The organism is Pseudomonas sp. BIC9C (genome assembly GCF_034541995.1).
Classification (GTDB): Bacteria; Pseudomonadota; Gammaproteobacteria; order Pseudomonadales; family Pseudomonadaceae; genus Aquipseudomonas; species Aquipseudomonas fluorescens_CC.
Genome location: NZ_JAWDGM010000006.1, coordinates 287950 through 401615, shown reverse-complemented (window position 1 = coordinate 401615; position 113666 = coordinate 287950). Strand labels below are relative to the sequence as shown.

Genomic DNA, 113666 nt, shown 5'->3' with positions numbered 1-113666 from the left:
AGCGCGGATCACGGCATAGGGGCCGACGAACACGTTCTCGCCGATCACCACTTTGCCGCAGATGATTGCCGTTTTGTCGACGTAGGCCGACTCGGCAATCAGCGGTAAATCGCCGGAAGGATTCTTGCGGATCATGGTTTGCTCAGCGCGTTGTACAGGGTGTTGAGGTTGTATACGAACAACCCGGTGAAGGTGCTGGCCGGACCGCTCGCGGCAAGGGCATCGGAGTACAGCGTGCCGCCGATCTGCGCGCCGCTTTCATCGGCGATCTGCTTGAGCAGGCGGGCGTCCTTGATGTTTTCCATGAACACCGCCTTGACCTTGGCCAGACGAATCTGGGTGATCAGTGCCGCCACTTCGGCGGCCGAAGGTTCGCGCTCAGTGGACAGGCCTTGAGGCGCCATGAACTCGATGCCGTAGGCTTGGCCGAGATAACCGAAGGCGTCATGGGACGTCACGATCTTGCGGTTGCCCGGTGGCAGTGAGCCGAGTTTGGCCTTGGCTTCGGCGAGCAGGGCGTAGACCTGTTTCAGGTACGCCTGGCTGTTGCGCTCATAGTCGGCGGCGTTCGCCGGGTCAGCGGCGATCAGCGCCTTGGTGATGTTGGCGATATACAGTTCGGTGTTCGCCAGGTTATGCCAGGCATGCGGGTCGGGAACGGTTTCGCCGTCTTCATCCAGGCTCCGCGGTATGACTCCGTGGCTCGCGCTGATGACCGGCGCCCGGGTCTCGGTACTGGTCACCAGGCGATCCAGCCAAGGCTCGAAACCGAGGCCGTTCTTGATGATGAGCCTGGCCTTGAGCAGCGCTTTGGCGTCGTCCGGTGTCGGCTCGTACGTGTGGGCATCCGCGTCCGGGCCGACCATGTTGGTGATCTGGATATGATCCTTGCCGACCTGACGGGTCATGTCGGCAAGGATGCTGAAGCTGGTGACCACCTGAAGTTTCTCGGCGGCAGACAGCGACATCGACCCCATCAAACAGAACAGTACGAGTAAAGCGCGCATCGATTGGCACCTCATTGGGATGTGAGCAAAGGCGGGCGGCGCAGCAAGCCGTGCACCGGTCCGAACACCACGGACAACAGATACCCGGCGCCTGCGACCAACACGATTGCCGGGCCACTGGGCAGCGAGTAGTAGAACGAGATCAACAGACCGAGCCACACCGAGAGGCTTCCGAGCAACGCGGCGATGACGATCAGTACTGGCAAGCGGCGACTCCAGAAACGTGCCGCAGCGGCAGGCAACATCATCAAACCGACCACCATCAACGCGCCGATTGCCTGGAAACCGATGACCAGATTCAACACCACCAGCGTCAGGAACACGCCGTGGGCCAGTGGCCCGAGTCGGCTGACGGTTTGCAGAAAAAGCGGGTCCAGGGTGTCGAGCAGCAGTGGTCTGTAGATCAATGCCATGGCCATCAGACTCAGGCCCGAGACCCAAAGCATGCCGCTCAAGGTGGGCCCATCGACCGCCAGTGCCGAGCCAAACAGCAGGTGCAACAGGTCCAGGCGTTTGCCGGCGATGCCGAGAATCAGTACGCCACTGGCCAGGGAAATCGGGTAAATCGCCGCGAGGCTGGCGTCCTCTCGCAAGCCGGTGCGTCGGGTAATCCAGGCAGCGAGGCCCGCCATACTCAGGCCGGCTCCGAGGCCGCCGATGGTCAATGCCGGAAGGCTCAACCCGGCAAACCAGAAACCCAGCGCCGCACCGGGGAGGATGCCGTGGGCGACGGCATCGCCGATCAGGCTCATGCGCCTGAGGATCAGGAACACCCCCAAAGGCGCCGTGCTGCATGCCAGGACCAAACCACCGAGCAGCGCCCGACGCATGAACACGAACTCGTGGAACGGTTGCCAGAGATGCGCTGCAGCGATCATCAGGCCACCTGCGATTGAGGTTGTTGGCGGATCAGTTCGGCGCTCGGGCCGAATACACAACCGCTGCTTTTGATCAGCAATGTGTGTGGGATGTGCTCGCGGACCGCGGCGAGGTCGTGGCACACGACCACCTGCGTCCGGCCTTCGAGGTGCCACTGATGCATGTGTTTCCAGAGCAATGCCTGGCCGAGTTCATCGAGGGCCGCGTGGGGTTCATCGAGCAACAGCAAGGGCGCTTCGGTCAGGCTTAATCGGGCGAGCAGGGCGCGTTGTAATTCACCGCCGGAGAGGGCCATCAAGGGGCGATCTTCGAGGCCGTTCAGGCACCAGTTTTCGAGGACGGCTTCCAGTCGTTGGCTGCGGACTTCCGCTGATTGTCTGTTGCCCCAGAAACCGGCGGCGACCAATGCCTGAAGGCTGATCGGGAATTGCCTGTCCAGCTGTTGTTGCTGAGGCAGGAACGACACACCGCCCCTGCGTGGAACACCCAGACGTACCTTTCCGGCCAAGGGTTGCTGCAGGCCAGCGATGACCTTTAACAGGCTGCTTTTACCGGACCCGTTCGCACCGATGATGGCGGTCAGGCTGCCCTCCGGCAGTTCGAAGTCCAGCGCTGGCGTGAGTGGCTGTCCCGGCGCACCCCAGCGCAAGGCGTGGCAACCAATCATGGGGCCTCCCAGTTGAATCGGCTTTCGGCTACGGCGTCATGGGCATGGAGGCTTTCGGCGTGGATCACACGAATGTGGAAGGCATTGATGCCCGCGGAACGTTTCAGGGCCAGATTCAAACGGCGTGCGGCGTCTTCGCAGAACATCAGGTTCTGACCGTTGGCCAGGGCGAAGGCTTGTTCGTCAGCGCGCTTTACCGCTGTTTGAACGGCGGTGCCGAGTGCGGCTTCGGCGTCGTTGATGACGGCGATCAGAGGCAACTCATCCAGGAAATCAGCCAGCCGTATGCGTAAAGTTGCGCTGCTGCGTTGGCTGTGAGGTGTGGCGACGATGCCGTTTGTGGAACCGAGCCACGCTAAAACGTCTGCGTGTTGCAGCGGTTTGTTGGCGAAATCATCGACGAATTGCTGCTGAATCAGCTGTCGAGAAAGGGCCGCAGAACACGGACAGGTTGAGGAATAAGGCAGGTCGATTTTTAGTTCCACGTGGAACATCGCGTTTTTCAACCGCGCTTCGATGCTCGCCGGATAGCTTTTCCAGCCTGCCAATGGGCTGATCAGCGCCGGCCTTTTCAGCAGCACGTCGGCGTGAATGGTTAAGTGAGCGCTGCTGGACAGCCCTTCGTGGCTCTCAAGAAAGCGCTGCAAAACCCGCCGCATTAAAGCCGGTGAAAGGCTTTCCTGCTCCAACAACTCAAGCGCCAGATAGAGCCGTGACATGTGAATGCCGCGCGCATTGCCATCGTCGAGGCTCACGCCGGCATCGGCCTTTGCATTCAATCGTTGGCCATCAAACAAAAAAGGAAGAGCAATGCCGCACATGCCCACCCACTCCAGTGGCAGGGCTTGGCGTGAGGCCTGCGCGGCGATATCCGGCAGAGTCAGCGCATTCATGAGCAGGTCCATCGTGGGAGTTGATTTGATATGTTATATCATAACAATTAAGTCGACGATGCCTTTTTCATGAGCGGGCCTTCATCGACCTCAGTGGCGCCAGCCTCGGCGGTGATTTCAGTCAGTTGGCCCTGGGCAGTACCGTACTTGGCAGCCTGGCGGGTATCACCACGTTGCATCAGAAACGCGTGGAGCAGGCAGGCCTAACAGCCAGCGATCCGACTGCAGGTGAACTTGGCGCTGCTGCCGCCGGAGCTGGAAAACCGGTTGATCGTGGTCCAGCCGACGCGCTGGTTGTAGCCAACCCAGGCCTCGCCATCGGAAGCGATACCAGTGAAGAACGTAAGCTGGCCGTAGCGGCTGTTGGTCTGCGCCCAATAGCGTTTTCCGGCGGTTTCGAACCCACGCAGATAGATCGTGCTTCCAGCGGTGTTGACGCTGTAGGCGTTGCCATCCGCATCCACGCAGGCCAGCAGGTTGGCGCTACTGGTGCACCTGGCCAGGCTCGGGACCTGGGCCAGCGCGTCGGCAGCCACCAGCAGGGACAGCATGATCAATGCGGGTTTAAGGGCGTTGCGCATGAGCTTTCTCACGAGGGGAGCGGCGTTCAGCATCCTGTCCTTTGCTCTGTTGAGCAAGAGGGGATAGTTTATTTGCGTTGTTACAGTATAACATTATGTAAGCCCGACACAGCGACCGGGCATCCCTGTGAGGAATATGCAGATGTCCAATCGACTCCCCGTGACCGTTCTCTCCGGCTTTCTTGGTGCCGGAAAAAGTACACTTCTTAATTACATACTACGTAATCGCGATGGGTTGCGGGTTGCGGTCATCGTCAACGATATGAGCGAAATCAACGTCGATGGCACCGAAGTCCAGCGCGATGTCAGCCTTAATCGGGCTGAAGAACGGTTGGTGGAAATGAGTAACGGGTGTATTTGCTGTACGTTACGTGAAGATTTGCTGGAGGAAGTGAGTCAGCTCGCCAAGGAGGGGCGCTTCGACTATCTGTTGATCGAGTCCACCGGTATTTCCGAACCGCAGCCGGTGGCGGAAACCTTCACCTTCCGCGATGAAGACGGCCAGAGCCTCAACGACATTGCGCGTCTGGACACCATGGTCACGGTGGTCGATGGCATGAACTTCCTACTCGATTACCAGGCTGCCGAAAGCCTTGCCTCCCGAGGCGAAACGCTTGGGGAAGAAGACGAGCGTTCGATTACCGATCTGCTGATTGAGCAGGTCGAGTTCGCCGATGTGATTTTGCTCAGCAAGGTCGACTTGATCAGCAGTCACCAACGCGAGGAACTGATCGCCATACTTGAACGGCTCAACGCCCGGGCGGAAATCATTCCGATGGCGATGGGCGAAATCCCCTTGAACAAAATTCTCAACACCGGTCGTTTCGACTTCGAAAAGGCGGCCCAGGCACCGGGATGGTTGCAGGAACTGCGCGGCGAACACGTGCCGGAAACCGAAGAGTACGGCATTGCGTCCAGCGCTTACCGGGCTCGGCGGCCGTTCCACCCACGGCGGTTCTTCAGCTTCATCGACGGTCCCTGGGACAACGGCAAGCTGCTGCGCTCCAAGGGCTTTTTCTGGCTGGCGAGCAAACACATGGACGCCGGCAGCTGGTCCCAGGCCGGTGGCTTAATGCGCTATGGTTTTGCCGGGCGCTGGTGGCGTTTCGTACCGAAAAACCAATGGCCGCAGGACGCGGAAAGTACCGCCGGGATCATGAAAAACTGGACCGCCGACAGCGGGGACTGTCGCCAGGAACTGGTATTCATCGGCCAGAACATCGACTTCACGCAGCTCACGGCCGAACTGGACGCCTGCCTGCTGACCGATGAGGAAATGGCGCTGGGCGTTGAGGGCTGGGGTTTGCTGCCTGATCCATTCGGCCCCTGGTACGAAGAGGCTGCCTGATCCTCTATGGGGGCTTCAAGGCTTGAGCCAGGTGCCCTGGCTTCGGGTCTCGCAGTACGGCTGTAAATACGCCGCGTCAGTGGCAACGCCGTAATAGTGAATATCCTGTCGGTAGGGCATATTGGCGACTTGGGCGTTGCTGCAGATACTAAATGCGCTGCCGGGGCATTTATCGACATACTGCACCTCGACTTTCTGCCCCGCCAGGTTCGGCTGGCAGAAGCCATCGGCGAAGAGTTTTGGCGGGATGTTGCGGTTCTGCTGGCAAACCTGGACATCAAGTCGTTCGGCCTGGCTGTGAACCACACAAGCCTGGGCCAGCGCCTCGCCTGAAACGAGTGCCAGGAGCAACGACAAGCCAATCAACCGCATCCATTACCTCCTTAGAAATCATCGACCATGCTGCAGAACATCCCCACTCATGTCATTGCCGGCCCGTTGGGCGCCGGCAAGACCAGCCTGATCAAACACCTGCTGGCCCAGCGTCCGGCTGGCGAGCGGTGGGCAGTGTTGATCAACGAGTTTGGCCAGATCGGTCTCGACGCTGCGCTCCTGACCCGGGACGTCGATGGTATCGCACTGGGCGAAGTGGCCGGGGGCTGCTTGTGTTGCGTCAACGGTGCACCGTTTCAGATTGGTCTTGGGCGTTTGTTGCGCAAGGCACAGCCGGATCGGCTGTTCATCGAGCCCTCAGGGCTGGGGCATCCTGCACAGTTGCTCAGGCAATTGAGCGAAGCGCCGTGGCAAGGCGTGTTGGCTGTTCAGCCTTGTGTGCTGGTGCTGGACGCCCGGGCACTTGCGGCTGGCAAACCGCTGCCGCAGGCGCAACAGCAAGCGCTGAGCCATGCGGGATTGTTACTGTTGAACAAATCTGAAGGTCTCGAAGAAGAAAGTCGCCAGCGAGTTGCCGAACTATTGCCTCCGGTTCCTCTGTACTGGACGCAACAGGCGGTTTTACCCTTGAGCGAGTTGCCCGGGCTGAAAGCCAAGGCGCTGGAAGGTGTGGATAACTTCGTCGTACCCAAGGGATTGGCGCAGTTGCCGGCCGTCTGGACCGATCACGCGTTGCCCATCTGCTTGAGTCAGGAGCAGGACGGTGGCTGGAGCATCGGGTGGCGCTGGCATTCGAGCCAGGTGTTTGATGCCGCCCTGGTCTGCCGCTGGCTTGAAAGCCTTGGCTGGAGGCGGGCGAAGCTGGTTATCCACAGTGTCGAAGGGTGGGTCTCGGTGAATGCGGTGGATAACTCGGTGCTGGACTGGCGGCCCAGTGAATGGCGGCAGGATTCGCGTATCGAGCTGATTTTCAGTGAGCCGCAGAATTCAGAAAAACTGCAGAGTGAGCTGGCAGCGTGTCGATCCGAACCGGGTTAATGGCTCAAGGTCGCCACTTGGTATGTTCCTGACGCCACTGGCTCAGCTCGATCACTTCAGCGCGAGGTTTCACCACCTCGACCGGAGGTTCGGTTTCGTCGAATGGAACCGGGTAGGGCGCCAGCTCAATCTGTGCGCTGTGAGCGCCGAACTGGGTGATGGTGCCGTTGTGGCGGGTTTCACCGGTCACGGTGAATTCGAAGTTGTACACGCGGGCCAGGCGTCGCCGACCACTGGCATCCCTGATGAACGCGATTCTTTTCAAGGCCACGTTGCCGTCCAGCAATTCGATCCCGAGTTTGCTGCAATGCTGTTTGACCCGCTCCAGCGCGCGCTCGCGCAAGCCGTGGTTGTGCCAAAGCCATGCGCCGGCAGTGGCGAAAAGCATCAGCACGAATATATTTCCAAGGGTCAGCATCACAGGGTGCTCCAACAAGATAGTGTCAGCTTAACTGCGTCGCTGGTCTGTCGTACAGGCTGCGTTTAGTCGCATACTGCGCGGCTAGAATTTCAATCGTTTTACGGAAATCCACCGCATGAAACGTACACCGCATTTGCTCGCTATCCAGTCCCATGTGGTATTTGGTCACGCCGGCAACAGTGCCGCGGTTTTCCCGATGCAACGGGTCGGGGTGAATGTCTGGCCGCTCAACACCGTGCAGTTCTCCAATCACACCCAGTACGGTCAGTGGGCCGGTGAAGTGCTGGCACCGCAGCAGATACCGGATCTGGTCGAAGGCATCGCGGCGATTGGCGAGTTGGGCAACTGCGATGCGGTGCTCTCCGGTTACCTCGGCAGTGCGGCCCAGGGCCGGGCGATCCTGACGGGGGTGGCGCGGATCAAGTCGATGAATCCCAAGGCGCTGTACCTGTGTGACCCGGTCATGGGGCATCCGGAGAAGGGCTGCAGTGTTCCGGCGGAAGTCAGTGATTTTCTGCTGGAAGAGGCCGCCGCCGTGGCGGACTTCATGTGCCCGAACCAGCTGGAGCTGGACAGCTTCTCCGGGCGCAAGCCGCAATCGCTGTTCGATTGCCTGGCCATGGCGCGTGCATTGTTGGCGCGCGGCCCGAAAGCGGTGCTGGTCAAGCATCTGGACTACCCCGGTAAACCGGCAGAGGTCTTCGAAATGCTGCTGGTGACGGCCGAAGGCAGCTGGCATTTGCAGCGCCCGTTGCTGGCGTTTCCACGTCAACCGGTGGGTGTGGGCGATCTGACGTCCGGGTTGTTCCTGGCGCGTGTGCTGTTGGGAGACAGCCTGGTAGCCGCGTTCGAGTTCGCGGCGTCGGCAGTGCATGAAGTGCTGCTGGAAACCCAGGCGTGTGCCAGCTACGAGTTGGAACTGGTTCGGGCTCAGGACCGGATTGCCCATCCGCGGGTACGGTTCGAGGCAACCTCGATCAGCCTCTGATTCAGCGCTGCCCCAATCGCGAGCAGGTTCGCTCCCACAGGCATAGCGCTAACCTTGTGGGAGCGAGCCTGCTCGCGATAGCGGTCTGAAGGTCGCTAAAGAACGGCCTGCCTCAAGCGTCGCCCTTGATTTCCTGATAGCGCTTTTCCAGTTCCTGGCGAATCTGCCGGCGCTGCTGGGCCTGCATATAGCGGCGCTTGTCTTCGCTGTTCTGCGGTTGCAGCGGTGGTACCGATGCAGGTTTACGCTGGTCATCCACCGCAACCATGGTGAAGAAGCAACTGTTGGTGTGACGCACCGAGCGCTCGCGGATGTTCTCGGTCACCACTTTGATACCCACCTCCATGGAGGTATTACCGGTGTAGTTGACCGAGGCGAGAAAGGTCACCAGTTCGCCGACATGGATCGGCTCACGGAAAATGACCTGGTCCACCGACAGAGTCACCACATAGCGGCCGGCATAACGGCTGGCGCAGGCGTAGGCCACTTCGTCGAGGTATTTGAGCAGGGTGCCGCCGTGAACATTGCCAGAGAAGTTGGCCATGTCAGGGGTCATCAATACCGTCATCGACAGCTGGGCGTTTCCGGGTTCCATAGCATTCTCACGGGTCAAGGCCAGGTTTGAGGGATGCACCTCTGCGGGTGCCTCAGCGGTTTTTTCAAACCAACAGTTATCGGGACGCCGGGTGCGGAGTCGCCGTCACGCCGGATCGATCTGTTTCCATATATTGCACCGCCTTTCTGCCAGAAGTCGCGGTGTTACCCTGCAAAAAAGCTCTGCCTCAAGGGCATTTCCTACGCGCAATCCAGATTTTTGTTCTGCTCGATCAGACTTTTCCTGCGTCCGGGGATCGAGCAATGCCATCCAGGGAGTCTCACACCATGCATGCCATCAGTTTCATTCAGGATCTGGCAGTGATCATGTTGATCGCAGGTGTGGTAACCGTGGTTTTCCATCGTCTGAAACAACCGGTGGTGCTGGGATACATTGTCGCCGGCTTCATCATTGGCCCGCACACCCCGCCATTCGGCCTGATCCATGACGAACAAACCATCAAGACCCTGGCCGAACTCGGCGTGATATTCCTGATGTTCTGCCTGGGCCTGGAGTTCAGCCTGCGCAAGTTGTTCAAGGTCGGTGCCACGGCATTCATCGCGGCGTTCCTGGAAATCGTGTTGATGATCTGGATCGGCTACGAGATTGGTCGCTGGTTCGACTGGAACACCATGGATTCACTGTTCCTCGGCGCGATCCTGGCGATTTCCTCGACCACCATCATCGTCAAGGCGCTCAACGATCTGAAGTTGAAGAACGAGCGATTTGCACAGCTGATATTCGGTGTGCTGATCGTCGAAGACATTCTGGGCATCGGCATCATCGCGCTACTGTCCAGCATCGCCGTCAGCGGTACGGTCAGCTCCGGCGAAGTGTTTTCTACAGTCGGTAAATTGTCGCTGTTCATGATCGTCGCATTGGTCATCGGTATTTTGATGGTGCCGCGGTTGCTGGCCTACGTGGCCAGATTCGAGAGCAACGAAATGCTGCTGATTACCGTGCTGGGCCTGTGTTTTGGCTTTTGCCTGCTGGTGGTCAAGCTTGAATACAGCATGGTTCTCGGGGCGTTCCTGATCGGCGCGATCATGGCTGAATCCCGGCAACTGCTGAAAATCGAGCGCTTGATTGAGCCGGTTCGCGATCTTTTCAGTGCGATTTTCTTTGTGGCCATCGGGCTGATGCTCGATCCGGCGATCCTGCTTCAATACGCCTGGCCAATCGCCGTAATCTCCGTAGCCGTGGTGCTCGGCAAGATGTTGTCCTGTGGCCTGGGTGCGTTTATCGCCGGCAATGACGGGCGCACTTCGCTGCGAGTCGGGATGGGTCTTTCACAGATTGGCGAATTCTCTTTCATCATTGCGGCACTGGGCATGACGTTGCAGGTCACCAGTAACTTTTTGTACCCCGTGGTTGTGGCGGTATCGGTGATCACGACCTTGCTGACGCCTTATCTGATCCGCGCAGCTGATCCATTGTCGATCAAGCTCGCGGGCGCCATGCCGGAACGCCTGGGGAGGGTGTTGGGGATGTATGGCGAATGGCTGCGCAGCATCCAGCCTCAGGGTGAGGGGGCGTTGCTGGCGTCGATGATCAGAAGGATTTTGCTACAGGTTGGGGTCAACCTGGCATTGGTGATCGCGATCTTCTTCTCGGGTGCGTTCTTCGCCGAACGCATGTCGGCTTACCTGCAAGGCTGGATCAGCGATCCGAGCTGGCAGAAGGCATTGATCTGGGGCGGGGCGTTGTTGTTGTTGTTGTCGCTGCCTTTTTTGATTGCGGCGTACCGCAAGCTCAAAGCACTGTCGATGTTGCTGGCGGAAATGGGCGTGAAGCCGGAGATGGCCGGGCGCCACACGCAGCGAGTGCGCCGGGTGATCGCCGAAGTGATCCCGATCCTGTCGCTGCTGGTGATCTTTTTACTGCTGGCAGCCTTGTCGGCCAGTATTCTGCCGACCAACAAGTTGCTGGTACTGATCGCCGTGGTCGCGGCCGCCGTGGCGGCGCTGCTGTGGCGCTGGTTCATTCGCGTGCACACGCGGATGCAGGTGGCGTTGCTGGAAACCCTCGACAATCACAAAGAGTCGTCCGGGCATTGACCACCTTGCAGCGTTGACTGGATCAGCTTTCCAGCCAGACGTCCCGTGCCCAGTGCCATACGGACTCCCAGGACTCCTCGGTGATCAGCTCTTCTTCGCCCGACCACAGCACCACCGTGCCGTCCTCTTCGACGCAGTAGTAATTGTCACCGTCCTGGCAAATCGGGATCAGATCGCGTGGTACGCCAGCATCCCAGGCATTTGCGGCCACATCGGGCAGGTAGGTATGCGATTGCGGGTCAGTGACGGTCACGGGTTCAAGGCTGCCGTAAACCACATCGCTGACGGTCAGCAGGAATTCCTTGAAGACGAACGGAATGTTGATGAAGAGTTCTTCTTCGACCTCTACCAGTTGATCTTCGTCGGGCAACTCCAAGGGGACCGGTACCGGTTCGTTGGCTTCACGCAGTTGTTCGATGATTTCTTCCACGTCCGGGATCCTCTTGCTTGTATGGCGCGGTTTATATGGGGCGGTTTATACAGTAGCTCGCTATAGATGCAACCGCGAAATAGAAAACCCCAGCCGGGGCTGGGGTTTGTTTACAACAAGTGAAACGCGGAGGGTGATCAGCCGTTCTGGCGGATACCGGCCACCAGCCAAGGCTGGTTTTCGCCCTGGGCGCGTTCCATGTTCCAGCTTTCGCTGAAGACTTCGCCCTGGTCGAAACGCGAGGTTTTCGATACGCCAGTGAAGGTCAGGGTGGCGATGGTCTTGTCGGCGCGATCGTCCACACCGTCCAGTTGTACATTGAGGTTATCAATGTAGGTGGACTGGAAACCGTCGCCCAGGTCGGTACGTTCGCGCTTGAGGAACTCCAGCATTTGCGGAGTGACGAATTCGGCGATCTTGTCCATTTCGTTGGCGTCCCAGTGCTGTTGCAGGGACTGGAAGTGATTGCGTGCCGCTTCGACGAAGTTCCTTTCGTTGAACCAGGCTGGAGCATTGATCACCGGACGAGCGGCAACGGGTGCAGCCGAACCACCGAAGATCGAACCGCCGGCAGGCTTCTGTTCGAACACTTCACGCTGCATCGGCGCATGGCCGGCCGGAGCGTAATGCTCCTGCTGCTTGCGACGACGGGCGGCGATAAAGCGGAAGACCAGGAACGCAATGACGGCCATGATCAGGATGTCGAAGATCTGCATGCCCTGGAAGCCGCCACCCATGAACATGGATGCCAGCAGGCCACCGGCGGCGATACCGGCCAGAGGGCCGAGCCAGCGCGAAGCGCCACCGGCCTTGGCAGCGGCGCCAGCGGCACCGGCAGCACCAGCGGTCGCCGCGGCGCCGCCCATGCCTGGAGAAGAAGGAGCCATCTGGCTGGTCTGGTGCGTCGGCGCAGCGCCTGCGCTTTTGCCACCACCGAAGCGCTTGGCGGCATTGACGTCGAGACTCATCGTCAGGCCGATGCACAACGCCATGGCGATGCTAAGAAAACGTTTCATAAAGGGAATTCCCATTTGTGGAAGGCACGCGCGCCATGTTGCACAGCTGAAGTGTTACTGGCTAGCGGCAGAGTGTTTCGGGCTTTTGCCTGACAGGTCGTGTTCAGCTTCAGTCAGCGCAATAGGGCCTTTGGACTTTGATATGTCAGATGAGTGGATAAGTTTTGTAGGAGGTTCACCTAGCGTCGCAGCGCCAGCATGACGACCCCGGCCGTGATCAGACCGATTCCGCCCCATTGGCGCAGGTCGAGTTTTTCTCCCAGCAGAACCACGCCCAGTATGGCGACCAGCACCACGCTGAGTTTGTCCACCGGAGCGACCAGTGAGGCCGGACCGACCTTGAGTGCACGGAAATAGCAGATCCACGATGCACCGGTGGCCAGGCCCGACAACAACAGGAACAGATAACTCTTCGCAGAGATCGATCCCAATGACTGATATTGGCCCGTGGCGTACAAAATCAAGGCCAGGCTGACCAGTACCACTATTGTACGTAGCAGGGTGGCGAAGTCGGAATTGACGTTTTCGATGCCGACTTTCGCGAAAATGGCAGTCATCGCCGCGAACGCCGCCGATAACAGGGCCCAGAATGTCCAGGAAGAAAAAAAGCCCGAGCCCATGACGGTTCCTTGATCGCTTACATGAAACTGGAGACTACACAAAACCTTGTGGGAGCGGGCTTGCTCGCGAAAGCGGAATGTCAGGCAACCTCAATAGAGACTGACCCACCGTATTCGCGAGCAAGCCCGCTCCCACATTGATCCTTCGACGAGCTTTAGATCGCTTCCAGCTTGGCATAACCCAGCATCAGCCACTTGCTGCCTTCACTGAAGTTCACCTGCACCCGGGCCTGAGCCCCGGCGCCTTCGAAGTTGAGGATCACGCCGTCACCGAAGATCGAGTGGCGCACAGTCTGGCCCAGGCTGAAGCCGGTTTCAGGAATCGCGCTGCCGCTGAACAGGTTGCTGCCACTCATTGACTGGTTGCCACCGAACGGACGGCTGACGCTGTTGGACAAGCGCACTTCCTGAATCAGGCCTTTCGGCACCTCGCGTACGAAACGCGACACCTTGTTGTAGGTCTCGCTGCCGTACAGGCGGCGGGTTTCGGCGTAGGTCATCACCAAATTCTGCATGGCCCGGGTGATGCCGACATAGGCCAGACGACGCTCTTCCTCAAGGCGGCCGGGTTCTTCCAGGCTCATCTTGTGCGGGAACAGGCCTTCCTCCATGCCCACCAGGAACACGTAAGGGAATTCCAGGCCCTTGGCGCTGTGCAGGGTCATCAATTGAATGCTGTCTTCGTGCTCGTCGGCCTGGGTATCGCCGGCTTCCAGCGACGCATGACCGAGGAAGGCCGCGAGCGGCGTCAGGTCTTCGTCTTCTTCGCTGTTTTCGAAGTTGCGCGCGGCGCTGACCAGTTCCTCAAGGTTTTCCACCCGGGCCTGGCCTTTCTCGCCTTTTTCCGCTTCGTGATAGGCGATCAGCCCCGACTGCTCGATGACGGTCTGGGTCATCAGGTGCAGCGGCATTTCCATGCACTTGGCGGCGAGGTTCTCGATCAGCTCGATAAAGGCGCCAAGGGCACCGGCCGCACGGCCTGTCAGGCCTTTGTTGGCCACCAGTTGGCGCATCGCTTCCCACATCGACACATCGCTGTGGCGCGCATGGTCGCGGATCGCTTCGACGGTTTTCTCGCCGATGCCACGGGCCGGCACGTTAATGACCCGTTCCAGCGCGGCGTCGTTGCCCCGTCCTTCGAGCAACCGCAGGTAAGCCATGGCGTTCTTGATTTCGGCGCGTTCGAAGAAGCGCTGACCGCCATAGATACGGTAGGGAATGCGCTCGCGCAGCAAGGCCTCTTCCAGAACCCGCGATTGGGCATTGGAGCGGTACAGAATCGCAATATCGCTTCGAGACAAGCCGGTTTTCAGCGCACTTTCGATGGTTTCGACAACGTAGCGTGCTTCGTCGTGTTCGTTGAAGGCGGCGTACAGGTTGATTGCTTCGCCGTCGCCGCCGTCTGTCCACAGCTCTTTGCCCAGGCGCCCGGTGTTGTTGGCGATCAAGGCGTTGGCTGCCTTCAGGATACCGGCGGTGGAGCGATAGTTTTGCTCCAGGCGAATGGTCTCGGCGTCCGGGAAGTCTTCGGAATACTGGTAGATGTTCTCGATTTTCGCGCCGCGCCAGCCGTAGATCGACTGGTCATCGTCGCCCACCACCATCAGGCTGTCGCCACCCTTGGCCAGCAGGCGCAACCAGGCGTACTGCACGGCGTTGGTGTCCTGGAACTCGTCCACCAGGATGTGCCGGAAGCGCTTTTGATAGTGCGCGAGCAGGCCTGGGTGATCGCGCCACAGATCGAGGGCGCGCAGCAGCAATTCGGAGAAGTCGATGACACCCGCGCGCAGGCAGGCGGCCTCGTAGGCTTCGTAGATGCCGCGCATGGTCGCCAGGAACAGGTCGCCGCTGGCTTGAATGTGTTGCGGACGCAGACCTTCGTCTTTCTGTCCGTTGATGAACCACTGGGCCTGACGGGCCGGCCAGCGCTGTTCGTCCAGACCGAGCTCACGGATCACCCGCTTGACCAGCCGTTGCTGGTCGTCGCTGTCGAGAATCTGGAAAGTCTGGCTTAAGCCCGCTTCCTGCCAGTGCGCCCGCAACAAGCGGTGCGCCAGGCCGTGGAAAGTGCCAACCCACATGCCGGCCGGGTTGATACCCATCAACTGCTCAATGCGCTGGCGCATCTCGGCAGCAGCCTTGTTGGTGAAGGTCACCGACAGGATGGAGTGGGGCGAGGCGTTTTCGACCTGGATCAACCAGGCGATACGGTGCACCAGCACTCGGGTTTTACCGGAACCAGCACCGGCCAGGACCAACTGACGACCCACGGGGGCCGCTACGGCCTGGCGTTGGGCATCGTTGAGAGAGTTCAGCAGAAGGGAGAGATCATCGCGCATCAGGGCATTCTAGGGGGCCGCGACACACCGGGCAAACTCCACTTCGCTTTAGCCGATGAAAGTTATGCGAAGGACGACCGGTCGGTCATCGGCTGCAGGCGTTGGCAGGGCGTGTCTTCAGCGTTTTCCGGGGCATCGGCGGCTGAAAAATTTGGCGATTTATTGATCAGCAGCAGTTTGGTCCGGGCAATTGCTTGTGTATGCTCCGAGCAGTTTCGGGCTCATGCTCATCATTATAAGAACAAGAACATCGCCTATGACCCTCAGCGTCGACCTGTCGGGCCCCACTGTGGAACCCCGGGAGATTCGTAAACAGTACGCCATGGAAATGGCGGTCGAACGCACGCGCCTGTTGTATCAGGGCTCGCTGCTGCCCACGTTGTTCATGCTGATCAATGGCCTGGTCTGCGCCGGTTTGCTCTGGAGTCCGCAGCGCTACTTCCTGGTCAGTGTCTGGCTGGTGTGGTTGTTGTCACTGGTGGCATTACGGGTGATTCAGGTCGCAGCCTTCGACTCGGCCATTCCCAATCGACAGGCCCATCCCATTTGGCGACGGATGTTTTGGCTGGGCTCCGGCCTCACCGGTCTGACCCTGGCTGGTGCCGGCATTGCTCTGGCTCCCGCCGATAACTTCATTCAGCAAGCCTGGGTCTTCGGCCTCATCGGCGCCGCCGCGCTCTCGGCCAGCGTGGCTTATGCAGTCAGTTTGCCGGCTTTTCTGTCTTTCACCTTGCCCTGCCTGTTGCCGGCCATCGCCTATATGTTTTTGGGGGGAGACGAACAGCTGCAAGGTTGGGGCTGGTTCGGGCTGATTCTGCTCGGTGCATTGAGCGTGGTTGCCTGGCAGGTCAATCGCTTGATCGATCGCGGCTTGATGCGACGCTTTCAGAATCAGGCCCTGATCGAGCATCTTCAGCAGGCGCAAAGCTGCAGTGATCAGCTCAATCAGAAGCTGGCCAAGGAAATAGAACAGCGTCGACGGGCCGAGGACGAGTTGCGGGAGATTCAGATCGATCTGGAAAACCGTGTCGCTCAGCGCAGCCTGGAACTGGACGCCGCCAACCAGGCGCTGAGCAAGAGTGAGGCGCGTCTGGCATTGGCTTTGAAGGCCAGCGAGTTGGGGTTGTGGGACTGGAATCTGCAAACCGACGAAGTCCATCACACACAGATTCAGGAATTGTTCGGGCTGGAGCCGGAACAGGTCACGGCATTACTGCGGCACCTCAAGCCGCGCCTTCATCCCGAGGATCTTCCTGCGCTGAAAAGGGCGCTGGTCGAGCATTTGAAGGGCCGCACCGAGGACTACCAAATCGAGTATCGCGTACGGCATGGCGACGGCCACTGGGTCTGGATCGAGGACCGTGGGCGGGCGGTCGAGCGTACCGAGAACGGCCGGGTGATTCGCATGGTCGGCACTCGCCGCGACATCAGCGTCAGCAAAGGCCTGGAAGAGCAGCGGCAACTGGCGGCGACCGTGTTCGAGGCGGCCAGCGAAGGGATCGTGATTTTCGATCCGAACTACGCCTTGATCGCGGTCAATCAAGCCTTCAGTCGAGTGACCGGCTATGACATCGAGGACATGATCGGACGCAATGTCGTTGAGTTGCCATGCAGTCGCGATGCGCGTCGGCATTACGCCGCAATACATCAAGCGCTGGAGCAGCAAGGCAGTTGGCAGGGCGAATTGGTGGAAACCCGCAAGAACGGCGAGATCTACCCGCAATGGCTGCAACTGAATGCTGTGCGCGATACCCGGGGTAATGTCAGCCATATTGTGGGTTTCTTCGCTGATCTCTCCGCCCGCCGGGAATCCGAAGAACGAATGCGCTATCTGACCCATTACGACGAACTTACCGGTCTGGCCAACCGCTCGATGTTCCGTGAGCGACTCAGCGAGGCTCACCAGCGCGTGAGACAGGGCGGTTATCGCAGCCTGGCGTTGCTGCACATCAATCTCGATCGGTTCAAGCAACTCAACGACAGCCTCGGGCATGAAGTCGCCGATCAGTTATTGCAGAAAATGGCCCGGCGACTGGTAAATGCATTGCCTGAGGCAGACACCATCGCGCGCTTGTCCGGTGACGAATTTGCCGTGCTGTTCAACGCCTACGGCAACCTTTCGAGCCTTGCCCGGGTGGCGACTCGTCTGGCGAGCAAGTTGCGTTTGCCGTTGACCATTGAGGGGCATGAACTGGTGGTCAGCGCGTCGATGGGTATCAGCTTGTTGCCGGACAGCGCTCGGGAAATATCTGCACTGGTCAGTCAGTCGAACATGGCCATGCAGCACGCCAAACACCTGGGTGGCAATAATTTCCAGTTTTACACCGACAGTCTGCAAGCCAGCACGCTGGAGCGTTTGCAACTGGAAAACCATTTGCGCAAGGCCGTCGAAGAGCAACAGCTGAAGGTGTTTTACCAACCCAAGCTGTGCCTTGCCACGGGCAAGCTCAATGCCGCCGAGGCGTTGGTGCGTTGGGATCATCCGACCATGGGCCGCGTGCCGCCGGGGGATTTCATCGGTCTGGCTGAAGAAACCGGATTGATCGGCCCGATCGGTGAGTTCGTGTTGCGTCAGGCCTGCTGGCAAGCCTGTGAGTGGCAGCGACAGGGGCTCGAAGCGATTCGTGTGTCGGTCAATCTGTCGGTGCATCAATTGCGACAGGGCAAACTGGTCAGCCTGGTGCGCCAAGTGCTGGAGGAAACCGGGCTGGAGCCACGCTACCTGGAGCTGGAGCTCACCGAAAGCCAGTTGCTGGACAGCGTCGAACACATCATCGCAACCTTCCAGCAGTTGCGTGATCTCGGGGTGAAACTGGCCATCGATGATTTTGGTACAGGCTATTCATCCCTAAGCTATCTCAAGCGCATCCCCGTGGATTACGTGAAGATAGATCAGGCGTTTATCCGTGGCCTGGGTGAGGGCAGCGAAGACGCGGCGATTACCCGGGCCATCATTGCCATGGCTCACGGTCTGAAGCTGAAGGTCGTGGCAGAAGGGGTGGAGCGCGGAGAACAGCTTGAGTTCCTGAAAGCCGAGCGCTGCGATGAAGTGCAGGGCTATTTGATCAGCCGCCCGGTCGAGGCCGAGACGTTGGCAGGTTTGCTGCATGCGCAAGCTGCAAGCTGACCAGGAAGCTATTTATGTTCCTGGTCGTTCCATTTAATGCCTCAAGGTGCTTTTGACCTTTAAAACGCGCAGCCGGCGCATATGGACATGCACCAGAAGTGCTACATGAAGCGCGGGCACCTGAAATCGAGGGATCCGGTTACGCATTGAGCAGGCAAAAAGCCGATTCATGTAGTATAACTACAAGCGTGCTACATCCCCGGCACCTGCCAATAACAAAGAGTCCAGCCCTTTGAATCTGCTGCAACACATCGCCCAGTCTCGCCACCTGTTACGCAAGTCGGAGCTCAAGGTCGCCGACCACGTGCTGCTTGATCCTGCGGCCGTGATGCACAGCTCCATGGCTGACCTGGCCCACAGCGTGGGCATCAGTGAGCCGACCATCGTGCGTTTTTGCCGTGCCATCGGTTGTTCCGGCTTTCAGGACCTGAAGCTGAAGCTGGCCCAGAGCCTGGCGGCAGGTGCGAGTTTCGGTCAGTTTGCGATCCATGAAGATGACTCGGTCGCCGACTACAGCCTGAAAATCTTCGACACCACCCTGCATACGCTGATGGAGGTTCGCGAGAAACTCGATCCGTTGGAATTGCAGAGGGCCGTGACGCTCATGTCCCAGGCCCAGCGCGTCGAGTTCTATGGCTTCGGCGCCTCCGGTGCGGTCGCGGCGGACGCCCAGCACAAGTTCTTCCGCTTGCTGCTCACCGCTGCGGCGTATTCCGACCCGCACATGCAGGCGATGTCTGCCGTGACGCTCAAGCCAACCGACGTGGCGATCTGCATTTCCCAGTCCGGGCGCTCCAAGGACCTGCTGATCACCGCCAACCTGGTGCGCGAAAGCGGTGCCTCGCTGATCACCTTGTGCCCGAGCCAGACACCATTGGCCGAGCTGTCTACGGTCAATCTGGCGATCGATGTGCATGAAGACACTGAAATCTATACGCCGCTGACGTCGCGTATCGCCCACCTGGTGGTGATCGACGTGCTGGCGATGGGCGTGGCCATGGCGCGTGGTCCGAGCCTGGTCAACCACCTCAAGAGCGTCAAGCGCAGCCTGCGCAGCTTGCGGTTGTCGCCCAAGTCGGTGAAGGCGCTGGACGACTGATTGAAGCCGACGCGATTTCTGTGGCGAGGGAGCTTGCTCCCGCTGGGCAGCGAAGCGGCCCCAAAGTCATTCACCGTGGTATGTCTTTCGAATTGCATTTAACGGTCTGCGACTGCTGCGCAGCCGAACGGGAGCAAGCTCCCTCGCCACGGTGAGTGGCGACAGCTTTCATCAGTCTGTAACGCCCAAGCCGCCAAACCGTCATCCCCGGCGCCTATCCTGAAACTCCCGTACTCGCCTTGGGAGACTCGAAATGGCCATGCCTTACGAAGAACGCAACAGCGCTGTCAAAACCCGTCGTCAGCAAGAAGATCAGCGCCGCATGGAATTTCGCCGCGCCATTGAAGATCGCTGCGAACGCCGTCAGCTTCTGGCCGAAATTGGCGATTTTCCAGAGTTGGAACTCAACTTCTGGCAGGCAACTCCCTCGACTTCCCGTCGAAACGCTCAACCAGCGCGCTGATTTGAAGCCGTTCGCTACGGATAAACGCCAGGAAGGCGTGAGCCACCGGTGACAGGCGTTTCGCCTTGGCCTGCACCAGGCACCAACTGCGAAACAGTGGCAGCTCTTCGACGGGTAGCTCGATCAGCCCACCGGTTGCCAGCTCAAGGTTCAGGGCGTGGCGCGTCAACAGCGCAACGCCCAGGCCTGCCAGTACACATTCACGCTGGGCTTCGGCAGACGAGACTTCCTGAGTCTGGTTGAAGTGCACGCGTTTCTCTTTGAAGTATTCTTCGCAAGCAAGCCGTGTCCCGGAGCCTGGCTCACGCAGCAGCAGTGTGTAGGGCTCGAGATCTTGCAAGCGTAGCGGCCCCATATGGCACAGCGGGTGATCCGGTGGCGCCACGGCGACGATCGGGTTGTTCAGGAATGGCAGGAATTCCAGGCCCATGTCCTGGGGCACCATGGACATGATCACCAGGTCGTCGCGGTTGTCCGACAAACGCCGAATGACCTGGCCGCGATTGACCACCGTCAGTTGCAGGTTCACCTCCGGGTGCTGGCGTTTGAAAGCGGCAAACAAGTGCGGTACGAAATACTTGGCGCTGGATTCCACCGCCAGTTTCAGTTGCCCCTGCAGCGAGCCCTGCATGTCGGACAGCTGCATGTCGAGGTTTTCCAGGCGTCCGAAAATATCCCGGCTGGCCCGCTGTAACGCTTCAGCCGCTTCGGTCATGTAGAGTTTTTTGCCGACGTAATCGAACAAAGGCTGGCCAATCAGCTCTTCAAGTTGACGAATCTGCAGGCTGACGGCAGGTTGTGTGAGCGACATTTCCTCGGCCGCGCGACTGTACGACCGCAAATCACAGACCTCGTTGAAGATCTGCAATTGCCGCAAAGTCATGCGCATCAATGACTTACGCATTATCTGGTCACTCTCGTCGCTGGCTGGAGAATCAACTATAAGTCTTTACTTATGCGCGGCCCAATAATTATTCATTTTTGTTAATCCCTTGTGGGCGCTAGTGTGGACCTGCGACCAAATTGAAACATTTGGTCACGCGTCGACCTGGTCTAGCAGGTCGTGGGTACCACCGGCTCAAGGGAATTTCCAAGTGATAACAAAGATCCTGATCGCCAACCGTGGTGAGATTGCCGTACGAATCGTGCGTGCCTGCGCCGAAATGGGCATTCGCTCGGTCGCGATCTATTCCGACGCCGACCGTCATGCCTTGCATGTGAAGCGTGCAGACGAGGCCCACAGCATTGGTGCCGAGCCGCTGGCCGGCTATCTGAACCCGCGCAAGCTGGTGAACCTGGCCGTGGAAACCGGCTGTGATGCGTTGCACCCCGGTTACGGCTTCCTTTCGGAAAACGCCGAACTGGCGGAGATCTGCGCCGAGCGCGGGATCAAATTCATCGGTCCATCGGCTGAAGTCATTCGCCGCATGGGCGACAAGACCGAAGCCCGTCGCAGCATGATCAAGGCGGGCGTGCCGGTGACTCCAGGCACTGAAGGCAATGTCTCGGGCATCGAAGAGGCCCTGACCGAAGGCGATCGCATCGGTTACCCGGTGATGCTCAAGGCCACCTCCGGTGGTGGCGGCCGCGGCATTCGTCGCTGCAACAGCCGCGAAGAACTCGAACAGGCTTTCCCGCGGGTCATTTCCGAGGCCACCAAGGCATTTGGTTCGGCGGAAGTGTTCCTGGAAAAATGCATCGTCAATCCGAAACACATCGAAGCGCAGATCCTCGGCGACAGCTTCGGCAACGTGGTGCACCTGTTCGAGCGTGACTGCTCGATCCAGCGCCGCAATCAGAAGCTGATCGAGATCGCCCCGAGCCCGCAACTGACCCCGGAACAGCGTGCCTACATCGGTGACCTGTCAGTGCGTGCAGCCAAGGCCGTGGGTTACGAGAACGCCGGCACCGTGGAGTTCCTGCTCGCCGAGGGCGAGGTGTACTTCATGGAGATGAACACCCGGGTGCAGGTGGAGCACACCATCACCGAAGAAATCACCGGCATCGACATTGTCCGTGAGCAGATCCGCATCGCCTCCGGTCTGCCGCTTTCGGTAAAGCAGGAAGATATTCAACACCGCGGTTTCGCGCTGCAATTCCGGATCAACGCCGAAGACCCGAAAAACAACTTCCTGCCGAGCTTCGGCAAGATCACCCGTTACTACGCACCCGGTGGTCCTGGCGTGCGTACCGACACGGCGATCTACACCGGTTACACCATTCCACCGTTCTACGATTCCATGTGCCTGAAACTGGTGGTGTGGGCGCTGACCTGGGAAGAAGCGATGGACCGTGGCTTGCGCGCCCTCGACGACATGCGTCTGCAAGGGGTCAAGACCACCGCCGCGTATTACCAGGAAATCCTGCGCAATCCGGAATTCCGTAGCGGCCAGTTCAACACCAGCTTCGTTGAAAGCCACCCTGAACTAACCAACTACTCGATCAAGCGCAAACCCGAAGAGCTGGCCCTGGCCATCGCCGCCGCCATCGCCGCCCACGCAGGCCTGTGAGGAATAGAACAATGAGCAAACAAATCCACGTTACCGACACAATCCTGCGCGACGCCCACCAATCGCTGCTCGCGACCCGCATGCGCACCGAAGACATGCTGCCGATCTGCGACAAGCTCGACAAAGTTGGCTACTGGTCGCTGGAATGCTGGGGCGGCGCGACCTTCGACGCCTGCGTACGTTTCCTGAAAGAAGACCCGTGGGAGCGTCTGCGCCAGCTGCGCGCGGCATTGCCTAACACTCGCCTGCAAATGCTCCTGCGCGGCCAGAACCTGCTGGGCTACCGCCACTACAGCGACGACGTGGTCAAAGCTTTCGTTGCCAAGGCTGCAGTCAACGGTATCGACGTGTTCCGTATTTTCGACGCCATGAACGACGTGCGTAACCTGCGCGTGGCCATCGAAGCGGTAAAAGCGGCGGGCAAACACGCTCAGGGCACCATCGCCTACACCACCAGCCCGGTGCACACCATCGAGGCCTTCGTGAACCAGGCCAAGCAAATGGAAGCCATGGGTTGCGACTCGGTGGCGATCAAGGACATGGCGGGCCTGCTGACCCCGTACGCCACCGGCGAACTGGTCAAGGCATTGAAAGCCGAGCAATCGCTGCCAGTGTTCATTCACTCCCACGACACCGCTGGCCTGGCCGCGATGTGTCAGATGAAGGCTATCGAAAACGGTGCCGATCACATCGACACCGCGATCTCCAGCTTCGCCTGGGGCACCAGCCATCCGGGTACCGAGTCGATGGTCGCGGCCCTCAAGGGCAGCGAGTTCGACACCGGCCTGAACCTGGAGCTGCTGCAAGAGATCGGTCTGTACTTCTACGCCGTGCGCAAGAAGTACCACCAGTTTGAAAGCGAATTCACGGCGGTCGACACCCGTGTTCAAGTCAACCAGGTGCCGGGCGGGATGATTTCCAACCTGGCCAACCAGTTGAAAGAGCAGGGCGCCCTGAACCGCATGAGCGAAGTGCTGGCGGAAATCCCGCGTGTGCGTGAAGACCTCGGCTTCCCGCCGCTGGTGACCCCGACTTCGCAGATTGTCGGCACCCAGGCGTTCTTCAACGTGCTGGCCGGCGAGCGCTACAAGACCATCACCAACGAAGTGAAGCTGTACCTGCAAGGCGGCTACGGCAAAGCGCCGGGCACCGTGAACGAACAACTGCGTCGCCAGGCCATCGGCAGCGAAGAAGTGATCGACGTTCGCCCAGCCGACCTGCTCAAGCCGGAAATGGCCAAGCTGCGCGCCGATATCGGAGCACTGGCCAAGTCTGAAGAAGACGTGCTGACCTACGCCATGTTCCCGGACATCGGTCGCAAGTTCCTCGAAGAGCGAGCGGCTGGAACCCTGACACCTGAAGTGCTGTTGCCGATTCCGGAAGCCGGAAAGGTGGCTTCGGTGGGCGGCGAAGGCGTGCCGACCGAGTTCGTCATCGACGTTCACGGCGAGACCTACCGCGTCGATATCACCGGTGTGGGCGTCAAGTCCGAAGGCAAGCGTCACTTCTACCTGTCCATCGACGGCATGCCGGAAGAAGTGGTGTTCGAGCCGCTCAACGAGTTCGTCGGCGGCGGCAGCAGCAAGCGCAAGCAGGCCAGCGCGCCGGGCCATGTCAGCACCACCATGCCGGGCAACATCGTCGATGTGCTGGTCAAGGAAGGCGACACCGTCAAGGCAGGCCAGGCCGTACTGATCACCGAAGCGATGAAGATGGAAACCGAAGTCCAGGCTGCCATCGCCGGCAAAGTCACCGCCATTCACGTGGCCAAGGGCGACCGGGTGAACCCGGGCGAAATCCTGATCGAGATCGAAGGCTGAGTTAACAGACTCGATTCAACGCTTTAAACCTCGGGGGGGCATGTGCTCCCCTTTTTTTATGCCTTGCAACTCCTTTCCTGGAAGCGCGCATTTTTTCTGATGTCTTCCCGACAGCACCTAGGCGTCACTGCTAAAGCTGCATTATTTTGCAGTTTTACGGCGAGGAATTACCTTTCGTATGCATTTTATTACGTATGCCAATGCTGTTGATTTGGCTTGGATGCATTATATTGCGTTTATACTTGGTGAAGCTCTTCAAGAAATGCATTTAAATGCAGGTGGAAAAGCATGTACAACCTGACATTGCAAATTTTTACGGCGGGTGAATGGTCCGACGCTATGGTCTTGAGCTTTGATAACCCTGAAAAGGGTTTCGAAAGTCGGTGCAATTTTGGTTACGAAACGGGTTATCTCGTCGATAACCATGAAGCCATCGGATCCCCGTTCTCCAAGGCTGTGAGTGCAAGATTCCCATTGGATTGGGAAGGTCGGCGATCCAACGCGCCAGCATTCGTGCATGACATTGCACCTGCCGGAGCTGCAAAACGATTTCTTCTCGCACGCGTAGGGCAAGACAAACCCGCTGACATCAGTGCCGACCTTTACCTGTTGGGCAGGAGTACACCGGCACCTATCGGCAACATGCGAATCAAAGAATCTGGCGAGGCGGTTGATGAGCGTGAGCCTATTGGGTTTGAACGTCAGGATGTCATCAATCGAGACAACCGGTTTCTCGAGTACGCCTATGAGCTGGGCGCTGCGATTGGCGGTGCGACAGGCGCCGGAGGTGAGGCACCGAAGCTTTTGTTGGCCGAAAACAAGACCGGCCTCTTGTATCCGGACGCAGTGCTGGAAGACCGGGATGTCACCCAACATTGGTTTGTGAAGTTTGCCCGCAATAAAGGTAACCAGACTGATCAAGATATCCTGCGAAGCGAATACCACTACTACAAAGCTCTCCAGGCGCTGGGTATCGAAACAGTCGCTGAGGAAGGATTGGCGTTAGAGGAAGCGACCAAACCCAGCTTGTGGATGCAGCGTTTTGATCGTCAGGTGACAGTCCAGGGTATAGAGCGTTTGGCGGTAGAGTCGATTTATTCGCTGGCGAATGTCACCAAGCCTGGAAGTGCGATGAACCACATGGAGGTTATCCGCATGCTTGCCGGGCTCTGGCGCGAAGTGGGGCAGGCGGATCGGATTCCGGATCTTGTTGCCGATTACCTGCGTCGGGATCTGCTCAACAAAATCCTCGGTAACTCGGATAACCATGGCCGCAACACCGCAATTATCCGGGATATAGACTCGTTTCGTTTGGCACCGATTTATGATTTGGCGCCAATGGTGATGGATGACGAAGGTGTGACCCGCACGACCAAGTGGCCAAAAGAGTTGGAGAGGGCAGGCGATGTCGATTGGCGTGGAGTCTGTCGAGCATTGGCGGATATCGCTGATCCGGAAGATCCATTGGCAGCGTTGGCTGACGCGCCAGACTCTTTCGAGCGCTTGCGGGAGGATGCACAACGTTTGGTGGCACTTCCCGATATTTTGACCGCCAGCGGATTGCCCGCCACGACGATGAATCACCCGCGCATTGCATTGAAAAATCTGGAGCAACGTTTGAAAGAGTGGGATCTGAAATGAGCATGACCGTTGCCGAGCGCACGGTGCTCATAGAAAACATTCAAGAAGGACTCACCCAAGGCTCGATTGAAATAGGTGAAGCCGTCCGGCGCCTGCGAGTGGAAGTGACCGGCCTGCATCAGACTCAATTTGCCAAGATGTGCAAAATCTCGGTTCGCACTTTGGTGCATATCGAGCATGGGGAAGGAAATCAGACGCTGAAGTCACTTAATGCAGTCTTCCGCCCGTTTGGATTGAAGATGGGAGTGGTACGAGTTCGACGTGATATCAGCTGAATCAGCACCGATCATTTGTAGGCGCCGGCTTGCCGGCTCCTACAGAGATCAGGCGTTGTTGATCCTCAATTGATTAGCCGCGGCACTCGGAAAGCGTTTTTACCTGTCCCGAATCACTCTGGTTCTCATCGCTCAACCAGCGCTCAAACCCCGCACCAATCGCCGGCCATTCCGAATCCAGAATCGAGTACCACGCGGTATCACGGTTCTGGCCCTTGACCACCATGTGCTGACGAAACACCCCTTCAAAACTGAAGCCCAGTCGCTCGGCCGCGTATTTGGATCGGGCGTTGGCGTTGTTGCACTTCCATTCCAGGCGACGGTAGCCCAGGGCAAAGGATTCCCTGGCCAGCAGGTAAACCGCCTCGGTGCTTTTCGGCGAGCGCTGCATCGGGGCGCCGAAGGTGACGTGGCCGATTTCGATGCGGCCCTGGGCCGGGACGATGGACATCAGGCTGAGAATGCCCTGGACCTCGCCGCTGGCGCGGTCGATCACACTGAAGAAATACGGGTCGCTGCTGGCCGCGTGGTTGTTCAGCCAGTCGTTGAAGACGCTGCGCTCCGGGAAGGGGCCGTAAGGCAGGTAGTCCCAGAGTTTCGGGTCGGCGCCGGGGCCTTGCAGGGCTTTGAACAGCTCGTCGCCGTGTCGCGCGGGGTCGAGTTTTTCCAGGCAGATGTAACGCCCTTCGATCAGTTGAGTCGTGGGGGCCGGGACGCCTTTCCAGTTGGCGAGTGAAATCGACATGCTGTTCTCCTTGAACCTAGATGGCTTTGCGAAACTGGATGAAACCAGGGCGTTCGGCGATGCGCTCATAGAGCTGGATCGCGGTGGCATTGGTTTCGTGGGTCAGCCAGTGGACCTTGTTGCAGCCGTCGGCCTTGGCCGTGGTGTAGACGAACTCGATCAACTGGCGGCCGACGCCGGTGCCACGGGTTTGCGGGACCACCAGCAAGTCTTGCAGGTAGCAGGAGTTTTCGATGGCCCAGTTCGAACGATGGTAGATGAAATGCACCATGCCCACCGCTTTGCCATCGGCCCAGGCGAGGGCCGCGTGGGTCGGTTCGTTCGGTTCGAGCATGCGCTGCCAGGTGCTTTGGGTAACGGCATCCGGCAGTTCGGTTTTGTAGAAGCGCAGGTAGGCTTGCCACAGCGGCAACCAGGCCGCGTGATCGCCGACGGTGACCTGGCGAATCTCGATTTGACTCATGGTGACTTCCTTAGCGCATCAATTGGGCGAGGGTTTGGTCGTTGACGTCGGGGCTGGCGGCCAGGCCTTTGCGTACGCCGTCGATGTCGGCGGGGCTGCGGTTCTGGCTGAGCTTGCGCTTGCCTTCCAGGCGGTCGATGGGAATGGCGAAACCGACGATGGCCTTGAGCATGCCGTCGATGTAATCGGCGGGGGCATCGGCCACTGACCACGGTTGGGCGCGGCCAGCTTCATGACGATCGGTAAGGGTGCTGACGATGTCGAGCAGCCGCCCGCCATCGCTGAAGGTTTCGGCTCGGCCATAGGCGTGTACGGCGACGTAGTTCCAGGTTGGCACGACTTTGCCGTGTTCGGCCTTGCTCGGGTAGAAGCCGGGGCTGACGTAGGCGTCGGCACCGGCAAAAATCAGCAGGGCTTCGGCGCCGTCGCGCAGGTCTTTCCACTGTGGATTGGCTTTGGCCAGATGCCCGTACAACGTGCCGTTCGAGCCTTGTTCGCAATGCAGCAGCACCGGTACATGGCTGGCTTGCAGGCCGCTTTCACCGTGAGTCACCAATATGGCCAGACGGGTGGCGAGGATCAGTTCATGCAGTTGGGACAACTCGTCGATGGCAAAAGCACGTGGCGTGTACATGGCGATATTTTCCTTGGCGAATGTCTGCATCCTAGGCAGGCTATTGGTCTGTTGTAAGAGCCATTAATGACCAATTTCATAGGTCCATTGCGATGACTAGCGAACCACTGTCCTTGACCTTCAATCCGGCGGGTATCGAGCTTGATCGTCGCCAGGGGCTGAGTCGGCAGCTCTATCAGGCATTGCGGATGCGGGTGCTCGACGGGCGACTGGCCAGCGGCACGCGTCTGCCGGCCAGTCGGGATCTGGCTGCCGCCCTGGCGATTTCCCGCAACAGTGTAGTGCGCGCCTACGATCAGCTTTACGCTGAAGGGTTTATCGAGGGGCGGGTAGGCGACGGGACTTACGTCGCGCAATTACCCCAGGCAACCTTGCCGGCAAAAAAACTATCCACAAAAGTATCAACAGGGTTTTCAACAGGCTTACCCACAGCTTTATCCACAAATTGGCTTGATTTACCTGTGGATTCATCCAGCAAAGTTACCCACAGGGACGCCTTGACCCGCGTTGAAAAGAACCATTTACCCATGCCGCCCAGTGGTCCGCCCAGGGCTTTTCGGGTCGGTGTTCCGGCGTTCGATCTGTTTCCGTTCGAGGTCTGGGCCAAGCTGAATGCGGCGTTCTGGCGTAAACCGGATTTCCAGCAGTTGTGCTACGGCGACCCGGCAGGCGATGCGCGCTTGCGGGGGATGATTGCGGCGTATCTACGCAGCTCGCGGGGTATGCAGTGCACGGCTGAACAAATTGTGATCACCAGTGGCGCGCAGCAGGGAATCAGCCTTTGTGCACAGCTGCTGGTGGAACCGGGCGACGGTGTGGCGATTGAAAACCCGGGGTATCGGGCGGCAGGGCATGCGTTCGCCGTGGCGGGGGCGCGACTGCACGGGGTGTCAGTGGACAGCGAGGGCATCAATTGCAGCGAACTGACAGGGCTCGATGATTGTCGGCTGACCTATGTCACACCGTCACATCAGTACCCCACCGGCGTGGTCATGAGCCTGGCGCGGCGTCTGGAGTTGCTGGCCTGGGCCGAGCGCACCCAAGGCTGGATCGTCGAGGATGACTATGATGGCGAGTACCGATACAGCGGCGCGCCACTGGCACCTTTGGCTGCGCTCGATCGTCACGGGCGGGTGTTGTATGTCGGCACGTTCGGCAAGGTCGCGTTTCCGGCGTTGCGTCTTGGTTATCTGGTGCTGCCGCCGGGGCTGGTGCAGGCCTTTGCACAACGGCGCGCGGTGGACGTACGGCATTCTGAAGTCAGCACCCAGGCGGTCATGGCCGAGTTCATGGCGGCCGGGCATTTCCAGCGTCACATCCGGCGTATGCGGCGTGCGGCGCTGAGTCGGCGCAATGCGTTGCTCAATGGTTGGCCTGCGGATATTCCAGGCATCGGCAAGTTGCCCACTGTTGCCGCGGGGTTGCACATGACAGTACGGGTCGACAGCGTGGCACGTGAACGTGAGTTGATTGAGTTGGCGGGCAGTGTCGATGTCGAGGTCAACGGCTTGAGCAGTTACTGGCTGCCGGAGTCCGCAACCCCGATGGATCAACGCGCCGGTCTGGTGCTGGGTTTTGCCGCGGTGCCCGAAAAGGCGATCGAGGCGGCATTGCAACGGTTGCGGACAGTGTGGCGTGCTGGCTGAAGCGCGGGCAAAAAAAGACCTGCGCAAACGCAGGTCTCGATGACGACGGGAACGAGGCGGTTGTCAGGTTCCGGACTTGATCTTGGTCCAGGCCCGGGTCCGCGCACGTTCGGCATCGCGCGGCAGCGGTTGCAGGGTGTATAGCGTGCCCATCGCCGTTTCGGTCGGGTACAGGTTCGGGTTATTGCGGATCGCCGGGTCGACCAGTTCCGTGGCGTCCTTGTTCGGGTTCGGGTAACCGACGAAGTCGCTGACCGGCGCGATCACCTGGGGTTGCAGCAGATAGTTGATGAAGGTGTAGGCGTCTTCCGGGTTCTTCGCGCCCTTCGGGATGGAGAGCATGTCGAACCAGATCGGCGCGCCTTCCTTGGGCAGGCGCATGTCGACGACCACACCGTTCTTGGCTTCCTTGGCGCGGTTGGCGGCCTGGGAGAAGCTGCCGGAGTAACCGACGGCGACGCAGATGTCGCCATTGGCGATATCGGCCATGTACTTGGACGAGTGGAAGTAGGTGATGTATGGGCGAATCTTCATCAACAGCGCTTCAGCCTTGTCGTAGTCCGCAGGCTTTTTGCTGTTGGGGTCCAGGCCCAGGTGTTGCAGGGCCAGCGGCAGGATCTCCGACGGCGAGTCGAGCAGGGCGACGCCGCACTGCTTGAGCTTGCTGATGTTCTCTTCCTTGAAGATCAGGTCCCAGCTGTCCACCGGGGCGTTGTCGCCGAGCACCGCCTTGACCTTGTCCGGGTTGAAGCCGATCAGGATGGTGCCGTACATGTAAGGCACGGCGAACTTGTTGCCCGGGTCGTTGGCCTCGATCAGCTTCATCAGCTTGGGATCGAGGTGGTTCCAGTTTGGTAGCTTGCTGCGATCCAGTGGCTGGAACACGCCGGCTTCGATCTGCTTGGCGAGGAACACGTTGGACGGCACCACCACGTCGTAGCCGGAGTTGCCTGTCAGCAGCTTGGCCTCGAGGGCTTCGTTGGTATCGAAGATGTCGTAGACCAGTTTGGTCTGAGCGTTCTGCGCCTTGAAGTCTTCCAGGGCCTTGGGGGTGATGTAGTCGAACCAGTTGTAGACGCGCAGCGTGCGTTCTTCAGCGTGCACGGCACCACCGAGCAGCGTGGCGCACAGTGCGGGAGCGATAAAGCGCTTGAGTCTGTTCATTGTTGTTTTCCTCACTGAGCGCTTTCAAAGCCTTCGAGTACGTTCACGGCGTTGATGCCGATTTCTTCCACCGCATAACCGCCTTCCATCACGAACAGCGTCGGTTTACCGAGCGCCGCGATGCGCTTGCCCATGGCCAGGTAATCCGGGCTGTCGAGCTTGAACTGCGAGATCGGATCGTCCTTGAAGGTGTCGACGCCCAGGGACACGACGATGATGTCGGCACCGTAGTCGTCGATCTCCTTGCAGGCCTGCTCCAGCGCCGCGCTCCAGGTGTCCCAGCCCGAGCCTGCGGCCAACGGATAGTTGAAGTTGAAGCCTTCACCGGCACCTTCGCCCAGCTCGTCTTCATAACCGAGGAAGAACGGAAACTCGGCTTCCGGGTGACCGTGGATCGAGGTGAACAGCACATCGCTGCGCTCGTAGAAAATCGACTGGGTGCCGTTGCCGTGGTGATAGTCGACGTCGAGGATCGCGACCTTTTTGTGACCCTGATCGAGGAACGCTTGCGCTGCGATGGCGGCGTTGTTGAGGTAGCAATAACCGCCCATCAAATCGCTGGCGGCGTGGTGTCCTGGTGGACGGCACAGGGCGAAGGCACTGCGGGCGCCGCGCTGAATTTCCGCCTGGGCGGTCAGCGCCACTTGCGCTGCGCTGTACGCCGCCTGCCAGGTGCCAGCGGTGATCGGGGCGCCGCCGTCGAAGCTGTAGTAACCGAGCTGGCCGTGCAGGCTGGTGGGCTTGACGCGGCGCAGGGTGCGGGCCGGCCAGGTGTAGGGCAGCAGGTCTCCATCGGTGTTGAATTCGGTCCAGCGTGCCCAGGCACCTTTGAAGAACTCGAGATAGTTGCGACTATGGATGCGCGCGATGGGCTCCAGGCCGAAATCCTTCGGTGCTTCGACGGGGCCCAGGTCCTGGTTTTTTACCCGTTGCAGGACGTGGTCGGCACGCGAAGGCATCTCGAAGCAGGGCTTGAGTTGACCATCGATCAATTCACAACGGCCGTGGTGCAGGTGGTGATCATCCGAGTAGATCGTCAGCATTTCTTGTTCTCCGCAGGCTGATTCGGTTGAACACAGTCTTGCGGCGCGCAGGGTTTAGGAGAACGGCAGGAAAGGCCAAAAGGGGATCGATATGGCCAAAACATCTGACCGAAATTCGCCCCTTGATGGCACGATGGTGCGCCGACCTTGGGCGTGAAATGCAGACCCTGTGGGAGCGGGGGTTGTCAGTGCGGCCTGAACTGACTCGGCGCGACACCGCTCCAGCGCACAAAGGCATGGCGAAAACTGGCGGTCTCGCTGAAGCCCAGGGCCTCGGCGATTTGATAGATCGGCAGTTGATCCTCACACAGCATTTGCTTGGCCTGCTCAAAGCGCAGTTCGTCGAGCAACTCCTGATAGCTGCAACCCATGTCCTTGAGATGACGACGCAAGGTCCGCGCCGAGCAATTCATCTGCTCGGCCAGGCCCTCCAGCCCCGGCGCCGCATTCAATTGCACGCTCAGCAATTGGCGAATCCGCCCGAGCCAGGCCTGGCGCCCGGTGAACTCGATGTTCTGTTTGCGGCAGCGTTCGGCCATGGCTTGATGGGTGATCACATCGGCCAGCGGCAACGGCTGGTCGAGCCAGCGCTTGTCAAAGGCGAAGGCATTGTTGCGCGCGCCGAAGTGCAAGGGGCAATCGAAGTGTTCGGCGTAGCTTGTTTCGTAGTCGGGCGCGGCATGTTCGAAGCGTGCGCCGAGCAAGGGCAGAGGATGGCCGAGCAGGTCGTCGCAGGTGACTTTCAGCGACACCAGGCAGAACTCGGCGTTGAACACCGCCATGGCCGGGCTCTCGCGGTAATCGGCGGCGGCGAACCAGATGCGCTCGCCATCGTCTTCAAGGCTCAGTTCGAAAAGTGTTCCCAGCAGCGCCGGATAACGCATCGCCAGGCGCAAAGCGTCACCGAAGGTGGCACTGGTGAGCAGGGCGTAACCGAGTATGCCGTAGCAGGAAACGTGCATCCGCCTGCCCAGTTCCAGGCCGATGTCACGCTTGAGGGCGACGGCGTTGGCACAGACCTGCATTTCCTGATTGGTGGTGATGCGCGTGTCGGCACGGTTCAGATCCGCCGCACTGATGCCGCTTCCGGCCAGCAGTGCTTCGCTGGACAAGCCTTGTGCCTTGAAGGCATCGAGTACCAGGGAGACCGCGTTAAGGGTTGTGAGGTGGGAATGGAGCATGGCGGCTTCCAGCCTTGGGATAGCTGGAACACAGCAAGTTATATGCCGAGCGCTGGAAACTGTAGGAGCGAGCTTGCTCGCGAAAAGCCAGAGAGCGCCGCGGGGTGCCAGGCTTCCAGCGTTATCGTTAACGACCTTCGCGAGCGGGCTCGCTCCTACAGGGATTTGTGGTGTGTCAGCTCAATTCGCCGCAGAGGTCGAGTTCAACGAGACGGCGAACCTCGGTAGTTTCGAGTCCGGCTCCCAGCAAGCCATGCAACTTTCCAAACGCCGCCTCACGGGTCATGCCGCCACCGGATAGCACGCCAACTCCACGCAGCCGGCTGCCTGCCTCGTAGACATCCAGCTCCACACCGCCTTCATGGCATTGGGTAACGGCAATCACCACCACGCCGTTGTCCCGTGCACGGCCAAGGCTGGCGAGAAACCCGGGGTTGTCGCTCGGGCCGGTGCCGCTGCCGTAGCACTCCAGTACCAGGCCCTGAATGCCGCTGTCGAGCAAGCCATCCAGCACCTCGGCGCTAATGCCGGGAAACAGTGGCAGCACCGCGACGTTCGCCAATTGTCTGGGTTGGTTGTAAATCAACTGTGTTGGTAGCGAAGGCACTTTCACACCACCGCCCTGACGTTCCAGTCGCTTGAACGGATGACGGCCAAAACTGCGTACCTTGGCGCAACGGGTCGGGTCCAGCAGTTCGCCATGGAAGTACAGGTGCACGCCCGGCGCGAGGCCCTGGCCCAGCGCAACCAGCGCGCCGCCGAGGTTTTCCCAGGCGTCGCTATCGGTGACGCCGGCCGGCAGCATGGAACCGGTGAAACACACGCGGGCATGCAGGCCGAGCAACTGGAAGCTCATGGCGGCGGCACTGTAGGCCAGAGTGTCGGTGCCATGCAGGATCAGCACGCTGTCGCAGCCCTGAACATCCACCGCATCGACCACCGCTTCACGCAACTGCTGCCAGTACGTCGGGGTCATGTTGGCGCTGTCGATCAGCGGCGACATCTCGCGAAAGCGCCACTGTGGCACCACCAGCTCGGGTTGGCTGTGCAGATACTCTCGCATCCGCGCTTCGAAACCGGATGCCGGGGCCAGGCCATGGGCGCTGGCCTGCATGCCGATGGTGCCGCCGGTATAGAGCACCATGACGTGCTGGGCGGCAGGGTAAGTCGAGGAATTCATGGAGACTCTCCGAGAACAATGACTTCCCTTGCGGGAGCGAGCAGGCTCGCTCCCGCAAGGGAAGATGCACTTTAACCGATCAGCGTTGCGCTGCGGGTACGCCTTGTGGTTCAGCCTCAGCCTTGGTGGCGGAGGCTGGCGGGTTAGCCGGCCAGGCTTTCAGGTCCAGATCCAGATCCGGGAATTTGCTCGAATCGAATACCGGTGTGGTGATGCCCGCGGCGCGCTGGTCATCGTAATCACGCAGGATGCGCATGCCGACCTTGAACAGCAGGAACAGCGCGATCAGGTTGACGAACGCGAGCATGGTCATGGTGATGTCGGCGAAGGCGAATACCGTGCCGAGGTTTTCGATGGCGCCCCAGAAAATCAGCACCAGTACCAGTGCTCGATAGCCCATCAGCGCCTTGCGGTTTTCACCGATCAAAAAGCGCAGGTTGCTCTCGCCCAGGTAGTAGTTGTAGAGGATCGAGGTGAACACGAACAACGCCAGGGCCACGGAGATGAACATCCGGCCCCAGTCACCGACCACGGCGGCCAGCGAGTTCTGGGTCAGGGCAATGCCGTCGCCTTCGAAGCCCGGGGTGTAGAAACCCGAGAGCAGGATCAGCAGCGCGGTGCAGGTGCAGATCACGAAGGTGTCGAGGAACACGCTGAACGCCTGCACCACGCCTTGTGCCACCGGGTGCTCGACCGACGCAACCGCCGCCACATTCGGCGCGCTGCCGAGGCCCGCTTCGTTGGCGAACACGCCACGCTTGACGCCCATGATAATCGCGCTGCCGATCAGCCCGCCGAAAGCCTGGTCGAGGCCGAAGGCACTTTTGACGATGGTCATCAGCATGCCCGGCACTTGATCGAACTGCAGCACGATCACATAGATGGTCACACCGATGTAAACCAGGGTTTTCACGGGTACCAGCAGGTCGGCGACCTTGGCGATGCGCTTGATCCCGCCGATGAATACCAGGCCCAGCAGTACGGCCAGGCCGATGCCGGTGTAGGTCGTGTCCAGACCGAACGCGTTGTTCAGCGAGTGCGTTACGGCGTGGGATTGCAGGCCGTTGAAAGCGAAGCCGAAGGTGATCAGCAGCAGGAACGCCATGATCATCCCCAGCCAGCGTTTTTGCAGGCCGTGCTGGATGTAGTAGGACGGGCCGCCACGGAACGTACCGTCCGAATCGGTGCGTTTGTAAAGCTGGCCGAGGGAACATTCGAAGAAGCTGCTGGACATGCCGACCAGTGCAGTCACCCACATCCAGAACACCGCCCCAGGCCCACCGAGGGTCACGGCGATGCCGACACCGGCAATGTTGCCCGCACCGACGCGGCCGGCGAGGCTGAGCATCAGGGCCTGGAACGAACTGAGTTGCCCGGCGCTGCTTTTGAGGCTGTCACGGAACACCGCGAACATGTGGAAGAAGTGACGCAGTTGAACGAAACGCGAGCGGATCGTGAAGTAGCTACCGAGCCCGACAATGAGCGCGATCAGTACTTTCCCTGAGAGGAAGTCGTTAATGACTTCGAGCATGGATTATTCCTCGCTGTTTTTTGTGTAGGCAAATGCTGGCCGGGTAGACACATCGAGTTACACCCCTTGGCGCACGGCACAATGGGCGGTTCGAAGTTCGTCCCGGTTTCATCTTGCGGGTTTGTTATTAGTTCGGGTTTCGCATGGGTTGTGGTCTCGCTACCGACGACCGCTCACGCGAAGAGGGGCGGCACTATACCGATGACAGTGCCGTCCGTCTGCACGGTTGTGGTGCATTCGGTGAAGCGAAGCCTTTGAAACACCTGACATTTTTGCTGTCAGGTTATGTGGGAACTGCTCTTGGTGGGAGCGGGCTTGCTCGCGAAAGCGGTGTATCAGGCATGTCATTGTTGAATGTGCCGCCGCCTTCGCGAGCAAGCCCGCTCCCACACTGGTCAGTCCCCAGACATACGGTTTTCACTGGCAAACAGTTAAAAAAAAGGGCCTGGAGATTGATCTCCAAGCCCTCAAAAGGTGAGAGGTGTCTAGTCCCTCGACCTGGTGAGCGGTGCTACAGGTAACGCGTCGGGTTATGCCTTCAGAGGCACCAGACGCGGAGCAATCATGTTTTCCGGGCGCAGGATGTCGGCGAGCATGGCTTCGTCGAGCAGACCTTCTTCACGCACCAGTTCCAGCACGCCGCGGCCGCTTTCAAGAGCGAGGCCGGCGATGCGGGTGGCATTCTTGTAGCCGATGTACGGGTTCAGTGCGGTGACCAGACCGATCGAGTGCTCGACCAGTTCACGGCAGCGGGCTTCGTTGGCAGTGATGCCGACGATGCAGTGCTCACGCAGCATGTCCATGGCGCGTTGCAGCAGGCGGATCGAGTCGAAGATCTTGAAGGCGATCAGCGGCTCCATCACGTTCAGTTGCAGTTGGCCGCCTTCGGCCGCGATGGTCAGGGCCAGGTCGTTACCGATGATCTGGAACGCGACCTGGTTAACGGCTTCCGGAATAACCGGGTTGACCTTGCCTGGCATGATCGAGCTGCCTGGCTGACGTGCCGGCAGGTTGATTTCGTTGATGCCGGTGCGTGGGCCGCTGGACAGCAGGCGCAGGTCGTTGCAGATCTTCGACAGCTTGACCGCGGTACGCTTGAGCATGCCGGAGAACAGCACGAAGGCGCCCATGTCGGACGTGGCTTCGATCAGGTCGGCGGCCGGCACCAGCGGTTGACCGCTGATCACTGCCAGGCGCTGAACGGCCAGGTGCTGGTAACGCGGGTCGGCGTTGATGCCGGTGCCAATCGCGGTGCCGCCCAGGTTCACTTCAGTCAGAACTTCCGGTGCCAGAGTCTTCAGGCGTGCCAGGTCTTCACCCAGGGTGGTGGCGAACGCACGGAATTCCTGACCCAGGGTCATCGGAACGGCGTCTTGCAGCTGGGTACGACCCATCTTCAGGACGTGGTTGAATTCTTCACCCTTGGCCGCGAATGCCTGAATCAGGCTGTCGAGGCTGGCGAGCAGTGCGTCATGACCGAGCAGCAGGCCCAGACGGATCGCCGTCGGGTAGGCGTCGTTGGTCGACTGCGCCATGTTCACGTCGTCGTTCGGGTGCAGGTACTGGTACTCGCCTTTCTGGTGACCCATGGCCTCCAGCGCGATGTTGGCGATCACTTCGTTGGCATTCATGTTGGTCGAAGTGCCAGCGCCGCCTTGAATCATGTCCACCACGAACTCTTCGTGGAAGTCGCCGCGGATCAAACGTGCACAGGCTTCGCTGATGGCCGCGTGCTTGGCTTCGCTCAGGTGACCCAGTTCGCGGTTGGCGTCAGCGGCGGCCTGTTTGACCATGGCCAGACCGACAACCAGTTTCGGGTAGTGCGAAATCGGAACGCCCGAAAGGCGGAAGTTATTCACCGCTCGCAGGGTCTGGATACCGTAATACGCTTGAGCCGGTACTTCGAGAGCGCCAAGCAGGTCATTTTCTGTGCGGAATGATGCAGCGGAGGACATGATAGAAATCATCTCAATATGGACCCGGTCTGTGCCGGAACGCTGTGAATGCTAGGCGTGTGCGAAATTTTGGGCCAATGCTGTTAAACACTAGCCTATGCACATTCGGCATAATGCCCGTGTGACGCCGCGTTGACGGCAAGCGTGTGACCTAAATTGGTGCGTGTCCGGGAGGACGTGATGAATCTGGAAAGCAAATGGCTGGAGGACTTTAGTGCCCTGGCCGCCACCCGCAGTTTCTCCCAGGCAGCCGAGCGGCGTTTCGTGACGCAGCCTGCTTTCAGTCGGCGGATTCGCAGCCTTGAAGCCGCGCTGGGGCTGACCCTGGTCAACCGTTCGCGCACACCGGTGGAACTGACAGCGGCGGGACAATTGTTCCTCGTCACCGCGCGCACCGTGGTCGAGCAACTGGGCGAAGTGCTGCGCCATCTTCATCACCTTGAAGGTGGTCAGGGCGAAGTGATGCAAGTCGCCGCCGCACACTCACTGGCGCTCGGGTTTTTCCCGCGATGGATCGCTCAACTGCGCAACGAAGGCTTGAACATCGCTACGCGCCTGGTCGCGACCAACGTGGGCGACGCGGTGCATGCGTTGCGCGAAGGCGGCTGCGATCTGATGCTGGCGTTCTACGATCCGGATGCGGCGATGCAGATGGACCCGGAAATCTTCCCGTCACTGCACCTGGGGCACACTGAAATGCTGCCGGTGTGTGCTGCCGATGCCGATGGCAAACCGTTGTTCGATCTGGAAGGCGAAGCCAGTGTGCCGTTGTTGGCCTATAGCGCCGGGGCATTTCTCGGACGTTCGGTGAACATGCTGCTGCGCCAACGGGCGCTGCGCTTCACCACCATCTACGAAACCGCCATGGCCGACAGCCTCAAGAGCATGGCGCTGGAAGGCCTGGGCATTGCCTGGGTACCGCAGCTCAGTGTGCGCGCCGAACTGGCGCGCGGTGAACTGGTGGTCTGCGGCGGTCCGCAATGGCATGTACCGCTGGAGATTCGTTTGTACCGCTGTGCGCTGGTGCGCAAGGCGAATGTGCGGTTGTTGTGGCGCAAGTTGGAGGGCGGAGCGGCGCAAGGTACAACCGGTTCTTGAACACGATGAAAACCCCTGTAGGAGCGAGCTCGCTCGCGATGAACCTGAGAGCGCCTCGGGCTGTCAGGCTTCCAGCGTCACCGTTAACGACCATCGCGAGCGAGCTTGCTCCTACAGGAGGATTTGTGTGGTTCGCTGGCTGACCCTCAGGTCAATAAAACCGGGACTTTGCGCCGTATGACAGATGGTCGCAACAGGGGCTGTTTATCTGCCTCATTGAGGTATACTGCGCGGCCTTCGGCCGGTTACGACCGGCCATAATTCGTACAATCAAGCCACGCATCCTGCGTGGCTTGTTGTTTTTTGACGCGCCTGCGGGCGCCCAGAGAGAAGAGGCACGACGATGAGTGCACTGGTTGGCGTGATCATGGGCTCCAAGTCCGATTGGTCCACCCTTAGCCACACCGCCGATATGCTGGAAAAGCTCGGCATCCCTTACGAGGTGAAAGTGGTCTCTGCCCACCGCACCCCGGACCTGCTGTTCCAGTACGCTGAAGAAGCCGAGGCGCGTGGCATCGAGGTGATCATTGCCGGTGCCGGTGGCGCGGCCCACTTGCCTGGCATGTGTGCGGCCAAGACCCACCTGCCGGTGCTGGGCGTGCCGGTGCAGTCGGCGATGCTCTCGGGCGTCGATTCGCTGCTCTCCATCGTGCAGATGCCCGCGGGCATTCCGGTCGCCACCCTGGCCATCGGCAAGGCCGGCGCAATCAACGCAGCGCTGCTGTCGGCGAGTATCCTTGGCGCCAAGCACCCGCAGTTCCACGCGGTGCTGAAAACTTTCCGTGCTGAGCAGACAGACAGCGTCCTGGAAAATCCAGACCCACGCATCGCCTGAGGTTGTTGACGATGAAGATCGGTGTAATCGGTGGCGGCCAGCTCGGTCGCATGTTGGCGCTGGCGGGCACTCCGCTGGGCATGAACTTCGCTTTTCTGGACCCGGCGCCGGATGCTTGCGCAGCCGCGTTGGGCGAACACCTGCGAGCCGATTACGGCGATCAGGATCACCTGCGCCAGCTGGCCGATGAAGTCGATCTGGTGACTTTCGAGTTCGAAAGCGTCCCGGCGGAAACCGTCGCGTTCCTCTCGCAATTCGTCCCGGTCTACCCGAGCGCCGAAGCCCTGCGCATCGCCCGCGATCGCTGGTTCGAGAAGAGCATGTTCAAGGATCTGGGGATTCCTACCCCGGCGTTCGCCGACATTCAGTCCCAGGCCGACCTGGACGCCGCTGTGGCTTCCATCGGTCTGCCGGCGGTGCTGAAAACCCGTACCCTGGGTTACGACGGCAAGGGTCAGAAAGTCCTGCGCAAGCCAGAAGACGTGGTCGGCACCTTCGCCGAACTGGGCAGCGTGGCCTGCCTGCTGGAAGGCTTCGTGCCGTTCACCGGTGAAGTCTCGTTGATCGCCGTACGTGCCCGCGACGGTGAAACCCGCTTCTACCCGCTGGTACACAACACCCACGACAGCGGCATCCTCAAGCTGTCCGTGGCCAGCACCGATCACCCGCTGCAAGCCTTGGCCGAAGATTACTCCAGCCGTGTGCTCAAGCAGCTGGATTATGTCGGCGTGATGGCGTTCGAGTTCTTCGAAGTCGACGGTGGCCTCAAGGCTAACGAAATTGCCCCGCGCGTGCACAACTCAGGGCACTGGACCACCGAAGGTGCCGAGTGCAGCCAGTTCGAGAACCACCTGCGGGCCGTTGCCGGCCTGCCGTTGGGTTCGACCGCCAAAGTCGGTGAAAGCGCGATGGTCAACTTCATCGGCAAAGTACCGGAGACCGAAAAAGTCCTGGCCATCGCCGATTGCCATCTGCATCACTACGGCAAGGCGTTCAAGGTCGGCCGCAAGGTCGGTCATGCCAACCTTCGTTGCGCGGACCGCGAGACGCTGACGGCCCAGATTCTCAAGGTTGAAGCACTGATCGCCGAATAGTTTTTATCTGGCAGCGGCGGAACCTTCAGGTTGCGCCGTTCTCTCATGGCAGGTTACGAAAGTCTGACTAGGCTTTTGAATAGCTACTTCATTGAGAGGGGAATGCCATGGGAATTATCGGAACCATCTTTATCGGCTTGATCGTCGGCCTGCTGGCACGGTTCCTGAAACCGGGCGATGACAGCATGGGCTGGATCATGACGATCCTGCTCGGTATCGGCGGTTCGCTGGCGGCCACTTACGGCGGTCAGGCCCTGGGCATCTATCAGGCTGGCCAAGGTGCAGGCTTCATCGGTGCATTGGTGGGCGCCATTGTGTTGCTGGTGATCTACGGACTGGTCAAAAAGAACTGATCCAGGCGACAAAGCCCTCTCTGCCAAACCGGCCGGGAGGGCTAGAATGCTCGGCGTTTCCTGTTCTTCCCTTTACCGAGCACCTTCATGCGCCGTCTTTTTTTGACTCTTGTTTTACTGGGTTCGGGCCTTGCCCATGCCGGCGAACTGCCGGAAACCGACTGGCTCGAATTGATGCCCAAGTCGGACCAGAAGGCTCTCGAGGCCATGCCTGAAATCGACCACAACTCCCCTGAAGCCAATGGCACTTTCACCGACAAGGGTGGAATGAAACAGGCCAAAGGCTTGCCGGCAGTGATGTACTCGACCAAGACCGTTGCGTCGATGAACGACAAGAACATCCGCATCGGCGGTTATCCAGTGCCACTGGAGTCCGACGCCAAGGGCCACAGTACGTTGTTCTTCCTGGTGCCGTACCCGGGCGCCTGCATCCACGTGCCACCACCGCCGCCCAACCAACTGGTGCTGGTGCGCTATCCGAAGGGTCTGAAGCTGAACGACATCTACACGCCGCTGTGGGTGACCGGCACGCTGAAAATCGAAAAGGTCAGCAATGACCTGGCCGATGCAGCGTATGCGCTGGATGCGCAGACGGTGCGAGTGGTGAAAGAGTCGGATTTGTAACTCGCCGCCAGATGGCTTGGCACAAAAACCTGTGGGAGCGAGCCTGCTCGCGATGCGGTCTGACAGCCAACGATGATATTGGATGTAATGACCTCATCGCGAGCAGGCTCGCTCCCACATTTGTTTTGTAGTGTTGCTTAGAGCGGTTTGCTACCGACGCTCACGCCCAGCGTATGGCTGGCACCCGGTGCCAGGTTCACCACATCGCCCATCACGTTCGCCGTCTCGATGCACAGCATGCGCTGCCAGCCGTCGTCGGCCATGTCGCTGAACGCAGCGGCGCGGTCGATCCATGGGTTCCAGATCACCGCCGTGCGCGATCCGCTGCTGGTCAGTACGATGCGTCGCTCCCAGGCCGGATCGACGATGCTCAACTGTGGTGGAGCGTCGAGGTAGATGCGGTCGGTCTCGCCGGTAAAACGCAGGTCACCGGTCTGGGTGACGGTTTTCCAGTTGTCCAGGGTTTCGATGTAGTTGAGGCCGTCCACGCCTTCGACATGCACTTCGCGCACATCGCTGACGGCAAAATAACTGTGCAGCGCCTGGCTGATGCTGACAGCATCGGCACCCCGGTTGTGGCTGGTCAGATGGATGTGCAATTGCTCGTCGAGGCGAATGCTCAGCGTCAAATCCACCTGGTGCGGCCAGCCGGGAAAGCCGCCTTCGGGGTAGGGCAGGAGGAATTCGACCTTCAGGCTATCGCCTTCGGCTTCGATGCCGCCCAGTTCCCAATCCATTGCTCGCACGAAGCCGTGAGCCGTCGGTGCTTCCTTGCTGACGCGCATCGCCTGAACGCTTTGCGGATTGCGTTCAAAGACGCCGAACCACGGCCAGCACACCGGCACGCCGGCACGGATGCTCTTGCCGGTCTTGAACACGGCCTCGTCGTTGAGCCAGATCAGCGGCGGTTGGCCAGCCAATTGATAGCTGAGGATGTGCGCGCCTTGCTGGGCCACCAGTAATTCGGCCTGACCGTGGCGGATGCGCCAGCAGTTCAGTTCATCCAGCTTTACGGCTTCAACATTGGGCGTGTTCATGGGACAGCTCTCGATCAGTAACGTGGACGACTATCGACCGCAAAATGGCTACCAGGTTTAGAAGCTCTTTATCGAGCCCTGGGCGGAACCGAACGGGTGCGGCCGCTGCCGTCGATGGCAACGAACACAAACACCGCTTCCGTTACTTTACGCCACTCGCTGGACAGTGGATCGTCGCTCCAGACCTCGACCATCATCTTGATCGAGCTGCGGCCGATTTCCAGGGCCTGGGTATAGAAGGAAAGCTGAGCGCCCACCGCCACTGGAACCAGAAACGCCATGCGGTCGATCGCAACGGTGGCAACGCGCCCGCCGGCGACCTTGCTGGCCATCGCGGTGCCTGCCAAATCCATCTGCGCCACCAGCCAGCCGCCGAAAATATCGCCAAAGCCGTTGGTTTCGCGAGGGAGCGCGGTGATTTGCAGGGCCAGGTCGCCTTGCGGGATCGGATCTTCTTGTTCGAGCTCTATCATGCCGGGGGTGCCTCTGACCCGTGACTCTTCGTTGGTATTGCTGGTGGTAGCCGTCTTCGGGAAAAACGATTCACCACCGAACATACTACGTTCGTCACGTTTTCCATAAGGCGCCTAAAGGGAAACTCTGCGAAATCGCCTATGAACCTGACAGGCGTTTTCGCACAGCAACCCCTCAAAAACCGGAGCAAGGCTGCGAGTATATCGGTCGGTAGACTCCGCGACGACCGTCCGGTTCTCATTTTGACCGTCAAAAACGCACCTCTATGTGCTTTTTCGAACAATTTGCTATCGTGCCGGACCTGCCCAAACCTCCGCCAGCGTTGTTGAGGTTGCAGATCCGACTATAAGAGAAGCCCTTGCCATGACCACAGCGCCCTCGAGCATCGCGCAGCCAGACCAACCCGCACGTCCGCTGACCCGTAGCGACTACAAGACTCTTTCGCTGTCTGCCCTGGGCGGTGCACTGGAGTTCTACGACTTCATCATCTTCGTGTTCTTTGCCACGGTGGTGGGCAAGCTGTTCTTCCCGGCGGACATGCCTGAGTGGCTACGCCTGATGCAGACCTTCGGCATCTTCGCCGCCGGCTACCTGGCACGACCGCTGGGCGGCATCGTGATGGCGCACTTCGGCGACCTGCTTGGTCGCAAGAAAATGTTCACTCTGAGCATTTTCATGATGGCCGTGCCGACGCTGATCATGGGCTTGTTGCCGACCTATGCGCAGATCGGCCTGTGGGCACCCATCCTGTTGCTGTTGATGCGGGTGATCCAGGGCGCCGCCATTGGCGGTGAAGTGCCGGGGGCGTGGGTCTTCGTTTCCGAACACGTTCCGCAACGGCATATCGGCTACGCCTGTGGCACCCTGACCAGCGGTCTGACGGCGGGCATTTTGCTCGGCTCGCTGGTTGCCACGGCGATCAACAGCCTCTATACCCCGGTGGAAGTGTCGGATTACGCCTGGCGGATCCCGTTCCTGCTTGGCGGCGTGTTCGGTCTGTTCGCGGTTTACCTGCGTCGCTGGTTGCACGAAACCCCGGTGTTCGCCGAACTGCAACAACGCAAGGCCCTGGCCGAAGAGGTGCCGCTGCGGGCAGTGCTGCGTGACCATCGTGGTGCCATCGCCATTTCGATGCTGCTGACCTGGCTGCTGTCTGCCGCCATCGTTGTGCTGATCCTGATGACCCCGACCGTGTTGCAGACGGTCTATCACTTCTCGCCAACCACGTCCCTGCAGGCGAACAGCGTGGCGATCGTGTTCCTGAGTCTTAGTTGCATCATTGCCGGCGCACTGGCCGATCGCTTCGGTGCAGGGCGGGTCTTCGTGTTCGGTAGTGCGGCGCTGCTGGCCAGCTCGTGGACCTTCTATCACAGCCTGGCCGACCATCCTGACTGGCTGTTCCCGATGTACGCCCTGACCGGTCTGCTGGTCGGCACCATCGGCGCGGTGCCCTATGTGATGGTCAAGGCGTTCCCGCCGGTGGTGCGCTTCAGTGGTTTGTCGTTCTCCTACAACGTGGCCTACGCGATCTTCGGCGGCCTGACGCCAATGATCGTCAGCCTGTTGCTCAAGGAAAGTGCGATGGGGCCAGCTTATTACGTCGCGATCCTGTGTGGGGTCGGGATTGTGGTAGGTGCATATCTCTGGAAGAAGGGCCGTTGATCGAGTCCTGAGTCGATCGTACTGACGCTTTCGCGAGCAAGCCCGCTCCCACATTCGACCGCAATCGAGCTTGAGTGTGGGAGCGGGCTTGCTCGCGATGAAGGCGACGTGAAACTTCCTGTAGCAAGCGAATAATGGCCTTTCATCCAATTGTCATATTTCAGCCATAGAGTGTTCACACGGCCTGCTGATACTTGGCCCCGACTTAACACACCCTATCTGCTAGGAGTAAGGCATGAAACTGAAGCGTTTGATGGCGGCAATGACTTTTGTCGCTGCTGGCGTTGCGACTGCCAACGCGGTTGCCGCTGTTGACCCTGCTATCCCGAGCTACACCAAGACCACTGGTGTGTCGGGCAACCTGTCCAGCGTTGGTTCCGATACCCTGGCCAACCTCATGACCCTCTGGGCCGAGAACTACAAAAAAGAATACCCGAACGTAAACATCCAGATTCAGGCCGCTGGCTCCGCCACTGCGCCACCTGCGCTGACTGAAGGCACCGCCAACCTGGGCCCGATGAGCCGCAAGATGAAGGACACCGAACTGGCTGCCTTCGAGCAGAAGTACGGCTACAAGCCAACCGCCATCCCGGTTGCCGTGGACGCCCTGGCGATCTTCGTTCACAAAGATAACCCGATCCAGCACCTGACCATGGAACAAGTCGACGCTGTCTTCTCGTCCACTCGTCTGTGCGGCGCTAAAACCGAAGTCAAGACCTGGGGCGATCTGGGCGTGACCGGCGACCTGGCCAACAAGCCGGTTCAACTGTTCGGTCGTAACTCGGTATCCGGCACCTACGGCTACTTCAAGGAAGAAGCCCTGTGCAAAGGCGACTACAAGCCTAACGTGAACGAGCAACCAGGTTCGGCTTCGGTCGTTCAGTCGATCAGCTCCTCGCTGAACGGCATCGGTTACTCGGGTATCGGTTACAAAACCGCTAGCGTGAAAACTGTAGCCCTGGCCAAGAAAGGCACCACCGAGTTCATCGAAGACAGCGAAGAAAACGCCCTGAACGGCAAGTACCCGCTGTCCCGCTTCCTGTACGTATACGTGAACAAGGCCCCGAACAAGCCTCTGGCTCCGCTGGAAGCCGAGTTCGTGAAGCTGGTTCTGTCGAAACAGGGCCAGGAAGTTGTAGTGAAAGACGGTTACATCCCACTGCCGGCCAAAGTAGCTGCCAAAGCTCTGGCTGACCTGGGTCTGGCGGAAGGCGGCGCTGAAGTCGCAAAAAAGTAACAAATTGAGTCCAGGGTGAACCCCTCGGACTCACATGGGGGCGGCAGGAGCCGCCCCCATACACTTCAAATCCTATATCCACTGCTGGCTACCGCTAGCGGCGGATTTGTCGCGTCACTGTGCTGTCATCTTTCTGTCATACAGGATCGCTAGGGTGTGCGAATGAATGATCTGGCCAATTCCAACATGACTACTAATCCCCCCAAGCGAATTGACTTCAATACGCCTGAGCTACAACGCAAGCGCCGCATGCGCGCGCTCAAAGATCGCCTGACCCGCTGGTACGTCCTCGTTGGCGGCCTCGCTGTACTGGGTGCGATCACCTTGATCTTCTTCTTCCTTGCCTACGTCGTTGCGCCCCTGTTCCAGGGTGCCAGCCTGACCGCCAACGACGCCATCACGCCAGCCTGGATGCAAGACGCCGGCAAGCCTTTGATGATCTCCCTTGAAGAGCAGAACCAGGTTGCCATGCGGGTTTCCGACAAGGGCCAGGCATTGTTCTTCGACATCGACAGTGGCGCTGAACTCAAGCGCGTCGATCTGCCGATTCCGGCCGGTACCACCGTGACCTCCATCGGCGAAGACCAGCCAGGTCACCCGCTGGTTGTCGTGGGTCTGTCCAACGGTCAGGCACTGGTGTTCCGTCACACCTATAAAGTCAGCTACCCGGAAGGCAAGAAAACCATCTCGCCAGCGGTCGAATACCCATACGGCGAAACACCAATCGCAGTGAACGAAGCGGGCGGTGCGCTGGAGCACGTCAGCCTCAACGCCAACGATTCGACCCTGATGCTGGTTGGCGCCACCGGTTCGCAACTCAATGTTCTGTCGCTGACCAGCGAAGAGAACATGATGACCGGCGAAGTCACCAACGAGCAGAAGCGCATCGACCTGCCGCAGATGAACGAGCCGGTGAAGAACATCTTCGTCGACCCGCGCCAGCAGTGGCTGTACGTGATCAACGGGCGTGCCCAGGCCGACGTGTTCAGCCTGCGCGACAAGAGCCTCAATGGTCGCTACAAACTGCTTGAAGACGGTGAAGCGCAAGTCACCGCCAGCACCCAGCTTGTGGGCGGTATCTCACTGATCGTCGGTGACTCCAAGGGTGGCCTGGCCCAGTGGTTCATGGCCCGCGATCCGGATGGCGAACAGCGCCTGAAGCAGATCCGCACCTTCCAGATGGGCACCACGCCTATCGTTGAAATCACCGCCGAAGAACGACGCAAAGGCTTCGTTGCCCTCGACGCTTCCGGCAAGCTTGGCGTGTTCCACAGCACTGCCCACCGCACCTTGCTGGTGGAGCCGGTTGCAGAAGGTCAGGGCATTTTCGGACTGTCGCCACGGGCCAACCGCGTGATCGTGGAAGCTGGCGGCAAGTTGCAGCCGCTGCTGCTCGACAACCCGCACCCGGAAGTGTCGTGGAGCGCGCTGTGGAGCAAGGTCTGGTACGAGAACTACGACGAGCCTAAATACGTCTGGCAATCGACCGCCGCCAACACCGACTTCGAACCCAAGCTGAGCCTGTCGCCGCTGACCTTCGGTACCCTGAAAGCCGCGTTCTACGCCATGCTGCTGGCCGCTCCACTGGCCGTTGCCGCTGCGATCTACACCGCGTATTTCATGGCCCCTGGCATGCGCCGCAAGGTCAAGCCGGTGATCGAATTGATGGAAGCGATGCCGACGGTGATCCTCGGCTTCTTCGCCGGTCTGTTCCTCGCGCCTTATGTGGAAGGGCATTTGCCGGGCATCTTCAGCCTGCTGATGCTGCTGCCGATCGGCATCCTGGTTGCAGGTTTCACCTTCAGCCGCCTGCCCGAGTCGATCCGCCTGAAAGTCCCGGACGGCTGGGAAAGTGCGCTGCTGATTCCGGTGATCCTGTTTGTGGGCTGGTTCTCGCTGTACATGAGCCCGTTCATGGAGAACTGGTTCTTCGGTGGCGACATGCGCATGTGGATCTCCCACGACCTGGGCATCACCTACGACCAGCGCAACGCCCTGGTGGTCGGTCTGGCCATGGGCTTCGCGGTTATCCCGAACATCTATTCCATCGCCGAAGACGCCGTGTTCAGCGTGCCCCGTGGCCTGACCCTCGGTTCCCTGGCCCTCGGTGCCACACCGTGGCAGACCATGACCCGCGTGGTGATCCTCACCGCCAGTCCGGGCATCTTCTCGGCGCTGATGATCGGCATGGGCCGTGCGGTCGGTGAAACCATGATCGTGCTGATGGCCACCGGTAACACCCCGGTCATGGAAATGAACCTGTTCGAAGGCCTGCGCACCCTGGCCGCCAACGTCGCAGTGGAAATGCCGGAATCGGAAGTCGGCGGCAGCCACTACCGCGTGCTGTTCCTCTCGGCGCTGGTGCTGCTGTTGTTCACCTTCGTCATGAACACCCTCGCAGAACTGATCCGTCAGCGTCTGCGCAAGAAATACTCGTCGCTTTAAGAAAGGTAGAAGTCTGTGAAACAGAACTCCCTGAATGGATGGTTCAAGAGCGGCGCCCCCGGCGTCTGGATCAGCGGTGGCGCGGTGTCCATCGCGGTCATCATGACCATTGGCCTGCTGGCAGTGATTGCCGTGCGCGGCCTGGGTCACTTCTGGCCGGCAGATCTGATCCACGCCAACTATGACGTACCGGGCCAGGGCCAGCATCTGGTCATCGGTGAAGTGGTGCAGAAGGAAGAAGTACCCCGTGCCCGTCTGAAGAGCGCCGGCTTGCCGGTGCCTGACGAAGGCCCGGAGTTCATGACCCGCGAGCTGATCAAGGTCGGCAACCGTGACCTGAACGGCAACGACTTCACCTGGACCGTCGGCGAGTGGCTGACCAACCAGACGACACCGCCGGAGTTGATGGCGATCGAGCGTCGTGAGTGGGGCAACTTCTACGGTTACCTGGTCAACGTCAAACAGGATGGCAAAGTCATCGCTGAAGGCGAAGCCGCATGGCCTGAGTTGCAGGCCCGTGTCGACCGTGTAAACAAGCTGGCTGCACAGCTCAAGAACCTGGAAAAAACCGACATCGGCGCGATCAACGCCGGTCTCGAGCGCATCCGCTTGCACGGTCGCAAGCTTGAGTTGGAAGGCAAACTCGACGCCACTGCACAAGCGGACATGGAGTCCGAGCGCGCCGAACTCAATGCTCGCTATCAGGATGTCGAAGCGCGTCTGAGCGACCTGCATGCGCAGTTCAACCGCGACAGCCTGACTGCCCGCGATGCGAACGGTAAGGAAGTTGAAATCGGCATCGGCAAAGTGGTTCACGCCTATCAGCCGAACGCCATGAGCACGACCACCAAGATCGGTTTCTACTTCAGCAAGGTCTGGGAGTTCCTGAGCGACGACCCGCGTGAAGCGAACACCGAAGGCGGGATCTTCCCGGCCATCTTCGGCACCGTGATGATGACCCTGATCATGGCGATGATTGTGACCCCGTTCGGCGTGCTGGCGGCGGTATACCTGCGCGAATACGCCAAGCAGAACACGCTGACCCGGGTGATCCGTATCGCGGTGAACAACCTGGCAGGTGTACCGGCCATCGTTTACGGCGTGTTCGGTCTGGGCTTCTTCGTCTACGTGCTGGGCGGCTCGCTCGACCGCCTGTTCTTCCCGGAAGCCTTGCCAGCGCCGACCTTCGGCACACCGGGTCTGCTCTGGGCTTCGCTGACCCTGGCGCTGCTGGCGGTGCCGGTGGTGATCGTGGCCACCGAAGAAGGTCTGGCGCGGATTCCTCGCACCGTACGTGAAGGCTCGTTGGCCCTCGGCGCGACCAAGGCAGAAACCTTGTGGAAGATCGTGCTGCCGATGGCCAGCCCGGCGATGATGACCGGCATGATCCTCGCCGTGGCTCGCGCTGCGGGTGAAGTGGCGCCACTGATGCTGGTGGGTGTGGTGAAACTGGCGCCGTCGCTGCCGGTGGACGGTAACTACCCGTACCTGCACCTGGACCAGAAGATCATGCACCTGGGCTTCCACATCTATGACGTCGGCTTCCAGAGCCCGAACGTCGAAGCCGCGCGGCCGCTGGTGTACGCCACGGCGCTGCTGCTGGTGCTGGTGATCGCCACGTTGAACCTGTCGGCCGTTTATATCCGTAACCACCTGCGCGAGAAGTACAAGGCGCTGGATAGCTAAGAGGTCGGCGCGGACCTTGTGGGAGCGGGCTTGCTCGCGAAGCTTTTGGCGGCCCCGATGGCCCCTTCGCGGGCAAGCCCGCTCCCACAGTAGAACGCGTCCAGCCAGACTTTACCGGGCACGCCGCCAAGCGGCGTTCGAACCGAATTTGTTAGCACAGGGAGCCTCCCATGCAGCACGAAACACATACCCACGGCATCAACATGTCGGCCCTGGGTCGCGACAAACAGAGCCTGAATCTCGAGCAGGAAACCGTGGCCATCGAAGTGCCGGGCCTGAGCCTGTTCTACGGCGAAAAACAAGCGCTGTACGACGTCAGCATGAACATCCCGAAACAGCGCGTGACCGCCTTCATCGGTCCGTCCGGCTGTGGCAAGTCGACGCTACTGCGTACCTTCAACCGCATGAACGACCTGGTTGACGGCTGCCGTGTCGATGGCGCGATCAACCTGTACGGCAGCAACATCTACCGCAAGGGCGAAGACGTGGCCGAGCTGCGTCGTCGCGTCGGCATGGTGTTCCAGAAGCCGAACCCGTTTCCGAAAACCATTTACGAAAACGTGGTTTACGGCCTGCGCATCCAGGGCATCAACAAGAAACGCGTCCTTGACGAAGCTGTTGAGTGGGCGTTGAAAGGCGCGGCGCTGTGGGATGAGGTCAAGGACCGTCTGCACGAGTCGGCACTGGGCCTGTCCGGTGGTCAGCAGCAACGTCTGGTGATCGCTCGCACCATCGCCGTTGAGCCGGAAGTGCTGCTGCTCGATGAACCGTGCTCGGCACTCGACCCGATCTCCACGCTGAAAGTCGAAGAGCTGATCTACGAACTGAAATCCAAGTTCACCATCGTGATCGTGACCCACAACATGCAACAGGCGGCGCGGGTTTCCGACTACACCGCGTTCATGTACATGGGCAAACTGGTGGAATTCGGCGACACCGATACCCTGTTCACCAACCCGGCGAAGAAGCAGACCGAAGACTACATCACCGGTCGGTACGGCTAGCCGTACAGCCGCAAGCGTGAAGCTTCAAGCGGCAAACAAGAGCGGTTCGGGTACGACACACATCAGCTTGCAGCTTGTAGCTTGCAGCTCACAGCTTTTGCGGAGCAGACAACATGATTTCTAAGGAAGGCCTTACACATCACATCTCCCAGCAGTTCAACGCCGAGCTTGAGGAAGTGCGCAGCCACCTCCTGGCCATGGGCGGGCTGGTCGAGAAGCAGGTCAACGACGCGGTGACCGCGCTGATCGAGGCCGACTCCGGCCTGGCCCAGCAGGTGCGCGAGATCGATGACCAGATCAACCAGATGGAACGCAACATCGACGAGGAATGCCTGCGCATTCTGGCCCGTCGTCAGCCAGCGGCGTCCGACCTGCGCCTGATCATCAGCATTTCCAAATCGGTGATCGACCTGGAGCGCATCGGTGACGAAGCGACCAAGATCGCCCGTCGCGCCATCCAGCTGTGTGAAGAAGGCGAAGCGCCGCGCGGTTACGTCGAAGTGCGCCACATCGGTGACCAGGTGCGCAACATGGTCCGCGACGCACTGGACGCCTTTGCCCGTTTCGACGCCGAACTGGCCTTGTCGGTGGCGCAGTACGACAAGATCATCGACCGCGAATACAAGACCGCCCTGCGTGAACTGGCGACCTACATGATGGAAGATCCGCGTTCTATCTCGCGGGTTCTGAGCATTATCTGGGTGCTGCGTTCACTGGAGCGTATCGGTGACCACGCGCGCAATATCTCGGAGCTGGTGATCTACCTGGTACGCGGCACCGACGTGCGGCACCTGGGCCTCAAGCGCATGAAGGAAGAAGTTGAAGGAACCAGTGGCGAATCCGCTAATGTTCCGGGCAAAACTGACGATAAGTAAGGTTGCCCAAGTAAAGCGCCCGGCCTGTTGGCCGGGCGTTTTTGTTTGCGGTACACGAATTCGAAAAGCAGCACCCGCGAACGAAAAGTCCGGCGTGACTGAAGGTTTTTTGGCAAAGTGCCATCAGCAAAGCGGTATGCTGGCCGGGATTTTTTAAAGGGGTGGTGGATGAGTAAGGTCAGTGTGTTGGTCGTGGACGACGCGTCGTTCATTCGTGACCTGGTGAAAAAGTGCCTGCGCAATTATTTTCCGGGCATGCGGATCGAAGACGCGATCAACGGCAGAAAGGCCCAGGCCATGCTGGCCAAGGAAGCATTCGACCTGGTCCTGTGCGACTGGGAAATGCCGGAAATGTCCGGCTTGGAACTGCTGACCTGGTGCCGCGAGCAAGACAACCTCAAAGCCATGCCCTTCGTGATGGTGACCAGTCGAGGCGACAAGGAGAACGTCGTCCAGGCGATCCAGGCCGGGGTATCCGGTTACGTCAGCAAGCCGTTCACCAACGAGCAACTGATCACCAAGGTCAAGCAGGCGCTGCACAAGGTCGGCAAACTCGATGCCTTGATCAACGTAGCCGCGACCAAAACCAGCCCTGCGTTCGCTAACGACTCCCTCGCCGCCTTGACCGGTGGCAAGGCACCGGTCGCTACGCCAACAGCCGCGCCGGCACCAGCGCCAGCACCAGCCAAAGGCTTGCTCAACAATCCGCCGGTCAAGGCGCCGGCGGCCTCTTCGGCACCCACCAGTGGCCGTGGCCAGGGCCAACTGCGTTTGCCGAACGGCATCGCGCAATGCGTGATCAAGGCCTTGAGCCTCAAGGAAGCCCTGTTGGTGGTCAAGCGCACCGAGAGTCTGCCGCAGATCCTCGACAGCGCCGTGCTGGACCTGGAGCAGGGCGACAATGCCGAAATTGCCCGCCTCAACGGCTACCTGCATGCCGTCGTGGCCCACGAACCGAAGCCAGACAGCGACTGGCTCCAACTGACCTTCCGCTTTGTCGATCAGGATGCGCAGAAGCTCGATTACATCTCCCGCCTGATTGCGCGTGGTACGGCGCAGAAGCACTTCATTCCTGGCGCTTGATACAACGTCGCCTGACAGTCCGCCTTCGCGAGCAAGCCCGCTCCCACAGGTTCTAACTGGACCTGTGGGAGCGGGCTTGCTCGCGAAGGGGCCGTCACTGTTACCGTACATCTGCTGAACACCCATTCTGAAACATCTGTCGACTATCCGGGTCCATTGCAGCTGCTAGGCTCATTCCCAAATCCCCTTCAACAGAATCCTTGCCCATGTTCACGCGCCTGCTGTTTTTATGTGGCCTGTTCATGGTCGCCACCTCGGCCGTGGCCATGACCATCTACAAGTCCAAGGACGCCTATGGCGTGGTTTCCTACAGCGACCGCCCCAGCAAAGGTGCCCACGTGTTCGTTTTTCGCGATGGCATGGTCGAGCACCTCGAGCGTCAGGTGCGTCTCGTCATCATGAAAAAGAACGGTGTGCACAGTGTGTACGTGCGCAATGACCTGTATGCGCCGGTAGAGGTCGAATTGAGTTTTGCCGGGGTGAAGAACGCCAACGGTGTGCCGGGCGGGACGATTCGGCGGGTGATACCGCTACGCAGCAGCGTTCGCCTGGCGCAGCTCACGGCGACCAAAGGTGGAAAGCCCCTCGCGTACATCCCGAAGTTCAAATACTCCCTGGGCGACCCATCAGGGCCCACAGTGGGCTATCGGTACCCGTTGCCCTGGCGTGGTGGGCCGTTCCGGATCAGTCAGGGGGCCAATGGGCCCTACAGCCACTTTGGGCCCAAGAGTCGTTACGCCATAGACATTGCGATGCCCGAAGGCACGCCGATCATTGCAGCTCGAGACGGCGTGGTGGTGAAAACCGAAAATCGCCAGAGCGGCCGCGGCACCGATGCATCCGGCAATTTCGTGCGGGTGCTGCACGATGACGGGACCATGGGTGTTTACCTGCACCTGAAGAAAGGTTCGGTCTGCGTTCGGGAAGGTCAGCGGGTAAAGGTGGGCAGTGCATTGGCATTGTCCGGCAACACCGGCAACAGTACCGGGCCGCATTTGCATTTCGTGGTGCAGCGCAATACCGGGCTGGGGCTGGTGTCGATTCCGTACCAGTTCAACCAGCCGGTCAGTGCGCTGCCCAACTTTGCATTGGGCAAGCAGTGATTGCGGCCTAGAGGGTGCAAGAGGCTTTTGTGGCGAGGGAGCTCGCCGCCACAATGACAATCAATCCAGCATCAACACCTTGGCCAGAACGATCTTCGGCCCTTTCATCTTCTTGATGATGATCCTCAAGCCTTCGACTTCCAGCACTTCTTCCTCTTCCGGAACGCGCTTCAGGCTCTCATAGACCAGCCCGGCAAGGGTTTCGGCTTCGACATGGTCGAGGTCGATGCCCAGCAGTCTTTCGACCTTGAACAGCGGCGTATCGCCCCGCACCAGCAGCTTGCCTGGCTGATAGGCGAGGATCCCGCGTTCGGCCTTGCGGTGTTCGTCCTGGATGTCGCCCACCAGCACTTCCAGCACGTCTTCCATGGTCAGGTAACCGATGATGTTGCCGTCGGCCTCTTCGACCACGGCGAAGTGCGAACCGCCCTTGCGGAACTGCTCAAGCAACTGCGACAGCGGCATGTGCCGCGATACGCGCTCCAGCGGGCGAGTCAGTTCGGCCAGGTTGAACGACTCGGGAATGTGGTCCAGCGCCGCCAGTTCCAGCAGCAGGTCCTTGATGTGCAGCAGGCCGACGAACTCCTGGCGTTCGCTGTCGTACACCGGATAGCGGCTGAATTTGTGGCGACGGAACAACGCCAGGATTTCCTTGAGCGGTGCGTTGAACTCAAGGGTGACCAGGTCTTCCCGGGAGTTGGCCCAGTCGACCACTTCCAGTTCGCCCATTTCCACCGCCGAGGCCAGTACGCGCATGCCTTGGTCGCTCGGGTCCTGGCCGCGGCTGGAGTGCAGGATCAGTTTCAGTTCTTCACGGCTGTAGTGGTGCTCGTGGTGCGGGCCGGGTTCACCTTGCCCGGCAATGCGCAGGATCTGGTTGGCGCTGGCGTTGAGCAGGTAGATGGCCGGGTACATGGCCCAATAGAACAGGTACAGCGGCACGGCGGTCCACAGCGACAGCAACTCGGGTTTGCGGATCGCCCAGGATTTCGGGGCCAGTTCGCCGACCACGATGTGCAGGTACGAAATGATGAAGAACGCCGTGAAGAACGAAACCGCCTTGACCACTTCAGCGGAATCTACGCCCACGGCACTCAGTACAGGCGCCAGAAGGTGCGCGAACGCCGGTTCACCGACCCAGCCCAGGCCGAGAGAGGCGAGGGTGATACCCAATTGGCACGCCGACAGGTAAGCATCGAGCTGACTGTGCACGGTGCGCAGGATGTGCCCGCGCCAGCCGTGCTGTTCGGCGATGGCTTCGACCCGGGTCGAGCGCAGCTTGACCATGGCAAATTCTGCCGCAACGAAAAATCCGTTGAGCAAAACCAGGATCAGAGCAAAAAGAATCATGCCGAAGTCGGCGAAAATTGTAGCGAGGGTCAAGCCAGGGGAAGGGTCCATGATGGAGTTTTGCGGGTTCCGTGTATTCGAAAGGGAAGTGGAAATCGCGCCTGAAAAGGCAGGCACAAGTCAGCCAATGTAGCGGCTGACTGAGTGATTGCCTAGTGGGTATCAGTCGGCGGTGCTGATAACCCGTGTTTTGGTGACCTGGGCCGGGGCAAAGTGGCAGGTAAAAGTACTGCCGTGGCCTGGTACGCTGCTGATTTCCATTCGGGCCCGATGTCGCAACAAAACGTGTTTGACGATCGCCAGCCCGAGGCCGGTGCCCCCGGTGTTGGAGTTGCGGCTGGAGTCGACGCGATAGAAGCGCTCAGTCAGGCGCGGCAGGTGTTTGGCATCGATGCCGATCCCGGAATCCTGCACGCTCAGGTGCGCGCCCTGGTCATCGCCCCACCAGCGAATGCGGATGTTGCCTTCGGCCGGGGTGTATTTCACCGCGTTGAACACCAGGTTGGAAAACGCGCTGCGTAACTCCGCCTCGCTGCCCTTGAGCAGAATCGTCGGGTCGGCCTCCAGGGTGATTTTCTGGTTTTTCTGGCCCGACAGCTGCTGCGCGTCGCTCTTGATCGATTGCAGCAGGCCGTCGATCGGCACCGGCTGGTTGTCCGACGGGTAATCGGTCGCTTCCAGCTTGGCCAGCAGCAACAGGTCGTTGAGCAAAGTCTGCATGCGTCCGCCTTGTTGCTGCATCTGCTGCAAGGCACGGCCCCAGCGCGGGTTTACCTCGTCGACGTTATCGAGCAAGGTTTCCAGGTAGCCGCAGATCACCGTCAACGGTGTGCGCAGTTCATGGGAAACGTTGGCGATGAAATCTTTGCGCATCTGTTCCAGCTGATGGATGCGCGTCACATCGCGCACCAGCATCAAGTGCTCGTTGTTGCCGTAACGGGTGATGTACAGCTGGATGCGTACACGGTCGTTGGTCGGCGAAGGGATTTCCAGCGGCTCGGAGTAACTCTCTTGCTCGAAGTATTCCTTGAAGCGCGGATGACGCACCAGGTTGGTCACCGGTTGGCCGCTGTCCTGTGGCGTCTTGAGGCCCAACAGGGTTTCGGCGGCGCGGTTCCACCATTCCAGATTGCCGTCGGTGTCGAGCATGATCACCGCGTCTTTCAGCGCTGCGGTGGATTCCTGAACCCGGTCGATCACTGCTTGCAGGCGCCCGCGTACCCGTTGGTCGCGACGCTGCAGGTGGTAGATGCTGTCGAACACCTCGCCCCACAGGCCGTAGCCGTCGGGTGGTGCTTCATCGGGTTTGTGCAGGCGCAGCCACTCGTGCAATCGCAGCAATTGCTTGAGGGTCCAGGCCAGGTAAAGACCCAGGCCTGCAGCAAGGCTCCAGCCGTAATAGCCGGTGATCAGGCCGATCACCAGGCAGGCGGTGACCAGCAGCAGCATGTGGCGAATCAGGGTGCCATGCCAGTTTTGGTTCACTTGACGCGCGTCCTTGTCAGCTTGTCGGGCGGTAAAGGTCCGGGTCAGGCTTTGGTAGAAAAGCGGTAACCGGTGCCGCGCACGGTTTGTACCAGATTTTCATAAGCGTCGCCGAGGGCTTTGCGCAGGCGTCGAATGTGCACGTCGACGGTACGCTCTTCGACATAGACGTTGCCGCCCCAGACCTGATCCAGCAACTGGCCACGCGTGTAGGCGCGCTCCTGGTGGGTCATGAAGAATTGCAGCAGGCGGTATTCGGTCGGGCCCATCTCGGCAGGACGGCCGTCGATGGTCACGCGGTGGCTGATCGGGTCCAGCAGCAGGCCGCCGACTTCGATCGGCGCTTCGCCATCGGTAGGACCGGCACGGCGCAGCACGGCCTTCAGGCGCGCGACCAGCTCACGGGGGGAAAACGGTTTGGTGATGTAGTCGTCAGCGCCGACTTCCAGGCCCTGGATCTTGTTGTCCTCTTCGCCCTTGGCGGTGAGCATGATGATCGGGATGTCCCCAGTCAGTTCATCACGCTTGAGACGACGGGCCAGCTCGATACCGGATGTGCCGGGCAGCATCCAGTCGAGCAGGATCAGGTCCGGTTTGCGGTCGACGATAATGGCGTGGGCCTGCTGGGAGTTTTCAGCCTCCAGGCAGTCATAGCCGGCCATTTCCAACGCAACGGCGATCATTTCGCGAATAGGCGCTTCGTCGTCGACGATCAGAATGCTCCTGCCAACCATGCCCTTAATCCTCTTGTCATTTAACTGTCTTGCGCCGCATTAGATAACGGAATTATTGCAGTCGTGTGACAGTATTTTAGTCGGCCGGTGATTGTCGCGAACCTGAACTAAGCTCTAAGTTCGAATCCTGACAACCACAAAAGGAAGGTTTCCATGAAACACATTGCTCAAACCTGGAAGGCTCTGCTGGTCACGGCTGCGCTAACGCTGCCGACACTGGCCTTCGCCGCCGAGCCGGCGATGATGAAAGACGGGATGATGGTCGATCACAAGGGCATGACGGTGTACACATACGACAAGGACTCAGGTGGTAAGTCGATGTGCAACGGCGAGTGCGCTGAATATTGGCCGCCAATGATGGCACCGGCGGGCGCCAAGCCCGAAGGCAAGTGGAGCACGATCAAGCGTGACGACGGTAAGATGCAGTGGGCCTATGACGGCAAGCCGCTTTACACGTTCATGAAGGACAAAAAACCCGGTGACATGGCAGGCGACAATATGAAGAACGTCTGGCACGTCATGCACGAGCATAAATAAGCGATTCGCCTGCGCGGTAAACAGTTCGCAGCCTGCGGTCGCCCCATCCCCTGTTGGAGCTGGCGCAGGCTGCGACCTTTGCCAGCGGTCAACGCAGCGCGTAATCCAGCACAATCCCGACGAATATCGCCAACCCGGCCCAGTGGTTGTGCAAAAACGCCTTGAAGCAACGCATCCGGTCCTTGCTTCGGGTGTACCAGAACTCCCAGGCAAAACAGCCGGCGGCCACCAGCAAGCCAAGGTGGAACCACATCCCCAGCTCGAATTTCGACCCCGCCAGCAACAGGCAACCCAACGCCAACCCTTGCAAGGTCAGGATGATCACCCGGTCTGCATCGCCAAACAGGATTGCTGTGGATTTCACGCCGATCTTCAGGTCGTCATCGCGGTCGGTCATCGCGTAATACGTGTCGTAGCCCACGGTCCACATCAGGTTGGCGATCCACAGCAGCCACGCGACAGCCGGCAGCTCGCCGGTTTCTGCGGTGAACGCCATCGGCATCCCCCACGAAAACGCCGCACCCAGCACCACTTGCGGGTAATAGGTGTAGCGCTTCATGAAGGGATAACTGAACGCCAGCGCCAGACCGCCCAACGACAGCCAGACCGTCGCGGCATTGGTGCACAGCACCAGCAGGAAACTCACACCCATCAGCAGTGCGAAGAACACCAGCGCCTCTTTGGAGCTGATCTTGCCGCTGACCAGTGGCCGTTGCTCGGTACGCTTCACATGACCATCGACCTTGCGGTCCGCCCAGTCGTTGATCACGCAGCCGCCGGCGCGGGTCAGCACCACGCCGAGGACGAAGATCACGATATTGGCCAGGGACGGTGAACCCTTGCCGGCAATCCACAGTGCCCACAGCGTCGGCCACAGCAACAGGTAAATGCCGATCGGCTTGTCCATGCGGGTCAGCTGAATGAAGTCCCAGGCCCGAGGGTTCAAGCGGTTCAATGACTTGAGCAGGCTTTGGTACATCAGCGGTTCTCCGGTTGGGCGCGGGTGGCCTGCCACAGGGTCGGCAGGAAAATTTCGGCCACCAGAACGCTCAAGGCGCCGCGATCGAAACGCGAACGGCGGCCCCACAGCTCAGGCGACTGCGCCTCGGCGGGCAGCCACGCTTGCGGATAATGGCAAACCTCGATGGCCCGGCGCTGGAAGGCATGATCGCAAAACAGCAATTCGCCCAGCGAGCGGCTACCCAGTTCGTCCATGTGCAAGCCGTCGCCTTGCAGTGCACTGCGTGACGCCACGCTGCGCGCAAACACCCACGCCTCGCCATGACCGCGCAAATACACCTCACGCACCCAGCCCTCACTGCCTTCGGCCAGGTCCAGCGCTGCGCATTCGTCGGCGCGCAAAGGCTGCCAGCCTTCGAACATTGGCGAGACGCTGAAGGCATCATTCGACAGATGAATCAGACGTCTGGTCAGCGAGCCTTCGTCGAACAGCCAGTCGAGGGTAGAAGCATCGGGGAGGGGCGCCAGTTCGCTGCGGGAGAGCCAGAGCGGAGCTGGAGAGGGGGATTCTGTGTGATGCACAATGAGTCATTATTGGCAGCAAATGAGGCGGCGAGCTTAACATGTCAGCCGCCGATATCGATTGAAATGGCCCACCGTTGCGCCGAACAGGCTTGCATCCGACGGCCCCGATCAGTACAAAACGCGCTGAGTTGGACGGCAGTGCTGCAACCATCGACCGTCCGGCCGGTAAAACGCCTGAACCCTGAGGAAGTACCTGATGAAAAAGTGGCAATGTATCGTCTGCGGCCTGATCTACAACGAAGCCGACGGTTGGCCGGATGACGGCATTGCGCCGGGCACCCGTTGGGAAGACGTCCCGGCAGACTGGCTGTGCCCGGACTGCGGTGTGGGCAAGATGGATTTTGAAATGATCGAAATCGCTGCCTGAATAATTGAGGAGTAAGGAATGAACGCACCTGTCGTAATCATTGGCACCGGCCTGGCTGGCTACAACGTCGCCCGCGAGTTTCGCAAACTCGACAGCGAAACCCCGCTGCTGCTGATTACCGCCGATGACGGGCGCTCCTACTCCAAGCCGATGCTCTCCACCGGCTTCGGCAAAAACAAGGATGCCGACGGCCTGAGCATGGCCGAACCCGGCGCCATGGCCGAACAGCTCAAGGCCGAAATACGCACCCACACGCGCATCAGCGGCATCGACCCGGGCCACAAGCGCCTGTGGATTGGTGAAGAAGCGGTGATCTACCGCGACCTGATCCTGGCCTGGGGCGCCGAAACCGTGCGCGTACCCATTGAAGGCGACGCGGCGGATTGCGTGTTCCCCATCAACGACCTGGAAGACTACGCACGCTTCCGTGCAGCGGCCGCTGGCAAGCGTCGTGTGCTGCTGCTCGGCGCCGGCCTGATTGGCTGCGAGTTCGCCAACGACCTGACCCTGGGTGGCTACGAAGTGCAACTGGTTGCACCGTGCGAACAAGTCATGCCGACCCTGCTGCACCCGGCGGCGGCCGCTGCGGTGCAGGCTGGCCTCGAAAGCCTCGGCGCACGCTTCCACCTCGGGCCGGTGCTCAACCGCCTGCAGCGCGTGGCGGATGGCCTGGAAGCGCACCTGTCCGATGGCCAGGTGATCCCGTGCGATGTGGTGGTTTCGGCCATCGGCCTGCGCCCGCGCGTCGATCTGGCGGCAGCGGCCGGTTTGCAGGTCAACCGTGGCATCATGGTCGACCGGCACCTGAAGACCTCCCACGCCAACATCTACGCCCTGGGCGACTGCGCCGAGGTCGATGGGTTGAACCTGCTGTACGTGATGCCCCTGATGAGCTGTGCGCGAGCGCTGGCGCAAACCCTGGCCGGCAACCCGACCGCCGTCACCTATGGCCCGATGCCGATCACCGTCAAAACCCCGGTGTGCCCGTTGGTGGTGTCCCCGCCGCCACGGGGCGCAGAAGGCATCTGGACAGTCGAAGGGCAGGGCGCCGACATCAAGGTTTTATGCCGCGATGCCGCAGGCAAACTGCTCGGTTATGCCCTCACCGGTGCCGCCGTGATGGAAAAACTGGCCCTGAACAAAGAGCTTCCGGCTCTGCTGGCATAAATACCGGACGTTCTGTCGGAATCACCCCCCTTTTGCCCTAACAAAGGCCGCGCCGATACTGGCGCGGGGCCTCACTGCGTGCCATCCTCACTCCCGTCTGCCGCAGAGTAGAGCACCTGCGGCGCTTTGGGCGCTGCTCCGCAGAGGGCAGCACGGACATAACAACAACAAACCGTCAAAGGGGCTTCACTCATATGCGTAAACCAGAACTCGCTGCAGCCATTGCTGAAAAAGCAGACCTCACCAAAGAACAAGCCAACCGCGTTCTCAACGCCGTTCTTGAAGAAATCACCGGTGCCCTGCACCGCAAAGACAGCGTGACGCTCGTGGGCTTCGGCACCTTCCTGCAACGCCATCGCGGTGCTCGCACCGGCAAAAACCCGCAAACCGGTGAACCCGTCAAAATCAAGGCCAGCAACACCGTTGCTTTCAAGCCTGGGAAATCGTTGAAAGATAGCGTTAATCCGTAATCCTTTTCCCCAACCCGCGTAGCGGGGAGCGGAATAAAAAATGGGCACGCCAACCAGGGTTGGGTGCCCATTTTTTGTAGGTGGCGTGTGAAGTGGCCTGGAGGGAGGTTTTGATAATTGTGACTTGGTGGTCATCGTGCTGGTAATGGTTCTGATCTTCCTCTAAAGCAACTGGATACTGGCGTTATAGCCCGAAGCCGTTAAACTGCCCCGGCCGTTCATTTTCCTTTTGAGGCTTACGCATGAAATTTCGTTTTCTGCTGTGGATGCTGGGTTTGTTGATGGGTAAGGCCAGTCGGACCAATCCGGCGTTTCAGCAGCAGTTGGGTGACAAGGACCTGGTGTTTCAGTTGCAGACCCTGGACGGGAAAGTGGCGCGGCATTTCCGCGTGAAGGACCAGCGCATTACCAGCCAATCGGGTGTGCATGCCGAGCCAGCGTTTGCGATTGCCTTCAAAGACGCCGCATACGGCTTTGCCACGATGCAGGCGAAGAACAAGCAACTGGCGTTCATGACGGGGATTCAGGACAAGTCGATTCAGATCAAGGGCAACCCGGCACTGGTGATCTGGTTCCAGGGGTTGACCAAATATTTGAAGCCGAAGAAGGTGTAGGAGCGAGCTTGCTCCGGGCGGCGTTCCGACGAGAAACTCAAGCCCCCCGCGTTTATCCAGGATGCACGCGTCATCGTTGACGACTTTCGCGAGCAAGCTCGCTCCTACAAGGTTTTGGTGATCCTTGTGGGAGCGAGCCTGCTCGCGATGCTTTTCAGCCCTGGGTGAATTGCGAAGCCAGTTCGCGCAGCAGTACTTCGGCTTCGAGGACTTTGCTGACGACGTCGTTGGCTTTTTCGCGACTCAGGCCAAGGCGTTCGAGCAGGGCGTCGGGGATGTCCTCGTCGGGGCCCGAGCCGATGCCACGGCTGCGCAACAGGCGCACCGACAGGCAGACCAGGTTCGGGTATTCGGCGTAGGCACCGTCGTAGGCCGGGTCGTGCTGGAAGCGCAGGGCGGTGGCCAGTTCTTCGGGCATGTCCCAGTAGCGCATCAGCCATGAGCCGATCTGTTCGCGGCTGATGCCCAGCAGGTGCTGTTCCACAAAGCTGTGGCACAGGTGCGGGTTGACCTCCAGGTGGCGGCAGATCAGCGAGAAGTGCGGCGGGAACACATGTGCCAGCAGCAGGTAGCCGAAGTTGTGCAACAGGCCGGCCAGGTAGGTCAGGCCGGCTTCCGGACGTTGGGCGCGCGGCATGGCGCGGGTCAGGCCTTCGATGACGGCGGCGGTGTAGATCGATTGCTGCCAGTACGGCGTGGAGTGTTGCGGATGGTCCTTGGGCAGGCTCAGGGTTTTACCCAGGGCCAGGCCTAGCGCGAGGTTGATCACCAGGTCGAAGCCCAGCACGCGCACGATGGCGTCTTCCACCGAACGGATCTTGCCCGGCGAGGCGTAGTACGGCGATCCCGCCCAGCTCACCACTTGTGCGGCCAGCGCCGGGTCGGTTTCGACCACGCTGGTGATGTCGTCGATGGTGGCGTTGGGGTCGACGCGCAGTTTGATGATTTTTTGTGCGGTTTCGGCCAGCGGCGGAATCTCGATGGTCGCTTCCAGGCGTTGCTGGATGCGCCGCGCGGTGAACGCCTGGACGGCCTGGGTGATTTCCTCGCGGTCGTCATTGGGGCGGTCGAGGTTGGGACGAATGCTGGTCAGGTTTTCGCCGAAGTTGGCGGCGCTGGCCTTGGTCAGCATGGTCGTCTTGAAGTCTTCGCTGGAGACTTCCAGCAGCACGCCCGGCTCACCGGAGTTGATCAGCAACTTCGGCTCGCGCAGCAGGCTTTCGTCGTACAGGCACGGTGAACTGGTCAGCGCCGGCGGCCCGGCAGCAAGCTGAGGTTGTGCTTGCCGAGCATTTTTGTCAGGCGTTCGATGGGGACGGCGGTGAGGCGGCGACCGGTGAGTTCAGTGAGGCGATTGAGGTCCAGCAATTGGCTCTGCGCAAACAGCACCATCAACGCGCCGACACTGTCATCCAGCAGAACGGCCTGTACTTTGCGCGCAGCATTCAGGCCGTGATGGTCCAGCACTTCTTCGTAGGCAATGCCCAGTTTGCCCAGCATTAGCCGAATAACCGACGGAGCGTGCGGGGTGTCGGGTGCGAAGGCAACTTCGGTCATGGTTTGTATCCGTACTAAAACAATTGCAGGAGTATAACCAGCTTGCCTTGGGCTACGCCTCAGAAACCGCGACGGTTGTCACACTTGGCCGTATTGTTGGCCATGACGCAGCCATCGATCGAGTAGCGGGCTGACGTGGGTCGGCCAGCGCTCGAGCAATGCCTGGGCGGCATCCCGCACGGCGGGTAGCAAATCGGCGTCGCGCATCAGGTCGGCGACCTTGAATTGAAGCAGGCCGGTTTGCCGTGTGCCGAGCATTTCACCGGGGCCGCGCAGTTCGAGGTCTTTTTCGGCGATGACAAAGCCGTCGTTTGTTTCGCGCATGATACCCAGCCGTTGACGACCGATCTGCGACAGCGGCGGATGGTAGAGCAGCACGCAATGGCTGACCGCGCTGCCCCGGCCGACGCGGCCGCGCAACTGGTGCAGTTGCGCCAGGCCCAGGCGCTCGGGGTTCTCGATGATCATCAGGCTGGCGTTGGGCACGTCGACGCCCACTTCGATCACCGTGGTCGCGACCAGCAGTTGCAGGTTGCCGGCCTTGAATTCGGCCATCACCGCGGCTTTTTCCGCAGGCTTCATACGGCCGTGGATCAGCCCGACCTTCAATTCGCCGAGGGCGGCGGTGAGGTCCTCAAAGGTGGTTTCGGCGGCCTGGCAGGTCAGCTCTTCCGACTCTTCGATCAGGGTGCACACCCAATAGGCCTGACGCCCTTCGGCGCAAGCGCTGCGTACCCGCTCGATGACTTCGACCCGCCGGGTGTCGGTGATCAGCACAGTGTTTACCGGGGTTCGGCCGGGGGGCAATTCGTCGAGGATCGAGGTGTCGAGATCGGCGTAGGCGCTCATGGCCAGCGTGCGCGGAATCGGCGTGGCGGTCATGATCAACTGGTGCGGGCACATGCGCCCGCCAACACCCTTCTGTCGCAAGGCCAGACGCTGCTGCACGCCGAAGCGGTGCTGTTCGTCGATGATCACCAGCGCCAGGTTCTGGAATTGCACTTCATCCTGGAACAGCGCGTGAGTGCCAACCACCATCGGCGTGCCGTTGGCGATTTGCTCCAGCGCGGCGGTGCGGTTCTTGCCCTTGAGCTTGCCGGCGAGCCATGCGACTTCGATGCCCAGTGGTTCGAGCCAACGCTTGAAGGTGATGAAGTGCTGTTCGGCGAGAATCTCGGTGGGCGCCATCAGGGCCACCTGATGACCGGCCTCCAGCGCTTGCAGCGCAGCGAGGGCGGCGACCACGGTTTTGCCGGCGCCGACGTCACCCTGGATCAGCCGCAGCATTGGTTCGTGCTGGCTGAGGTCGTACGCGATTTCGTTGCCGACCCGTTGCTGGGCACCGGTCGGGTTGAAGCCGAGGTTGGCCAGGTACTGGGCTGGCAGCTTCGTTGCCTTGGGCATCGCTGGCGCACGCAGGGCACGCATGCTTTCGCGCAGGCGCTGTTGCGACAGTTGATGAGTCAGCAGTTCTTCGAAGGCCAGGCGGTGTTGCGCCCAGTGGTGACCGAGGGCCAGTTCATCGACGTCGGCATCGGCGGGCGGGTTGTGCAGATAACGAATCGCATCGGCCAGTGGCGCCAGTTGGTAGTCCCGGGCCAGTTCGTTCGGCAGCCAGTCGGGCAGGCTGCTGGGGCCGAGCAGGGTGAGGGTCTGCATGCACAACTGGCGCAAGCGCTGTTGGGTCAGGCCTTCGGTGAGCGGGTACACCGGGGTCAGGGTTTCATCCACGGGCGGCGGCTCGTCGCCGGTGATGGCGCGGTATTCCGGGTGGTAGATCTCCAGCCCCGAAGCACCGGGCCGCGCCTCGCCGTAACAGCGAACCCGCGTGCCGCGCTTGAGGCCTTCTTTCTGCGCGTTACTGAAATGGTAGAAGCGCAGGCTCAAGCCCCCGGTTCCATCCTGCAACCGAACCACGAGGCTGCGCCGCCGCCCCATGACCACATCGGCACCGCTGACAGTGCCCTCAATGACGGCGTCCTGACCGGGTCGCAACGCGCCGATCGGGACCACGCGGGTGCGATCCTGATAGCGCAGGGGCAGGTGAAACAATACGTCCTGGAGGTTTTCCAGGCCGACCTTGGCCAGTTTCTCGGCCATGGCTTCACCGACACCCTTGAGTGCCGTCACCGACACTTGCGACAACTCGCTCATGACCGTTGCTTAGCCCACAGCGACTTGCGCCGCTGGCTTGGCCACCGAGCACAGGCGAATGGAGTCGGCGAGGATTTCAATCGCTTTCGGGCGCGGGAAGCTGGCGCGCCAGGCAATGGCCACGGTGCGGAACGGTACGGGGGCCGACAACGGACGCACTTCGATCACGCCAGGGGCGTAGTGGTGGCTGTCGACCGCGGACAACGGCAGGATCGAAATACCCAGGCCGGACGCGACCATGTGGCGAATGGTTTCCAGGGAGCTGGATTCCACCGTGGTGTGCTTGGCGCCGTCGTTGCCTTTGGTCAGGGTCGGGCAGGCTTCCAGCACCTGGTCACGGAAGCAGTGGCCCTCGCCGAGCAGCAGCAGGCTCTTGTCGTTGAGCAGGCTGGCGTCGATGGATTCTTTTTGCGTCCACGGGTGCTGGGCCGGCATCAGTACGTAGAACGGCTCGTCGTAGAGTTGCAGGGTCAGCACGTCGGCTTCGCTGAACGGCAGGGCGATGATGATCGCGTCGAGCTCGCCGTTGCGCAGTTTGTCGCGCAGCACGTGGGTGAAGTTTTCTTCGATGTACAACGGCATCTGCGGGGCGACCCGGTGCAGTTGCGGAATCAGGTGCGGGAACAGGTATGGACCGACGGTATAGATCGCGCCGACTTTCAGCGGGGCAGTCAGCTGGTTCTTGCCGGCCTGGGCCAGTTCGCGGATGCCCTGGGCTTGCTCCAGTACCTTTTGAGCCTGGGCCACGATGCCTTCGCCGACCGGAGTCAGGCGCACGGCGCTTTTGCTGCGCTCGAAAATCAGCACACCGAGTTCGTCTTCAAGCTTTTTCACGCCCACCGAAAGGGTCGGCTGACTGACGTGGCAACGCTCAGCCGCGTGGCCGAAGTGCTGCTCTTGGGCGAGGGTAACGATGTAGCGTAATTCTGTGAGGGTCATAGCAAGCGTCCATGAAGTTGCGGGCCAAGCATACCGGCTGCAATCGATAGACGCACGTTATCAGACGTAGGAGCGAGCTTGCTCGCGAAAAACCTGAGATCGCCCCGGGGTGTCAGGCTTCAAGCGTTATCGTTCGCCTCATTCGCGAGCGAGCTCGCTCCTACAGTGGTTCGGCGGTGCTTTACCGCCGGCGTTTTTCCAGCGAATACACAAACGGTGCAACGATTTCGATGGAGCCATTGGTCAGCATGTCGGCCGGTGGCTTGGGCAGCGGTTGAGCACGGCGGATCATTTCCAGGGTGGCCCGGTCCAGATCGGCAGTGCCCGAGGCGCCTACCAGCTCAAACGACAACACATTGCCTTCGGCATCCACGACGAAACGCAGGCGGTTCATCCCTTCCTTGCCCCGCGCCTGTGCACTGGCCGGGTACTTTTTGTACTTCTGCAAGTGCGCCAGCAGCGTGCCTTGCCAGCTGGCCTTGGCCGCCAGTTGAGCCGGCGACGGCCCCGGGGCTGGCTGAGCGGACTTCTCCGTTGGCGCCTGAGTCTGTTGCGTTTCGGCCGGTTTTTCTTCGGCCGGTTTTTCCTTCGGCGGTTCGGGTTTCTTCTCTACCGGCTTGGGTGGCTGCGGCTTCGGCTTTGGCTTGACGGGCTTGGGCACGGCAATTTCAGCTTTCGGCGCTTCAGCGAGCTTGGGTATCGGCAGTTCTTCAACCGGAGCCGGTGGCTGCGGGGGGGTGACGACCTTCGGCGGAGCAGGCGGTGGCGGGGCAGGAACCGGTGCCAGTTCGACCAGCATTGCCTGGGGTGGCAATTCGATGGGCGGGCGGGCGGACCAGTTCAACGCCAGCGCGATGGCCAGCGCGTGAACGCCCAGCACCACGGCCAGGCTACCGCTGTAACGCGTCAGCTTATGGCGCGTCGTGATCATTTCTTGACTGCCGACTCGAGACCGACCAGACCCACCTTCAGGTAACCCGCTGAGCGCAGGTTATCCATCACGCTCATCAGGTCGCCGTAATCCACGCCTTTGTCGGCCTGGAAGAAGATCGTCGTGTCTTTCTTGCCCTGGGTTTTGGCGTCGAGCGTGGCGCCGAGTGCTTCGGCCTTCACTTCGTCTTCACCGAGGAACAGGCGCTGGTCAGCCTTGACGCTGAGGAACACCGGTTTCTCTGGCCGCGGCGCCGGTTTGGCGGTGGAGGCGGGCAGGTCGACCTTGATGTCCACGGTGGCCAGCGGGGCCGCCACCATGAAGATGATCAACAGCACCAGCATCACGTCGATGAACGGCGTGACGTTGATTTCGTGGTTTTCGGACAGATCGTCGTCTGCCCCTTCTTTCAAATGCAGGCCCATGGCCGATTACCCCACTTTCACCATGTGCGGTTGCGAGCTGCGCTCAGGCTGGTGATCGAGGTCGCGGCTGACCAGCAGCAGGACCTGTGCTGACGCGTCGGACACCTGCGCCTTGTAGCCGGCGATGGAGCGGGCGAACACGTTGTAGATCACCACCGCAGGAATCGCCGCGACCAGACCCAGCGCGGTCGCCAGCAGGGCTTCGGCGATGCCCGGAGCCACGACGGCGAGGTTGGTGGTCTGGGTTTTGGCGATGCCGATGAAGCTGTTCATGATGCCCCACACGGTACCGAACAGACCGACGAACGGCGCAGTGGAACCGATGGTCGCCAGTACGCCGGTGCCGCTGCTCATGTTGCGACCGCAGGCCGCGACCAGGCGCTCAAGGCGGAAGCTGACGCGTTCCTTGATGCCTTCTTTCTCGCGGCTGTTGACCGACAGACGCATCTCTTCGAGAGCATCATGGACCAGCAGGTTGGCCAGGGTGCCTTCCTTCGCCGCAGTGGCGCTGGCTTCCCTGAGGGAGGCGGATTTTTTCAGCTGGGCGATTTCACCGCGCAGACGACGCTTGGCGCCCATCAACTCAAGACCCTTGGCGATCCAGATGGTCCAGGTGATGATCGAGGCGATGGCCAGGCCGATCATCACGATTTTCACGATGATGTCGGCGTTCTTGTACATGCCCCACGGCGACAGGTCATGGGCCATGCCCAGCGTGTTGTCGGCTTCGAGGACCTCAGGGACGTCTTCGCCCAAGGCTTCTGCCGGTGCTGCCTGGGCAGGATCGGTCGCGGCCGGAGCAACGACCGGGGCTGCGTGATCGGCAGAAGCAGCGGCTGCGGCAGCTGGAGTGGCCGGCGCCTGGGCGTCAGCGAAAGCGGCAACCGGTGCCAGCAACAGGCTGAGGAGCAGGGCGGCCACCGCGCTCCAGGCGCGAGGTCGTTTGGTTGGCGAAGCGGGGAATTGATTGTGTGTCATGCTGGCCGGACCTGAGAGAATAAACGGGTGATGTTCTTCCAGGCCTCGAAAGGCCGAGAACAAAAGTGGGGCGCATTATTGCAAGTAATTCTTGTTAACAGAAGTAATAGCGTCTCTTTTTTTCCTGCATTGCTAGTCGCCTGTCTATTGTCGGCGCTAGTCTGTGGCTTTCCGATGGGAGTTTTCTGATGTCTGCGCCTACTGTTTTGATCGCCGGCTGCGGTGATGTCGGCAGCCGCCTGGCCACACAACTGCTGGCGGCAGGGTGGGAGGTTCATGGTCTGCGACGCGACGTTTCACGTCTGCCCGAGGGCGTCATCGGCGTTGCCGGTGACTTGTTCAACAAAGATTGCCCGGCCACTTGGCCAGTCGGTGCCGTGGATTACCTGGTGTATTGCGCGGCGGCCACCGATCACGATGAAGCCGGTTACCGTGCTGCCTACGTCCAGGGCCTGGAGCATGTGCTGGAGTGGCTGAACGACTACGGACAAGTGCCCAACCGTCTGCTGTTCGTTTCCAGCAGCAGTGTTTACGGACAGCAGGATGGCGAATGGGTCGACGAGGCTTCGCCAGCCGTGGCGGCGGGCTATTCCGGACGTGTGATGCTCGAGGCCGAGCAACTTGCTCTTAAAAGCGGCATACCGGCCAGTATCGTGCGCCTGACCGGCATTTACGGCCCTGGTCGTGAATGGCTGCTGACGCAGGTACGCCGGGGTTATCGTGTGGCGGTCGAGCCACCGTTGTATGCCAATCGGATTCATGCGGACGATGCCGCAGGGTTGATGGTGTGCCTGCTTGAGGCGGATCGGCGTGGGGTGGCGCTGGATGATGTCTACATCGGCGTCGATGACGCGCCGGCAGCACTGGCCGATGTAGTGGACTGGTTGCGCGGGTATCTGGGCGTGACCGAGTGGGACGACGATTCGAGCGTACGTCGCACCGGCAGCAAGCGTTGCACTAATGCGCGGGCCAAAGCCTTGGGATGGATGCCGACGTACCCGAGTTTTCGTGAGGGTTACGCAGCGATACTTGAAGGGCGCTGCTGACGCTCAGGCACTCTGAAACAACTGTGGGAGCGAGCTTGCTCGCGATGGCGGCATAACAGTCAACGTTGATGTTGGATGTTATGGCCTCATCGCGAGCAAGCTCGCTCCCACAGTGTTTTGTGGTGCTTTCATCGGACGCTTACTGCTTCTCGAGCAACCACTTGCGCTCGCCCGGGGTGAACGAGGGCATCTCGTCCGCCTGCGCCGTGTTCACGGCCTGGAAGATCTCCAGTTCCTTGCCCTTGCGCGCAAAGATCCAGGCGTTGCCCTGGCCATTGAGTTGCAGCCACATGTTGTCATTGCCGCTGCTCATGGAGGCGCAATCGCCGGCCAGGCACAACGCGTAACGATCGCTGCCTGGCAGGCCGCTCACCTGGCCGTCGGCCTGGAATTGAACCGTGCTGCCTTCGCCGGGGCCGTTGACGATTGTCCAGCCGCCGCCCATGTAGGCTGAATACAGTGCGCGCTCGAAACTGGCGCCGATCGGAGCGCCGTCCGGTACCGGAATCTGGGCGCGATCGAAAACCTGCTCGGGCTCGTTGTCGCTGGCAGACTGGCTCAGTTGCTTGCCATCACGCTTCAGTTCGCTGGCCGAACTGCCATAAAAGTCGACTTTCCAGGCGCCGGATTCTTCACCCAGCAGCTTGCCTTCGACGTTTTCAAAACCGTTGGTGTAGCGGGCCTGGCTGGCCTTGGTGTTGATGTCCCATTCCAGGTTCGGGCCATAGGCCTGGAGCGCTTCACGCAGGGGGACGCCTTTGGCTGCAGCATCGATCGCCACCTGGTTGATCCAGGTGCCGCTGATATCACGATCGGCAGGGTTGCTGGCACATCCGCCCAGGAACAGGGCGAGCAGCGAGAGAGCAAGCGCGTTGCGCATGGTGGAATCCTTTCAAGCTTTCTTTACAGCAGAGCAGTCGGCGCAGCCCGGGGCTGCGCCGCACGGATTACTCGATGACCAGGATGGCATCCATTTCAACCTGCGAACCCTTTGGCAGGGCTGCTACGCCGATGGCGGCGCGGGCAGGGTAAGGCTGGTCGAAGTACTTGCCCATGATCTCGTTGACCTTGGCGAAGTGGCTCAGGTCGGTGAGGAAGATGTTCAGCTTGACGATGTCCTTGAACGAACCGCCAGCGGCTTCAGCCACGGCCTTGAGGTTCTCGAACACCTGGACGGTCTGGGCTTCGAAGCCTTCGACCAGTTCCATGGTTTTTGGGTCCAGAGGAATCTGACCCGACATGTAAACGGTGTTGCCAGCCTTGATCGCCTGGGAGTAAGTACCGATGGCGGCCGGGGCCTTGTCGCTGGTGATAACAGTCTTGGTCATGTATGACTCCTTGTAATGAAGTGCTTAGGCACGCATGCGGGTGATGCGAATCACCCCGGTCAGGGCGCGCAGTTTCTTGATCACGCGGGCCAGGTGCACGCGATCGTGCACGCTGACCACCAACTGGACCACGCTGATGCGACCATCGCGTTCGTCCATGCTGATTTTCTCGATGTTGCCGTCGGCGGCGTTGACGCTGCTGGCCAGCAGGGCGATCAGGCCGCGCTGGTGTTCCAGCTCGACGCGCAGTTCGACGTTGAATTCGCCGGTGACGTCCTTGGCCCACGAGAGCTGGATGCATTTTTCCGGGTTGTGGCGGATTTCGCTGATGTTGCGGCAGTTGTCCAGGTGCACGACCATGCCTTTGCCCGCGGACAGGTGGCCGACAATCGGGTCGCCCGGGATCGGCGTGCAGCACTTGGCGTAGCTGAGCACCAGGCCTTCGGTACCGCGAATGGCCAGCGGGCCTTCCGGGCTCGGCAACTGTTCGCCTTCGCCCAGCAGTCGACGAGCCACCACATAGGCCATGCGATTACCCAGGCCGATGTCCTCGAGCAAATCCTCGATCAGTTCCAGGCGGTACTCGACGAGCATGGCCTTGACGCGCTCGGCCGGGATTTTCTCCAGCGCGCTGTCGAAACCGTTGAGGACCTTGTTCAGCAGGCGCTCGCCGAGGCTGATGGACTCGGAGCGGCGTTGCAGTTTCAGTGCATGGCGGATGTGCGTACGTGCCTTGCCGGTGACCACGAAGTTGAGCCAGGCCGGGTTCGGCCGCGCGCCGGGAGCACTGACGATCTCGACCGTGGATCCGCTTTGCAGCGGTTCGGACAGCGGCGCGAGACGACGATTGATCCGGCAGGCAATGCAACTGTTGCCGACGTCGGTATGCACCGCGTAGGCAAAGTCGACCGCCGTGGAGCCCTTGGGCAGCTCCATGATCCGGCCTTTGGGCGTGAACACGTAGACCTCGTCCGGGAATAGGTCGATCTTCACGCTCTCGATGAATTCCAGCGAGTTGCCGGCGCGTTGCTGCATTTCCAGCACGCCCTTGACCCACTGGCGGGCGCGGGCGTGAGTGCCTTTGGGCTGCTCGTCGCCGCTGGATTTGTACAGCCAATGGGCGGCGATGCCGTTGTTGGCCATCTCTTCCATTTCGCGGGTGCGGATCTGGATTTCGATCGGCACGCCGTGCATGCCAAAGAGTGTGGTGTGCAGCGACTGATAGCCGTTGGCCTTGGGGATCGCGATGTAATCCTTGAAGCGGCCCGGCAACGGCTTGTACAAATTGTGTACAGCACCCAGCACGCGGTAGCAGGTATCGACCTTGTCGACGATGATCCGGAACGCGTAGACGTCCATGATTTCGTTGAAGGCCCGACGCTTGCCGCGCATTTTCTTGTAGATGCCGTAGAGGTGTTTCTGGCGACCGCTGACCTCGCCCTGGATGCCATCGATGGCCAGGCAGTGACTGAGGGACTCTTCGATCTTGTTGACGATTTCCTTGCGGTTGCCCCTGGCGCGCTTGACCGCCTGGTAGATCCGCGCGGAACGCATCGGGTGCATGGCCTTGAAGCCGAGGTCTTCGAACTCTATGCGGATGGCGTGCATGCCCAGCCGGTTGGCGATGGGCGCATAGATTTCCAGGGTTTCCTTGGCGATGCGCCGGCGCTTTTCGCCGGACAGCACTTCCAGGGTGCGCATGTTGTGCAGGCGGTCGGCCAGCTTGACCAGGATCACACGAATGTCGCGGGCCATGGCCATGGCCATTTTCTGGAAGTTTTCGGCCTGGGCTTCGGCCTTGGTCTCGAAGTTCATCTGGGTCAGTTTGCTGACCCCGTCGACCAGTTCGGCCACGGTTTCGCCGAATTGCGCTTGCAGCGCCTCTTTGGCAATACCGGTGTCTTCGATCACGTCATGCAGCATCGCAGCCATCAGGCTCTGATGGTCCATGTGCATGTCGGCAAGAATGTTCGCAACCGCGAGTGGGTGCGTGACGTACGCTTCGCCGCTACGGCGGCGTTGGCCGTCGTGGGCTTGTTCGGCGTAGAAATACGCTCGGCGGACCAGGTTGACCTGGTCCTTGCCGAGGTAGGCCGATAAGCGATCGGCGAGGGCGTCTATGCTCGGCATGATGTCTCCTGCCACAAGCTGTGATCCCGCGCCGTGCTACGTCGACCAGGCATAGGCTTAGACGGCCTCGTTGGACTCGTCCTCGAATGCAGCAAAAAGCGGTTCATCTTCAACGATTTCGGCTTCGGCGATAGCTGCGTAGTCGATCAGGCCTTCAGCGATTTCGCGCAGGGCGACGACGGTAGGCTTGTCGTTTTCCCATGCTACTTTCGGCTCTTTGCCGCCGGTGGCCAGTTGACGGGCACGCTTGGTAGAGAGCATGACCAGCTCAAAGCGGTTATCCACGTGTTCTAGGCAGTCTTCAACGGTTACGCGGGCCATGGTCTTCCTCGTAGCAAATGCAATATGCGCGCTGCCCGGATGGGCGAGCGGACTCAACAGTTTAAAAAATCACCAGCGATTAGGGAAGCGCTGATTTTTTGACCAAGCCCTTCAACGCGCTGCAAGCACCAATGTAAAGCCCTTGCAACGGTTTTGGGAAGAGCTGATTAACCGAGCAATTCGGCCAGCAGTTTGCCGAAACGCACCTGTTGGCGTTTCTGCTGCAGCTGATTGGCGCGGAAAATCGCCTTCAGATCGTCCAGCGCGTGGGCGAAATCGTCGTTGATGATCAGGTAGTCGTAGTCGACGTAATGGCTCATCTCGCTGACGGCTTCACGCATCCGGCCGTCGATGATCTCGTCGCTGTCCTGGCCGCGGTTGGTCAGGCGCTGGTGCAGGGCCTGGAGCGAAGGCGGCAGAATGAAAATCGAGCGTGCCTGCGGCATCAGCTTGCGCACTTGCTCGGCGCCTTGCCAGTCGATTTCAAGGATCAGGTCGTGACCTTCGTCCAGTGTCTGCTGCAGGCGGCTTTGCGAGGTGCCGTAAAAGTTGCCGAAGACTTCCGCGCGTTCGAGGAAGTCGCCGTGCTCGCCCATCTTCACGAACTCTTCGCGGGTCACGAAGTGATAGTTCACGCCGTCCACTTCACCCGGGCGCATGGCACGGGTGGTGTGGGAAATCGATACGCGAATCTCCGGATTGGCGTCGGTCAGGGCCTTGACCAGGCTGCTCTTGCCCGCGCCCGATGGCGCGGAAATGATGTACAGGGTGCCGGTGCTGTGGGTCATGTCGGGGTAGCCTTACTCAATGTTCTGCACTTGTTCGCGCATCTGCTCGATCAACACCTTGAGGTTGACCGCAGCCTGGGTGCTGCGCGGGTCGAAGGCTTTGGAGCCCAGTGTGTTGGCTTCGCGGTTGAGCTCCTGCATCAGGAAGTCCAGGCGCCGTCCGGCAGCGCCGCCGGATTTAAGTACCCGGCGAACTTCGATGATGTGTGTGCTCAGGCGATCCAGTTCTTCGGCGACGTCGCTTTTTGCGCGAGCATGACCATTTCCTGCTCCAGGCGCTGCGGATCCATCTCGGCCTTCATATCGGCGAAGCGGTCGAGGACTTTCTGGCGCTGGGTGGCGAGCATTTGCGGGACCAGTTCGCGCAAGGTCACCACGTCTTCTTCGATGGAGCTCAAGCGCTCGTTGATCAGCCGCGCCAGCTCCGCGCCTTCGCGTTCGCGGCCGGCCTTCAGTTCTTTGAGACCCTGATTGAACAGTGCCAGCGCTTCGGCGTTCAAGGCTTGCGGGTCGGTGGCGTCGCCTACCAGTACGCCGGGCCAGGCCAGGACTTCCAGCGGATTCAGCGCTGCCGGGTTTTTGATCAGGCCGGCGACAGTCTCGGCGGCGGCGACCAGTTGCGCGGCGCGCTCCTGATCGACTTGCAGTGCTTTGCCGGTGTTTTCTTCGGTGAAGCGCAGGGTGCATTCGAGCTTGCCCCGCGATACACCCTGGCGCAGGGCTTCACGAACAGCACCCTCGAGGTCGCGAAAGGACTCCGGCAGGCGCAGGTGGGGTTCCAGGTAGCGGCTGTTGACCGACCGCAGTTCCCAGCTCAGGGTGCCCTGGACGCCGGCTTTTTCGACGCGGGCGAAGGCGGTCATGCTGTGCACCATGGCGGTACCTCGCAATGCAGATCGGCACAGAACCGAGGTTCCGGGAATCCGATATCAATGAATTAAAGCCGACTGGCAGCAAAGGCGCAGGATTGTAGCGCAGTGGCGCGGATGCGCCCAAACACAGGGTGTGACAAAGAGCGGCAGGCTTTCGCCGACACGCGGTACAGAGCCATCGGTCGTCGGCGGATTTTTTTAGAAGTGCCCAGTGGCGGCCGTCGGCTCTATAATGCTCCGCAGTTTTCCGTCCCCAGTACAGGTATTCCCTATGATACGTCCAAGTGGTCGCGCTGCCGATCAGCTCCGCTCGATCCGCATCACCCGCAACTACACCAAACACGCCGAGGGTTCTGTGCTGGTCGAGTTCGGTGATACCAAGGTCATCTGCACCGTCAGCGTTGAACCGGGCGTACCGCGTTTCCTGAAAGGCCAGGGTCAGGGTTGGCTGACTGCCGAGTACGGCATGCTGCCGCGTGCTACCGGCGAGCGTAACCAGCGTGAAGCCAGCCGTGGCAAGCAGGGCGGCCGCACCCTTGAAATCCAGCGCCTGATCGGTCGCTCCCTGCGCGCTGCGCTGGACATGTCCAAACTGGGCGACATCACCCTGTACGTCGACTGCGATGTGATCCAGGCTGATGGCGGCACCCGCACTGCTTCGATCACCGGCGCCATGGTTGCGCTGATCGATGCCTTGAAAGTCATCAAGAAGCGTGGCGGCCTGAAGGGCGGTGACCCGGTCAAACAGATGATCGCCGCTGTTTCCGTGGGCATGTACAAGGGTGAGCCGGTGCTCGACCTCGACTACCTGGAAGATTCGGCTGCCGAGACTGACCTGAACGTGGTGATGACCAGCGCTGGCGGTTTCATCGAAGTCCAGGGCACTGCCGAAGGCGCACCGTTCCAGCCTGAAGAGCTGAATGCCATGCTGGAGCTGGCCAAGAAAGGCATGAACGAGATTTTCGAACTGCAAAAGGCCGCATTGGCCGACTGACCGAACCGCTCCAGGCAAGGAGGACACCATGAGTGACGAGCAACTACCGCTGCCCACGCCGAGCCAAGAGGTGCGTCAGTGGGCGATGTTTTGTCACTTGTCCGCCTTGCTGGGGATCTGGATTCCGTTCGGCACGATCATCGGCCCGCTGATTCTCTGGCAGATGAAGCGCGAGATGGACCCGTTCATCGATGCCCAGGGCAAGGAAGCGTTGAATTTTCAGATCAGCGTCGCGATCGCCTCGGCTATCTGCTTCCTGCTGATGGTGGTGATTATCGGGTTCTTCCTGTTTGGCCTGATTGCCATAGGCGCGTTGGTATTGACCATCATCGCTGGGGTGAAAGCCAATGAGGGGTTCCCTTACCGGTACCCGTTCACTTGGCGATTGATCAAGTAAGCCAGGACGCTGATGCTGTTTTAAGTGCAGTTCAATACAAATGCCCCGACATGTCGGGGCATTTGTTTTTTTGCAATCAGATTAATCTCTATTGTTGCGTACTTGGTCGCTCACTATTCAAATGAAGTCTATTCGTGCGCATAATATTTTTTACACGTTTAGACACAAACTGCAAAGCTCAGTACGGCTTGTATGCTTGGCAATGAGACTTGGCGGTTGATAAGGTTGCCCCAAGTAATATTCATCAAGAAATATTTCGATATATTCGGACCATTGACGGACTCTGAATCCAATACCAACCAGCGTTGAAATTCATCAACCTGTTCAAGAGGCGTGTCCAGGTAAAAAGTTCGCCCCTGAATATATAAACAAGAATATCCAGAATGCTTCAGCTTGATTTTTATGGAACACTAGTCGCTGCCTCTTTAGTACTTTTGCTGGGGCGCGCTCTTGTCACGCGTGTCGGTTTTTTACGTACTTACAATATCCCTGAGCCTGTAGCCGGCGGCCTGGTGGTTGCCTTGGGTCTTCTGGCTATGAGAGCCCTCGATATTGAAGTTCGCTTTGACACCTCGCTGCAAACGCCCTTGATGTTGGCGTTTTTTGCCACCATCGGTTTGAGCGCAGACTTCGCCAGCCTGAAGAAGGGCGGGCGCGTCGTGGGGATTTTTCTTCTGGCTGTTGTCGGGCTTCTGGTGATCCAGAATGCGATGGGCATCGGACTCGCAACGGCGTTGGGGCTCGATCCTTTGATGGGCTTGCTGACAGGCTCGATTACGTTGGCAGGCGGTCACGGTACAGGTGCTGCGTGGGGTGCGACATTCAGTGAGAAGTTCGGGCTGGCTTCTGCCTCTGAACTGGCAATGGCCTCCGCAACGTTTGGCCTGGTACTGGGCGGTTTGATTGGTGGGCCTGTTGCCCGCCTGCTCATCAGCCGTGTCCAGCCCCCCGGTCTCGAGCAGGAAAAGCCACGGCTGCCAAAGGGCTTTGAACAACCGAACAAAGAGCGCTCGATCACGTCATTTTCGCTTGTCGAGACCCTGGCTCTGATCGCTGTCAGTCTGCTGGCGGGCTCACTCCTGAATGGGTGGCTCCAAGGAACCACCTTTGAATTGCCTACATTCGTTTGCGTGTTGTTCGTGGGTGTGGTTTTACGAAACGGGCTCTCAGCACTTGGCGTGTATCAGGTGTTTGAGCGTGAAGTCTCAGTGCTGGGGAATGTCAGCTTGTCACTGTTTCTGGCGATCGCACTGATGTCACTCAAACTCTGGGATCTGGCCGCACTGGCTTTGCCGATCGTCATCATCCTGGCTGCGCAAACGTTGGTCATGGCCCTGTTTGCGATTTTTGTGACGTTCAGAATGATGGGCAGTAACTACGATGCGGCGGTACTGGCGGCAGGGCACTGCGGTTTTGGACTGGGTGCGACGCCAACAGCCATCGCCAACATGCAAGCGGTGACACAGCGCTACGGGCCTTCGCAGATAGCATTTTTGGTGGTGCCAATGGTGGGCGCTTTCTTTATCGACATTGTTAATGTCATCGTGATCAAGTTATACCTTGCACTGCCGTTTTTCGCCGCGGCTTGACGTTTAGAGCGCATAAAAAATGCCCGTATCTTGCGATACGGGCATTTTTTTGACTGTCTATCATGCCGCGCAGTGAAAAATCACTTAGATGGTCAGCGTCCAGTCGTAGTCCACGATCAGCGGCGCGTGTTGCGAGAACCGCGGTTGGCGTGGCAGGCGTGCGCTGCGTACGAAGCGGCGCAGGCCCGGGGTCAGCAGTTGATAGTCGAAGCGCCAACCGAGGTTGAGCATCTCCGCCTGTTCGTTGTCCGGCCACCAGCTGTACTGGTCGCCTTCACGGCTGACTTCCCGCAGGGCGTCGACATAACCCATGTTGCCGACAATCTCGTCCATCCAGGCACGTTCAGGTGCCAGGAAGCCCGGAGATTGCTGGCTGTCACGCCAGTTCTTGATATCCAGCTTCTGTTGCGCCACGTACAGCGAGCCACAGTAAATGTACTCGCGACGTTTGCGTCGCTGTTTATCCAGATAACGGGCGAAGTCGTCCATTAGCTTGAACTTCTGGTTCAAGTCTTCATCGCCGTTCTGCCCCGAAGGGAGCAGCAAGGTCGCGATGCTGACCTTGTCGAAATCGGCTTGCAGGTAGCGCCCGTAGCGGTCGGCCGTCTCGAAACCGAGACCGCTGATGACAGCCTTCGGTTGCAACCGCGAATACAAAGCCACGCCGCCTTGGGCAGGGACTTCAGCATCGCAGGCATAAAGGAAGTAGCCATCCAGTTGGAAGGCTGGGTCATCCAGTTCAAAGGCGGAGGCACGGGTGTCCTGCAGGCAGATGACGTCGGCATTCTGTGCTTGCAGCCAACTGAGCAAACCACGCTCGACTGCAGCCTGAATACCATTGACGTTCACACTGATGATCCGCATAAATGGCCCCAAAAATCGCGTGCGTGTATGATACACGGCGTCAAGCTAATTAGCTAAATCCGTGGTATTTGGGGTTTTTTTCATGCAAGCGTATCAGCGCGATTTCATCCGTTTTGCCATCGATCGCGGCGTTTTGCGCTTCGGTGAGTTCACCCTGAAGTCCGGGCGCACCAGTCCTTACTTCTTCAACGCGGGCCTGTTCAATTCGGGTTCGGCTCTGGCACAGCTGGGGCGTTTCTACGCCGCCGCCATTGCCGAGAGCGGCATTTCGTTCGACGTGCTGTTTGGCCCTGCCTACAAAGGCATCCCGCTGGCGGCGACCACCGCTGTTGCGCTGGCCGAGCATCACAACCGTGACCTGCCATGGTGCTTCAACCGCAAGGAAGCCAAGGCCCACGGCGAAGGCGGCAGCCTGGTTGGCGCACCGCTGACCGGTGAAGTGCTGATCATCGACGACGTGATCACTGCCGGCACCGCCATCCGTGAAGTGATGCAGATCATCGCCTCCCAGGACGGCGCCAAGGCGGCAGGTGTGCTGATCGCCCTGAACCGTCAGGAGCGTGGCAATGGCGAGTTGTCGGCGATCCAGGAAGTCGAGCGTGACTTCGGCATCCCGGTCATCAGCATCGTTTCGCTGAACCAGGTGCTGGAATTCCTGGCAGACGATCCGCAGCTCAAGCAGCATTTGCCAGCCGTGGAAGCCTACCGCGCACAGTTCGGCGTTTAACCGCAATTCCCTTGTAGGAGCGAGCTTGCTCGCGATGCACGACAGAGCGCCGCTTTTCGCCAGGCGCCCCGCGTTATCGTTGACGTTTTTCGCGAGCAAGCTCGCTCCTACAGGGACTGTGGAATAAAAAAGACCCCGCTCAGCCAGGCCGAGCGGGGTCTTTTTGTTTGTGCGATCGCTTAGTGACGCTTGCGATTGCTGATCAGGGTGCCCACGCCGGTATCGGTGAAGATTTCCAGCAGGATCGCGTTTGGCACGCGACCGTCGATGATCAGCGAGCTGCCAACGCCGCCCTGGACCGCTTCCAGTGCGCAACGGATCTTCGGCAGCATGCCGCCGTAGATGGTGCCGTCGGCGATCAGTTCGTCGACCTGTGCAGTGCTCAGGCCGGTCAGGACTTTGCCTGACTTGTCCATCAGGCCGGCGATGTTGGTCAGCAGCATCAGCTTCTCGGCTTTCAACGCTTCGGCGACTTTACCGGCCACCAGGTCAGCGTTGATGTTGTACGACTCGCCGTTGGCGCCGACACCGATCGGCGCGATCACCGGAATGAAGTCGCCCTTGACCAGCAGGTTCAGCAGGTCGGTGTTGATCCCGACCACTTCGCCCACATGGCCGATGTCGATGATTTCCGGGGTGGTCATTTCCGGCGTCTGGCGGGTGACGGTGAGCTTCTTCGCACGAATCAGCTCGGCGTCCTTGCCGGTCAGGCCGATGGCGCTGCCGCCATGACGGTTGATCAGGTTGACGATGTCCTTGTTGACCTGGCCGCCGAGGACCATTTCCACTACGTCCATGGTCGCGGCATCGGTGACGCGCATGCCGTCGACGAAATGGCTCTCGATCGACAGGCGCTTGAGCAGGTCACCGATTTGCGGACCGCCGCCGTGAACCACCACCGGGTTGATGCCCACGGCCTTCATCAGCACGATGTCGCGGGCGAAGCCGGTTTTCAGCTCCTCGCTTTCCATCGCGTTGCCGCCGTATTTGATCACCAGTGTCTTGCCGACATAACGGCGGATGTAAGGCAACGCTTCGGACAGGACCTTGGCGGTGTTGGCGGCGGCTTCGCGTTCGAGGGTCATTCAGGGCTCCGGGTGAATCAGAACGGTAGTTGGAGATCAGGTGCAACGCGCTTGAGCTGGATGCGGAACACATCCTTGATGCGTTGCAGTTCAGCCTCGTCATCGGCCTCGAAACGCAGCACCAGCACCGGTGTGGTGTTGGATGCGCGTACCAGGCCCCAGCCTTTGGCATAGTCGACTCGCACGCCGTCAATGGTGGTCAGGTCGGCGCCTGCGCCCCACTGTGCATCGTGCAGTGCATCAATGATGCTGAATTTGCTCTCTTCGGTCACATGGATATTGATTTCCGGCGTAGAAATATCGTTCGGGAAGGTCGCGAACAGCTCTTCCGCCGAGGATTTTTCCTTGCTGAGGATCTCCAGCAACCGCGCGGCGCTGTAAATGCCGTCGTCGAAACCGAACCAGCGCTCCTTGAAGAAGATGTGCCCGCTCATTTCGCCGGCCAACAGGGCGCCGGATTGTTTCATTTTCTTTTTGATCAGCGAGTGACCGGTCTTCCACATTAGCGACCGGCCGCCGTATTCCTTGATCAGCGGGATCAGGCGGCGGGTGCATTTGACGTCGAAGATGATTTCGGCGTCAGGGTTGCGCGCCACGACGTCGCGGGCGAACAGCATCAGCAGGCGGTCCGGGTAGACGATGCTGCCGGTGTTGGTCACCACGCCGACGCGGTCGCCATCGCCATCGAAGGCCAGGCCGATGTCAGCGTTGGTTTCCTTGACCTTGTTGATCAGGTCCACGAGGTTTTCAGGCTTGCCCGGGTCCGGGTGGTGGTTCGGGAAGTTGCCATCCACTTCGCAGAACAGCGGGATGACTTCGCAGTTCAGCGCTTCGATCAGTTGCGGGGCGATTACGCCGGCCGCGCCGTTGCCGCAATCGACGACCACTTTCAGGCGACGGGCCAGCTTGATGTCCTGGACGATTTCGGTGGTGTAGCGGTCGAGGATCTCGACCTGGGTGATGCTGCCCTGGCCGCTGCTCAGGTTGTTGGTCTTGAGGCGGTCGTGCAGGGCCTGGATCTGTTCGTTGGCCAGGGTGTCGCCGGCAATGACGATCTTGAAGCCGTTGTAGTTCGACGGGTTATGGCTGCCGGTGAGCATCACACCGGATTTGCCGGCGAGCACGTTGGCGGCGTAGTAGAGCGCCGGAGTCGGAACCAGGCCGACATCGCTGACGTGGCAGCCGCTGTCGGCGATGCCTTTGATCAGCTGCGCGACCAGCTCCGGGCCGGACAGGCGGCCATCGCGACCGACGGACACGTTCGGTTCGCCCTGGGCCAGGCTTTGCGAACCGACGGCGCGGCCGATCCAGTAAGCGGTCTCGGCGTTCAGGAATTCCGGAACGGTGCCGCGAATGTCATAGGCGCGGAAAATGCTGTCAGGGAACTTGGGTGCGATCTTGGCCGGGGTGTTCATCTGTGAAAATGCTCCATCTCGAAAGTGGCTGGACAGGCCGACGAGTCATTCGGCGGCAGGTTCAAACTGAAGGGTATGACGGCGTTTTCCACAGAGAGTTCGTGGTGTGAAAGGGCCATGACGCCCCCGACGGCAAGGGTTCGGCCAGGCAATGCCTTGATTTTCGGTGCTAAAGCTTGCAGATGACAATTTGAATTTTGTGGCGAGGGAGCTCGATCCCCCGCCACAGAAGAGCGTAACCAGATCAGCGGGTACCGGTATGGCCGAAACCGCCAGTGCCGCGCTCGGTTTCAACAAACTCTTCAACCATCTCGAAATGAGCCTGCACCACCGGCACCAGCACCAGTTGCGCCAGGCGTTCGCCGACCGGCATGGTGAATTCGGTCTGGCCACGGTTCCAGCAGGAGACCATCAATGGGCCCTGGTAGTCGGAGTCGATCAGCCCCACCAGGTTACCCAGCACGATGCCGTGCTTATGGCCCATCCCCGAGCGCGGCAGAATCAGCGCTGCCAGGTTCGGGTCACCGATGTAGACCGACAGACCGGTGGGGATCAGCACGGTTTCACCCGGCTTGATCACGGTGTCCTGCTCCAGCATGGCGCGCAGGTCGAGGCCGGCGGAGCCCGGTGTGGCGTATTGCGGCAGCGGGAATTCGGTACCGATGCGGGGGTCGAGGATCTTGGCTTGCAAAGCGTGCATGTAAATTAAACCTGGTTCAGACGTTCGGCGATAAAAGTGATCAGCTGGCGAGCAATCTTGCTCTTGCTGGTCTGGGCGAAGAGTGTGGCGTGAAGCTCACGGTCGATAACGCTGCAGGCGTTTTCTTCGCTGTTGAAGCCAATGCTCGGGTTGGCGACGTCGTTGGCGACGATCAAATCGAGGTTCTTGTCTTTCAACTTGCGTGCAGCGTAATCGAGCAGGTGCTCGGTCTCGGCGGCGAAACCGACACTGAACGGGCGGTCGGGACGGGTGGCGATGGTGGCCAGAATGTCCGGGTTGCGCACCATCTGCAGCAGTAAGCCGTCGCCGTTCGTAGGATCTTTCTTGAGTTTCTGTGGGGCGACGACTTCCGGGCGGTAATCCGCGACTGCTGCCGAGGCGATGAACAGGTCGCAAGGGATCGCGGCTTCGCAGGCGGCGAGCATGTCGCGAGCGCTGACCACGTCGATGCGGGTGACGCGATCCGGGGTCGGCAGGTGCACCGGGCCGGTGATCAGGGTCACGCGGGCGCCTGCTTCCACCGCGGCTTCGGCCAGGGCAAAGCCCATTTTCCCGGAGCTGTGGTTGGTGATGTAACGCACCGGGTCGATGTTTTCCTGGGTCGGCCCCGCCGTGATCAACACGTGTTTGCCGGTCAGTGCCTGCCGCTGAAAGCAGTCGGCGGCGCATTGGGCCAGTTCAAGGGCTTCGAGCATGCGTCCCAGGCCGACGTCACCGCAGGCCTGGCTGCCGGAGGCCGGGCCGAAGACCTTGATGTCGCGGCTTTCGAGGGTTTGCAGGTTGGCCTGGGTCGCCGGATCGCGCCACATCGCCTGGTTCATGGCTGGTGCAACGGCGACCACTGCGTCAGTGGCCAATACCAGCGTGGTCAGCAGGTCATCGGCAATGCCTTGGGCCAGGCGGGCGATCAGGTCCGCCGTGGCGGGGGCGATCAGCACCAGGTCGGCCCATTTGGCCAGTTCGATGTGGCCCATGGCCGCTTCGGCTGCCGGATCCAGCAGGTCCAGGTGGACCGGGTGCCCGGACAGGGCCTGCATGGTCAACGGGGTGATGAACTCTGCGCCGCCTCGGGTCATGACCACGCGCACTTCGGCGCCCTGATCGATCAGGCGGCGAACCAGGTCGGCGCTCTTGTAGGCAGCGATGCCGCCGCCGACGCCCAGAACAATGCGTTTCCGATACAGCCGCTGCATAGGCCTGCCTTTCAATTCGTTGGTGACATACGTGGCGAAACCCCCTCCCCAGGGTGAATTCGCCCGCAAAAAAGATGGGCTACGATATCACAGCGACCGCTAGGGAACAGCGGTGCCCACAGACAGGGAGGTGCTATGAGTATTCGCGATTGGCCGGCGGCGGAGCGGCCACGGGAGAGGTTGCTTGAACAGGGCTCGGGAAGTCTTTCGGACGCCGAACTGCTGGCGATTTTTTTACGAACAGGCGTGGTGGGCAAAAGCGCAGTAGATCTGGCGCGACACTTGTTGAATCAGTTTGGCAGCCTGCGTTCGCTGCTTGAAGCCGATCAGGAAACGTTCAGCAAGCAGCTGGGGCTTGGGCCGGCGAAATTCGCTCAGTTGCAAGCGGCTCAAGAAATGAGCAGGCGTCATTTGGCCGAGCGCGCGCGCCAAAAATCGGCACTGGAGAATCCGCAGGCGGTTCGCGAGTACCTGAAATCGATGCTGCGCCACGAGCCACACGAGGTGTTTGGTTGCCTGTTTCTCGATTCCAAGCATCAGGTGCTGGGGTTTGAGACGCTGTTTCGCGGCTCCATCGACAACACCAGCGTTCATCCGCGAGAGGTGGTCAAGCGCGCCTTGGCCAACAACGCAGCGGCATTGATCCTCTGCCACAACCACCCGTCGGGTAATTCCGACCCCAGCCAGGCTGACCGGGTGCTCACCAAGCGTCTGCAAAAGGCGCTGGAGCTGATTGATGTGCGGGTGCTCGACCATTTCATCATCGGCGACGGCGACCCGCTGTCGATGGCCGAGTATGGCTGGATGTAGCACGCGATCATGTAGGAGCGAGCTTGCTCGCGATGGTGGCAGGGACGCCGCGTTCATTCAGGTGGCCCTCGTCATCGTTGACGTCCATCGCGAGCGAGCTCGCTCCTACAGGTTGTGATCTCGTTTATTTCAGGTTGACCTTGGAGTAATCCTGCCGACCGAACGGGCTGACCGAGTACCCCTCGACATCCTTGCGTGTCAGCGCAAAGGCCGTCGGGTGGGCCAGGGGTAGCCACAGCGCCTGCTGCTGGATCTGCGCCTGAGCCTGTTCGTAGAGCTTGCTGCGCACACCTTGCTCGCCAGTGGTCTTGCCGGCGCTGATCAGCTTGTCCAGGTCCTGGTTGCAGTAGCGGGCGAAGTTGGTGCCGGACTTGACCGCGGCGCAGGAAAACTGCGGCGTTAGGAAGTTGTCCGGGTCGCCGTTATCACCAGCCCAGCCCATGAACAGCAAGTCGTGTTCACCGGCCTTGGCGCGACGGATCAGTTCGCCCCATTCGATCACGCGGATCTCGGCCTGAATGCCGATTTCCGCGAGGTCGGACTGCAGCAGTTGAGCGCCAAGGCTCGGGTTCGGGTTCAGTAGGCTGCCCGACGGACGGGTCCAGATGGTGGTCTGGAAGCCATCCTTGAGCCCGGCCTTGGCCAGCAATGACTTGGCCTTCGCCACGTCATGGGGGTAGCCCGGCAGGCTTTTGGCGTAGCTCCAGGTGTTGGGCGGGTAGGGGCCGTTGGCGGCTTCGGCAGTGCCTTCGAACACAGCTTTGAGATAGTTGGCCTTGTCGAACGCGAGGTTGATGGCCTGACGGACTTCAGGTTTGTCCAGCGGTGGATGCTGGCTGTTGATGCCGACGAATGCAGTCATGAAGGCGTCAGTCTTTTCGACTTTCAGGGTCGGCTCTTTCAGCGCTTCCTGTACGTCCAGAGGCTTGGGCGACAGGGCGATCTGGCATTCGTTACGGCGCAATTTCTGCAGGCGCACATTGGCGTCCGGGGTGATGGCGAAGATCAGCGGGTCCACCGACGGCTTGCCGCCGAAGTAATCCGGGTTGGCCTTGTAGCGGATCGAGGCGTCCTTCTGGAAGCGGGTGAACACGAACGGTCCCGTACCGATTGGCTGACTGTTGAGCTTCTCGGGCGTGCCGGCCTTCATCAGTTTGTCGGCGTACTCGGCCGAATAGATCGAGGCGAAGCCCATGCTCAGGGTCGCCAGGAAGGTCGAGTCCGGATGGTCTAGGGTGAAGCGCACGGTCTGTGGATCGAGGGCGTCGATCTTCTTGATCAGTGCAGGCAACTGCATCGATTGCGCATGCGGGAAGCCGCTCTGGGCGACTTTGTGCCACGCATTGGCCGGGTCGAGCATGCGGTCGAAGCTGAAAATCACGTCTTCGGCATTCAGGTCGCGCGTCGGGGTGAAGTACTCGGTGCGATGGAATTTCACCTGCGGGTGCAATTTGAACACGTAGATCAGGCCGTCGGGGCTGACTTCCCAGCTGTCGGCGAGGCTGGCGACCACTTTGCCACTGGCCGTGTCGAAGTCCACCAGGCGATTCATCAACACGTCGGCCGAGGCGTTGGTGGTGGTCAGCGAGTTGTACTGCACCACGTCGAACCCTTCGGGGCTGGCCTCGGTGCAGACGCTCAGGGCGGCGGCAAAGGCCTGTGGGCTCAGCAGAAGCGGGGCGAGCAACAGCGGTAGGGCAGCGAGGCGCATGGTCGGTTCCTTTACAGATCGAAGGCCCATCTGCAAGTGCAGTCTGGAAAAGGCTTACCCTAGTAGGCTCTTTTGCAAATGACTATCCCCTTTTTCATTTTGAAGCGACTATAGGCGACTGATTTTGCTGGGCAGCGATTGAGCAAAAACCCTGGTTGGCTCGATGAGCAGATTCTCTGCGACGAGCGGTCGCCATCGACGATAGCCTTTGTCCAAGGCGCTCGGAGCCCGGAAAACCGGGTTTTTGTTAATTCAACGCACACCGAATGTTGTTGCTCTCCAGTCTTTCTGGTATAAAGCAGCGCTCTTTTCTAGGGGCCCGGTTCCTTCACTGTAGGTGTAGCCGGTAAGACCCTTAAAGAAACGCGGCGCCTGGCGCCAAATGACTGAGAGATTAAGCGGCCAACCCATGCCGGGTTGGGCATGTGGTTTTAGAGGGCTGAGGCATGTCTAGAGTCTGTCAAGTTACCGGTAAGGGTCCGGTGACTGGGAATAACATTTCCCACGCAAACAACAAAACCCGTCGTCGTTTCCTGCCGAACCTGCAGCATCACCGCTTCTGGGTTGAAGAAGAGAAACGTTTTGTGCGTCTGCGCGTATCTGCCAAAGGCATGCGCATCATCGACAAGCGTGGCATCAGTGTCGTGCTGGCCGAACTTCGTCGCGATGGCAAGGTTTAAGGGAGCTAATCATGCGTGAATTGATTCGTTTGATTTCGAGCGCCGGTACTGGTCACTTCTACACTACCGACAAGAACAAGCGTACTACTCCGGACAAAATCGAGATCAAGAAATATGATCCGGTTGTTCGCAAGCACGTGATCTACAAAGAAGGCAAAATCAAGTAATTGATTTTTCTCTCTTACGAAAAAGGCCCGTATCGCGAGATACGGGCCTTTTTTGTTGCCTGCGGGTTATGCAGTGCCTGTCAGGGCCTCTTCGCGGGCAAGCCACGCTCCCACAGGTTTTGTGATCGACACAGATCCCTGTGGGAGCGAGCCTGCTCGCGAAGAGGCCGGCCTAGACAGCGCAAATCTTCAGGCCTTTTGTTCAAACGCCACATAGATCTTGCGGCATGGCTCCAGCACCTCCCAGGTGCCGCGAAAGCCTGCCGGGATCACGAAGCGATCACCCACGCGCAGCGTCTTGGCGTTGCCGTCGAGGTCACGTATCACGGAAACCCCCTGCACGATTTCGCAGTATTCGTGTTCGGTGAAGTTCACCGTCCATTGGCCGACAGCCCCTTCCCACACGCCGGCGTTCAATTGGCCGCAAGGGCTGTTGTAGTGGTTGTACACCACTTGCTCGGGATCACCCTTCAGCACTTTGGTCGGATCCGGGCGATAGCGCTCGGCGGTGGTGGTGGCCTGGCTGAAGTCGACGATTTTCTGGATGCTCATTGTTGTATTCCCCCGTGAGTGCGACGCGAGTGGTTGATAGAGGCAAAGTCTATGTTTATTAAAATGAACATCGCAAGGCCGTTTGACGGCGTTATGTCAAATATATTGAAACTTCACCTGTCGCTGGTTTAGGGTGGTGGTTGCCTTGGGCCGACAAGCAGGCTGGCCGGGCAGAATTCCTGACAGCGCCCGCGAAGAACGCGGGTGTCGTATCAATAAGAGGAGGACACTCGCATGACCACCCTGACCCGTGCCGACTGGGAACAACGTGCCCGCGACCTGAAAATCGAAGGCCGCGCCTATATCAATGGCGAATACACCAACGCCGTTTCCGGCGAGACCTTCGAGTGCATCAGCCCGGTCGATGGCCGTCTGCTGGGCAAGATTGCCAGCTGTGACGCCGCCGATGCCCAGCGCGCTGTGGAAAACGCCCGCGCCACGTTCAATTCCGGTGTCTGGTCGCGCCTGGCGCCAACCAAGCGCAAATCCACCATGATCCGTTTCGCCGGCCTGCTCAAACAGCACGCCGAAGAGCTGGCCCTGCTTGAAACCCTGGACATGGGCAAGCCGATCAGCGATTCCCTGTACATCGACGTTCCCGGCGCGGCACAAGCCCTGAGCTGGAGCGGCGAAGCCATCGACAAGATCTACGATGAAGTAGCGGCCACCCCGCACGATCAACTGGGTCTGGTGACCCGTGAGCCGGTGGGTGTTGTTGGCGCCATTGTGCCGTGGAACTTCCCGCTGATGATGGCGTGCTGGAAACTGGGCCCGGCGCTGTCCACCGGTAACTCGGTGATCCTCAAGCCGTCCGAAAAATCCCCGCTGACCGCCATCCGTATCGCTGAACTGGCGGTCGAAGCCGGCATCCCGAAAGGCGTGCTGAACGTATTGCCGGGTTACGGTCACACCGTCGGCAAGGCCCTGGCCCTGCACAACGACGTCGACACCCTGGTGTTCACCGGCTCGACCAAAATCGCCAAGCAACTGTTGATCTACTCCGGCGAGTCGAACATGAAGCGCGTCTGGCTCGAAGCCGGTGGCAAGAGCCCGAACATCGTGTTCGCCGATGCGCCGAACCTGCAGGATGCTGCCGAAGCCGCTGCTGGCGCCATCGCCTTCAACCAGGGCGAAGTCTGCACCGCCGGTTCGCGCCTGCTGGTGGAGCGTTCGATCAAGGATAAATTCCTGCCGCTGGTGATCGAGGCGCTGAAGACCTGGAAGCCAGGCAACCCGCTGGACCCGGCGACCAATGTTGGCGCGCTGGTCGATACCCAACAGATGAACACCGTACTGTCCTACATCGAGTCCGGTCATGCCGACGGCGCCAGGTTGGTGGCCGGTGGCAAGCGTACGCTCCAGGAAACGGGCGGCACTTACGTTGAGCCGACGATTTTCGACGGTGTGAGCAATGCGATGAAGATTGCCCAGGAAGAAATCTTCGGCCCGGTACTGTCGGTCATCGAATTCGACAGCGCCGAAGAAGCCATCGCGATCGCCAATGACACGCCGTACGGCCTGGCCGCCGCGGTCTGGACTGGCGACATTTCCAAGGCTCACCTCACCGCCCGCGCACTGCGTGCCGGTAGCGTGTGGGTCAACCAGTACGATGGCGGCGACATGACCGCTCCGTTCGGTGGCTTCAAGCAGTCCGGCAACGGTCGCGACAAGTCCCTGCACGCGTTCGACAAATACACCGAGCTGAAGGCGACCTGGATCAAGTTGTAAGCCGTTAAGGGAGGTCTGTTGTAGAACAGGTCTCCCGAACGACTCAGATCCCCTGTGGGAGCGAGCTTGCTCGCGATAGCGGTGTAACAGTCGACTTCAATGTTGAATGTTGCTCCGCTATCGCGAGCAAGCTCGCTCCCACAATGTTTTGTGTTGTACATAAAAATATCCACAGGAGCGTGGAGTATGCGTTGGGCGACTTATTTCGCCGTTTTGGCATCTGTCCTGAGTGTCGGCCTGGCCCTGGGTGTCAGCATGCCGCTGGTGTCGTTTCGCCTGGAGAGCTGGGGCTACGGCTCGTTTGCCATTGGCGTGATGGCTGCGATGCCGGCCATCGGCGTCCTGTTGGGGGCAAAAATCTCCAGCCATCTGGCGGCGCGATTCGGCACGGCCAATCTGATGCGCCTGTGCCTGTGGGCCGGGGCGGTTTCGATCGGTTTGCTCGCACTGTTGCCGAGCTATCCGATCTGGTTGGTGCTGCGGCTGATGATCGGGGTAATCCTGACCCTTGTATTCATCATCGGTGAAAGCTGGATCAATCAGCTGGTGGTCGAGCAGTGGCGCGGGCGGCTGGTGGCGTTGTATGGCAGCAGCTACGCATTGAGTCAGCTGGCGGGGCCGGTGTTGCTTGGCTTCCTCGGTACCGGGCACGATTATGGCTTTTGGGTAGGGGTCGGCTTGTTGATGGCGGCTCCATTCCTGTTGCTGGGGCGCAGTGGTGCGCCGAGCAGCGAGGCCAGCAGCGTGACCTTGAATGATTTGCTCGCTTTCTGTCGTGGCTTGCCGGCGATTGCCTGGGCCGTGTCATTGTTCGCCGCGTTCGAGGCGATGATTCTGACGCTGTTGCCGGTCTATTGTTTGCGCCAGGGCTTCACCACGGAGATCGCCCTGGCGATGGTCAGTACGGTGGTGGTCGGCGATGCGGTGCTGCAATTGCCGATTGGTGCGTTGGCCGATCGCTTGTCGCGACGCGCGTTGTTCACCGGTTGTGCGGTGGTTTTGCTGATGTCGAGCCTGGCGATTCCAATGCTGATCGACACGCTGTTGATCTGGCCATTGTGGGTGCTGTTCGGCGCCAGCGCCGGTGGGCTGTTCACCTTGTCGCTGATCCTGATCGGCGAGCGTTATCGCGACGACGCACTGGTACGCGCCAACGCGCATATTGCACAGCTGTGGGGGATTGGGTGTCTGATCGGGCCATTGCTGGCGGGCGCCGGCAGCCAGTGGATCAGCGGCCATGCGTTGCCGTTGCTGATGGCGGTGGGGGCCTTGGGCGTGTTGATCGTGGTGTCGCGACAAGGGGCGTTTGGCCCACTTGCCGAGCCGGCCTAAAGCATTTTCTCCAGCCCAACCGTGTTGCTCAGCCACGCATTGAAGCGCCGCCACCAACTCCCTGGCTCCTTGGTCAGGGTGTGCTTTTTTCCATCGTCTTCGGTGGTCCAGACGATCTGATCGTTTTCCAGTTCCACCTGGTAGCTCAGGGCTGGCGCCATACCCTGCAGCGCCAGTTCGCGGTCCCCAGCGGCCAACTCCGGACTGTCCACCAGCACGCCGACTTCGGTGTTCCACAGCACCGAGCGTGGATCGAAATTGAACGAGCCGATAAAGGATTTCTGCTGGTCGAAGATCATCGCCTTGCTGTGCAGGCTGGAGTCAGTACTGCGATAGGCGTTACTGGAAAACAGATGTGGTCCGCTTCCGCCGCCGCCTTCCTCGCCGGGTTGGCGACGCAATTCGTAAAGCTTCACGCCGTGTTCCAGTAGCGCCCTGCGATAGGGCGCGTAACCACCGTGTACCGCGGGAACGTCCGTGGCTTCCAGTGAATTGGTGAGCAAACTCACCGAAACGCCGGCGTCAGCGCGCCCGGTCAGGTACACCAGGCCTGGCTGGCCGGGCACAAAATAGGCCGAGATCATGATCAGCTCTTTGCTGACGTTATCGAGTTCGGGTGCGAGTTGCGTGGTCAGCAGCAACTGCGGATCGGGTTCGCCCTTGGCCAGTACCTTGCTCGGCGCATCCCACAATGCCTGGTTCCAGGCCCAGATCAGCTCGCGGCGCCAGATGTCCAAGCGCGGGTGCGTGGTGAAAGTCATCAGGTGTTTGTAGAGCGCGTGATTCTCTTTGCGCGTTTGCGCCAGGGACTCTTCCAGTCGGGTGCGGGTGTTTTCCAGGTCCTGGGCGGTGGGTTTGCTCGACAGGAATTCGTCGATCGGCTTGCTCAGGGCGCTGTTCCAGTACTGGTCGAAACTGTGCCCGAGTTGCTCGGCAACCGGGCCGACACTGAGCATGTCGATGTCAGTGAAATTCATCTTGGGCTCGGCATCGTAATACTCGTCCCCCAGATTTCGCCCGCCGACGATGGCCATGCTGTTGTCCGCCAGCCACAACTTGTTATGCATGCGTCGATGCTGTTGCGACAGGTTGAACAGCCGGCCCACGGTACGCGTCACGCCGGTGCTGCGGCCAAGATTCAGCGGATTGAACACGCGGATCTGGATTTTCGGGTGCGCGGCGAGGGTGGCAATGACCCGGTCCAGGCCGTCGCTGGCGGTGTCGTCGAGCAGTACCCGCACCCGCACACCCCGGTCAGCGGCCTTGAGCAATTCCTCGATCAACATGCGCGTGCTGATGCCGTCGTGCACGATGTAGTACTGCAAGTCGAGGCTGCTTTGAGCGTTGCGGATCAGTTCGGCACGGGCGGTGAAGGCCTCGGTACTGTCCGAAAGCAGGCGAAAGCCTGATTGTCCCTTGTAAGGGGCGGCCTGCGCCTGGACCGAGCGGCCGAATGCGGAGTCTGAAGCCGGCAGCGCCTGGCTCGGTTCACGTCGAACGTCGAAGCTGGAGCAACCGCCCAGGAGCGTGGCGAGCAGGAGAAGAGCAAGCAGGGGCTGTCTGACTCTCACGTAGGATCGTTCCGTTTGGCTGCGCAGATAGGCATATGGACGCCGATTGCCGAGTAAAAGTCAGTCGCTGAGCTGATCGGTTTCCGCCAGCAGTTTGATTGCTGTCGCGCCGACCTTGCGCACCGCGTCTTCGATCTGCGGTGTTGGCTTGGCAGCGTAGTTCATGCGCAGGCAATTGCGGTACTTGCCCGAGGCGGAAAAAATACTGCCCACGGCAATCTGTACGCCCTGGTCGTGCAGTGCTCGATTCAGTTTCAGGGTGTCGAAGCCTTCCGGCAGCTCCACCCACAGCATGAAGCTGCCTTGCGGGCGACTGGCACGGGTGCCGGCCGGGAAGTAGCGGGTTACCCAATCGATCATCATGTCGCGATTGCGCTGGTATTGCGTGCGCATCCGCCGCAAGTGCGGTTCGAAGTGGCCACCTTTGAGGAATTCGGCAATGGCGATCTGCGGTTGTGGCGCGGTGGAACCCGTGCTGATGTATTTCATGTGCAGCACCCGTTCCAGATAACGGCCCGGCGCGACCCAGCCGATGCGCAGGCCCGGCGCCAGGGTCTTGGAAAACGAACTGCACAACAGGACTCGACCGTCCTCGTCGAAGGATTTGATCGTGCGTGGACGCGGATAGGTGTAGGCCAGTTCGCCATACACATCGTCCTCGATGATCGCCACGTCAAACCGCTGCGCAAGCGTCAACAACGCGCGTTTTCGCGACTCGGGCATGATGTAGCCCAACGGGTTGTTGCAGTTGGGGGTCAACTGTATGACCTTGATCGGCCACTGCTCCAGGGCCAGCTCCAGCGCTTCGAGACTGATGCCGGTCAGCGGGTCGGTGGGGATTTCCAGGGCTTTCATGCCCAGGCCCTTGAGGGTCTGCATGGCGCCGTGGAAGCTCGGCGAGTCCACCGCCACAATGTCCCCGGCTCGCAAATCGCGCGAACGCTGGTGGACAGCGCTTCATGGCATCCAGTGGTGACCACCAGATCGCTGGCACTCAGCTGGCAGCCGGAATCGAGCATCAGGCGAGCGATCTGTTCGCGCAGTTCGAGGTTGCCGTGGATGTTGTCGTAATACAGGCCGGGCATGTCCTGCCGCCGGCTGATTCGCGCCAGGTCGCGCAGCAGCGGCTTCATGGTCGGGCTGGTGATGTCTGGCATGCCGCGCCCCAATTGCACCACGTCTTTGCGCGGCACAGCGCGGATCAGTTCCAGCACCTGATCCCATTGAGAGATATCCACCGGGCGCTGGGCCGGGCGACCGACCGCCGGCAAATCCGGCAGTTCGCGGCTGGCGGGAACAAAGTACCCGGACTTGGGCCGTGGCGTGGCCAGCCCGCTGTCTTCCAGCACCCGATAGGCCTGCTGCACCGTGCTCAGGCTGACGCCGTGCTCGACGCTCAGCGCCCGTACCGAGGGCAGCCGGTCACCGGGGCGATAGAAGCCCTGTTCGATACGCGTGCCGAGCAACTCGGCGAGGTTAACGTAAAGGGTCATGGTGCAGCCTCGATAGGGAAGATTCGGTTAACCAGTACAGATAGGGTAGAAAATCAGGATTCAGTGGCGGAATCGGCAAATCTGTATGGATTTAATACAGCTGCTTTGAATCTGTAATGCTTTTGCGCGCCCACGCATCATGGAACCTCTGGCTACCCAAGTAAACAGGAGCATCCAAGATGAACGGTTTGAGCGATGTGCGGCTGACGTTACACAGTCAGGAACTGGCGACCGGGCAGAACAACGGCACGCGGGAGGCGGGTATGTGTAATGCGCCGTCCGGCCGGGGTCGCTGGGACCGGTTCTGGTGTCGCCTGCACACGCGCAAGGCGTTGCTGTCGCTGACGGCCGACCAGCTCAAGGACATTGGGCTGACGCGGGAGCAGGCGCTGGAGGAGGGGCTGAAGCCTTTCTGGCGGATCTGAATTTTGCGCTGTTCTTCAGGGCCTCATCGCGAGCAAGCTCGCTCCCACAAGGAACGGCGGTGAACGCAAATCTTGTGAACACCACCAAACACTGTGGGAGCGAGCTTGCTCGCGATAGCGTCGGCAAAGACGCAGGGAATCTTTCAGACCAACTCTTTAAACCGATGCCACAACATCCCCAGCGCCAGCAACGGCGAACGCAAATGCCTGCCGCCAGGGAAGGTGATGTGCGGCACCTTGGCAAACAGATCGAAGCCGCCGCTGTGCTGGCCGCTGATGGCTTCGGCCAGCAGTTTGCCAGCCAGGTGTGTGGCATTCACGCCATGACCGGAATAGGCCTGGGCGTAGTACACGTTCGGCTGGTCCCTGAGTCGCCCGATCTGCGGCAGGCGATTGGCGCCGATACCGATCATGCCACCCCATTGGTAATCGATCTTCACGGCGCTCAATTGCGGGAAGACATCGAGCATTTTCGGACGCATATACGCGGCGATGTCTTTCGGGTCGCGGCCTGAATAATGGCAAGCGCCGCCAAACAGCAGGCGCCGGTCCGCCGAGAGCCGGTAGTAATCCAGCGCCACTCGCTGGTCACAGACCGCCATGTTCTGCGGCAGCAAGGCGTGGGCCTGTTCTTCGCTCAGTGGTTCGGTGGCGATGATGTAGCTGCCGGCAGGCAGGACTTTACCGCTGAGTTCCGGGTTGAGGTTGTTGAGGTAGGCATTGCAGCCCAGTACCAGGGTTTTGGCGCGCACCGACCCCTCAGCGGTATGGACTTTGACCTCGGGGCCATAGTCGATGCGGGTCACGGCCGACTGCTCGAACAGCTGGACCCCCAGTCGTTGTGCCGCTGCGGCTTCGCCCAAAGCCAGGTTCAGTGGATGCAGGTGTCCCGAACCCATGTCGATCAGGCCGCCGACGTAACGCGTGGAACCGACTACGGTGTGCATCTCGTGGGCTTGCAGCAAACGGGTCTCGTAGCGATATCCCAGGCTTCGCAGTTCTTCGGCATCCTCGGCGAAGCCTTCAAGGTCACGGGGTTTGTTGGCGAGGTCGCAGTAACCCCAGGTCAGGTCACAGGGGATCTGGAAGCGCGCGACCCGTTGCCGGACGATTTCCACCGCTTCCAGGCCCATGAGTTTCATTTGCCGAACACCTTCGACACCGATGACGTTGGTGAACTGATCGAGGCCGTGGCCGACGCCGCGAATCAGCTGCCCGCCATTGCGTCCGCTGGCGCCCCAGCCGATTCGATGGGCTTCAAGCAACACCACGCTGAGACCGCGCTCGGCCAGCTCAAGCGCCGTGTTCAACCCCGAAAAACCACCGCCAACCACGCAGACATCGGCCAGCACTTCGCCTTTGAGCGCCGGAAGTTCAGGTTGCGGCAGGCTGCTGGCGGCATAGTAGGAGGCGATGTGGTCCGGAGCAGGCTGTTGAGCACGGGCAGTCATGTGCGTGGTCCTGATTCTTGCGTTTAGAAAATTTGACGGAGCATAAGCCGGACCTTCCCGGCCGGGCAACATTGGTCGCCAGGTGCTGTCTGGATCGGGGCTTTTGCGTCAGAATCGCGCTCTATTCCGCTTTGGGTCACCGCTGCAATGAGCTGCAACAGCCAGACAATTCGCACATTGCGACAACAGATTCCCTCGTTCGAGTGCGTTCCCGGCTGCCATGACTGTTGCGGGCCGGTGACCACCTCGCCCGAAGAAATGTCACGTCTGCCGCGCAAGACCCGCGCCGAGCAGGATGCCGCCATGGAAGAACTCAACTGTGTGCATCTGGGGCCCAATGGTTGCACGGTGTATGACGAGCGGCCGCTGATCTGCCGGTTGTTCGGCACCACCAAGACCTTGCCGTGCCCCAATGGGCGCGGGCCAGTGGAGTTGATTCATCCGCGGGTGGAGAAGCAGGTGTTCGAGTACATGGCATCGAACCGGCAGGTGCTGGTCTAGATAGACAGGCCGAGTCGCTGCCTTCGCGAGCAGGCTCGCTCCCACATTGGATTTGTGATCGACGCAATTCCCCTGTGGGAGCGGGCTTGCCCGCAATGAGGCCGGTTCGGACACCACAGATTTCAATCCGGAATCGGCAGCGTCAGGCTCTCCTTCACCTCTTCCATCACGATGTAACTCTTGGACTCGCGCACGTGGGGCAGCTTGAGCAGGATGTCGCCCAGCAGTTTACGGTACGAGGCCATCTCGGAAATCCGCGCCTTCACCAGATAGTCGAAATCCCCTGACACCAGATGACATTCCAGCACATGGGGCAATTTCAGCACCGCACGTCGGAACTCTTCGAAAGTATCGCCGGATTTGTAATCCAGGCTGATCTCTACGAACACCAGCAGACTACCCTTCAGGTGCTGGGGATTGAGCCTGGCGTTGTAGCCCATGATGATCCCTTCGCGCTCCAGGCGCCGGACCCGCTCAGTACAGGGCGTGGTCGAGAGCCCGACCTTTTCCCCAAGCTCGGTAAAGGAAATCCGCCCGTCCGCTTGCAGGATCCGCAGGATGTTGCGGTCGATCTTGTCCAGCTCACGTTTGGTCTGAGTGTTGGTACGCATAGGGGATGCGCCTCCGTGAAAAGGGTTTTTGCCGAGAATTGTCGCCAAATATAGGCGCTTATATAGTGAAAAGCACTGGCAAATCTTTTTTACACTGCGCGCATCTGAAGCTCTGAATAACAAACGTCAGCGGTTAGCCGCGATGAGGGATTTGAAAATGCGCGTCATGGTCTTGGGTAGCGTCGTCATCGGTACCACCAGTGCTTATTATCTGGCCCGTGCCGGGTTTGAAGTGGTGGTGGTGGACCGGCAGCCGGCTGCTGCCATGGAGACCAGTTTCGCCAACGCCGGGCAGGTCTCGCCGGGTTATGCCTCGCCGTGGGCGGCGCCGGGTGTGCCGCTTAAAGCCATCAAGTGGCTGTTGCAGCGCCATGCCCCCCTGGCAATCAAGGCCACTGCCGACATCGACCAGTACCTGTGGATGGCACAGATGCTGCGCAACTGCACCGCCAGCCGTTATGCGGTGAACAAGGAGCGCATGGTCCGTCTGTCCGAGTACAGCCGTGACTGCCTCGATGAACTGCGCCTGGAGACCGGCATCGCCTACGAAGGCCGCAGCCTCGGCACCACCCAACTGTTCCGCACCCAGGCCCAGCTCGACGGCGCCGCGAAAGACATCGCCGTGCTGAAAGAGTCTGGCGTGCCATTCGAACTGCTCGACCGCGAAGGCATTGCCCGCGTTGAACCGGCGCTGGCCAGCGTCACGGACATCCTCGCCGGTGCCCTGCGCCTGCCGAACGACCAGACTGGCGACTGCCAGATGTTCACCACCAAGCTCGCCGAGATGGCCGCGAACCTCGGTGTGCAATTCCGTTTCGACCAGGACATTCAGCGCCTCGACTTCGCCGGTGACCGCATCAACGGCGTGTGGATCGACGGCAAGCTGGAAACCGCCGATCGCTACGTGCTGGCCCTGGGCAGTTACTCGCCGCAGATGCTCAAGCCGCTGGGGATCAAGGCACCGGTGTACCCGCTCAAGGGCTACTCCCTGACTGTGCCGATCACCAACCCGGCGATGGCACCGACCTCGACCATTCTCGACGAGACCTACAAGGTCGCGATCACCCGTTTCGACAACCGCATCCGCGTCGGCGGCATGGCGGAGATCGCCGGTTTTGACCTGTCGCTGAACCCGCGTCGACGCGAAACCCTGGAGATGATCGTCAACGACCTTTATCCTCAGGGCGGCGATCTGGCCCAGGCCAGCTTCTGGACCGGCCTGCGTCCGACTACCCCGGATGGCACTCCGATCGTTGGTGCCACACCGTTCAAGAACCTGTTCCTGAACACCGGCCACGGCACACTCGGCTGGACCATGGCTTGTGGCTCCGGTCGCTTGCTGGCTGACCTGATGGCCAAGAAAAAGCCTCAGATCAGCGCCGAAGGCCTCGATATTTCCCGTTATGGCAACAAAACCCAGGAGCCTGCAAAGCATGTCAGTCCAGCGCCAGCTCACCAATGAGCGCATGAGTCAGATCGTCACCCATAACGGCACGGTTTACCTGGCCGGACAGGTGGGCGACGACATGAACGCCGGGATTGAACAGCAGACCCGCGAAACCCTGGCCAACATCGAGCGGTTGCTCGATCTGGCCGGCACCGACAAAAACAATCTGTTGTCGGTGACGATTTACCTGAAAGACATCGACGCGCATTTCGAAGGCATGAACGCGGTTTGGGACAAGTGGCTGCCAAAAGGCGTCGCCCCGGCTCGTGCCACCGTTGAATCGAAATTGTGCGAACCGGAAATCCTGGTCGAGCTGTCGGTTGTCGCCGCTCTGCCATAAGCCTGTCAGAAAAGATCCCTCTCCCGGTGCTGTTGGTGGTTCACGCTGTCAGCCAGCGCCGGTTTTTCTTCCCGATAACCCGACCAGAAGTCTGCCGCCATGCGTCCTGCCCGTGCCCTGATCGACCTTCAAGCCCTGCGTCACAACTACCAGATCGCCCGTGAACTCACGGGGGCCAAGGCCCTCGCAGTGATCAAGGCCGATGCCTATGGCCATGGCGCGGTACGTTGCGCCCAGGCGCTGGAAGCCGAGGCGGATGGATTTGCCGTGGCCTGCATCGAAGAGGCATTGGAGCTGCGGGCGGCGGGTATTCGCGCGCCGATCCTGCTGCTGGAAGGCTTTTTCGAAGCCGACGAGTTGGCGCTGATCGTCGAACATGATTTCTGGTGCGTGGTGCATTCGCTGTGGCAGCTCGAAGCCATCGAAAAAGCGGCGTTGAGCAAGCCGATCACCGTGTGGCTGAAACTCGATTCGGGTATGCATCGCGTGGGGCTGCACCCGGCGGATTATCAAGGGGCCTATCAACGGCTGTTGGCCAGCGGCAAGGTCGCGAAAGTGGTGCTGATGAGCCACTTTGCGCGTGCTGACGAACTGCACGAACAGGCCAGCGCCGAACAAGTGGCGGTATTTGAAGCGGCACGCAAGGGCCTGTCCGCCGAGGTCAGCCTGCGTAACTCGCCGGCGGTGCTCGGTTGGCCGCAGATTCCGAGCGATTGGGTACGCCCGGGCATCATGCTCTATGGCGCCACGCCGTTCGAGGAGGCCAACGAAGTGGCCGCACGCCTGCAACCCGTAATGACCCTTGAGTCGAAAGTGATCAGTGTCCGCGAACTGCCAGCTGGCGAGCCAGTCGGTTACGGCGCCAAGTTCATTACTCCCAAGCCGATGCGTATTGGTGTGGTGGCCATGGGTTACGCCGATGGCTACCCGCGTTTGGCACCGACCGGCACCCCCGTGCTGGTTGCCGGGCAGCGCAGCCAGTTGATCGGCCGGGTGTCGATGGACATGCTCTGCATCGACCTGACCGATGTGCCGCAGGCCGGTCTCGGTTCGACCGTCGAGTTGTGGGGCAAAAACATCCTCGCCAGTGATGTAGCCATGGCTGCCGGCACGATTCCCTACCAGATTTTCTGCAACCTGCGCCGAGTGCCACTGCTCTATTCCGGGGCTTAGTGCGCAAGGCTCCAGACCGGAAGTCGCCTCGCTGAGCAGGATTCAGGTCAAGGTGTTGTAAATACTGAACGCTGTCGCCATGATAACGCTCACTATTCCAACATTCCTGAATCCTGGAGGCGCAAGCTTTGGACGTCGGTGAACGACTGCAATCCATCCGTAGGCTCAAAGGCCTTTCCCAGCGTGAGCTCGCCAAACGGGCGGGGGTCACCAACAGCACGATTTCGATGATCGAAAAGAACAGCGTGAGCCCTTCGATCAGTTCGCTGCGCAAAGTGCTGGGCGGGATTCCCATGTCCATGGTCGAGTTCTTTTCCGAAGAAATCCTGCAGGAAAAACCGACTCAGATCGTCTACAAGGCCAATGAGTTGATCGACATTTCCGATGGCGCCGTGACCATGAAGCTGGTCGGTCGGGCGCACCCGAGCCGGGCGATCGCATTCCTCAATGAAATCTATCCGCCAGGCGCCGACACCGGTGACGAGATGCTCACCCATGAGGGCGAGGAAACCGGCATCCTGGTTGAAGGAAAACTGGAACTGGTGGTCGGCCTCGAAACTTTTGTCCTCGAAGCCGGCGATAGCTACTACTTTGAAAGTACCAAGCCACACCGTTTCCGTAATCCGTTCGATGTGCCGGCGCGACTAATCAGCGCAGCCACACCGGCGAATTTCTAAGAAAAGAGGCGTCCTGCCAGCATCGCAGAGGCGCCCGGGCTGTTTTTCCGCCGCCACCTAAGACCCCTCCGACTTTGGGGTTGTTTCAGTGCGACGGGCTTACCGCTATACTTGCGCCCGCCTGCGAACCGTGGCCGTAGGCGTGACTAGCCACCATTGAGGGTGAACGCGTGAACCTAATTATGAAAATGCTGGCTGCACCAGCAACCGTATTGGCCCTATGGGCTGTCAGTGTCAGCGCTCAAGCTGCGACCAATGACGATATCGCCAAACGCCTTGAGCCAGTAGGCCAGGTCTGTGTTCAGGGTAAAGAGTGCAAGGGCATGGAAGTGGCCACTGCCGCTGGCGGCGGTGGTGGTGCGAAAACCCCGGATGAAGTGATTGCAAAACATTGCAACGCTTGCCACGGTTCAGGCCTGTTGGGCGCGCCGAAAATCGGTGATGCCGCCGCCTGGAAAGACCGCGCCGATCACCAGGGCGGCCTCGACGGCATCCTGGCCAAAGCCATTACCGGTATCAACTCGATGCCACCTAAAGGCACCTGCGCCGACTGCTCCGACGCCGAGCTCAAAGGCGCCATCCAGAAGATGTCCGGCCTGAAATAAGTCTGAGTCTTCCTGCTGAAAAGCCGCTTTCGAGCGGCTTTTTTGTGCCCGCGATTCCTGTAGGAGCGAGCTTGCTCGCGATGGTCGTCAACGATAACGCCAGGAAACCTGGCACCCCGCGGTGCTCTCAGGTTCTTCGCGAGCGAGCTCGCTCCTACAGGGGGTCAGCGGCGGCCGATTGGCTTTAACAGGCTGTTCATTACAGCAAAGACCCGGCAAGCTCGGTCCAGGCCCAAGTCATGGAAAGTGAGGGAGGATCCGATGGTTCAGCTCTGCTCTATCGAACAGGCAGTCGACGACATCTTGGCACGGTTGCCGGCGCATATTCACATGGGCTTGCCCTTGGGGTTGGGTAAACCCAATCACTTCGTCAACGCGCTGTATCAACGAATCGCTCAGTTGCCCGAGCGACGACTGACGATTTACACCGCGTTGTGTCTGGGGCGCCCGCCCTTGGGCGATGGCTTGCAAAAGCGCTTCCTCGAACCCTTTATCGAACGGGTTTTCGGCGATTATCCGGAGCTGGAATTTCTCGCCGACCTGCGTCGCGATGATCTGCCGGGCAACATTCACATCCAGCAGTTCTTCATGCAGCCCGGCAGTCTGCTCAACAGTGCCACGGCGCAACAGGACTACGTCAGCAGCAACTACAGCCATGCGGCCCGGGACATCAACGCCGCCGGGTTGAACCTGGTGGCGCAGCTGGTGGCCAGCCATGCCGATCATCCCGATCGCTTGAGCCTGAGCTGCAACCCGGACATCACCCTCGATCTGTTGCCGATGATCGCCAGGCGCCGCGCCGCCGGAGAAACCATTCTGATAGTCGGCCAGGTGCATAACGATCTGCCTTACATGCCCGGCGATGCGGAACTCGGTATCGACACCTTCGACCTGCTGATCGACCAGAAGGACAACACCACGCTGTTTTCCACTCCGAACATGCCGGTGGGGTTTCAGGACCATTTCATCGGCTTGCACGCCAGCACCCTGGTGCGCGATGGCGGCACCTTGCAGATCGGCATCGGTTCCATGGGCGATGCGCTGACGGCGGCACTGCTGGCGCGCCAAGCCGACAACGACGGTTACAGGGCGTTGCTGGCCGAGGTGAACCTCTGCCAGTGGATGCAACTGATCGAGCGAGAAGGCGGCATGGAGCCTTTCGCCAAAGGCCTGTATGGCTGCAGTGAAATGTTCGTCAACGGCTTACTGGTATTGGCGGATGCCGGGATCGTGCGGCGCAAGGTTTACCCGGACGTGGCGACCCAACTGCAGGCGAATGCCGGCACCCTGGATGAAGCCGCGCAAACCGTTGGCATTTCTGTGCATGGCGGCTTCTTTCTCGGCCCGCGCACCTACTACGAACGCTTGCGTGAATTGCCGCAAAGCAAGCGCCTCGAATTCAACATGACCCGCATCAGCTACATCAACGAGCTCTACGGCCAGGAAGAACTCAAGCGCTTGCAGCGCCTGGATGCGCGGTTCATCAACACCGCGTTCACCGTCACCTTGCTCGGTGCCGCGGTGGCGGATCAGCTCGAAGATGGACGTGTGCTCAGCGGCGTAGGCGGGCAATACAACTTCGTGGTTCAGGGTCATGCACTGCAAGGCGCGCGCTCGGTGTTGCTGCTGCGCAGCTGGCGTGAGTCTGGTGGCGACGTCAGCTCGAACATCGTCTGGGAGTATGGTCACTGCACCATTCCCCGGCATTTGCGGGACATCGTGGTCACCGAATACGGCATCGCCGATCTTCGCGGCAAAACCGATGCGGCAGTGATCGAGGCCTTGCTCAACATCAGCGACTCGCGTTTTCAGCCGGGATTGATCGAGCAGGCGCAGAAAGTCGGCAAATTGCCCAAGGACTTCCGTCTCGATCCGCGCTTTGCCGATAACAGTCCGCAGCGTTTGCAGGCGATTCAGGCGCGGCATCCGCAGCTGTTCCCGGAGTATCCGCTGGGCTGCGATTTCACCGAGGTCGAGCGCGATCTGTTGCGGGCACTGAACTGGCTCAAGAGCAAGTTCAAGCTGAGTGAGGTGCTGGAGTTGGGCAAGGCAGCGCTGGATGCGCCGGAGCCTGCGTCGTTCCCTGAGCATTTGCAGCGCATGCAGCTGGCCAACCCGGAGGGGCTGAAGGAGGATTTGTATCAGCGGTTGCTGCTCACTGGCCTGAAAGCCACCGCGCAATAAATAATAGCCAACACAAAACAAATGTGGGAGCGGGCTTGCTCGCGAATACGGTGTGTCAGTCAAAGTTGATGTCGACTGACACACCGCTTTCGCGAGCAAGCCCGCTCCCACACTGGTTTTGCGGTGTGGCGGCTTTATTCGATAAAGGTCACGACACCACCGGCCAACGACTTCACGCGAGCCAGCGACTCAACGCGATAACCCTGCGAGTCCAGCTCCGCACGACCACCCTGGAACGACTTCTCGATCACGATGCCCAGGCCCGCCACGGTCGCGCCGGCCTGCTTGATGATCGAAATCAGTGCCTGGGACGCCTTACCGTTGGCCAGGAAGTCATCGATGATCAGCACGCGGTCGCTGCTGGTCAGGTGGCGCGGGGAGATGGCCACGGTGCTTTCGGTCTGCTTGGTGAACGAGTACACGGTCGCCGACAGCAGGTTTTCGGTCAGGGTCAGGGACTGGTGCTTGCGGGCGAAAATCACCGGCACGCCGAGGTTCAGGCCGGTCATGATCGCCGGGGCAATGCCCGAAGCTTCGATGGTGACGATCTTGGTGATGCCCGAATCCTTGAACAGCGTGGCGAATTCGTCGCCGATCAGCTTCATCAGGGCCGGGTCGATCTGGTGGTTCAGAAAGGCGTCGACCTTCAGGACCTGATCGGAAAGCACGATGCCTTGTTCGCGAATTTTCTGGTGCAGTGCGTCCATGAAGCTTTCCTCTAATGGCGCCCAGGCACTGTGAAAACTACTGCGCTCGGTAATCCTGCGTTAAAAACAGGCTCGGAATGCTCATTTACAGCCAGTAAAGTCGAGTGCGACTCCAACCGTTCCTCGCCTGTTTTTGCCTTGTCTTACCTTCGCTCGCTACGTTTTCACAGCGCCTGGTTATGTCGATGTTCAATGAAAAAAGTGGTCAATTCTAGCGCTTTAACATCGCGCGTATATCCGCCAATGCGTTGTTGCCCCGCACGGCTTTGACTTCCGTCGGTGTGTCGTCGTTGCCTTCCCAGGCCAGATCGTCCGGCGGCAACTCATCGAGGAAGCGGCTCGGTGCGCAATCGATGATCTCGCCGTACTGCTTGCGCTTGGCGGCGAAGGTGAAGGCCAGGGTCTGGCGCGCGCGGGTAATGCCCACGTAGGCCAGGCGACGTTCCTCTTCGATGGTGTCGGCTTCGATGCTGGAGCGGTGCGGGAGGATTTCCTCTTCCATGCCCATGATGAACACGTAGGGGAATTCCAGGCCCTTCGACGCATGCAAGGTCATCATCTGCACGCCTTCGGCGCCGTCTTCCTCTTCCTGCTGACGCTCCAGCATGTCGCGCAGGACGAGTTTGCCGATGGCGTCCTCGACGGTCATTTCGCCGTCTTCGTCTTTTTCCAGGGTGTTCTTCAGCGCCTCGATCAGGAACCAGACGTTACCCATGCGGTAGTCGGCGGCCTTGTCACTGGAGCTGTTGGTGCGCAGCCAGTTCTCGTAGTCGATGTCCATGACCATGCTGCGCAGGGCCGAGATCGGGTCTTCGCCGGCGCACTGCTCGCGCACCCTGTCCATGAAGCGCTTGAAGCGCGACAGGCGATCGGTGAAGCGTGAATCCAGATGCTCGCCCAGGCCGATCTCGTCGGTGGCGGCGTACATCGAGATCTTGCGCTCGGTGGCGTAGTTGCCCAGCTTCTCCAGCGTGGTCGAACCGATTTCCCGGCGTGGGACGTTGATCACCCGCAGGAAGGCGTTGTCGTCGTCCGGGTTCACGATCAGGCGGAAGTAGGCCATCAGGTCCTTCACTTCCTGGCGTCCGAAAAAGCTGTTGCCGCCGGACAGGCGATACGGCACCTGGTGATGCTGCAACTTCAGCTCGATCAGCTTGGCCTGGTAGTTGCCGCGATAGAGAATCGCGAAATCGCTGTAAGGCCGGTCGGTGCGCAAGTGCAGGCTGAGGATTTCCATGGCCACGCGCTCGGCTTCGGCGTCTTCGTTACGGCAACGGATCACGCGGATCTCGTCACCGTGGCCCATTTCACTCCACAGCTGCTTTTCGAATTCGTGGGGGTTGTTCGAGATCAGCACGTTGGCGCAGCGCAGGATGCGGCTGGTGGAGCGGTAGTTCTGCTCCAGCATCACCACTTTCAGGGACGGATAGTCGTCCTTGAGCAGCATCAGGTTTTCCGGGCGGGCACCCCGCCAGGCGTAGATCGACTGGTCGTCGTCGCCTACCACGGTGAACTGGTTGCGTTTGCCGATGAGCATTTTCACCAGCAGGTACTGGCTGGCGTTGGTGTCCTGGTATTCATCGACCAGCAGGTAGCGCACCTTGTTCTGCCATTTTTCCAGGATGTCGGCGTGCTCTTCGAACAGCTTCACCGGCAGCAGGATCAGGTCGTCGAAGTCCACCGCATTGAACGCCTTGAGTGTGCGCTGATAGTGGGTGTAGACGATGGCGGCAGTCTGTTCCTTGGGGTTGCGCGCGTTTTCCAGGGCCTGGGCCGGCAGGATCAGGTCGTTTTCCAGGCGCCGATCATGTTCTTGATCTCGTCGACGCCGTCGTCGCCCGAGTATTCCTTCTGCATGATGTCGGTCATCAGGGCCTTGACATCGGTCTCGTCGAAGATCGAGAAGCCCGGTTTGTAGCCCAGCCGCACGTGCTCCTTGCGGATGATGTTCAGGCCCAGGTTGTGGAACGTGCAGACCGTCAGCCCGCGACCTTCGCCGGCACGCAACAGGGTGCCGACCCGTTCCTTCATCTCGCGGGCGGCCTTGTTGGTAAAGGTCATCGCGACGATGTACTGGGCGCGGATGCCGCAGTTCTGGATCAGGTGCGCGATTTTGCGCGTGATCACGCTGGTCTTGCCGGAGCCAGCGCCGGCGAGCACCAAAAGAGGGCCGCCGACGTAGCTCACGGCTTCCTGCTGCCGGGGATTGAGTCGGGACATAGGTAAATTCAGGAGTCAGTCACAAAATGGGCCGGCATTTTAACAGGCTCAGCGAATTGTGCTGCTCTGTCCGACTTGTGACGTACCACGCTATCTGTAATTGCCGGTTTTGTTACTTTCACGCAGGATGCGCAACGAATTTGCGGCTAATGTTCGTAATTCCAGATACAAAGGGCTCGTTTGGATAACTCATGTCGTTGTCATTGGTTATCGGAACGGCATAATGCCCGTCGCCTATATCATTGCAGAGTCTAGGGAGCTAGCTTGTCTACGCCTGTCGAACCCTTGCGTTTGCTGCTACTGGCCGAAGAGCCAGCGTGGGCAGCGTTGTTGCGCGAGTGTCTGGCTCCTATGGGGAGCTCGGCCGTGCTCATCAGCGCGCCGAGTTGGGAGTCGGTCAGCAGCCTGTTCGATGACAACCGCAGCGCGGTGTTATTGACCATCCCGCAACTTCAACCGGCGCCGGGCCGTTGCAGCCTGCCGACGGTGTTGCTGCTCGACCATGAGCCGCTGATCCCGCCCGACGGTGTGAGTGACTGGCTGGTGCGCGATCATCTCGATCCCGGCATGTTGCGCCGCTGCCTGCGCCATGTGCGCGAACGTGGCGTCCTGGAAAACACCCTGCAACGCCTGGCCGAGCAAGATCCGCTGACTGGCATCGCCAACCGCCAGGGTTTCCAGACGCTGCTGACAGCGAGGTTGGCCGAAAGCGACGGTCGTGGCCTGGCCCTCGGTCATCTCGACCTCGACAATTTCCGTTACGCCAACGACGCCCTCGGCCATCAGGCCGGTGACCGCCTGATCCTGCAAGTGGTGTCGCGGCTCAAGAGCCAGCTTGAGGCCGGCGATCAACTGGCACGCCTGGGCAGCGATGAATTCGCTCTGCTGATCGACACCCGTCGCGCTCCCCAGCGTGCCGAGTGGATGGCCGAGCGCATCAGCGAAGTGCTGGCCGAGCCTTACTGGATCGATGGCGAAAGCCTGTTGATCGGTTCCAGCCTGGGCATTGCCCACGCCCGTGCCCAGGCCGGTGCGGACCCGCTGATGTGGCATGCGCACATCGCCATGCAGCAGGCTAAAAGCACCCAGGGCTGCACCTTTCACATTTTCAACGAACGCATCAACCGCAATGCCCGCAGCATCGCCGATCTCGAAACCGAGCTGCGCCGGGCGCTGCGCCGCGATGAGCTGGAATTGCATTACCAGCCACGCCTGAACCTTGGGGACGGGCAAATCGTCGGCCTCGAAGCCCTGGTGCGCTGGCGCCATGCCGAACGCGGTTTGTTGCCGCCGAGCGAGTTCGTGCCGCTGGCTGAGCAAAGCGGTCTGATCGTGCCGCTGGGCTACTGGGTGATATCCCGGGCCCTGCGCGACATGCAGGCGCTGCTTGAGCTGGGTTTGCCGCCGTTACACATGGCGATCAACCTGTCGTTCCGGCAGTTCCAGGACAGCCAGCTGCTGTCGACCCTGAGTCGCCTGATTGTCGAGCGCGGCGTCGAGGCGCAGTGGCTGGAGTTCGAGCTGACCGAAACCGCCGTGATGCGCCGCAGCGATCTGGTCAAGCAGACCATGGACGCCCTCGGGCGCCTCGGCGTGCGCTTCTCCCTCGACGACTTCGGTACCGGGTTTTCATCCTTCGTGCACCTCAACAGCCTGCCGATCACCTTGCTGAAGATCGACAAGAGCTTTGTCGGTGGCATGGAACAGCGTGAGGAAAACCGCAAACTGGTCCACGCGATGATCAATCTGGCGCACAACCTCAACCTTGAGGTGGTCGCCGAAGGTGTGGAGACGCCAGAGCAACTGGATCTGCTGCGCGGGTTTGAGTGTGATCAGGTGCAGGGGTATCTGATCAGCAAGCCATTGCCGCTGGCCGAGCTGGTGGAGTATCTGACGTTTGGCTCCAGTCAGCAGGCGGCGCTGGAAAGCGTGAGCTGATCACGAATGATTGGTTGCCACGGAACCCTGTAGGAGCGAGCTTGCTCGCGATGGTCGTCAACGATAACGCGGGGTGTCTGGTACCCCACGGTGCCTGCGAGTTTTTCGCGAGCAAGCTCGCTCCTACAGGAGATCTCAGTCCGGCTGAGTGACCTCGAAGCGCTGCTCTGACGTCGTGTCGCACTTGATCATCCGCTTCATTTTCCACTCAAACCCAAGCGTCAGGCTCACCGCCGCACACGCCAGGCCCAGCGCCAGGCCCCACCAGACGCCCGTTGGCCCCCAATGCAAGTGGAACGCCATCCACCACGCGGCCGGAGCGCCAATCAACCAATAGCAACCCAGGCCGACGAGGAACGTGGTCTTGGCATCCTTGAGCCCGCGAATGCAGCCCATGGCGATGGTTTGCGTGCCGTCGAACAGCTCGAACCACGCCGCCACTGCCAGCAGGCTCACGGCGAGGTTGATGACATCGCGAAACGCAGGGTCGTTCTGGTCGAGGAACAGGCCGACCAACTGGTTTGGCAACAGCCAGAAGACCATGGCGAAACACAGCATCGCCGCCGCCCCGAAGGCAATGCCAACCCGCCCGGCCAGCCGCGCATCCAGCAGTTGTCCGGCACCGTAGTGCTGGCCGATGCGCATGGTGATGGCATAGGAAATACCCGCCGGGACCATGAACGCCACTGAAACGATTTGCAGGGCGATCTGGTGTGCACCCAGTTGCGTGCTGCCCATGGTGCCCATGCACAGCGCGGCGAAGGCAAACAGCCCGACTTCCACCGCGTAGGTGCCGCCAATCGGCAGGCCCAGACGCCACAGTTCCTTCAGGTACTGCCGGTTAAGGCGCGACAGACCCTGACGCAGCGGATAGGCCTCATAAGCCGGATGCCGACGAATGTGCCACGCCAGCCCAAGCGCCATGAAGTTGGCGACAATCGCCGTGACCAGCCCGATGCCCATCAGCCCCGGTTTCGGCAGGCCGAACATCCCGGTAATCAGCGCATAGTTGAGCAGGAAGTTGGCCACGGTTCCGCCCAGGCTGATGACCATCACTGGCGTCGCACGGCCGATGGCGCTGGTGAACCCGCGCAGGGCCATGAAACTCAGATAGCCGGGCAGGGCGAACGGCAGGAAGATCAAAAACTGCCCGGCCATCTGCACATTGCTTTCGGTCTGGCCGAACAGCAGCAACACCGGTTTGAGGTTCCACAGCAGCAACCCGGCGACCAGCGCCATCAGCCATGCCAGCCATAACCCGGCCTGGGTCAGCCGGGTGGCCCCGACAATGTCGCCGGCACCCTGACGGATCGCCACCAGTGTGCCGACTGCCGCGATCACGCCGATGCAGAAAATCGACACGAACGAATAGGTCGCCGCGCCGAGCCCGCCACCGGCCAGCGCCTCGGGACTCAGGCGCGCCATCATCAGGGTGTCGGTGAGGACCATCAGCATGTGCGCCAACTGCGAGGCAATCAGCGGCCCCGCCAGCCGCAGGATGGCCCAGAGTTCAGTACGTGCTGGATGCTGCATGGTCATCACGCTCGATTATCAAAGGAAACAGGAAAGCGTCGATTCTCGGCGCTCTGCGGGGATTGCACAAAGGGATAAAAAGGATGGATGGCATGATTCAAACTCATGCTGGAGAGTTTCTGCTAGGGTGGCCAGAAACCTGTGTAGGAGCTTTCCCAATGTCACGTCGTCTTCCTCCCTTGTATGCCCTGCGCGCATTCGAAGCGGCGGCGCGGCACAGCTCGTTCACCCGTGCGGCCGAAGAACTGTCGATTACCCAAAGTGCGGTCAGTCGACACATTCGCACGCTCGAAGAGCATTTTGCCTGTCGGTTGTTTCACCGCAGCGGGCGCAACTTGCAACTCACTGAGTCGGCGCGGTTGATCCTGCCGGGCATTCGTGAGGGTTTCACCGCCCTGGAGCGCGCCTGCAATACCTTGCGCGCCGAAGACGACATCCTGCGCATGAAAGCCCCGTCGACCCTGACCATGCGTTGGTTGCTGGCGCGCCTCAGTCGCTTCCGCCATCTGCAGCCGGGCAACGAAGTGCAATTGACCAGTGCGTGGATGGATGTCGATTCAGTGGATTTCAATCAGGAGCCGTTCGATTGCGCCGTGATCCTCGGCAACGGGCATTTTCCTCCGGACTGGGAGGCCACTTTGTTGTTTCCGGAAGAGCTGATTCCGGTGGGCGCGCCGAATCTTCTGAACGATCAGCCGTGGGACGTCGCGCGCCTTGTCAGCACCGAACTGCTGCACCCAACGCCCGACCGTCGTGACTGGCGCAGTTGGCTGGAACGCATGGGCCTGACCGATCAGGTCTCGCTCAAGGGCGGCCAGGTGTTCGACACTCTGGAATTGGGCATGATCGCCGCCGCCCGAGGCTACGGTGTGTCCATGGGTGATTTGTTGATGGTGGCGGAAGATGTGGCGCAGGGGCGATTGAGTTTGCCGTGGCCGACGGCAGTCGCCAGCGGTGAGAATTATTACCTGGTCTGGCCGAAAACCCGCCCCGGAGGTGAGCGTTTGCGCCGGCTCAGCGATTTTCTTTTGGGTGAGGTTCGGGCCATGGATTTACCGGCGGTGGAGCACCTGAGCTGAATCGATATGGCCTTGCGCCATCTCCCGGTTAATCACTCAAGTATTGAACTTGGCCGTGACTGCCAAGGAGCTGGAAAGCCTGGCGGTGGACTTGCGGCATGATGTTGACCGGTTTCGTTGAGGCGCCTCTGAGATAGCTATCGCGAGCAGGCTCGCTCCCACACTGTATTTGTGATCGACACAAACCCTGTGGGGGCGAGCCTGCTCGCGAATGGGGTCATCTCAATTCAGCTCTTTCCCAAGCTAATCGCACTTGGCATTGCTGGACACTTCCTTGCTCGCCTGTTTCAACAGGCTACCCAACTCAGCCGCATTGGTGCTGTTGTAAACCCGACCTCCGGTGTTTTCAGCGATACAGCGTGACGGGCCGCCAGCACCGATTTTCACCACGTTGACCCGAAGGCGCGGTTGTTCCCTGGCGATTCGACGGGATACCGCGCAAACGTCCTGCCCGCAACCGTCTTCACCGTCGACGAACATCACGATCACTGCATCGTTATTGCGCCCGTCGACCGTGCTCGCCGCGTGGGCCAGGCTGTCGGCCAGCGGTGTGCCGTCGTCGGGAACCAGACCTCGAATTCCGTTGATCAGACGCGGGCGGTCGCCGAACTTGAACACACCCTGGTCCGGTGTTCTTTCGCAGCCGGCGAAGGTGATCAGGCGTGTGTCGATCTTCGGATCCAGCCCGTTGATCATGCCGGCCAGCGAGTCCTTGGCGACGTCCATGCGGCTGGGTTTGGCGGTGAGCCGCATGGTGCGGTTCGGGTCCAGGAGCTTGTTGAGGTCACTACCGAAGAACCAGTCCTCGTCGGCTTTCACTGACTTGATGTTCAAATCCATCGAACCCGAGGTGTCGAGCACCACCACGAACTGCGGGACCTCTGCGTTCGGCGCATTTTTACGGCAGGCGAAGTTGTCCAGCGTCGGGGCTGGTGGCGGGGCAGCCACTACCGGTTTTGGTGGTGGGACCGGTTTGGGTGGCGGGATCGGCTTGGGTTCCGGTGCCGGAGCCGGTTTTGGTGGCGGGGTGGGCTTGGGTTCCGGTACCGGTTCTGGCGCGGGCTCCGGTACTGGAGCAGGTTCCGGTTCCACGACTGGCTCGGGGGCAGGCTCAACCGGTTTCTCAACCGGCGTCACCACGGGCGCAACAGGCGCTACAGGCGGAACCACGATAACCGGCTCACGGTGCAGGAACCACCAGAGCCACAGTGCCAGAAGCAGTAACAGCAGCGCGAGCAAGGCCGCTGCGATCCACCAGCCACGACGCGATGGCGGCACCACCGGCACCACCGGCGGCACGATCGGTTTGGGCGGGCGCTGGTTCCAGCGCACCACCAATGGCTCACCGTTGAGGCTGTAGAGTTTGTCCAGCTCAGGCGTGCCGAGCAGGCTGCGCAGGTCATCCGCTTCCGTCGGTTGACCGCGTTTTTGCAGTTCATCCGCCAGCTGTCCGAGGGACGTCTGACGCACTTCATAGGTTTCCAGCAAACGTCGTTGCGCGTCCTCGTTGAGGTCGGCATAGGGCGTGGGTTGGCCACCCAGTTCGGTCCACCATTCCAGCACGTCGCCGCTGCCCATCCGCGGGACAGCAAACAGACTGGCGACGGTCGGCGGAAAGTGTTTCTGGATGAGGGCGACTTTGGCTTGCAGCGCACTCATCCCCTCCGATGTGGCTTGCGCATCCCTGATGACCCGCTGCATGACGACAA

The 113666-nt window shown here is 60.1% G+C and carries 103 protein-coding genes and 5 pseudogenes (1 of these 108 running past the window's edge); 50 read left to right on the top strand and 58 right to left on the bottom strand.

Annotation, left to right across the window (positions count from 1 at the left end; translation table 11 throughout):
• The 7 genes in view from RS887_RS25485 to RS887_RS25455 are tightly spaced (at most 47 nt apart) and all read right to left on the bottom strand, a layout consistent with a single transcriptional unit that may run on beyond the window.
• A protein-coding gene (locus tag RS887_RS25485) for a carbonate dehydratase (RefSeq protein WP_322617545.1) crosses the window boundary here: on the bottom strand, positions 1–135 show its beginning. Its footprint begins 426 nt before the window's first position; 135 of the gene's 561 nt are visible here — the first part of the coding sequence; it begins with the start codon at positions 133–135; its stop codon lies beyond the left edge, outside the window.
• Positions 132–1007: a metal ABC transporter substrate-binding protein gene (locus tag RS887_RS25480; protein ID WP_322617544.1), complete on the bottom strand. Its 876-nt coding sequence runs from the start codon at positions 1005–1007 to the stop codon at positions 132–134. The genes RS887_RS25485 and RS887_RS25480 overlap by 4 nt, the downstream gene beginning before the upstream one ends.
• An 11-nt stretch (positions 1008–1018) precedes the next feature.
• On the bottom strand, positions 1019–1885 hold the full coding sequence (locus RS887_RS25475; RefSeq protein WP_322617543.1) for a metal ABC transporter permease: 867 nt from the start codon (positions 1883–1885) through the stop codon (positions 1019–1021).
• Positions 1885–2553, bottom strand: coding sequence for a metal ABC transporter ATP-binding protein (locus RS887_RS25470; protein ID WP_322617542.1), 669 nt, complete (start codon positions 2551–2553; stop codon positions 1885–1887). The genes RS887_RS25475 and RS887_RS25470 overlap by 1 nt, the downstream gene beginning before the upstream one ends.
• On the bottom strand, positions 2550–3446 hold the full coding sequence (gene folE2, locus RS887_RS25465; RefSeq protein ID WP_322617541.1) for a GTP cyclohydrolase FolE2: 897 nt from the start codon (positions 3444–3446) through the stop codon (positions 2550–2552). The genes RS887_RS25470 and folE2 overlap by 4 nt, the downstream gene beginning before the upstream one ends.
• 47 nt (positions 3447–3493) lie before the next feature.
• Positions 3494–3625 (bottom strand): hypothetical protein, encoded by a 132-nt coding sequence (locus tag RS887_RS25460; RefSeq protein ID WP_322617540.1) that lies wholly within the window; start codon positions 3623–3625, stop codon positions 3494–3496.
• A gap of 24 nt (positions 3626–3649) precedes the next feature.
• On the bottom strand, positions 3650–4027 hold the full coding sequence (locus RS887_RS25455) for a glutamine synthetase (protein ID WP_322617539.1): 378 nt from the start codon (positions 4025–4027) through the stop codon (positions 3650–3652).
• A gap of 142 nt (positions 4028–4169) precedes the next feature.
• Here RS887_RS25455 and zigA point away from each other — a divergent pair, with 142 nt between their 5' ends.
• Entirely contained in the window at positions 4170–5375 is a 1206-nt protein-coding gene (zigA, locus tag RS887_RS25450) for a zinc metallochaperone GTPase ZigA (RefSeq protein WP_322617538.1), read from the top strand.
• Between the two features lie 15 nt (positions 5376–5390).
• Here the strand turns inward: zigA and RS887_RS25445 are convergent, their stop codons facing one another.
• Entirely contained in the window at positions 5391–5747 is a 357-nt protein-coding gene (locus tag RS887_RS25445; RefSeq protein ID WP_322617537.1) for an NADH:ubiquinone oxidoreductase, read from the bottom strand.
• 27 nt (positions 5748–5774) lie between these two features.
• On the opposite strand from RS887_RS25445, the gene RS887_RS25440 reads away from it, so the two are divergent.
• A complete protein-coding gene (locus RS887_RS25440) occupies positions 5775–6746 on the top strand; it encodes a CobW family GTP-binding protein (protein WP_322617536.1) in 972 nt (323 codons plus the stop codon).
• 4 nt (positions 6747–6750) lie between these two features.
• On the opposite strand, the gene RS887_RS25435 is transcribed toward RS887_RS25440, so the two are convergent.
• Positions 6751–7164 carry a DUF3301 domain-containing protein gene (locus RS887_RS25435; RefSeq protein ID WP_085716156.1) on the bottom strand — a complete coding sequence of 138 codons (414 nt, stop codon included), beginning with the start codon at positions 7162–7164 and terminating at the stop codon, positions 6751–6753.
• Between the two features lie 118 nt (positions 7165–7282).
• Between RS887_RS25435 and pdxY the strand changes: the two genes are divergently transcribed.
• Entirely contained in the window at positions 7283–8155 is an 873-nt protein-coding gene (gene pdxY, locus RS887_RS25430) for a pyridoxal kinase PdxY (RefSeq protein ID WP_322617535.1), read from the top strand.
• Positions 8156–8267: 112 nt separating this feature from the next.
• Here the strand turns inward: pdxY and RS887_RS25425 are convergent, their stop codons facing one another.
• The gene (locus tag RS887_RS25425; protein ID WP_007934430.1) at positions 8268–8750 is read right to left on the bottom strand and encodes an acyl-CoA thioesterase; all 483 of its coding nucleotides are present in this window, start codon (positions 8748–8750) and stop codon (positions 8268–8270) included.
• A gap of 287 nt (positions 8751–9037) precedes the next feature.
• On the opposite strand from RS887_RS25425, the gene RS887_RS25420 reads away from it, so the two are divergent.
• On the top strand, positions 9038–10807 hold the full coding sequence (locus RS887_RS25420; RefSeq protein WP_322617534.1) for a cation:proton antiporter: 1770 nt from the start codon (positions 9038–9040) through the stop codon (positions 10805–10807).
• Positions 10808–10829: 22 nt separating this feature from the next.
• On the opposite strand, the gene RS887_RS25415 is transcribed toward RS887_RS25420, so the two are convergent.
• From RS887_RS25415 to uvrD, 4 genes are all read right to left on the bottom strand, one after another.
• Entirely contained in the window at positions 10830–11237 is a 408-nt protein-coding gene (locus tag RS887_RS25415; RefSeq protein WP_007995855.1) for an SMI1/KNR4 family protein, read from the bottom strand.
• Between the two features lie 137 nt (positions 11238–11374).
• Positions 11375–12253: a Tim44 domain-containing protein gene (locus tag RS887_RS25410; RefSeq protein WP_322617533.1), complete on the bottom strand. Its 879-nt coding sequence runs from the start codon at positions 12251–12253 to the stop codon at positions 11375–11377.
• Between the two features lie 179 nt (positions 12254–12432).
• Positions 12433–12873: an EamA family transporter gene (locus tag RS887_RS25405; RefSeq protein ID WP_007989639.1), complete on the bottom strand. Its 441-nt coding sequence runs from the start codon at positions 12871–12873 to the stop codon at positions 12433–12435.
• Positions 12874–13028: 155 nt separating this feature from the next.
• Positions 13029–15212, bottom strand: coding sequence for a DNA helicase II (uvrD, locus tag RS887_RS25400; RefSeq protein WP_322617532.1), 2184 nt, complete (start codon positions 15210–15212; stop codon positions 13029–13031).
• A gap of 256 nt (positions 15213–15468) precedes the next feature.
• Between uvrD and RS887_RS25395 the strand changes: the two genes are divergently transcribed.
• From RS887_RS25395 to RS887_RS25385, 3 genes are all read left to right on the top strand, one after another.
• Positions 15469–18339: a putative bifunctional diguanylate cyclase/phosphodiesterase gene (locus RS887_RS25395; RefSeq protein ID WP_322617531.1), complete on the top strand. Its 2871-nt coding sequence runs from the start codon at positions 15469–15471 to the stop codon at positions 18337–18339.
• A 232-nt stretch (positions 18340–18571) separates the two neighbouring features.
• Positions 18572–19438, top strand: a complete 867-nt coding sequence (hexR, locus tag RS887_RS25390; RefSeq protein ID WP_007954250.1) for a transcriptional regulator HexR — start codon at positions 18572–18574, stop codon at positions 19436–19438.
• A gap of 253 nt (positions 19439–19691) precedes the next feature.
• Complete coding sequence (locus tag RS887_RS25385) at positions 19692–19901, top strand: PA3496 family putative envelope integrity protein (protein ID WP_008018316.1); 210 nt, start codon at positions 19692–19694, stop codon at positions 19899–19901.
• Here RS887_RS25385 and RS887_RS25380 read toward each other — a convergent pair.
• Complete coding sequence (locus RS887_RS25380; RefSeq protein ID WP_057396559.1) at positions 19843–20805, bottom strand: LysR family transcriptional regulator; 963 nt, start codon at positions 20803–20805, stop codon at positions 19843–19845. The genes RS887_RS25385 and RS887_RS25380 overlap by 59 nt on opposite strands.
• Before the next feature lie 190 nt (positions 20806–20995).
• On the opposite strand from RS887_RS25380, the gene RS887_RS25375 reads away from it, so the two are divergent.
• From RS887_RS25375 to RS887_RS25360, 4 genes are all read left to right on the top strand, one after another.
• Entirely contained in the window at positions 20996–22411 is a 1416-nt protein-coding gene (locus RS887_RS25375) for an acetyl-CoA carboxylase biotin carboxylase subunit (protein ID WP_007971702.1), read from the top strand.
• Positions 22412–22422: 11 nt separating this feature from the next.
• On the top strand, positions 22423–24231 hold the full coding sequence (gene oadA / locus RS887_RS25370) for a sodium-extruding oxaloacetate decarboxylase subunit alpha (protein WP_008018313.1): 1809 nt from the start codon (positions 22423–22425) through the stop codon (positions 24229–24231).
• 288 nt (positions 24232–24519) lie between these two features.
• Positions 24520–25872, top strand: a complete 1353-nt coding sequence (locus RS887_RS25365; RefSeq protein ID WP_322617530.1) for a HipA domain-containing protein — start codon at positions 24520–24522, stop codon at positions 25870–25872.
• Positions 25869–26147 (top strand): helix-turn-helix domain-containing protein, encoded by a 279-nt coding sequence (locus tag RS887_RS25360; RefSeq protein WP_085716166.1) that lies wholly within the window; start codon positions 25869–25871, stop codon positions 26145–26147. Before RS887_RS25365 ends, RS887_RS25360 begins: the two co-directional genes overlap by 4 nt.
• A 73-nt stretch (positions 26148–26220) precedes the next feature.
• On the opposite strand, the gene RS887_RS25355 is transcribed toward RS887_RS25360, so the two are convergent.
• From RS887_RS25355 to RS887_RS25345, 3 genes are read right to left on the bottom strand one after another with little or no spacing between them, the layout of a single operon-like run.
• A complete protein-coding gene (locus RS887_RS25355) occupies positions 26221–26892 on the bottom strand; it encodes a GNAT family protein (protein ID WP_322617529.1) in 672 nt (223 codons plus the stop codon).
• A gap of 16 nt (positions 26893–26908) precedes the next feature.
• A complete protein-coding gene (locus RS887_RS25350; protein ID WP_322617528.1) occupies positions 26909–27355 on the bottom strand; it encodes a GNAT family N-acetyltransferase in 447 nt (148 codons plus the stop codon).
• Between the two features lie 10 nt (positions 27356–27365).
• Positions 27366–27989, bottom strand: a complete 624-nt coding sequence (locus RS887_RS25345; RefSeq protein ID WP_322617527.1) for an FMN-binding negative transcriptional regulator — start codon at positions 27987–27989, stop codon at positions 27366–27368.
• A gap of 92 nt (positions 27990–28081) precedes the next feature.
• Between RS887_RS25345 and RS887_RS25340 the strand changes: the two genes are divergently transcribed.
• Positions 28082–29635 (top strand): PLP-dependent aminotransferase family protein, encoded by a 1554-nt coding sequence (locus RS887_RS25340; protein ID WP_322617526.1) that lies wholly within the window; start codon positions 28082–28084, stop codon positions 29633–29635.
• A gap of 63 nt (positions 29636–29698) precedes the next feature.
• On the opposite strand, the gene RS887_RS25335 is transcribed toward RS887_RS25340, so the two are convergent.
• The 6 genes from RS887_RS25335 to RS887_RS25310 form a co-directional block, all read right to left on the bottom strand.
• Complete coding sequence (locus RS887_RS25335) at positions 29699–30799, bottom strand: polyamine ABC transporter substrate-binding protein (protein WP_322617525.1); 1101 nt, start codon at positions 30797–30799, stop codon at positions 29699–29701.
• 11 nt (positions 30800–30810) lie between these two features.
• Positions 30811–31842, bottom strand: a complete 1032-nt coding sequence (locus RS887_RS25330) for a histone deacetylase family protein (RefSeq protein WP_322617524.1) — start codon at positions 31840–31842, stop codon at positions 30811–30813.
• Between the two features lie 185 nt (positions 31843–32027).
• Complete coding sequence (locus tag RS887_RS25325; protein WP_322617523.1) at positions 32028–33023, bottom strand: AraC family transcriptional regulator; 996 nt, start codon at positions 33021–33023, stop codon at positions 32028–32030.
• Positions 33024–33198: 175 nt separating this feature from the next.
• The gene (locus RS887_RS25320; RefSeq protein WP_322617522.1) at positions 33199–34203 is read right to left on the bottom strand and encodes an asparaginase; all 1005 of its coding nucleotides are present in this window, start codon (positions 34201–34203) and stop codon (positions 33199–33201) included.
• 79 nt (positions 34204–34282) lie between these two features.
• Positions 34283–35734 (bottom strand): alanine/glycine:cation symporter family protein, encoded by a 1452-nt coding sequence (locus RS887_RS25315; protein ID WP_322617521.1) that lies wholly within the window; start codon positions 35732–35734, stop codon positions 34283–34285.
• A gap of 530 nt (positions 35735–36264) precedes the next feature.
• On the bottom strand, positions 36265–37689 hold the full coding sequence (locus RS887_RS25310; RefSeq protein WP_046038891.1) for an aspartate ammonia-lyase: 1425 nt from the start codon (positions 37687–37689) through the stop codon (positions 36265–36267).
• A gap of 180 nt (positions 37690–37869) precedes the next feature.
• Here RS887_RS25310 and RS887_RS25305 point away from each other — a divergent pair, with 180 nt between their 5' ends.
• From RS887_RS25305 to RS887_RS25285, 5 genes are all read left to right on the top strand, one after another.
• Positions 37870–38787, top strand: a complete 918-nt coding sequence (locus RS887_RS25305) for a LysR substrate-binding domain-containing protein (protein ID WP_111283069.1) — start codon at positions 37870–37872, stop codon at positions 38785–38787.
• Positions 38788–39130: 343 nt separating this feature from the next.
• Positions 39131–39622, top strand: a complete 492-nt coding sequence (purE, locus tag RS887_RS25300; protein ID WP_007971731.1) for a 5-(carboxyamino)imidazole ribonucleotide mutase — start codon at positions 39131–39133, stop codon at positions 39620–39622.
• 11 nt (positions 39623–39633) lie between these two features.
• Positions 39634–40716, top strand: coding sequence for a 5-(carboxyamino)imidazole ribonucleotide synthase (locus RS887_RS25295; RefSeq protein WP_322617520.1), 1083 nt, complete (start codon positions 39634–39636; stop codon positions 40714–40716).
• 107 nt (positions 40717–40823) lie between these two features.
• Entirely contained in the window at positions 40824–41069 is a 246-nt protein-coding gene (locus tag RS887_RS25290; RefSeq protein ID WP_007995826.1) for a GlsB/YeaQ/YmgE family stress response membrane protein, read from the top strand.
• A gap of 87 nt (positions 41070–41156) precedes the next feature.
• Positions 41157–41693 carry a DUF3299 domain-containing protein gene (locus tag RS887_RS25285; RefSeq protein ID WP_322617519.1) on the top strand — a complete coding sequence of 179 codons (537 nt, stop codon included), beginning with the start codon at positions 41157–41159 and terminating at the stop codon, positions 41691–41693.
• A gap of 137 nt (positions 41694–41830) precedes the next feature.
• Here the strand turns inward: RS887_RS25285 and RS887_RS25280 are convergent, their stop codons facing one another.
• Both RS887_RS25280 and RS887_RS25275 read right to left on the bottom strand, forming a co-directional pair.
• Complete coding sequence (locus RS887_RS25280; protein ID WP_322617518.1) at positions 41831–42730, bottom strand: D-hexose-6-phosphate mutarotase; 900 nt, start codon at positions 42728–42730, stop codon at positions 41831–41833.
• Between the two features lie 68 nt (positions 42731–42798).
• Positions 42799–43203, bottom strand: a complete 405-nt coding sequence (locus RS887_RS25275) for an acyl-CoA thioesterase (RefSeq protein WP_007942704.1) — start codon at positions 43201–43203, stop codon at positions 42799–42801.
• Between the two features lie 364 nt (positions 43204–43567).
• Between RS887_RS25275 and RS887_RS25270 the strand changes: the two genes are divergently transcribed.
• From RS887_RS25270 to RS887_RS25235, 8 genes are all read left to right on the top strand, one after another.
• Positions 43568–44866, top strand: coding sequence for an MFS transporter (locus RS887_RS25270; protein WP_322617517.1), 1299 nt, complete (start codon positions 43568–43570; stop codon positions 44864–44866).
• Between the two features lie 235 nt (positions 44867–45101).
• Positions 45102–46103, top strand: coding sequence for a phosphate ABC transporter substrate-binding protein PstS family protein (locus RS887_RS25265; RefSeq protein ID WP_322617516.1), 1002 nt, complete (start codon positions 45102–45104; stop codon positions 46101–46103).
• A 411-nt stretch (positions 46104–46514) separates the two neighbouring features.
• Positions 46515–48548, top strand: a complete 2034-nt coding sequence (locus RS887_RS25260; RefSeq protein WP_322617615.1) for an ABC transporter permease subunit — start codon at positions 46515–46517, stop codon at positions 48546–48548.
• Between the two features lie 15 nt (positions 48549–48563).
• A complete protein-coding gene (pstA, locus tag RS887_RS25255) occupies positions 48564–50234 on the top strand; it encodes a phosphate ABC transporter permease PstA (protein ID WP_322617515.1) in 1671 nt (556 codons plus the stop codon).
• Between the two features lie 170 nt (positions 50235–50404).
• A complete protein-coding gene (pstB, locus tag RS887_RS25250) occupies positions 50405–51238 on the top strand; it encodes a phosphate ABC transporter ATP-binding protein PstB (RefSeq protein WP_322617514.1) in 834 nt (277 codons plus the stop codon).
• A gap of 113 nt (positions 51239–51351) precedes the next feature.
• Positions 51352–52113 carry a phosphate signaling complex protein PhoU gene (gene phoU, locus RS887_RS25245; protein ID WP_046038908.1) on the top strand — a complete coding sequence of 254 codons (762 nt, stop codon included), beginning with the start codon at positions 51352–51354 and terminating at the stop codon, positions 52111–52113.
• Positions 52114–52281: 168 nt separating this feature from the next.
• The gene (locus RS887_RS25240) at positions 52282–53196 is read left to right on the top strand and encodes a response regulator (RefSeq protein WP_322617513.1); all 915 of its coding nucleotides are present in this window, start codon (positions 52282–52284) and stop codon (positions 53194–53196) included.
• A gap of 206 nt (positions 53197–53402) precedes the next feature.
• Positions 53403–54299: a M23 family metallopeptidase gene (locus tag RS887_RS25235; RefSeq protein WP_322617512.1), complete on the top strand. Its 897-nt coding sequence runs from the start codon at positions 53403–53405 to the stop codon at positions 54297–54299.
• A 60-nt stretch (positions 54300–54359) separates the two neighbouring features.
• Here the strand turns inward: RS887_RS25235 and RS887_RS25230 are convergent, their stop codons facing one another.
• The 3 genes from RS887_RS25230 to phoB all read right to left on the bottom strand — a co-directional run bounded on the left by RS887_RS25230 (position 54360) and on the right by phoB (position 57868).
• Complete coding sequence (locus tag RS887_RS25230) at positions 54360–55700, bottom strand: hemolysin family protein (protein WP_008018288.1); 1341 nt, start codon at positions 55698–55700, stop codon at positions 54360–54362.
• Positions 55701–55811: 111 nt separating this feature from the next.
• On the bottom strand, positions 55812–57098 hold the full coding sequence (gene phoR, locus RS887_RS25225; protein WP_322617614.1) for a phosphate regulon sensor histidine kinase PhoR: 1287 nt from the start codon (positions 57096–57098) through the stop codon (positions 55812–55814).
• An 80-nt stretch (positions 57099–57178) separates the two neighbouring features.
• Positions 57179–57868, bottom strand: coding sequence for a phosphate regulon transcriptional regulator PhoB (gene phoB / locus RS887_RS25220; RefSeq protein ID WP_003229608.1), 690 nt, complete (start codon positions 57866–57868; stop codon positions 57179–57181).
• 153 nt (positions 57869–58021) lie between these two features.
• On the opposite strand from phoB, the gene RS887_RS25215 reads away from it, so the two are divergent.
• A complete protein-coding gene (locus tag RS887_RS25215) occupies positions 58022–58405 on the top strand; it encodes a hypothetical protein (protein ID WP_111283046.1) in 384 nt (127 codons plus the stop codon).
• 88 nt (positions 58406–58493) lie between these two features.
• Here the strand turns inward: RS887_RS25215 and ubiA are convergent, their stop codons facing one another.
• Both ubiA and RS887_RS25205 read right to left on the bottom strand, forming a co-directional pair.
• The gene (gene ubiA / locus RS887_RS25210; RefSeq protein WP_322617511.1) at positions 58494–59384 is read right to left on the bottom strand and encodes a 4-hydroxybenzoate octaprenyltransferase; all 891 of its coding nucleotides are present in this window, start codon (positions 59382–59384) and stop codon (positions 58494–58496) included.
• Complete coding sequence (locus RS887_RS25205; protein ID WP_322617510.1) at positions 59384–59947, bottom strand: chorismate--pyruvate lyase family protein; 564 nt, start codon at positions 59945–59947, stop codon at positions 59384–59386. Before RS887_RS25205 ends, ubiA begins: the two co-directional genes overlap by 1 nt.
• A 199-nt stretch (positions 59948–60146) precedes the next feature.
• Between RS887_RS25205 and RS887_RS25200 the strand changes: the two genes are divergently transcribed.
• The 4 genes from RS887_RS25200 (at position 60147) to RS887_RS25185 (ending at position 62568) form a co-directional block, all read left to right on the top strand.
• A complete protein-coding gene (locus RS887_RS25200; RefSeq protein ID WP_007995385.1) occupies positions 60147–60317 on the top strand; it encodes a rubredoxin in 171 nt (56 codons plus the stop codon).
• An 18-nt stretch (positions 60318–60335) separates the two neighbouring features.
• Positions 60336–61484: an NAD(P)/FAD-dependent oxidoreductase gene (locus RS887_RS25195; protein ID WP_008045504.1), complete on the top strand. Its 1149-nt coding sequence runs from the start codon at positions 60336–60338 to the stop codon at positions 61482–61484.
• 194 nt (positions 61485–61678) lie between these two features.
• The gene (locus RS887_RS25190; RefSeq protein WP_003213368.1) at positions 61679–61954 is read left to right on the top strand and encodes an HU family DNA-binding protein; all 276 of its coding nucleotides are present in this window, start codon (positions 61679–61681) and stop codon (positions 61952–61954) included.
• A 242-nt stretch (positions 61955–62196) separates the two neighbouring features.
• Positions 62197–62568, top strand: a complete 372-nt coding sequence (locus RS887_RS25185) for a hypothetical protein (RefSeq protein ID WP_057395891.1) — start codon at positions 62197–62199, stop codon at positions 62566–62568.
• A gap of 154 nt (positions 62569–62722) precedes the next feature.
• On the opposite strand, the pseudogene RS887_RS25180 reads toward RS887_RS25185, so the two are convergent.
• The 6 genes and pseudogenes from RS887_RS25180 to exbB form a co-directional block, all read right to left on the bottom strand.
• A pseudogene (locus RS887_RS25180) lies at positions 62723–64125 on the bottom strand (aminoacyl-tRNA deacylase and HDOD domain-containing protein).
• 78 nt (positions 64126–64203) lie between these two features.
• A complete protein-coding gene (recG, locus tag RS887_RS25175) occupies positions 64204–66279 on the bottom strand; it encodes an ATP-dependent DNA helicase RecG (RefSeq protein WP_322617509.1) in 2076 nt (691 codons plus the stop codon).
• Between the two features lie 9 nt (positions 66280–66288).
• Positions 66289–67218 carry a hydrogen peroxide-inducible genes activator gene (locus RS887_RS25170; protein WP_008018277.1) on the bottom strand — a complete coding sequence of 310 codons (930 nt, stop codon included), beginning with the start codon at positions 67216–67218 and terminating at the stop codon, positions 66289–66291.
• A gap of 181 nt (positions 67219–67399) precedes the next feature.
• The gene (locus RS887_RS25165) at positions 67400–68149 is read right to left on the bottom strand and encodes an energy transducer TonB family protein (protein ID WP_007989592.1); all 750 of its coding nucleotides are present in this window, start codon (positions 68147–68149) and stop codon (positions 67400–67402) included.
• Positions 68146–68574, bottom strand: coding sequence for a TonB system transport protein ExbD (exbD, locus tag RS887_RS25160; protein ID WP_008018275.1), 429 nt, complete (start codon positions 68572–68574; stop codon positions 68146–68148). Before exbD ends, RS887_RS25165 begins: the two co-directional genes overlap by 4 nt.
• A 6-nt stretch (positions 68575–68580) precedes the next feature.
• Complete coding sequence (exbB, locus tag RS887_RS25155) at positions 68581–69552, bottom strand: tonB-system energizer ExbB (protein ID WP_322617508.1); 972 nt, start codon at positions 69550–69552, stop codon at positions 68581–68583.
• Between the two features lie 188 nt (positions 69553–69740).
• On the opposite strand from exbB, the gene RS887_RS25150 reads away from it, so the two are divergent.
• Positions 69741–70598, top strand: a complete 858-nt coding sequence (locus RS887_RS25150) for an SDR family oxidoreductase (protein ID WP_322617507.1) — start codon at positions 69741–69743, stop codon at positions 70596–70598.
• Positions 70599–70737: 139 nt separating this feature from the next.
• Here RS887_RS25150 and RS887_RS25145 read toward each other — a convergent pair whose 3' ends face one another.
• The 6 genes and pseudogenes from RS887_RS25145 to RS887_RS25120 form a co-directional block, all read right to left on the bottom strand.
• The gene (locus RS887_RS25145) at positions 70738–71478 is read right to left on the bottom strand and encodes a hypothetical protein (RefSeq protein WP_322617506.1); all 741 of its coding nucleotides are present in this window, start codon (positions 71476–71478) and stop codon (positions 70738–70740) included.
• 67 nt (positions 71479–71545) lie between these two features.
• A complete protein-coding gene (locus RS887_RS25140; protein WP_003229509.1) occupies positions 71546–71926 on the bottom strand; it encodes a RidA family protein in 381 nt (126 codons plus the stop codon).
• 24 nt (positions 71927–71950) lie between these two features.
• Positions 71951–74056 carry a bifunctional GTP diphosphokinase/guanosine-3',5'-bis pyrophosphate 3'-pyrophosphohydrolase gene (gene spoT / locus RS887_RS25135; protein ID WP_085723649.1) on the bottom strand — a complete coding sequence of 702 codons (2106 nt, stop codon included), beginning with the start codon at positions 74054–74056 and terminating at the stop codon, positions 71951–71953.
• Between the two features lie 57 nt (positions 74057–74113).
• Complete coding sequence (gene rpoZ / locus RS887_RS25130; protein ID WP_007921129.1) at positions 74114–74377, bottom strand: DNA-directed RNA polymerase subunit omega; 264 nt, start codon at positions 74375–74377, stop codon at positions 74114–74116.
• Positions 74378–74544: 167 nt separating this feature from the next.
• Complete coding sequence (gene gmk, locus RS887_RS25125; protein ID WP_111283029.1) at positions 74545–75165, bottom strand: guanylate kinase; 621 nt, start codon at positions 75163–75165, stop codon at positions 74545–74547.
• Between the two features lie 12 nt (positions 75166–75177).
• A pseudogene (locus RS887_RS25120) lies at positions 75178–76040 on the bottom strand (YicC/YloC family endoribonuclease).
• Positions 76041–76308: 268 nt separating this feature from the next.
• Between RS887_RS25120 and rph the strand changes: the two are divergent.
• The 3 genes from rph (at position 76309) to gltS (ending at position 79017) form a co-directional block, all read left to right on the top strand.
• On the top strand, positions 76309–77031 hold the full coding sequence (rph, locus tag RS887_RS25115; protein ID WP_111283025.1) for a ribonuclease PH: 723 nt from the start codon (positions 76309–76311) through the stop codon (positions 77029–77031).
• A 28-nt stretch (positions 77032–77059) separates the two neighbouring features.
• A complete protein-coding gene (locus tag RS887_RS25110) occupies positions 77060–77428 on the top strand; it encodes a DUF4870 domain-containing protein (RefSeq protein ID WP_322617505.1) in 369 nt (122 codons plus the stop codon).
• Positions 77429–77811: 383 nt separating this feature from the next.
• The gene (gene gltS / locus RS887_RS25105; protein WP_322617504.1) at positions 77812–79017 is read left to right on the top strand and encodes a sodium/glutamate symporter; all 1206 of its coding nucleotides are present in this window, start codon (positions 77812–77814) and stop codon (positions 79015–79017) included.
• An 84-nt stretch (positions 79018–79101) separates the two neighbouring features.
• Here gltS and RS887_RS25100 read toward each other — a convergent pair whose 3' ends face one another.
• Entirely contained in the window at positions 79102–79881 is a 780-nt protein-coding gene (locus RS887_RS25100) for an exodeoxyribonuclease III (protein ID WP_003176915.1), read from the bottom strand.
• 82 nt (positions 79882–79963) lie between these two features.
• Here RS887_RS25100 and pyrE point away from each other — a divergent pair, with 82 nt between their 5' ends.
• The gene (gene pyrE / locus RS887_RS25095) at positions 79964–80608 is read left to right on the top strand and encodes an orotate phosphoribosyltransferase (RefSeq protein ID WP_034147724.1); all 645 of its coding nucleotides are present in this window, start codon (positions 79964–79966) and stop codon (positions 80606–80608) included.
• A 179-nt stretch (positions 80609–80787) separates the two neighbouring features.
• On the opposite strand, the gene argB is transcribed toward pyrE, so the two are convergent.
• The 4 genes and pseudogenes from argB to coaBC all read right to left on the bottom strand — a co-directional run bounded on the left by argB (position 80788) and on the right by coaBC (position 85022).
• Positions 80788–81693: an acetylglutamate kinase gene (gene argB / locus RS887_RS25090; RefSeq protein WP_007996521.1), complete on the bottom strand. Its 906-nt coding sequence runs from the start codon at positions 81691–81693 to the stop codon at positions 80788–80790.
• 17 nt (positions 81694–81710) lie between these two features.
• Positions 81711–83087: pseudogene (locus tag RS887_RS25085) on the bottom strand (phosphomannomutase/phosphoglucomutase); the annotation flags it as partial.
• A 265-nt stretch (positions 83088–83352) separates the two neighbouring features.
• The gene (gene dut, locus RS887_RS25080; RefSeq protein WP_007975171.1) at positions 83353–83808 is read right to left on the bottom strand and encodes a dUTP diphosphatase; all 456 of its coding nucleotides are present in this window, start codon (positions 83806–83808) and stop codon (positions 83353–83355) included.
• A 5-nt stretch (positions 83809–83813) separates the two neighbouring features.
• Positions 83814–85022, bottom strand: a complete 1209-nt coding sequence (gene coaBC, locus RS887_RS25075; protein WP_102700099.1) for a bifunctional phosphopantothenoylcysteine decarboxylase/phosphopantothenate--cysteine ligase CoaBC — start codon at positions 85020–85022, stop codon at positions 83814–83816.
• Between the two features lie 135 nt (positions 85023–85157).
• On the opposite strand from coaBC, the gene radC reads away from it, so the two are divergent.
• Positions 85158–85832, top strand: a complete 675-nt coding sequence (radC, locus tag RS887_RS25070; RefSeq protein ID WP_008018261.1) for a RadC family protein — start codon at positions 85158–85160, stop codon at positions 85830–85832.
• Between the two features lie 124 nt (positions 85833–85956).
• Here the strand turns inward: radC and RS887_RS25065 are convergent, their stop codons facing one another.
• A complete protein-coding gene (locus tag RS887_RS25065; RefSeq protein ID WP_322617503.1) occupies positions 85957–87543 on the bottom strand; it encodes an ABC transporter substrate-binding protein in 1587 nt (528 codons plus the stop codon).
• 446 nt (positions 87544–87989) lie between these two features.
• On the opposite strand from RS887_RS25065, the gene rpmB reads away from it, so the two are divergent.
• Entirely contained in the window at positions 87990–88223 is a 234-nt protein-coding gene (rpmB, locus tag RS887_RS25060; protein WP_003177273.1) for a 50S ribosomal protein L28, read from the top strand.
• 11 nt (positions 88224–88234) lie between these two features.
• Entirely contained in the window at positions 88235–88390 is a 156-nt protein-coding gene (rpmG, locus tag RS887_RS25055; protein ID WP_003177274.1) for a 50S ribosomal protein L33, read from the top strand.
• Between the two features lie 189 nt (positions 88391–88579).
• On the opposite strand, the gene RS887_RS25050 is transcribed toward rpmG, so the two are convergent.
• Complete coding sequence (locus RS887_RS25050) at positions 88580–88942, bottom strand: cupin domain-containing protein (protein ID WP_322617502.1); 363 nt, start codon at positions 88940–88942, stop codon at positions 88580–88582.
• Between the two features lie 234 nt (positions 88943–89176).
• Here RS887_RS25050 and RS887_RS25045 point away from each other — a divergent pair, with 234 nt between their 5' ends.
• Entirely contained in the window at positions 89177–90670 is a 1494-nt protein-coding gene (locus tag RS887_RS25045; protein WP_322617501.1) for an aldehyde dehydrogenase, read from the top strand.
• Between the two features lie 186 nt (positions 90671–90856).
• Positions 90857–92002, top strand: coding sequence for an MFS transporter (locus tag RS887_RS25040; protein WP_322617500.1), 1146 nt, complete (start codon positions 90857–90859; stop codon positions 92000–92002).
• On the opposite strand, the gene RS887_RS25035 is transcribed toward RS887_RS25040, so the two are convergent.
• Both RS887_RS25035 and RS887_RS25030 read right to left on the bottom strand, forming a co-directional pair.
• Entirely contained in the window at positions 91999–93573 is a 1575-nt protein-coding gene (locus RS887_RS25035; RefSeq protein WP_322617499.1) for a phospholipase D family protein, read from the bottom strand. The two genes, RS887_RS25040 and RS887_RS25035, sit on opposite strands and share 4 nt — an antisense overlap.
• A 60-nt stretch (positions 93574–93633) precedes the next feature.
• Positions 93634–95066: pseudogene (locus tag RS887_RS25030) on the bottom strand (PLP-dependent aminotransferase family protein).
• A 179-nt stretch (positions 95067–95245) separates the two neighbouring features.
• Here RS887_RS25030 and RS887_RS25025 point away from each other — a divergent pair.
• Entirely contained in the window at positions 95246–95491 is a 246-nt protein-coding gene (locus RS887_RS25025) for a DUF1127 domain-containing protein (protein WP_322617498.1), read from the top strand.
• A gap of 143 nt (positions 95492–95634) precedes the next feature.
• Here RS887_RS25025 and RS887_RS25020 read toward each other — a convergent pair whose 3' ends face one another.
• The gene (locus tag RS887_RS25020; RefSeq protein ID WP_322617497.1) at positions 95635–96942 is read right to left on the bottom strand and encodes an NAD(P)/FAD-dependent oxidoreductase; all 1308 of its coding nucleotides are present in this window, start codon (positions 96940–96942) and stop codon (positions 95635–95637) included.
• Positions 96943–97089: 147 nt separating this feature from the next.
• Here RS887_RS25020 and RS887_RS25015 point away from each other — a divergent pair, with 147 nt between their 5' ends.
• On the top strand, positions 97090–97443 hold the full coding sequence (locus RS887_RS25015) for a YkgJ family cysteine cluster protein (RefSeq protein WP_057398678.1): 354 nt from the start codon (positions 97090–97092) through the stop codon (positions 97441–97443).
• Positions 97444–97565: 122 nt separating this feature from the next.
• Here RS887_RS25015 and RS887_RS25010 read toward each other — a convergent pair whose 3' ends face one another.
• A complete protein-coding gene (locus RS887_RS25010) occupies positions 97566–98054 on the bottom strand; it encodes an Lrp/AsnC ligand binding domain-containing protein (protein WP_007975155.1) in 489 nt (162 codons plus the stop codon).
• Positions 98055–98211: 157 nt separating this feature from the next.
• Between RS887_RS25010 and dadA the strand changes: the two genes are divergently transcribed.
• The 6 genes from dadA to RS887_RS24980 all read left to right on the top strand — a co-directional run bounded on the left by dadA (position 98212) and on the right by RS887_RS24980 (position 104480).
• On the top strand, positions 98212–99516 hold the full coding sequence (gene dadA / locus RS887_RS25005) for a D-amino acid dehydrogenase (RefSeq protein ID WP_322617496.1): 1305 nt from the start codon (positions 98212–98214) through the stop codon (positions 99514–99516).
• A complete protein-coding gene (locus RS887_RS25000) occupies positions 99488–99841 on the top strand; it encodes a RidA family protein (RefSeq protein ID WP_223443816.1) in 354 nt (117 codons plus the stop codon). Before dadA ends, RS887_RS25000 begins: the two co-directional genes overlap by 29 nt.
• 99 nt (positions 99842–99940) lie before the next feature.
• Positions 99941–101014 (top strand): alanine racemase, encoded by a 1074-nt coding sequence (alr, locus tag RS887_RS24995; protein WP_322617495.1) that lies wholly within the window; start codon positions 99941–99943, stop codon positions 101012–101014.
• Positions 101015–101142: 128 nt separating this feature from the next.
• Positions 101143–101691, top strand: a complete 549-nt coding sequence (locus RS887_RS24990; protein ID WP_008023455.1) for a cupin domain-containing protein — start codon at positions 101143–101145, stop codon at positions 101689–101691.
• A 182-nt stretch (positions 101692–101873) separates the two neighbouring features.
• Positions 101874–102296, top strand: a complete 423-nt coding sequence (locus RS887_RS24985; protein ID WP_046038983.1) for a c-type cytochrome — start codon at positions 101874–101876, stop codon at positions 102294–102296.
• A 261-nt stretch (positions 102297–102557) separates the two neighbouring features.
• A complete protein-coding gene (locus tag RS887_RS24980; RefSeq protein WP_322617494.1) occupies positions 102558–104480 on the top strand; it encodes an acetyl-CoA hydrolase/transferase C-terminal domain-containing protein in 1923 nt (640 codons plus the stop codon).
• Between the two features lie 134 nt (positions 104481–104614).
• Here RS887_RS24980 and RS887_RS24975 read toward each other — a convergent pair whose 3' ends face one another.
• Together RS887_RS24975 and rep are read right to left on the bottom strand one after the other, a co-directional pair.
• The gene (locus RS887_RS24975) at positions 104615–105187 is read right to left on the bottom strand and encodes a xanthine phosphoribosyltransferase (RefSeq protein WP_322617493.1); all 573 of its coding nucleotides are present in this window, start codon (positions 105185–105187) and stop codon (positions 104615–104617) included.
• 211 nt (positions 105188–105398) lie between these two features.
• A pseudogene (gene rep / locus RS887_RS24970) lies at positions 105399–107407 on the bottom strand (DNA helicase Rep).
• A 264-nt stretch (positions 107408–107671) separates the two neighbouring features.
• Between rep and RS887_RS24965 the strand changes: the two are divergent.
• Entirely contained in the window at positions 107672–109345 is a 1674-nt protein-coding gene (locus tag RS887_RS24965; protein WP_322617492.1) for a bifunctional diguanylate cyclase/phosphodiesterase, read from the top strand.
• 135 nt (positions 109346–109480) lie between these two features.
• Here the strand turns inward: RS887_RS24965 and RS887_RS24960 are convergent, their stop codons facing one another.
• The gene (locus RS887_RS24960; RefSeq protein ID WP_322617491.1) at positions 109481–110878 is read right to left on the bottom strand and encodes a NorM family multidrug efflux MATE transporter; all 1398 of its coding nucleotides are present in this window, start codon (positions 110876–110878) and stop codon (positions 109481–109483) included.
• A 158-nt stretch (positions 110879–111036) separates the two neighbouring features.
• Here RS887_RS24960 and RS887_RS24955 point away from each other — a divergent pair, with 158 nt between their 5' ends.
• A complete protein-coding gene (locus RS887_RS24955; protein WP_322617490.1) occupies positions 111037–111957 on the top strand; it encodes a LysR substrate-binding domain-containing protein in 921 nt (306 codons plus the stop codon).
• Positions 111958–112200: 243 nt separating this feature from the next.
• Here RS887_RS24955 and RS887_RS24950 read toward each other — a convergent pair whose 3' ends face one another.
• The gene (locus RS887_RS24950; protein ID WP_322617489.1) at positions 112201–113658 is read right to left on the bottom strand and encodes a VWA domain-containing protein; all 1458 of its coding nucleotides are present in this window, start codon (positions 113656–113658) and stop codon (positions 112201–112203) included.
• Positions 113659–113666: the final 8 nt, after the last annotated feature.

What these genes read in the sequence shown, in the direction of transcription:
- RS887_RS25480 (WP_322617544.1), bottom strand. Translation starts at nt 1,007, where the DNA reads ATGCGCGCTTTACTCGTACTGTTCTGTTTGATGGGGTCGATGTCGCTG.
- RS887_RS25475 (WP_322617543.1), bottom strand. Translation starts at nt 1,885, where the DNA reads ATGATCGCTGCAGCGCATCTCTGGCAACCGTTCCACGAGTTCGTGTTC.
- RS887_RS25470 (WP_322617542.1), bottom strand. Translation starts at nt 2,553, where the DNA reads ATGATTGGTTGCCACGCCTTGCGCTGGGGTGCGCCGGGACAGCCACTC.
- folE2 (WP_322617541.1), bottom strand. Translation starts at nt 3,446, where the DNA reads ATGAATGCGCTGACTCTGCCGGATATCGCCGCGCAGGCCTCACGCCAA.
- RS887_RS25460 (WP_322617540.1), bottom strand. Translation starts at nt 3,625, where the DNA reads ATGCAACGTGGTGATACCCGCCAGGCTGCCAAGTACGGTACTGCCCAG.
- RS887_RS25455 (WP_322617539.1), bottom strand. Translation starts at nt 4,027, where the DNA reads ATGCGCAACGCCCTTAAACCCGCATTGATCATGCTGTCCCTGCTGGTG.
- zigA (WP_322617538.1), top strand. Translation starts at nt 4,170, where the DNA reads ATGTCCAATCGACTCCCCGTGACCGTTCTCTCCGGCTTTCTTGGTGCC.
- RS887_RS25445 (WP_322617537.1), bottom strand. Translation starts at nt 5,747, where the DNA reads ATGCGGTTGATTGGCTTGTCGTTGCTCCTGGCACTCGTTTCAGGCGAG.
- RS887_RS25440 (WP_322617536.1), top strand. Translation starts at nt 5,775, where the DNA reads ATGCTGCAGAACATCCCCACTCATGTCATTGCCGGCCCGTTGGGCGCC.
- RS887_RS25435 (WP_085716156.1), bottom strand. Translation starts at nt 7,164, where the DNA reads ATGCTGACCCTTGGAAATATATTCGTGCTGATGCTTTTCGCCACTGCC.
- pdxY (WP_322617535.1), top strand. Translation starts at nt 7,283, where the DNA reads ATGAAACGTACACCGCATTTGCTCGCTATCCAGTCCCATGTGGTATTT.
- RS887_RS25425 (WP_007934430.1), bottom strand. Translation starts at nt 8,750, where the DNA reads ATGGAACCCGGAAACGCCCAGCTGTCGATGACGGTATTGATGACCCCT.
- RS887_RS25420 (WP_322617534.1), top strand. Translation starts at nt 9,038, where the DNA reads ATGCATGCCATCAGTTTCATTCAGGATCTGGCAGTGATCATGTTGATC.
- RS887_RS25410 (WP_322617533.1), bottom strand. Translation starts at nt 12,253, where the DNA reads ATGAAACGTTTTCTTAGCATCGCCATGGCGTTGTGCATCGGCCTGACG.
- RS887_RS25405 (WP_007989639.1), bottom strand. Translation starts at nt 12,873, where the DNA reads ATGGGCTCGGGCTTTTTTTCTTCCTGGACATTCTGGGCCCTGTTATCG.
- uvrD (WP_322617532.1), bottom strand. Translation starts at nt 15,212, where the DNA reads ATGCGCGATGATCTCTCCCTTCTGCTGAACTCTCTCAACGATGCCCAA.
- RS887_RS25395 (WP_322617531.1), top strand. Translation starts at nt 15,469, where the DNA reads ATGACCCTCAGCGTCGACCTGTCGGGCCCCACTGTGGAACCCCGGGAG.
- RS887_RS25385 (WP_008018316.1), top strand. Translation starts at nt 19,692, where the DNA reads ATGGCCATGCCTTACGAAGAACGCAACAGCGCTGTCAAAACCCGTCGT.
- RS887_RS25380 (WP_057396559.1), bottom strand. Translation starts at nt 20,805, where the DNA reads ATGCGTAAGTCATTGATGCGCATGACTTTGCGGCAATTGCAGATCTTC.
- oadA (WP_008018313.1), top strand. Translation starts at nt 22,423, where the DNA reads ATGAGCAAACAAATCCACGTTACCGACACAATCCTGCGCGACGCCCAC.
- RS887_RS25365 (WP_322617530.1), top strand. Translation starts at nt 24,520, where the DNA reads ATGTACAACCTGACATTGCAAATTTTTACGGCGGGTGAATGGTCCGAC.
- RS887_RS25360 (WP_085716166.1), top strand. Translation starts at nt 25,869, where the DNA reads ATGAGCATGACCGTTGCCGAGCGCACGGTGCTCATAGAAAACATTCAA.
- RS887_RS25355 (WP_322617529.1), bottom strand. Translation starts at nt 26,892, where the DNA reads ATGTCGATTTCACTCGCCAACTGGAAAGGCGTCCCGGCCCCCACGACT.
- RS887_RS25350 (WP_322617528.1), bottom strand. Translation starts at nt 27,355, where the DNA reads ATGAGTCAAATCGAGATTCGCCAGGTCACCGTCGGCGATCACGCGGCC.
- RS887_RS25345 (WP_322617527.1), bottom strand. Translation starts at nt 27,989, where the DNA reads ATGTACACGCCACGTGCTTTTGCCATCGACGAGTTGTCCCAACTGCAT.
- RS887_RS25340 (WP_322617526.1), top strand. Translation starts at nt 28,082, where the DNA reads ATGACTAGCGAACCACTGTCCTTGACCTTCAATCCGGCGGGTATCGAG.
- RS887_RS25335 (WP_322617525.1), bottom strand. Translation starts at nt 30,799, where the DNA reads ATGAACAGACTCAAGCGCTTTATCGCTCCCGCACTGTGCGCCACGCTG.
- RS887_RS25330 (WP_322617524.1), bottom strand. Translation starts at nt 31,842, where the DNA reads ATGCTGACGATCTACTCGGATGATCACCACCTGCACCACGGCCGTTGT.
- RS887_RS25325 (WP_322617523.1), bottom strand. Translation starts at nt 33,023, where the DNA reads ATGCTCCATTCCCACCTCACAACCCTTAACGCGGTCTCCCTGGTACTC.
- RS887_RS25320 (WP_322617522.1), bottom strand. Translation starts at nt 34,203, where the DNA reads ATGAATTCCTCGACTTACCCTGCCGCCCAGCACGTCATGGTGCTCTAT.
- RS887_RS25315 (WP_322617521.1), bottom strand. Translation starts at nt 35,734, where the DNA reads ATGCTCGAAGTCATTAACGACTTCCTCTCAGGGAAAGTACTGATCGCG.
- RS887_RS25310 (WP_046038891.1), bottom strand. Translation starts at nt 37,689, where the DNA reads ATGTCCTCCGCTGCATCATTCCGCACAGAAAATGACCTGCTTGGCGCT.
- RS887_RS25305 (WP_111283069.1), top strand. Translation starts at nt 37,870, where the DNA reads ATGAATCTGGAAAGCAAATGGCTGGAGGACTTTAGTGCCCTGGCCGCC.
- purE (WP_007971731.1), top strand. Translation starts at nt 39,131, where the DNA reads ATGAGTGCACTGGTTGGCGTGATCATGGGCTCCAAGTCCGATTGGTCC.
- RS887_RS25295 (WP_322617520.1), top strand. Translation starts at nt 39,634, where the DNA reads ATGAAGATCGGTGTAATCGGTGGCGGCCAGCTCGGTCGCATGTTGGCG.
- RS887_RS25290 (WP_007995826.1), top strand. Translation starts at nt 40,824, where the DNA reads ATGGGAATTATCGGAACCATCTTTATCGGCTTGATCGTCGGCCTGCTG.
- RS887_RS25285 (WP_322617519.1), top strand. Translation starts at nt 41,157, where the DNA reads ATGCGCCGTCTTTTTTTGACTCTTGTTTTACTGGGTTCGGGCCTTGCC.
- RS887_RS25280 (WP_322617518.1), bottom strand. Translation starts at nt 42,730, where the DNA reads ATGAACACGCCCAATGTTGAAGCCGTAAAGCTGGATGAACTGAACTGC.
- RS887_RS25275 (WP_007942704.1), bottom strand. Translation starts at nt 43,203, where the DNA reads ATGATAGAGCTCGAACAAGAAGATCCGATCCCGCAAGGCGACCTGGCC.
- RS887_RS25270 (WP_322617517.1), top strand. Translation starts at nt 43,568, where the DNA reads ATGACCACAGCGCCCTCGAGCATCGCGCAGCCAGACCAACCCGCACGT.
- RS887_RS25265 (WP_322617516.1), top strand. Translation starts at nt 45,102, where the DNA reads ATGAAACTGAAGCGTTTGATGGCGGCAATGACTTTTGTCGCTGCTGGC.
- RS887_RS25260 (WP_322617615.1), top strand. Translation starts at nt 46,515, where the DNA reads ATGCAAGACGCCGGCAAGCCTTTGATGATCTCCCTTGAAGAGCAGAAC.
- pstB (WP_322617514.1), top strand. Translation starts at nt 50,405, where the DNA reads ATGCAGCACGAAACACATACCCACGGCATCAACATGTCGGCCCTGGGT.
- phoU (WP_046038908.1), top strand. Translation starts at nt 51,352, where the DNA reads ATGATTTCTAAGGAAGGCCTTACACATCACATCTCCCAGCAGTTCAAC.
- RS887_RS25240 (WP_322617513.1), top strand. Translation starts at nt 52,282, where the DNA reads ATGAGTAAGGTCAGTGTGTTGGTCGTGGACGACGCGTCGTTCATTCGT.
- RS887_RS25235 (WP_322617512.1), top strand. Translation starts at nt 53,403, where the DNA reads ATGTTCACGCGCCTGCTGTTTTTATGTGGCCTGTTCATGGTCGCCACC.
- RS887_RS25230 (WP_008018288.1), bottom strand. Translation starts at nt 55,700, where the DNA reads ATGGACCCTTCCCCTGGCTTGACCCTCGCTACAATTTTCGCCGACTTC.
- phoR (WP_322617614.1), bottom strand. Translation starts at nt 57,098, where the DNA reads ATGCTGCTGCTGGTCACCGCCTGCCTGGTGATCGGCCTGATCACCGGC.
- phoB (WP_003229608.1), bottom strand. Translation starts at nt 57,868, where the DNA reads ATGGTTGGCAGGAGCATTCTGATCGTCGACGACGAAGCGCCTATTCGC.
- RS887_RS25215 (WP_111283046.1), top strand. Translation starts at nt 58,022, where the DNA reads ATGAAACACATTGCTCAAACCTGGAAGGCTCTGCTGGTCACGGCTGCG.
- ubiA (WP_322617511.1), bottom strand. Translation starts at nt 59,384, where the DNA reads ATGTACCAAAGCCTGCTCAAGTCATTGAACCGCTTGAACCCTCGGGCC.
- RS887_RS25200 (WP_007995385.1), top strand. Translation starts at nt 60,147, where the DNA reads ATGAAAAAGTGGCAATGTATCGTCTGCGGCCTGATCTACAACGAAGCC.
- RS887_RS25195 (WP_008045504.1), top strand. Translation starts at nt 60,336, where the DNA reads ATGAACGCACCTGTCGTAATCATTGGCACCGGCCTGGCTGGCTACAAC.
- RS887_RS25190 (WP_003213368.1), top strand. Translation starts at nt 61,679, where the DNA reads ATGCGTAAACCAGAACTCGCTGCAGCCATTGCTGAAAAAGCAGACCTC.
- RS887_RS25185 (WP_057395891.1), top strand. Translation starts at nt 62,197, where the DNA reads ATGAAATTTCGTTTTCTGCTGTGGATGCTGGGTTTGTTGATGGGTAAG.
- recG (WP_322617509.1), bottom strand. Translation starts at nt 66,279, where the DNA reads ATGAGCGAGTTGTCGCAAGTGTCGGTGACGGCACTCAAGGGTGTCGGT.
- RS887_RS25170 (WP_008018277.1), bottom strand. Translation starts at nt 67,218, where the DNA reads ATGACCCTCACAGAATTACGCTACATCGTTACCCTCGCCCAAGAGCAG.
- RS887_RS25165 (WP_007989592.1), bottom strand. Translation starts at nt 68,149, where the DNA reads ATGATCACGACGCGCCATAAGCTGACGCGTTACAGCGGTAGCCTGGCC.
- exbD (WP_008018275.1), bottom strand. Translation starts at nt 68,574, where the DNA reads ATGGGCCTGCATTTGAAAGAAGGGGCAGACGACGATCTGTCCGAAAAC.
- exbB (WP_322617508.1), bottom strand. Translation starts at nt 69,552, where the DNA reads ATGACACACAATCAATTCCCCGCTTCGCCAACCAAACGACCTCGCGCC.
- RS887_RS25150 (WP_322617507.1), top strand. Translation starts at nt 69,741, where the DNA reads ATGTCTGCGCCTACTGTTTTGATCGCCGGCTGCGGTGATGTCGGCAGC.
- RS887_RS25145 (WP_322617506.1), bottom strand. Translation starts at nt 71,478, where the DNA reads ATGCGCAACGCGCTTGCTCTCTCGCTGCTCGCCCTGTTCCTGGGCGGA.
- RS887_RS25140 (WP_003229509.1), bottom strand. Translation starts at nt 71,926, where the DNA reads ATGACCAAGACTGTTATCACCAGCGACAAGGCCCCGGCCGCCATCGGT.
- spoT (WP_085723649.1), bottom strand. Translation starts at nt 74,056, where the DNA reads ATGCCGAGCATAGACGCCCTCGCCGATCGCTTATCGGCCTACCTCGGC.
- rpoZ (WP_007921129.1), bottom strand. Translation starts at nt 74,377, where the DNA reads ATGGCCCGCGTAACCGTTGAAGACTGCCTAGAACACGTGGATAACCGC.
- gmk (WP_111283029.1), bottom strand. Translation starts at nt 75,165, where the DNA reads ATGACCCACAGCACCGGCACCCTGTACATCATTTCCGCGCCATCGGGC.
- rph (WP_111283025.1), top strand. Translation starts at nt 76,309, where the DNA reads ATGATACGTCCAAGTGGTCGCGCTGCCGATCAGCTCCGCTCGATCCGC.
- RS887_RS25110 (WP_322617505.1), top strand. Translation starts at nt 77,060, where the DNA reads ATGAGTGACGAGCAACTACCGCTGCCCACGCCGAGCCAAGAGGTGCGT.
- gltS (WP_322617504.1), top strand. Translation starts at nt 77,812, where the DNA reads ATGCTTCAGCTTGATTTTTATGGAACACTAGTCGCTGCCTCTTTAGTA.
- RS887_RS25100 (WP_003176915.1), bottom strand. Translation starts at nt 79,881, where the DNA reads ATGCGGATCATCAGTGTGAACGTCAATGGTATTCAGGCTGCAGTCGAG.
- pyrE (WP_034147724.1), top strand. Translation starts at nt 79,964, where the DNA reads ATGCAAGCGTATCAGCGCGATTTCATCCGTTTTGCCATCGATCGCGGC.
- argB (WP_007996521.1), bottom strand. Translation starts at nt 81,693, where the DNA reads ATGACCCTCGAACGCGAAGCCGCCGCCAACACCGCCAAGGTCCTGTCC.
- dut (WP_007975171.1), bottom strand. Translation starts at nt 83,808, where the DNA reads ATGCACGCTTTGCAAGCCAAGATCCTCGACCCCCGCATCGGTACCGAA.
- coaBC (WP_102700099.1), bottom strand. Translation starts at nt 85,022, where the DNA reads ATGCAGCGGCTGTATCGGAAACGCATTGTTCTGGGCGTCGGCGGCGGC.
- radC (WP_008018261.1), top strand. Translation starts at nt 85,158, where the DNA reads ATGAGTATTCGCGATTGGCCGGCGGCGGAGCGGCCACGGGAGAGGTTG.
- RS887_RS25065 (WP_322617503.1), bottom strand. Translation starts at nt 87,543, where the DNA reads ATGCGCCTCGCTGCCCTACCGCTGTTGCTCGCCCCGCTTCTGCTGAGC.
- rpmB (WP_003177273.1), top strand. Translation starts at nt 87,990, where the DNA reads ATGTCTAGAGTCTGTCAAGTTACCGGTAAGGGTCCGGTGACTGGGAAT.
- rpmG (WP_003177274.1), top strand. Translation starts at nt 88,235, where the DNA reads ATGCGTGAATTGATTCGTTTGATTTCGAGCGCCGGTACTGGTCACTTC.
- RS887_RS25050 (WP_322617502.1), bottom strand. Translation starts at nt 88,942, where the DNA reads ATGAGCATCCAGAAAATCGTCGACTTCAGCCAGGCCACCACCACCGCC.
- RS887_RS25045 (WP_322617501.1), top strand. Translation starts at nt 89,177, where the DNA reads ATGACCACCCTGACCCGTGCCGACTGGGAACAACGTGCCCGCGACCTG.
- RS887_RS25040 (WP_322617500.1), top strand. Translation starts at nt 90,857, where the DNA reads ATGCGTTGGGCGACTTATTTCGCCGTTTTGGCATCTGTCCTGAGTGTC.
- RS887_RS25025 (WP_322617498.1), top strand. Translation starts at nt 95,246, where the DNA reads ATGAACGGTTTGAGCGATGTGCGGCTGACGTTACACAGTCAGGAACTG.
- RS887_RS25020 (WP_322617497.1), bottom strand. Translation starts at nt 96,942, where the DNA reads ATGACTGCCCGTGCTCAACAGCCTGCTCCGGACCACATCGCCTCCTAC.
- RS887_RS25015 (WP_057398678.1), top strand. Translation starts at nt 97,090, where the DNA reads ATGAGCTGCAACAGCCAGACAATTCGCACATTGCGACAACAGATTCCC.
- RS887_RS25010 (WP_007975155.1), bottom strand. Translation starts at nt 98,054, where the DNA reads ATGCGTACCAACACTCAGACCAAACGTGAGCTGGACAAGATCGACCGC.
- dadA (WP_322617496.1), top strand. Translation starts at nt 98,212, where the DNA reads ATGCGCGTCATGGTCTTGGGTAGCGTCGTCATCGGTACCACCAGTGCT.
- RS887_RS25000 (WP_223443816.1), top strand. Translation starts at nt 99,488, where the DNA reads ATGTCAGTCCAGCGCCAGCTCACCAATGAGCGCATGAGTCAGATCGTC.
- alr (WP_322617495.1), top strand. Translation starts at nt 99,941, where the DNA reads ATGCGTCCTGCCCGTGCCCTGATCGACCTTCAAGCCCTGCGTCACAAC.
- RS887_RS24985 (WP_046038983.1), top strand. Translation starts at nt 101,874, where the DNA reads ATGAAAATGCTGGCTGCACCAGCAACCGTATTGGCCCTATGGGCTGTC.
- RS887_RS24980 (WP_322617494.1), top strand. Translation starts at nt 102,558, where the DNA reads ATGGTTCAGCTCTGCTCTATCGAACAGGCAGTCGACGACATCTTGGCA.
- RS887_RS24975 (WP_322617493.1), bottom strand. Translation starts at nt 105,187, where the DNA reads ATGGACGCACTGCACCAGAAAATTCGCGAACAAGGCATCGTGCTTTCC.
- RS887_RS24960 (WP_322617491.1), bottom strand. Translation starts at nt 110,878, where the DNA reads ATGCAGCATCCAGCACGTACTGAACTCTGGGCCATCCTGCGGCTGGCG.
- RS887_RS24955 (WP_322617490.1), top strand. Translation starts at nt 111,037, where the DNA reads ATGTCACGTCGTCTTCCTCCCTTGTATGCCCTGCGCGCATTCGAAGCG.
- RS887_RS24950 (WP_322617489.1), bottom strand. Translation starts at nt 113,658, where the DNA reads ATGCAGCGGGTCATCAGGGATGCGCAAGCCACATCGGAGGGGATGAGT.